The sequence below is a fragment of the Pseudoalteromonas sp. T1lg22 genome (assembly GCF_002964645.1).
GTDB lineage: Bacteria > Pseudomonadota > Gammaproteobacteria > Enterobacterales > Alteromonadaceae > Pseudoalteromonas.
The window spans coordinates 204,092-319,434 of the sequence record NZ_PQBY01000006.1; the positions used below are offsets into that span (position 1 = coordinate 204,092).

At 50.6% G+C, this 115,343-nt stretch carries 107 protein-coding genes and 3 pseudogenes (1 of these 110 cut by a window edge); 54 read left to right on the top strand and 56 right to left on the bottom strand.

What is annotated here, in order from left to right:
- Positions 1-119 precede the first annotated feature (119 nt).
- From C2M24_RS03150 to zntR, 3 genes are all read right to left on the bottom strand, one after another.
- A complete protein-coding gene (locus tag C2M24_RS03150) occupies positions 120-1,238 on the bottom strand; it encodes a 1-acyl-sn-glycerol-3-phosphate acyltransferase (protein ID WP_105199591.1) in 1,119 nt (372 codons plus the stop codon).
- A gap of 99 nt (positions 1,239-1,337) precedes the next feature.
- On the bottom strand, positions 1,338-2,513 hold the full coding sequence (locus tag C2M24_RS03155; protein WP_105213287.1) for an SO_0444 family Cu/Zn efflux transporter: 1,176 nt from the start codon (positions 2,511-2,513) through the stop codon (positions 1,338-1,340).
- Positions 2,497-2,910, bottom strand: coding sequence for a Zn(2+)-responsive transcriptional regulator (gene zntR / locus C2M24_RS03160; RefSeq protein ID WP_105213288.1), 414 nt, complete (start codon positions 2,908-2,910; stop codon positions 2,497-2,499). Before zntR ends, C2M24_RS03155 begins: the two co-directional genes overlap by 17 nt.
- 136 nt (positions 2,911-3,046) lie before the next feature.
- Between zntR and C2M24_RS03165 the strand changes: the two genes are divergently transcribed.
- The gene (locus C2M24_RS03165) at positions 3,047-3,991 is read left to right on the top strand and encodes a D-2-hydroxyacid dehydrogenase (RefSeq protein ID WP_105213289.1); all 945 of its coding nucleotides are present in this window, start codon (positions 3,047-3,049) and stop codon (positions 3,989-3,991) included.
- Between the two features lie 136 nt (positions 3,992-4,127).
- Entirely contained in the window at positions 4,128-4,505 is a 378-nt protein-coding gene (locus tag C2M24_RS03170; protein ID WP_105213290.1) for a DUF3192 domain-containing protein, read from the top strand.
- Between the two features lie 43 nt (positions 4,506-4,548).
- Here C2M24_RS03170 and C2M24_RS03175 read toward each other — a convergent pair whose 3' ends face one another.
- The 3 genes from C2M24_RS03175 to C2M24_RS15950 form a co-directional block, all read right to left on the bottom strand.
- A complete protein-coding gene (locus tag C2M24_RS03175; RefSeq protein ID WP_105199586.1) occupies positions 4,549-5,451 on the bottom strand; it encodes a diguanylate cyclase in 903 nt (300 codons plus the stop codon).
- A 289-nt stretch (positions 5,452-5,740) separates the two neighbouring features.
- Complete coding sequence (locus C2M24_RS03180; protein ID WP_105213291.1) at positions 5,741-7,141, bottom strand: PhoH family protein; 1,401 nt, start codon at positions 7,139-7,141, stop codon at positions 5,741-5,743.
- A gap of 113 nt (positions 7,142-7,254) precedes the next feature.
- A complete protein-coding gene (locus tag C2M24_RS15950; protein ID WP_158677920.1) occupies positions 7,255-7,422 on the bottom strand; it encodes a hypothetical protein in 168 nt (55 codons plus the stop codon).
- Positions 7,423-7,463: 41 nt separating this feature from the next.
- Here C2M24_RS15950 and rapA point away from each other — a divergent pair, with 41 nt between their 5' ends.
- Together rapA and rluA are read left to right on the top strand one after the other, a co-directional pair.
- Positions 7,464-10,355, top strand: a complete 2,892-nt coding sequence (gene rapA, locus C2M24_RS03185; RefSeq protein WP_105213292.1) for an RNA polymerase-associated protein RapA — start codon at positions 7,464-7,466, stop codon at positions 10,353-10,355.
- A gap of 42 nt (positions 10,356-10,397) precedes the next feature.
- The gene (gene rluA, locus C2M24_RS03190) at positions 10,398-11,051 is read left to right on the top strand and encodes a bifunctional tRNA pseudouridine(32) synthase/23S rRNA pseudouridine(746) synthase RluA (RefSeq protein WP_105199764.1); all 654 of its coding nucleotides are present in this window, start codon (positions 10,398-10,400) and stop codon (positions 11,049-11,051) included.
- Positions 11,052-11,114: 63 nt separating this feature from the next.
- Here the strand turns inward: rluA and djlA are convergent, their stop codons facing one another.
- Complete coding sequence (djlA, locus tag C2M24_RS03195; protein WP_105213293.1) at positions 11,115-11,951, bottom strand: co-chaperone DjlA; 837 nt, start codon at positions 11,949-11,951, stop codon at positions 11,115-11,117.
- Between the two features lie 207 nt (positions 11,952-12,158).
- On the opposite strand from djlA, the gene lptD reads away from it, so the two are divergent.
- From lptD to C2M24_RS03235, 8 genes are all read left to right on the top strand, one after another.
- Complete coding sequence (lptD, locus tag C2M24_RS03200; protein WP_233999489.1) at positions 12,159-14,477, top strand: LPS assembly protein LptD; 2,319 nt, start codon at positions 12,159-12,161, stop codon at positions 14,475-14,477.
- 13 nt (positions 14,478-14,490) lie between these two features.
- Complete coding sequence (surA, locus tag C2M24_RS03205) at positions 14,491-15,783, top strand: peptidylprolyl isomerase SurA (protein ID WP_105213294.1); 1,293 nt, start codon at positions 14,491-14,493, stop codon at positions 15,781-15,783.
- Between the two features lie 5 nt (positions 15,784-15,788).
- The gene (pdxA, locus tag C2M24_RS03210; RefSeq protein WP_105213295.1) at positions 15,789-16,781 is read left to right on the top strand and encodes a 4-hydroxythreonine-4-phosphate dehydrogenase PdxA; all 993 of its coding nucleotides are present in this window, start codon (positions 15,789-15,791) and stop codon (positions 16,779-16,781) included.
- A complete protein-coding gene (gene rsmA, locus C2M24_RS03215; RefSeq protein WP_105199580.1) occupies positions 16,778-17,584 on the top strand; it encodes a 16S rRNA (adenine(1518)-N(6)/adenine(1519)-N(6))-dimethyltransferase RsmA in 807 nt (268 codons plus the stop codon). Before pdxA ends, rsmA begins: the two co-directional genes overlap by 4 nt.
- Positions 17,568-17,957 carry a Co2+/Mg2+ efflux protein ApaG gene (apaG, locus tag C2M24_RS03220; RefSeq protein ID WP_105199579.1) on the top strand — a complete coding sequence of 130 codons (390 nt, stop codon included), beginning with the start codon at positions 17,568-17,570 and terminating at the stop codon, positions 17,955-17,957. Before rsmA ends, apaG begins: the two co-directional genes overlap by 17 nt.
- A 3-nt stretch (positions 17,958-17,960) precedes the next feature.
- On the top strand, positions 17,961-18,770 hold the full coding sequence (locus C2M24_RS03225; RefSeq protein ID WP_105213296.1) for a symmetrical bis(5'-nucleosyl)-tetraphosphatase: 810 nt from the start codon (positions 17,961-17,963) through the stop codon (positions 18,768-18,770).
- Positions 18,771-18,877: 107 nt separating this feature from the next.
- Positions 18,878-20,527, top strand: a complete 1,650-nt coding sequence (locus tag C2M24_RS03230; RefSeq protein WP_105213297.1) for an amidohydrolase — start codon at positions 18,878-18,880, stop codon at positions 20,525-20,527.
- Between the two features lie 337 nt (positions 20,528-20,864).
- Positions 20,865-21,515: a Crp/Fnr family transcriptional regulator gene (locus C2M24_RS03235; RefSeq protein WP_105213298.1), complete on the top strand. Its 651-nt coding sequence runs from the start codon at positions 20,865-20,867 to the stop codon at positions 21,513-21,515.
- Between the two features lie 118 nt (positions 21,516-21,633).
- Here the strand turns inward: C2M24_RS03235 and C2M24_RS03240 are convergent, their stop codons facing one another.
- The 8 genes and pseudogenes from C2M24_RS03240 to rplU all read right to left on the bottom strand — a co-directional run bounded on the left by C2M24_RS03240 (position 21,634) and on the right by rplU (position 27,269).
- Positions 21,634-22,194 (bottom strand): phosphoribosyltransferase, encoded by a 561-nt coding sequence (locus C2M24_RS03240; protein ID WP_105213299.1) that lies wholly within the window; start codon positions 22,192-22,194, stop codon positions 21,634-21,636.
- Positions 22,195-22,313: 119 nt separating this feature from the next.
- Positions 22,314-23,564 carry a uracil-xanthine permease family protein gene (locus C2M24_RS03245; protein ID WP_105213300.1) on the bottom strand — a complete coding sequence of 417 codons (1,251 nt, stop codon included), beginning with the start codon at positions 23,562-23,564 and terminating at the stop codon, positions 22,314-22,316.
- Positions 23,564-24,193, bottom strand: coding sequence for a uracil phosphoribosyltransferase (gene upp, locus C2M24_RS03250; RefSeq protein WP_105213301.1), 630 nt, complete (start codon positions 24,191-24,193; stop codon positions 23,564-23,566). Before upp ends, C2M24_RS03245 begins: the two co-directional genes overlap by 1 nt.
- A gap of 154 nt (positions 24,194-24,347) precedes the next feature.
- Positions 24,348-24,695: a DUF3718 domain-containing protein gene (locus C2M24_RS03255; RefSeq protein ID WP_105213503.1), complete on the bottom strand. Its 348-nt coding sequence runs from the start codon at positions 24,693-24,695 to the stop codon at positions 24,348-24,350.
- A gap of 103 nt (positions 24,696-24,798) precedes the next feature.
- Positions 24,799-25,289 (bottom strand): annotated as a pseudogene (folA, locus tag C2M24_RS03260) (type 3 dihydrofolate reductase).
- Positions 25,290-25,346: 57 nt separating this feature from the next.
- The gene (gene cgtA, locus C2M24_RS03265) at positions 25,347-26,519 is read right to left on the bottom strand and encodes an Obg family GTPase CgtA (protein ID WP_105199573.1); all 1,173 of its coding nucleotides are present in this window, start codon (positions 26,517-26,519) and stop codon (positions 25,347-25,349) included.
- Between the two features lie 163 nt (positions 26,520-26,682).
- On the bottom strand, positions 26,683-26,940 hold the full coding sequence (rpmA, locus tag C2M24_RS03270) for a 50S ribosomal protein L27 (RefSeq protein ID WP_105199572.1): 258 nt from the start codon (positions 26,938-26,940) through the stop codon (positions 26,683-26,685).
- A gap of 17 nt (positions 26,941-26,957) precedes the next feature.
- A complete protein-coding gene (rplU, locus tag C2M24_RS03275) occupies positions 26,958-27,269 on the bottom strand; it encodes a 50S ribosomal protein L21 (protein WP_105199571.1) in 312 nt (103 codons plus the stop codon).
- Between the two features lie 343 nt (positions 27,270-27,612).
- On the opposite strand from rplU, the gene ispB reads away from it, so the two are divergent.
- Positions 27,613-28,584 carry an octaprenyl diphosphate synthase gene (ispB, locus tag C2M24_RS03280; RefSeq protein ID WP_105199570.1) on the top strand — a complete coding sequence of 324 codons (972 nt, stop codon included), beginning with the start codon at positions 27,613-27,615 and terminating at the stop codon, positions 28,582-28,584.
- Positions 28,585-28,659: 75 nt separating this feature from the next.
- On the opposite strand, the gene rpoH is transcribed toward ispB, so the two are convergent.
- From rpoH to ftsY, 4 genes are all read right to left on the bottom strand, one after another.
- Positions 28,660-29,523: an RNA polymerase sigma factor RpoH gene (gene rpoH / locus C2M24_RS03285; protein WP_105199569.1), complete on the bottom strand. Its 864-nt coding sequence runs from the start codon at positions 29,521-29,523 to the stop codon at positions 28,660-28,662.
- Between the two features lie 294 nt (positions 29,524-29,817).
- Positions 29,818-30,804 (bottom strand): permease-like cell division protein FtsX, encoded by a 987-nt coding sequence (gene ftsX, locus C2M24_RS03290; protein ID WP_105199568.1) that lies wholly within the window; start codon positions 30,802-30,804, stop codon positions 29,818-29,820.
- Entirely contained in the window at positions 30,801-31,481 is a 681-nt protein-coding gene (ftsE, locus tag C2M24_RS03295; RefSeq protein ID WP_105199567.1) for a cell division ATP-binding protein FtsE, read from the bottom strand. The genes ftsX and ftsE overlap by 4 nt, the downstream gene beginning before the upstream one ends.
- A gap of 42 nt (positions 31,482-31,523) precedes the next feature.
- Positions 31,524-33,383: a signal recognition particle-docking protein FtsY gene (gene ftsY, locus C2M24_RS03300; RefSeq protein WP_105213302.1), complete on the bottom strand. Its 1,860-nt coding sequence runs from the start codon at positions 33,381-33,383 to the stop codon at positions 31,524-31,526.
- Positions 33,384-33,561: 178 nt separating this feature from the next.
- On the opposite strand from ftsY, the gene rsmD reads away from it, so the two are divergent.
- Positions 33,562-34,173: a 16S rRNA (guanine(966)-N(2))-methyltransferase RsmD gene (rsmD, locus tag C2M24_RS03305; RefSeq protein WP_105213303.1), complete on the top strand. Its 612-nt coding sequence runs from the start codon at positions 33,562-33,564 to the stop codon at positions 34,171-34,173.
- A 25-nt stretch (positions 34,174-34,198) separates the two neighbouring features.
- On the opposite strand, the gene C2M24_RS03310 is transcribed toward rsmD, so the two are convergent.
- The 3 genes from C2M24_RS03310 to C2M24_RS03320 are packed head-to-tail and all read right to left on the bottom strand — an operon-like array spanning position 34,199 to position 36,576.
- Complete coding sequence (locus C2M24_RS03310; protein ID WP_105199564.1) at positions 34,199-34,789, bottom strand: YjaG family protein; 591 nt, start codon at positions 34,787-34,789, stop codon at positions 34,199-34,201.
- The gene (locus C2M24_RS03315) at positions 34,776-35,102 is read right to left on the bottom strand and encodes a putative signal transducing protein (protein WP_105213304.1); all 327 of its coding nucleotides are present in this window, start codon (positions 35,100-35,102) and stop codon (positions 34,776-34,778) included. Before C2M24_RS03315 ends, C2M24_RS03310 begins: the two co-directional genes overlap by 14 nt.
- A gap of 28 nt (positions 35,103-35,130) precedes the next feature.
- On the bottom strand, positions 35,131-36,576 hold the full coding sequence (locus C2M24_RS03320) for a hypothetical protein (RefSeq protein ID WP_105213305.1): 1,446 nt from the start codon (positions 36,574-36,576) through the stop codon (positions 35,131-35,133).
- A gap of 202 nt (positions 36,577-36,778) precedes the next feature.
- Between C2M24_RS03320 and C2M24_RS03325 the strand changes: the two genes are divergently transcribed.
- The 3 genes from C2M24_RS03325 to C2M24_RS03335 all read left to right on the top strand — a co-directional run bounded on the left by C2M24_RS03325 (position 36,779) and on the right by C2M24_RS03335 (position 38,998).
- Positions 36,779-37,168, top strand: coding sequence for a DUF2721 domain-containing protein (locus C2M24_RS03325; RefSeq protein WP_105199561.1), 390 nt, complete (start codon positions 36,779-36,781; stop codon positions 37,166-37,168).
- 237 nt (positions 37,169-37,405) lie between these two features.
- A complete protein-coding gene (locus tag C2M24_RS03330) occupies positions 37,406-38,296 on the top strand; it encodes a LysR family transcriptional regulator (RefSeq protein ID WP_105213306.1) in 891 nt (296 codons plus the stop codon).
- Positions 38,297-38,377: 81 nt separating this feature from the next.
- Positions 38,378-38,998: a 2OG-Fe(II) oxygenase gene (locus C2M24_RS03335; RefSeq protein ID WP_105213307.1), complete on the top strand. Its 621-nt coding sequence runs from the start codon at positions 38,378-38,380 to the stop codon at positions 38,996-38,998.
- Between the two features lie 41 nt (positions 38,999-39,039).
- Here the strand turns inward: C2M24_RS03335 and ubiA are convergent, their stop codons facing one another.
- From ubiA to C2M24_RS03375, 8 genes are all read right to left on the bottom strand, one after another.
- Positions 39,040-39,915 carry a 4-hydroxybenzoate octaprenyltransferase gene (gene ubiA / locus C2M24_RS03340; protein ID WP_105199558.1) on the bottom strand — a complete coding sequence of 292 codons (876 nt, stop codon included), beginning with the start codon at positions 39,913-39,915 and terminating at the stop codon, positions 39,040-39,042.
- Positions 39,912-40,478 (bottom strand): chorismate--pyruvate lyase family protein, encoded by a 567-nt coding sequence (locus C2M24_RS03345; protein ID WP_105199557.1) that lies wholly within the window; start codon positions 40,476-40,478, stop codon positions 39,912-39,914. The genes ubiA and C2M24_RS03345 overlap by 4 nt, the downstream gene beginning before the upstream one ends.
- 263 nt (positions 40,479-40,741) lie before the next feature.
- The gene (glpG, locus tag C2M24_RS03350) at positions 40,742-41,566 is read right to left on the bottom strand and encodes a rhomboid family intramembrane serine protease GlpG (protein ID WP_105199556.1); all 825 of its coding nucleotides are present in this window, start codon (positions 41,564-41,566) and stop codon (positions 40,742-40,744) included.
- Positions 41,563-41,880: a thiosulfate sulfurtransferase GlpE gene (gene glpE / locus C2M24_RS03355; protein ID WP_105188307.1), complete on the bottom strand. Its 318-nt coding sequence runs from the start codon at positions 41,878-41,880 to the stop codon at positions 41,563-41,565. Before glpE ends, glpG begins: the two co-directional genes overlap by 4 nt.
- A gap of 58 nt (positions 41,881-41,938) precedes the next feature.
- Positions 41,939-42,964, bottom strand: a complete 1,026-nt coding sequence (gene tdh / locus C2M24_RS03360) for an L-threonine 3-dehydrogenase (RefSeq protein ID WP_105199555.1) — start codon at positions 42,962-42,964, stop codon at positions 41,939-41,941.
- Positions 42,965-42,975: 11 nt separating this feature from the next.
- Positions 42,976-44,172 (bottom strand): glycine C-acetyltransferase, encoded by a 1,197-nt coding sequence (locus tag C2M24_RS03365; RefSeq protein ID WP_105213308.1) that lies wholly within the window; start codon positions 44,170-44,172, stop codon positions 42,976-42,978.
- 340 nt (positions 44,173-44,512) lie between these two features.
- Positions 44,513-45,064 (bottom strand): D-glycero-beta-D-manno-heptose 1,7-bisphosphate 7-phosphatase, encoded by a 552-nt coding sequence (gmhB, locus tag C2M24_RS03370; RefSeq protein ID WP_105213309.1) that lies wholly within the window; start codon positions 45,062-45,064, stop codon positions 44,513-44,515.
- On the bottom strand, positions 45,061-46,161 hold the full coding sequence (locus tag C2M24_RS03375) for a glycosyltransferase family 9 protein (RefSeq protein ID WP_105213310.1): 1,101 nt from the start codon (positions 46,159-46,161) through the stop codon (positions 45,061-45,063). The genes gmhB and C2M24_RS03375 overlap by 4 nt, the downstream gene beginning before the upstream one ends.
- A 76-nt stretch (positions 46,162-46,237) precedes the next feature.
- Here C2M24_RS03375 and C2M24_RS03380 point away from each other — a divergent pair, with 76 nt between their 5' ends.
- A complete protein-coding gene (locus C2M24_RS03380) occupies positions 46,238-46,960 on the top strand; it encodes a 3-deoxy-D-manno-octulosonic acid kinase (RefSeq protein ID WP_105213504.1) in 723 nt (240 codons plus the stop codon).
- A gap of 28 nt (positions 46,961-46,988) precedes the next feature.
- Here the strand turns inward: C2M24_RS03380 and hldE are convergent, their stop codons facing one another.
- Complete coding sequence (hldE, locus tag C2M24_RS03385) at positions 46,989-48,428, bottom strand: bifunctional D-glycero-beta-D-manno-heptose-7-phosphate kinase/D-glycero-beta-D-manno-heptose 1-phosphate adenylyltransferase HldE (RefSeq protein ID WP_105199551.1); 1,440 nt, start codon at positions 48,426-48,428, stop codon at positions 46,989-46,991.
- 2 nt (positions 48,429-48,430) lie between these two features.
- Positions 48,431-49,015, bottom strand: coding sequence for a D-sedoheptulose-7-phosphate isomerase (locus C2M24_RS03390; protein WP_105199550.1), 585 nt, complete (start codon positions 49,013-49,015; stop codon positions 48,431-48,433).
- Between the two features lie 238 nt (positions 49,016-49,253).
- On the opposite strand from C2M24_RS03390, the gene C2M24_RS03395 reads away from it, so the two are divergent.
- The gene (locus C2M24_RS03395) at positions 49,254-50,339 is read left to right on the top strand and encodes a glycosyltransferase family 9 protein (protein ID WP_105199549.1); all 1,086 of its coding nucleotides are present in this window, start codon (positions 49,254-49,256) and stop codon (positions 50,337-50,339) included.
- A gap of 23 nt (positions 50,340-50,362) precedes the next feature.
- Here C2M24_RS03395 and C2M24_RS03400 read toward each other — a convergent pair whose 3' ends face one another.
- A complete protein-coding gene (locus C2M24_RS03400; RefSeq protein WP_105213311.1) occupies positions 50,363-51,790 on the bottom strand; it encodes a capsule assembly Wzi family protein in 1,428 nt (475 codons plus the stop codon).
- Positions 51,791-51,972: 182 nt separating this feature from the next.
- Here C2M24_RS03400 and C2M24_RS03405 point away from each other — a divergent pair, with 182 nt between their 5' ends.
- Positions 51,973-53,130 carry a 3-deoxy-D-manno-octulosonic acid transferase gene (locus C2M24_RS03405; RefSeq protein ID WP_325034806.1) on the top strand — a complete coding sequence of 386 codons (1,158 nt, stop codon included), beginning with the start codon at positions 51,973-51,975 and terminating at the stop codon, positions 53,128-53,130.
- Between the two features lie 62 nt (positions 53,131-53,192).
- The gene (locus C2M24_RS03410; RefSeq protein ID WP_105213312.1) at positions 53,193-53,741 is read left to right on the top strand and encodes a DUF1415 domain-containing protein; all 549 of its coding nucleotides are present in this window, start codon (positions 53,193-53,195) and stop codon (positions 53,739-53,741) included.
- A gap of 503 nt (positions 53,742-54,244) precedes the next feature.
- Here C2M24_RS03410 and C2M24_RS03415 read toward each other — a convergent pair.
- The 4 genes and pseudogenes from C2M24_RS03415 to proB form a co-directional block, all read right to left on the bottom strand.
- On the bottom strand, positions 54,245-54,946 hold the full coding sequence (locus tag C2M24_RS03415; RefSeq protein WP_105213313.1) for a DUF3581 family protein: 702 nt from the start codon (positions 54,944-54,946) through the stop codon (positions 54,245-54,247).
- Between the two features lie 144 nt (positions 54,947-55,090).
- Positions 55,091-56,581: a glutamate--tRNA ligase gene (gltX, locus tag C2M24_RS03420; protein WP_105199543.1), complete on the bottom strand. Its 1,491-nt coding sequence runs from the start codon at positions 56,579-56,581 to the stop codon at positions 55,091-55,093.
- A 139-nt stretch (positions 56,582-56,720) separates the two neighbouring features.
- Positions 56,721-57,080 (bottom strand): glutaredoxin family protein, encoded by a 360-nt coding sequence (locus C2M24_RS03425; protein WP_105199542.1) that lies wholly within the window; start codon positions 57,078-57,080, stop codon positions 56,721-56,723.
- A 146-nt stretch (positions 57,081-57,226) separates the two neighbouring features.
- A pseudogene (proB, locus tag C2M24_RS03430) lies at positions 57,227-58,326 on the bottom strand (glutamate 5-kinase).
- Between the two features lie 125 nt (positions 58,327-58,451).
- On the opposite strand from proB, the gene C2M24_RS03435 reads away from it, so the two are divergent.
- Complete coding sequence (locus C2M24_RS03435; protein ID WP_105213314.1) at positions 58,452-59,396, top strand: DMT family transporter; 945 nt, start codon at positions 58,452-58,454, stop codon at positions 59,394-59,396.
- Here the strand turns inward: C2M24_RS03435 and C2M24_RS03440 are convergent.
- The 4 genes from C2M24_RS03440 to murI form a co-directional block, all read right to left on the bottom strand.
- Positions 59,300-59,917: a class GN sortase gene (locus tag C2M24_RS03440; protein ID WP_105188324.1), complete on the bottom strand. Its 618-nt coding sequence runs from the start codon at positions 59,915-59,917 to the stop codon at positions 59,300-59,302. The genes C2M24_RS03435 and C2M24_RS03440 overlap by 97 nt on opposite strands.
- Complete coding sequence (locus C2M24_RS03445) at positions 59,910-61,907, bottom strand: marine proteobacterial sortase target protein (protein WP_325034807.1); 1,998 nt, start codon at positions 61,905-61,907, stop codon at positions 59,910-59,912. Before C2M24_RS03445 ends, C2M24_RS03440 begins: the two co-directional genes overlap by 8 nt.
- 64 nt (positions 61,908-61,971) lie before the next feature.
- Positions 61,972-62,688, bottom strand: a complete 717-nt coding sequence (pdsO, locus tag C2M24_RS03450; RefSeq protein WP_105213316.1) for a sortase-associated OmpA-like protein PdsO — start codon at positions 62,686-62,688, stop codon at positions 61,972-61,974.
- A gap of 198 nt (positions 62,689-62,886) precedes the next feature.
- Complete coding sequence (gene murI / locus C2M24_RS03455) at positions 62,887-63,711, bottom strand: glutamate racemase (RefSeq protein WP_105213317.1); 825 nt, start codon at positions 63,709-63,711, stop codon at positions 62,887-62,889.
- Between the two features lie 244 nt (positions 63,712-63,955).
- Here murI and C2M24_RS03460 point away from each other — a divergent pair, with 244 nt between their 5' ends.
- The 8 genes from C2M24_RS03460 (at position 63,956) to C2M24_RS03495 (ending at position 74,474) form a co-directional block, all read left to right on the top strand.
- On the top strand, positions 63,956-64,510 hold the full coding sequence (locus tag C2M24_RS03460; RefSeq protein ID WP_105188328.1) for a hypothetical protein: 555 nt from the start codon (positions 63,956-63,958) through the stop codon (positions 64,508-64,510).
- 195 nt (positions 64,511-64,705) lie between these two features.
- Positions 64,706-64,945 carry an HTH-like domain-containing protein gene (locus tag C2M24_RS03465; protein WP_008112417.1) on the top strand — a complete coding sequence of 80 codons (240 nt, stop codon included), beginning with the start codon at positions 64,706-64,708 and terminating at the stop codon, positions 64,943-64,945.
- A 32-nt stretch (positions 64,946-64,977) separates the two neighbouring features.
- Positions 64,978-67,446 (top strand): type I restriction-modification system subunit M, encoded by a 2,469-nt coding sequence (locus C2M24_RS03470; RefSeq protein WP_105213318.1) that lies wholly within the window; start codon positions 64,978-64,980, stop codon positions 67,444-67,446.
- A 75-nt stretch (positions 67,447-67,521) separates the two neighbouring features.
- The gene (locus C2M24_RS03475) at positions 67,522-68,793 is read left to right on the top strand and encodes a restriction endonuclease subunit S (protein ID WP_105213319.1); all 1,272 of its coding nucleotides are present in this window, start codon (positions 67,522-67,524) and stop codon (positions 68,791-68,793) included.
- A 20-nt stretch (positions 68,794-68,813) separates the two neighbouring features.
- Entirely contained in the window at positions 68,814-69,761 is a 948-nt protein-coding gene (locus C2M24_RS03480; RefSeq protein WP_105213320.1) for an endonuclease NucS domain-containing protein, read from the top strand.
- A gap of 12 nt (positions 69,762-69,773) precedes the next feature.
- On the top strand, positions 69,774-70,574 hold the full coding sequence (locus C2M24_RS03485; protein WP_105213321.1) for a DUF429 domain-containing protein: 801 nt from the start codon (positions 69,774-69,776) through the stop codon (positions 70,572-70,574).
- A 4-nt stretch (positions 70,575-70,578) separates the two neighbouring features.
- On the top strand, positions 70,579-73,728 hold the full coding sequence (locus C2M24_RS03490) for a type I restriction endonuclease subunit R (protein WP_105213322.1): 3,150 nt from the start codon (positions 70,579-70,581) through the stop codon (positions 73,726-73,728).
- Positions 73,728-74,474 (top strand): M48 family metallopeptidase, encoded by a 747-nt coding sequence (locus C2M24_RS03495; RefSeq protein ID WP_105213323.1) that lies wholly within the window; start codon positions 73,728-73,730, stop codon positions 74,472-74,474. The genes C2M24_RS03490 and C2M24_RS03495 overlap by 1 nt, the downstream gene beginning before the upstream one ends.
- A 99-nt stretch (positions 74,475-74,573) precedes the next feature.
- On the opposite strand, the gene C2M24_RS03500 is transcribed toward C2M24_RS03495, so the two are convergent.
- Positions 74,574-75,758 (bottom strand): NAD(P)/FAD-dependent oxidoreductase, encoded by a 1,185-nt coding sequence (locus tag C2M24_RS03500; RefSeq protein ID WP_105213324.1) that lies wholly within the window; start codon positions 75,756-75,758, stop codon positions 74,574-74,576.
- 353 nt (positions 75,759-76,111) lie between these two features.
- On the opposite strand from C2M24_RS03500, the pseudogene C2M24_RS03505 reads away from it, so the two are divergent.
- A pseudogene (locus tag C2M24_RS03505) lies at positions 76,112-78,230 on the top strand (S8 family peptidase).
- A 68-nt stretch (positions 78,231-78,298) separates the two neighbouring features.
- On the opposite strand, the gene C2M24_RS03510 reads toward C2M24_RS03505, so the two are convergent.
- The 3 genes from C2M24_RS03510 to prlC all read right to left on the bottom strand — a co-directional run bounded on the left by C2M24_RS03510 (position 78,299) and on the right by prlC (position 81,920).
- Entirely contained in the window at positions 78,299-78,772 is a 474-nt protein-coding gene (locus C2M24_RS03510; RefSeq protein ID WP_105188331.1) for a peroxiredoxin, read from the bottom strand.
- Positions 78,773-79,000: 228 nt separating this feature from the next.
- A complete protein-coding gene (locus tag C2M24_RS03515) occupies positions 79,001-79,762 on the bottom strand; it encodes a class I SAM-dependent methyltransferase (RefSeq protein WP_105213325.1) in 762 nt (253 codons plus the stop codon).
- Between the two features lie 118 nt (positions 79,763-79,880).
- The gene (gene prlC, locus C2M24_RS03520; protein ID WP_105213326.1) at positions 79,881-81,920 is read right to left on the bottom strand and encodes an oligopeptidase A; all 2,040 of its coding nucleotides are present in this window, start codon (positions 81,918-81,920) and stop codon (positions 79,881-79,883) included.
- A gap of 136 nt (positions 81,921-82,056) precedes the next feature.
- Here prlC and gorA point away from each other — a divergent pair, with 136 nt between their 5' ends.
- Positions 82,057-83,418 carry a glutathione-disulfide reductase gene (gene gorA / locus C2M24_RS03525; protein ID WP_105213327.1) on the top strand — a complete coding sequence of 454 codons (1,362 nt, stop codon included), beginning with the start codon at positions 82,057-82,059 and terminating at the stop codon, positions 83,416-83,418.
- Between the two features lie 103 nt (positions 83,419-83,521).
- Here the strand turns inward: gorA and C2M24_RS03530 are convergent, their stop codons facing one another.
- Positions 83,522-84,136, bottom strand: a complete 615-nt coding sequence (locus C2M24_RS03530; RefSeq protein WP_105213328.1) for a TetR/AcrR family transcriptional regulator — start codon at positions 84,134-84,136, stop codon at positions 83,522-83,524.
- A gap of 149 nt (positions 84,137-84,285) precedes the next feature.
- Between C2M24_RS03530 and C2M24_RS03535 the strand changes: the two genes are divergently transcribed.
- The 10 genes from C2M24_RS03535 (at position 84,286) to C2M24_RS03580 (ending at position 92,344) form a co-directional block, all read left to right on the top strand.
- The gene (locus C2M24_RS03535; RefSeq protein ID WP_105213329.1) at positions 84,286-85,572 is read left to right on the top strand and encodes a cation:proton antiporter; all 1,287 of its coding nucleotides are present in this window, start codon (positions 84,286-84,288) and stop codon (positions 85,570-85,572) included.
- A gap of 188 nt (positions 85,573-85,760) precedes the next feature.
- Positions 85,761-86,186 (top strand): DoxX family protein, encoded by a 426-nt coding sequence (locus C2M24_RS03540; protein ID WP_105213330.1) that lies wholly within the window; start codon positions 85,761-85,763, stop codon positions 86,184-86,186.
- A 122-nt stretch (positions 86,187-86,308) separates the two neighbouring features.
- On the top strand, positions 86,309-87,181 hold the full coding sequence (locus C2M24_RS03545; protein WP_105213331.1) for a LysR family transcriptional regulator: 873 nt from the start codon (positions 86,309-86,311) through the stop codon (positions 87,179-87,181).
- 117 nt (positions 87,182-87,298) lie between these two features.
- Complete coding sequence (locus C2M24_RS03550; RefSeq protein WP_105213332.1) at positions 87,299-87,982, top strand: pirin family protein; 684 nt, start codon at positions 87,299-87,301, stop codon at positions 87,980-87,982.
- On the top strand, positions 87,982-88,722 hold the full coding sequence (locus C2M24_RS03555) for a sulfite exporter TauE/SafE family protein (RefSeq protein WP_105213333.1): 741 nt from the start codon (positions 87,982-87,984) through the stop codon (positions 88,720-88,722). The genes C2M24_RS03550 and C2M24_RS03555 overlap by 1 nt, the downstream gene beginning before the upstream one ends.
- A 107-nt stretch (positions 88,723-88,829) precedes the next feature.
- Positions 88,830-89,393 carry an NADPH-dependent FMN reductase gene (locus C2M24_RS03560; protein ID WP_105213334.1) on the top strand — a complete coding sequence of 188 codons (564 nt, stop codon included), beginning with the start codon at positions 88,830-88,832 and terminating at the stop codon, positions 89,391-89,393.
- Positions 89,394-89,430: 37 nt separating this feature from the next.
- Positions 89,431-89,826 carry an OsmC family protein gene (locus C2M24_RS03565; RefSeq protein WP_105213335.1) on the top strand — a complete coding sequence of 132 codons (396 nt, stop codon included), beginning with the start codon at positions 89,431-89,433 and terminating at the stop codon, positions 89,824-89,826.
- A gap of 8 nt (positions 89,827-89,834) precedes the next feature.
- The gene (locus tag C2M24_RS03570; protein WP_105213336.1) at positions 89,835-90,812 is read left to right on the top strand and encodes a pirin family protein; all 978 of its coding nucleotides are present in this window, start codon (positions 89,835-89,837) and stop codon (positions 90,810-90,812) included.
- A 39-nt stretch (positions 90,813-90,851) separates the two neighbouring features.
- Positions 90,852-91,289, top strand: coding sequence for an acyl-CoA thioesterase (locus C2M24_RS03575; RefSeq protein WP_105199521.1), 438 nt, complete (start codon positions 90,852-90,854; stop codon positions 91,287-91,289).
- Positions 91,290-91,291: 2 nt separating this feature from the next.
- Positions 91,292-92,344, top strand: coding sequence for an aldo/keto reductase (locus C2M24_RS03580; RefSeq protein WP_105213337.1), 1,053 nt, complete (start codon positions 91,292-91,294; stop codon positions 92,342-92,344).
- Between the two features lie 61 nt (positions 92,345-92,405).
- On the opposite strand, the gene C2M24_RS03585 is transcribed toward C2M24_RS03580, so the two are convergent.
- The 3 genes from C2M24_RS03585 to C2M24_RS03595 form a co-directional block, all read right to left on the bottom strand.
- Positions 92,406-93,023, bottom strand: coding sequence for a LysE family translocator (locus C2M24_RS03585; protein ID WP_105213338.1), 618 nt, complete (start codon positions 93,021-93,023; stop codon positions 92,406-92,408).
- Positions 93,023-95,167 carry an exonuclease domain-containing protein gene (locus tag C2M24_RS03590; protein ID WP_105213339.1) on the bottom strand — a complete coding sequence of 715 codons (2,145 nt, stop codon included), beginning with the start codon at positions 95,165-95,167 and terminating at the stop codon, positions 93,023-93,025. Before C2M24_RS03590 ends, C2M24_RS03585 begins: the two co-directional genes overlap by 1 nt.
- A gap of 78 nt (positions 95,168-95,245) precedes the next feature.
- Entirely contained in the window at positions 95,246-95,839 is a 594-nt protein-coding gene (locus tag C2M24_RS03595) for a fumarylacetoacetate hydrolase family protein (RefSeq protein WP_105213340.1), read from the bottom strand.
- Positions 95,840-96,011: 172 nt separating this feature from the next.
- Between C2M24_RS03595 and C2M24_RS03600 the strand changes: the two genes are divergently transcribed.
- Positions 96,012-96,248 carry a hypothetical protein gene (locus C2M24_RS03600; protein ID WP_105213341.1) on the top strand — a complete coding sequence of 79 codons (237 nt, stop codon included), beginning with the start codon at positions 96,012-96,014 and terminating at the stop codon, positions 96,246-96,248.
- Between the two features lie 35 nt (positions 96,249-96,283).
- Here the strand turns inward: C2M24_RS03600 and pepB are convergent, their stop codons facing one another.
- Positions 96,284-97,579 (bottom strand): aminopeptidase PepB, encoded by a 1,296-nt coding sequence (gene pepB / locus C2M24_RS03605; protein WP_105213342.1) that lies wholly within the window; start codon positions 97,577-97,579, stop codon positions 96,284-96,286.
- 78 nt (positions 97,580-97,657) lie between these two features.
- Between pepB and sfsA the strand changes: the two genes are divergently transcribed.
- The 8 genes from sfsA (at position 97,658) to C2M24_RS03645 (ending at position 104,026) form a co-directional block, all read left to right on the top strand.
- Complete coding sequence (gene sfsA / locus C2M24_RS03610; RefSeq protein WP_105213343.1) at positions 97,658-98,374, top strand: DNA/RNA nuclease SfsA; 717 nt, start codon at positions 97,658-97,660, stop codon at positions 98,372-98,374.
- Between the two features lie 301 nt (positions 98,375-98,675).
- A complete protein-coding gene (gene dksA, locus C2M24_RS03615; protein ID WP_105199514.1) occupies positions 98,676-99,119 on the top strand; it encodes an RNA polymerase-binding protein DksA in 444 nt (147 codons plus the stop codon).
- Positions 99,120-99,125: 6 nt separating this feature from the next.
- Positions 99,126-100,061, top strand: coding sequence for a tRNA glutamyl-Q(34) synthetase GluQRS (gene gluQRS, locus C2M24_RS03620; protein ID WP_105213344.1), 936 nt, complete (start codon positions 99,126-99,128; stop codon positions 100,059-100,061).
- 216 nt (positions 100,062-100,277) lie between these two features.
- Complete coding sequence (gene pcnB / locus C2M24_RS03625; protein WP_105199758.1) at positions 100,278-101,603, top strand: polynucleotide adenylyltransferase PcnB; 1,326 nt, start codon at positions 100,278-100,280, stop codon at positions 101,601-101,603.
- A complete protein-coding gene (gene folK / locus C2M24_RS03630; protein WP_105199512.1) occupies positions 101,600-102,088 on the top strand; it encodes a 2-amino-4-hydroxy-6-hydroxymethyldihydropteridine diphosphokinase in 489 nt (162 codons plus the stop codon). Before pcnB ends, folK begins: the two co-directional genes overlap by 4 nt.
- A 9-nt stretch (positions 102,089-102,097) precedes the next feature.
- Entirely contained in the window at positions 102,098-102,892 is a 795-nt protein-coding gene (gene panB, locus C2M24_RS03635; protein WP_105213345.1) for a 3-methyl-2-oxobutanoate hydroxymethyltransferase, read from the top strand.
- Between the two features lie 13 nt (positions 102,893-102,905).
- Positions 102,906-103,757: a pantoate--beta-alanine ligase gene (gene panC / locus C2M24_RS03640; protein ID WP_105199510.1), complete on the top strand. Its 852-nt coding sequence runs from the start codon at positions 102,906-102,908 to the stop codon at positions 103,755-103,757.
- Between the two features lie 26 nt (positions 103,758-103,783).
- Entirely contained in the window at positions 103,784-104,026 is a 243-nt protein-coding gene (locus tag C2M24_RS03645) for a hypothetical protein (protein ID WP_105199509.1), read from the top strand.
- A gap of 43 nt (positions 104,027-104,069) precedes the next feature.
- Here the strand turns inward: C2M24_RS03645 and C2M24_RS03650 are convergent, their stop codons facing one another.
- The gene (locus tag C2M24_RS03650; RefSeq protein ID WP_105199508.1) at positions 104,070-104,465 is read right to left on the bottom strand and encodes an HIT domain-containing protein; all 396 of its coding nucleotides are present in this window, start codon (positions 104,463-104,465) and stop codon (positions 104,070-104,072) included.
- Between the two features lie 108 nt (positions 104,466-104,573).
- Between C2M24_RS03650 and C2M24_RS03655 the strand changes: the two genes are divergently transcribed.
- The gene (locus C2M24_RS03655; protein ID WP_105213346.1) at positions 104,574-106,805 is read left to right on the top strand and encodes a S9 family peptidase; all 2,232 of its coding nucleotides are present in this window, start codon (positions 104,574-104,576) and stop codon (positions 106,803-106,805) included.
- 120 nt (positions 106,806-106,925) lie between these two features.
- Here the strand turns inward: C2M24_RS03655 and C2M24_RS03660 are convergent, their stop codons facing one another.
- The 3 genes from C2M24_RS03660 to dinB all read right to left on the bottom strand — a co-directional run bounded on the left by C2M24_RS03660 (position 106,926) and on the right by dinB (position 111,428).
- A complete protein-coding gene (locus tag C2M24_RS03660) occupies positions 106,926-108,467 on the bottom strand; it encodes a M17 family metallopeptidase (protein ID WP_105213347.1) in 1,542 nt (513 codons plus the stop codon).
- A 114-nt stretch (positions 108,468-108,581) separates the two neighbouring features.
- Positions 108,582-110,267: a carbon starvation CstA family protein gene (locus C2M24_RS03665; protein ID WP_105199505.1), complete on the bottom strand. Its 1,686-nt coding sequence runs from the start codon at positions 110,265-110,267 to the stop codon at positions 108,582-108,584.
- Positions 110,268-110,375: 108 nt separating this feature from the next.
- Positions 110,376-111,428 (bottom strand): DNA polymerase IV, encoded by a 1,053-nt coding sequence (dinB, locus tag C2M24_RS03670; RefSeq protein ID WP_105213348.1) that lies wholly within the window; start codon positions 111,426-111,428, stop codon positions 110,376-110,378.
- A gap of 263 nt (positions 111,429-111,691) precedes the next feature.
- On the opposite strand from dinB, the gene C2M24_RS03675 reads away from it, so the two are divergent.
- A complete protein-coding gene (locus C2M24_RS03675; protein ID WP_105213349.1) occupies positions 111,692-113,014 on the top strand; it encodes a hypothetical protein in 1,323 nt (440 codons plus the stop codon).
- Here the strand turns inward: C2M24_RS03675 and C2M24_RS16070 are convergent.
- Both C2M24_RS16070 and C2M24_RS03680 read right to left on the bottom strand, forming a co-directional pair.
- Positions 113,011-113,181, bottom strand: coding sequence for a hypothetical protein (locus tag C2M24_RS16070; RefSeq protein ID WP_199775685.1), 171 nt, complete (start codon positions 113,179-113,181; stop codon positions 113,011-113,013). The two genes, C2M24_RS03675 and C2M24_RS16070, sit on opposite strands and share 4 nt — an antisense overlap.
- A gap of 158 nt (positions 113,182-113,339) precedes the next feature.
- Positions 113,340-114,116, bottom strand: coding sequence for a DUF2982 domain-containing protein (locus C2M24_RS03680; RefSeq protein WP_105213350.1), 777 nt, complete (start codon positions 114,114-114,116; stop codon positions 113,340-113,342).
- Positions 114,117-114,498: 382 nt separating this feature from the next.
- On the opposite strand from C2M24_RS03680, the gene C2M24_RS03685 reads away from it, so the two are divergent.
- A protein-coding gene (locus tag C2M24_RS03685) for an efflux RND transporter periplasmic adaptor subunit (protein ID WP_105199500.1) crosses the window boundary here: on the top strand, positions 114,499-115,343 show its 5' portion. It continues 220 nt past the right edge of the window; the window shows 845 of its 1,065 coding nt (coding positions 1-845); its start codon is at positions 114,499-114,501; its stop codon lies off the right edge, out of view.

Consider the following 115,343-nt stretch of genomic DNA (forward strand, 5'->3'; position numbering starts at 1 on the left):
CCAGAATGCGTTTAGATTGAACATAAAGTAAACCGCAAAGATAAACAGACCCTAGGCACTTCAAAGCATAAACCCTATTTCTAACGTTAATGCCTGAGGCGCCTAATTACCAGTGAAAGTTAGCCAAGGTTATCCATTTCTTCTTTGCGTAAAACCGGCTTGGCGTAAATGGCGGTAACCAGGTCGCGCAAATGCTCAGGGATGGCTTCCATACGCTGGGCAAAGGCCTTCACATCTTCGGATTCTGAGTCAACCACGGCATTGGCATGCTTGGCGGCAATGTAGTTGCCCGGATGCAAATAGAAAGACTCGACAATCTGCTTATCTATGGTTTTCGCCAAATCTTCCGGAGTGCTGCAGTCGTTGCTAATGGGCTGACCAAAGGCCAGATGTACATGACCCTTATCGCTGGTAAAGCCCTCGACTATGCTTTCGATGTCTTCACCTGCCGACTTTACATACTCACCATGGTGCTTTTTATGATACAGCTCCTTGGCCTTCGACAGGGCGCAGGGTTCGTACTGATACGAGATAGAAACCGGCACGATTTTTAGCTCGCGCACATATTCGGCAAAATCTTTCTTTTGCTTGCGGCCATTAAGCTGCAGCATTTTCAACAGTGCCGGATCGGTTTGGTCGAAACCGTCTTTGGTGCGCCCTTCACGCTGGGCAATCCAAATGCTGTGCCCCTCGGTCAAGGAGTCGTAAATATAGGCCGACAGCTGGGTCAACGCCTTAAGCATTTCTTTCGGTGCCTTGGCCGAACGCTTAACGATAAAGCTCTTGTTCAAGCGCATTAGCTCAGTGATATAAGGAATTTGCAGCAGGTTATCGCCAATGGCGATACGCACCGTATTCATATCGTGCTGGTGCAAGCCAAAGTTCACCAAGGCTGGATCAAGAACAATATCGCGGTGGTTGGAGATAAACAAATAGGCCTGATTTTTATCCAACTTATCAAGGCCGGAGAAGGTCACCTTGGACGTGGTGTTATTTACAATCTGCTCAAGATAGTGCACCACTTCAAGCTGCACTTGCTGCACCGAGTTAACCTGTCCCCATTTACGCTGTAGCTGCTGGCGCACCAGAGGCCGCGAAATAAGACGTATTGATGCCAACCAAGCAGGCAAATTATGCTTAGCAATAAGGTCGACAAAGGCATTATCGGCCACCAGCCGAGCCACGGATGCCGCCACTTCATCATCGTTGTAAGGTCTTATATCTGCATACTTATCCACGGTGCTCACCTTTTAACTGCAGGCAAAAAAACGGCGCTCATTGTATCGCGCCCTTTATTTATTCGCTAAGTTTATCAACTCTTACCAGTGAGAGATAGCCTACCTACGGCTGAATTTTAGCCACAGCAAGCGTATTAGCAACAGCGCCAGAATAACCGCAGAGCCTTGCTCCAACCAAGGCGGTAACACCTCTTGATGCTGGCCACCGAGCGGCGTGACATTAAATCCGAATTCACCAACCAGGTAATCGGTGAGCACGCCAAACAGCAAGGCCACACCTATTACCCCGGTTAGATAGGCAGCAACCGCGCGGCGCCCCAGCTCCTTGCCCACTACACCTAGGGTAGCAATATTGGTCGCTGGTCCCGCCAGCATAAAGACCAGTACAGCCCCGGGTGACACTCCGGCCAACAACAAGCCGGCGGCAATGGGGGTAGAGGCCGTGGCACAGATATACATGGGGATGCTGACCAGCACCATCACAGTCATGGCCAAAATACCACTGCCCCATTGGCTTAAATAGGAGGTAGGTACATAGGTTTGCACCACAGCCGCAAAAAACAGACCTATCATCAACCATAAGGCGGTATCGCTTAAAAGCTTGGTGGCACTAAAGTGCAGCGCTTGCTGTAACTTGCTAAGAGCGGATGACTGAGCTTGCGGTGTTGACTGCGACGCCTTTTTATCGGTACTACAGCAACTGGATGTTGCCTGTGTGACCTGAGTTTGAGGGGCGCAACAACCGCCGCTTTGCTCATTGAGCTGAACCTCGAAGGCACAACAACTCGATGGGCCCTCAACTGCAGGCACCTTATCATTAGAGCCGCAGCACGCACCTTGCTTGGGTGTAGAGCTTGCAGTGACGCTTGGCTCCAAACTGCCCTCGCGCCCCACCAGCAAACCGGCAGTAATGGCGCTGCAAACGGCGGCTATGGGTCTTATCACCGCCATAAAGGGACCCAATAAGGCATAAGAAACGGAGACGGAATCAATCCCGGTTTCCGGCGTCGACACTAAAAATGACGTTGTCGCACTTTTTGACGCGCCCGCTCGTCTTAAGCCGACCGCCGCCGGGATCACGCCGCAGGAGCACAAAGGCATGGGCGCACCGATAAGCGCCGCCTTCACCGTGGTCCAGAGGCCTTCTTTACCCAGGTGACGATTGAGAAAGTGCGTCGGCAAATACACATTGATGATTCCGGCAATCAACAAACCCAGCATCAGCCAAGGTGCCGACAACACAAACAACTGCCAAAAATTACTGATTAAGTCCATCTATGTCCTCCAGTGCGGTCAGAATCGAACAATGTTGCGCCGGGGCGCTACTGCCGCAGCATTGCTCGGCCAGTTGCGACAGCGAAGCATGAAAGCGCTGTAACTCGGCGAGCCGCTGTGCCACCAAATCACGCTTTTTCAGGGTCAGATCTTTCACTTCCTGACAGCTGTGCTCGGCCTTTTCAAAGTTTATCTTTAACAGCTCGGCAATTTCTTCCAGGCTAAAGCCGACATCCTTGGCACGACGAATAAAACGCAATTGTGCCATGTGCTTACCCCCATATTGACGATAGCCACTGGCGCTGCGCTGAGGCGCGCTCAATAGTCCTTGCTGCTCGTAATAACGCAGTGCATCCGTACTCATGTCCACCTGTTTGGCCAATTCACCTATACGCATCTGCACTCCTCCCCCTCAAACTCTTTGCTTAGCAGGCATTATAAACCTTAGAGTCAACACTAAGGTCAAGGATTAATTTTGCGCTAAACGTCGGTCCATGAAAGACTAGCGCCAATAGCCTATTTGGAGAGCACAAATGAACATCGTCATGTTAGACGCCGACACCTTAGGAGCAAACTCACTGGCACCAATTGCCGCCTTAGGAGAATTTCATCGCCACCCCCTGACATCAGCAGAAGATGTAGTGACGCGCTGCGCCGACGCCGAGGTAGTGATCACCAACAAGGTGCAACTTGGCGCCGAGCAGCTTAAGGCCTTGCCTAAGCTGAAACTTATCTGTGTTGCCGCCACCGGCACCAATAACATAGATATCGCTGCCGCTAAGGAGCATGGCATTGATGTGTGTAATGTTGCCGGCTATTCCACCGCCAGCGTAGTGCAGCATACCTTTACCCTGATCTCCTTACTGCTTAATAACCTGCATAGGTATATAGATGACTGTCGCCAAGGCGCCTGGCAACAAAGCGAGATGTTTTGCCGCCTTGATTATGAGATCGCCGAGCTGGCGGGTAAAAAACTTGCCATTATCGGCCATGGTGAGCTCGGCCAGGCCTTGGCCAAGGTAGCCCATGCCTTTGATATGCAGGTGCTTATTGCCGAGCGTCGCGGCCAAGCTCCGCGCCCCGGGCGCATCGCTTTTGAACAAGCGCTGGCGCAGGCGGATATCGTCAGCATTCACTGCCCACTTAACGCCGAAACAGAGCAGTTAATAAATCGCGATACCCTGGCCTTAATGCAACCGACAGCCGTCTTAGTCAACACCGCCCGCGGCCCCATTATCAACGAAGCAGATCTGGCCACAGCCCTGGCCGATGGTACCCTAGGCGGCGCAGCCTTAGATGTGCTCAGTGAAGAGCCGGCCAACCCTGAAAATCCTTTGGTTCGCTATCAGGGTGACAACCTACTGCTCACACCGCATATAGCCTGGGCATCAAAACAGGCCAGAGACAGGCTGATCCACCAGCTGGCCTTAAATATTCGCGCCTATGCCAATGGTGAAGTTCGCAATCGGGTTGGCTAAATTCGCCAACTCTTTTGAAATAACACCAACCCGCTTAAAAGAATAACGTGTAACCAATTGAAAAATATAAAGTAAAATTTTTGGCATTGAACTTGATTATTCAATGCCAACTAGATAACAAAAATTGGATAAAACAATGACAAAAGCACTTCTTTGCGCCCTTGTCGCCCTGCCTCTACTTGGTGGTTGTATCGTTTCGGTGAATGACGGTGAAGCTGACGCCCATTGCTCATCAAGCGACTGGCAAAAACAACAGCGCCAAAATCGCGACTATATTGCCCACCTTGAGCTAGGGAACAGCGCTGCTGTGATCAAAGAAACCCTGGGCACACCGGATTTCAGTGAGTCCTTTGCTCATCAGGGTGAAGAGTATCAGGTACTGTTTTATGCCACGCAAAGCGTTAAGTCCGATGGCAAAATCAGCAAAAATGAATGTACACCCTTGGTATTTAAGGCTGGTCGTTTGGTGAGTATTGGTGATAGCGCCTATCAGGCACTGGTCGGTAAACTATAAAGATAAAAAAAGCCGCGTGGATTAAAGCCCACGCGGCTTTTTTTTAGCCATAGAAAGCAGCGCTATTACGCCCGTCTTGCTTGGCCTGATACATGCCCCTGTCGGCATTTTCAATCAAGGCCATTTCACAGTTGTCGTCGTTGTCGCCATTAAAGGTGGTGGCGCCAATGCTGATGGTGATGTGCTCAGCAATGGGTGAGTCTATATGGGGAATATTAAGCTCGCGGATCACCCTGCATAGCTTATTGGCCAAAGCCATGGCTGTGTCTTCTTCACTGCCGGGCAAAACCGCAACAAACTCTTCACCACCATAACGGGCGATAAAATCGCTGCCGCGTTGACAATTATTGACCAGGGCCGAAGCCACTTTTTTCAAACATTCATCACCCTGTTGATGACCGTAGCAGTCGTTGTAACGCTTAAAGTAATCGATATCTATCAATAGCACAGACAAAGGCAATCCGGCGCGCACACTGCGGCGCCATTCACGAGCAAAATGTTCGTCGAAATAACGACGATTGGGAATTTCCGTTAAGCCATCTATGCTCGCCAGCATTTCCAACAGATCATTTTTTTGTTTAATGGTCAGCTGATTCTTCACTCGGGCACGAACAATGGCGCTGCCAAAAGGCTTGCTAATATAGTCCATGGCGCCAAGCTCAAGGCCCTTGGCTTCATCGCCACTGGAGTCACTGGCGGAGATAATAATGACGGGAATGGGCTGAGTTTTATCATCATGTTTGAGCTGTTTTAGCGCCTCGTAACCATCCATGCCCGGGAGCATGATATCAAGTAAGATCAAATCGGCACTGTTGTCCTCAAGCCAAGCAAACATGGCCTCGGCATCATTGACACAATGCACCTGGTATTGAGGGGTGAGGGTTTTGGTTAAAATCGCTTGGTTTAATTCATCACCGTCGACAATGAGAATTTTTGCTGACTTCATGAGCCTTCCTGTTTGCTTCACCTTGCCCAGCAATCCGTCCCTTACAGGCCTGTCGCTGAGCTATATTTGTTATTTATTTAGCGCACCTTTGTTACCAGTTTAGACCCGGTTAGCGAGCTTTACTTGGTATTTTTACGGTAGTTTTTGTTACCAAGGTGGTTTTCTTTTACCTAATCTAGCATGCCACAAGGTCATCAGGCATGGCTCTGCTCTGGAGCTAACCATACCTGATCAGCGGGCAAAAGCAATGCGTACAGCGCCTATAATAAACGCTGTACTGCATTGTTCGCTATAGATTTTCTTCCGCAAAGGAAGCTAAGCGACTACGCACCACGCCATTAAGGTTGATAGTAGCGCTGCCCTCAAAGTGCTTAAAGCGCTCTACTATATAGGTTAAGCCCGAGGTCAGCGGTGTTAAATAGCTGCTGTCGATTTGCGCCAGGTTACCAGAGCAAATCAGCTTAGTACCCGCACCACAGCGGGTGATAATGGTTTTGAGCTGAGAAGCCGTTAAGTTCTGACTTTCATCCAAGAGCACCACGGCATTTTGAATACTGCGTCCGCGCATAAAGTTGACCGACTTGAACTGGATATTGGCCTTTTCCATAATATAGTTACGGCTGGAAATAGGGTTTTCATCGCTCTTATGTAACACCTCCAAAGAATCTGTGATCGCCGCCAACCAAGGCGCCATCTTTTCTTCTTCGGTACCCGGTAGGAAACCGATAGACTCGGCAATTTCCGGAGTGTTTCGGGTGACAATCAGCTTATCGTACACACCTTTTTCGATGATCATTTCCAGTGCGCAGGCCAAGGCTAGAATGGTTTTACCGCAACCCGCCGGGCCGGTCAGCAGCACTAACTCAACGTCCGGGTCGAGCAAAGCATCCATGGCCATGCCCTGATAGATATTTTTCGGCTTTACGCCCCAGGCATTGCGCGACATCAGGCGCTCCACGCCGAGATCCTTTAAGGTGATATGGGTATCGTTGTATTCCACCACCCGGGCGGCAAAGTGACCGGTTTCATCAAGCAGATATTCATTGGCAAAGACATCTGGCACCAACTCACGAGACACATGATGCAAGGCATCGCGCCCTTGCTGCTCGGTTTCACACTCGCCAACCTGCTGCCAAAAGTCTCCTTGCACTTTTTTATAACCCGAGGTTAAAAGTGCCACGTCATCAATCAGCTGGTCGGTGCGATAGTCCTCAACATAATGCAGCCCAGCGCCCTTAGCCTTTAAGCGCATATTGATGTCCTTGGTGACCAGCACCACCTTGGCATCGCTGTATTGTTTTTGCAGATACACGGCACAGTTGATAATGCGATGGTCGTTTTCATTGCCCGGCAAGCCGGAAATACTGTCAGCAAACAGGTGATCATTGACTATGATCAGCTTCCCGCGCGGCAGCTCCGACGAACGTTTATCTTCCGGCAATAACACCCCTTTAAGCATTTGCTCCGGAGTGGCATCACGTAACACTTCATCGAGGGCTCGAATGGCAACGCGGGCATCGCGACTGACATCCCGTTTACGGTCCTTTATATGGTCTAGCTCTTCGAGTACCGTCATCGGAATGACGACGTCGTGTTCTTGGAAACAGAGGAATGCAAGGGGGTCGTGAAGTAATACGTTGGTGTCGAGCACATACATTTTACTGCTTTTTACGAGGCGGTCTTTGTCCATAGCGCGTTCCTAATTTGTCTTTATTATATCTGCACCTTTACAGCTACACTAACAAGGTGGTTATGCCTTAAGGGCATACTTCAAGTTTAGTCTATGGTTATAAAAAGACGCTTTTATGACGGCAAAAAAGTACAGAAAAAGTGGTGTTTTACATTTGCAAAAAGCGCCTTCTTTTGCTGCTGTACATATTCTAAACAAGCACCAAAATATTTATCAGTTTTCAGGTGATAATCACCAAGTTGCGCGCTAATATAGCCGCCTTTTTTTGCTTGGGCCGCCATGGCCCCAGCCTAGATAACCCAAAGTCGAGATTGAGCACGTAATGAATTTTTCCTTAGGTCAACGTTGGATCAGTGATACCGAGTCGGATTTAGGATTAGGTACCGTAGTTGCATTGGAAGGACGCCAAGTTAACATCTTATTCCCCGCCAGCGGCGAAAGCCGAGTATATGCCCAGGCCGAAGCGCCGGTGACCCGAGTGCTATTTAATCCCGGCGATGTGATCCGCAGTGCCGATGAGTGGGAGCTCACGGTCAGCGAAGTGATAGAGCAAGATGGCCTGTATACCTATAAGGGCACGCGCCTTGATAATGAAGAGCCGACCGAGCTCAAGGAAACCTTTCTCGACCATTTTATTAAGTTCAATAAGCCGCAGGACCGCCTTTTTGCCGGCCAAATCGACCGTTTCGACCGCTATACCCTGCGTTACAACACCTGGCAGCACAGGTTTCACCGCGACCAATCGCCGCTGAAGGGCCTTATCGGCCAACGCGCCAGTCTGATTGAACACCAGTTGCACATTGCCCGCGAAGTCGGCCAGCGTTTCGCCCCGCGTGTTTTACTGAGCGATGAGGTGGGTCTGGGCAAAACCATAGAAGCGGGGATGATCTTACATCAGCAATTGCTAACCGGTCGTGCCGCCCGCGTGCTTATCGTGGTACCAGAAAACCTACAACACCAGTGGTTAGTGGAAATGCTGCGCCGCTTTAATCTGAAATTTGCCATTTTCGACGAAGAGCGCTGTGCCGAGGCCTTTGCCGACAGCGCCAATGTGTTTGAAACCGAGCAACTGGTACTGACCAGCCTGGAGTTTCTAACCAAGAAAAAACGCTGGTTCGAACAAGCCACCCTGGCCGACTGGGATCTGCTGGTGGTTGACGAAGCACACCACCTCAGCTGGTCGGTGGACAAGCCAAGTACAGAGTACCTGCGCATTGAAGAGCTTAGCCAGGACATCGCCGGTCTTATCTTGCTAACCGCGACCCCGGATCAACTTGGCCACCAAAGCCACTTTGCCCGTTTGAAATTACTCGACCCGGATCGTTTCTATGACTATGACGCCTTTGTTGAGCAGGAGCGCCATTATCAGGAGATAGCCGATGCCGCCAACAGCATTTTGCAGGAGCAGGCACTAAGTGCCGAGCAACAACAAGTACTTGTTAACCTGCTTGGCAGCCAAGGGGAAGCCCTGCTGGCACAATTTAGTGCCGGTGACACCCAGGCCAAGGAACATATACTAGAGCAGCTGCTGGACAGACACGGTACCGGACGCATCTTGTTCCGCAACAGCCGCAGTGGCATCAGTGGTTACCCGCAGCGCCTTCTGCACAGCTATCCCATGGCCATGCCGAGCCAATATAAAACGGCCATGAATGTAATGGGCAGCCTTGGCAATGGTGGCCCCATCGAGCTTAGCGCCATTCGCGCTCTGTTCCCGGAAAAAATCTTCCAGGAATTCGAAGGCGAAAATGCCAGCTGGACTCAGTTTGACCCGCGCGTGCAATGGCTCATAGACACCCTCAACAGCAACAAGCCTCAAAAGATGCTGGTGATCTGTGCCAAGGCCGAAACCGCACTCAGCCTGGAGCAGGCTTTGCGCGAGCGCGAAGGCATTAAAGCGGCGGTGTTCCATGAAGGCATGAGCATTATCGAGCGCGACCGCGCGGCGGCCTTCTTCGCCGATATCGAAGACAGTGCTCAGGTGTTGATCTGCTCTGAGATCGGCTCAGAGGGACGTAACTTCCAGTTTGCCCATCATTTGGCACTGTTCGACCTGCCGCTAAACCCGGACTTGCTGGAGCAGCGTATCGGTCGTCTGGATCGTATCGGCCAAACCCAGGACATTAAAATTCATGTGCCCTACTTTGAAAACAGCGCCCAGCACACCCTGCTGCGCTGGTATCACGAAGGCTTAAACGCCTTTGAGCACACCTCCACCACAGGCCATATGCTTAACCAGGAATTTGGTGATGAGTTACTTCAATTGCTTGCTCATAACAGCTATCAGGACGAGGTTCTGGGCGAGCTGGTTGGACGCGTCAGTTCGCGCTACGGTGAGTTAAAGACACAAATGGAGTCCGGTCGCGATCGCCTGTTGGAGCTGCATTCCAGCGGCCAGGGTAAGTCCGAGCACCTGGTAGAAGATATCAAGGTGGTTGATGACAGTTTTGAACTACCGACCTATATGATCAACCTGTTCGATACCTGGGGCGTGAACCAGGAAGACAGGGGCGAAAACAGCATAGTGCTGAAACCCTCGGAGCATATGCTGGGCGCCAACTTCCCAAGTCTCAGGGATGAAGGCATGAGCATCACCTTTGACCGGGATACCGCTTTGGCGCAGGAAGATCTGCACTTTATCAGCTGGGATCACCCCATGGTCGAAGGCGCCATGGAAATGATCTGTGACGATGATTTCGGTACCGCGTCCGTGGCCCTGTTGAAAAACAAGAAACTGCCGGCGGGCACCTATTTTGTCGAGCTGATTTATATTGCCGAAGCCATGGCTCCGAAATCACTGCAATTGGGGCGCTACCTGCCACCGACTCCGGTGCGTGTACTGCTTGATAAAGGCGGTAATAACCTGGCGGAAAATGTCGCCTTTGATGCCTTTAACCAACAGCTTAATGCCGTTGGCCGCCAAACCGCCTCTAAACTGGTGAATGCCCTGCAAAGCGCCATTCATCCGCTTATTGAGCAAGGCAATACCTTGGCGCAAACGCAAATGGAGCAATTGCGTGAGACGGCGAAAACCGCCATGCATCAGGCCGTTGATAGCGAACTGGAGCGCCTAACCAGCCTCAAGGAGATCAACCCCAATATCCGTGATGAAGAGCTGAAACATTTTCAGCGCAGCCGCGCCGAAATGGACGGCTACATAGATAAAGCCAAGGTGAAACTCGACGCCATTCGCTTAATCGTTGTCAGCCACTAGGCATTTCATTAAAATGACCGGCCTTACGCTATGAGGCCGGTCATGCTTTTAAACTACAATCCCCCACGTTTTCCCTATCTGCAGATCATCTATCAAGATGACGACCTGCTGATCCTTGATAAGCCCAGCGGCCTGCTGACGGTGCCGGGAAAAGACCCAAAACATGCCGATAGCCTAATTCGTCGCGCCAATATCGTATTTCCAACCGCTAAAATCGTACATAGATTGGATATGGCCACTTCGGGCGTGATCTGTCTGGCACTGAACAAAGAAGCGCACCGCAATCTCAGCATGCAGTTTCAGGACAGACAAACCGCTAAGGAATATATCGCCATAGTCGATGGCCATCTTAAGGATGCTACGGGCTCAGTGGACCTGCCGCTGATCTGCGATTGGCCGAATCGTCCCAAGCAAATGGTAGATATGGAAAAGGGCAAGCCGTCGCTGACCCATTATGAGGTGCTTGAACATGGCGATAACAATACCCGAGTGCGCCTGACCCCGATCACAGGTCGCAGCCACCAGCTGAGGGTACATATGCTGTCCCTGGGTCATGTGATCTTGGGCGACCGTCTCTATGCCTACCCTGAAGCCAAAGACCGTGCACCGCGTTTGCAATTACATGCCCACTGGCTGACCCTAAATCATCCCAGCAGCGGCGAAAGCATGACCTTTACCGCGCCCTGCCCGTTTTAACGAGCCACCAATATAATTTAACCCTTACTACCTGAGTGCTGAAGATCGGGGATAGGCGGTTTATTAAGCCGCCTTTTTTAGGTATTCGTAGGCCGCCTGAATATCCTGACTCTTCTTTTGTGCCAAGCGCATCATATGCTCAGGGAGACCTTGAGAGACCAGCTTATCCGGATGGTGCTGTGCCATCAGCTTGCGATAGGCCTTTTTGACCGTGGAGGGATCGGCGCCTTCTTCCAAGCCCAAGATATGCAGCGCCTGAGCGCGGCTCATGCCACTACTGGCGCCGCCGGAAGCGCGCTGCTGCTGATGTTGCTGATGAAATTTTTGCTGTTGCTGGCGAAACGCAAATTCGGCCTGATAGCGTTTAAGGATAAAACTAAAATGGGTTTTGCTAACGCCAAGCCCCTTGGCGACCTGCTCGAGTAAGGTTTTTTCCTGTGCCGCCAGGTGGCCATCGCTAAAGGCCATTTGAATCTGAATCTCTAAAAACAATTGGATGAGATCGAAACGCCCGGCAAAGTGCTCACGAAACTCACGCAAGGTAGCGTTCATGGCAAAACCATCCGCTTTACCAGTGTTAAAGGCCAATTGGGCTTCGCGTTTGTCCTCACCGGTCAGGCCCATTTCTTCCATAAAAGCGGTGGCGGCACGAATATGCAGTTCATTTACTCGACCATTGGATTTGGCGATATGCCCCATTACCGCAAAGCAACTGGAGAAAAACAACGCCTGGCGCTCAGACACTTCGTCGTTATTAAAGAAACCACCAACGCCGCCGGCATTATCGAAATTCTGTTTCAGGCTTTTGTCGAACAGGTGGCCAATAAACAGACCCAAAAATAAGCCAAAAAACCGGCCAAACATAAAGCCAAAAAAGGCACCGAGCACCTTACCCCACATTAGCGCTAACCCTTGTTATTTGAAAATGCCCCCACATAGTGACGAAAAATCATCGAACTAACAAGCACAAGGGCGTATCTATTAAGCTGAATATAAGCCAGAAAAATGACGTATTTGTGGGTACTTGGCAGATGTAATTAGCCAAAAATTGCTTTATTATGTCATGCTTATTTCTAGTACTTTTGGCAACTAAGCTAAGGTGAGTCAATGAATAAATTATGGGGCATGATAGCAATAGCCCTATATGGAACCCAAGCCAGCGTCGCACTAGCAGCTGTGGAACAGGCGACGGATGCCAAGGTACCCGCTCCCGAAGGTGAAGCCTTTATCGCGCCAGCACCAGAGCCTGGGGAAATACCCCATTGTTTTGCTGCGGTTCGTCCAGCACCCTGGCAGGCGCCCGATTTACCCTTTGGGGTAATTGAAATCGTTGCCGATGATGTCGAATTAATAGGCCAGGCCAGCGCCCAGTTTGATGGCGACGTAGATATCAGCAGTAGCACCATGACCCTTAACGCCCGCTCGGCGTTAATTGATAAGCAGCAGGGTCTGCTCAATGCGCAAGGGCCACTCACCTATCGCGATGGTGTCGCCATAATTACCAGCCGTGGCTTAAATGCCAGCCTGGATGACTCTAATATCAAGTTGTTGGCAGCCGACTACCAGTTGACCGAACAACAAGGCCGTGGTGGCGCCGAACAATTAGAGGTTTCGCAAGAAGCGCTGACCCTAAGCAATGCCAGCTTCACCACCTGCCCGGTGGATGATGAAACCTGGTCAATCAATGCCGATAAAATTATTTTGTCGCAGCAAAAGGGCTGGGGTGAAACCCATGGGGCGACGCTAAAAATCTACAATACCCCGGTCTTGTATTTACCCTATTTCACCTTCCCTATTAATGATCAGCGCAAAACCGGCTTTCTAGCGCCGCGATTATCGAGCTCGAATCGTTATGGTGTGGAAACCATTACCCCTTATTACATTAACCTGGCGCCGAATTACGACCTGACTTTGACGCCCCGTTATATGTCGAAAAAGGGTTTGCAGCTGCAATCGGAATTTCGTTATCTCACCGAGACCAGCCAGGGCATGCTTGGTCTGGAATATCTGGACTCGGATAAAACCGAGCGCGAGCTGGGTAATCGCTATATCTATCATTGGCAGCAGCAAAGCTACTTCAACGACCAGTGGCGTGCCGGAGTTGATATCACTAACGTCAGTGACGATAACTATCTCACAGACTTAGGCTCCAACTACGCCAGCAAAACAGATACTCACCTGGCGCGTTCCGGTATTCTGACTCATTTGGGAGAGCGCTGGCGCACCGATATCCAGATTCAGGATTATGAAGTACTGGGCGATCACTTAGAGTCTTATACCGCCCTGCCGCGCATTGGCTTTAGCCAGACTCAGGCCTATCAATTGGGTTGGTTTGACGCCAGCATCAATGGCGAGATCAGCCATTTCCGCAACAGCACCCGAATAATAGACGAGGCAACACGTCTGCATATAGAGCCCAAACTGAGCTTTAGCGAAGACCGTTATGCCTGGTCCTTCTTGTCTGAATTCAGCCTCTTGCATACCTATTATGATCAGCAAGGGGACTTGGCCGACACCGACTTTGAGGAAACCGTGCATCGCACCTTGCCCAAGGTGCGCCTGTATAGCCAGCTGAATTTTGAACGCGACACCAGCTTGTTCGTTGATAACGGCATTCAGACATTAGAGCCGCAAATTCAGTATCTTTATACTCCGAACAAGGATCAGAACAATATCGGCCTGTTCGACACCACCAAGCTGCAGGATGACTTTTTCGGCCTGTTCCGCGACCGTCGCTTTTCCGGCGTTGACCGCATTGCGGCTGCGAACCAGATCACCTTAGGTGCCACTACCCGAGTGTTCGATGGTAAAAATGAAGAGGTGTTTAACTTAAGCGCCGGTCAAATCTTCTATTTGTCGGACTCCGCCAAACCCACGGCTCAGGATTTTGCCGATGACACCAGCTACGACTCCCTGTTTGCCAGTGAAGCCATGTGGCACTGGCATCGCCGTTGGTATCTATCCGGTGGCATCCAATACGACATTGATGGCAGTCAAATGATTCAATCGCATCTGACCTTAGACTATAAGGGTGACGACAATGAACTGATGCAATTGAACCATCGCTATGCAAACGATGTCTCAGGGAATACAATTGAGCAAGTTGGCATGTTTACCAGTGTGCCCATCGACGATAATTGGCAATTCGTTGCCAGCTACCACCGCGATCTCGACGCCGGACGTAGCATCGAGGTATACACTGGAGTACAGTACGAGTCCTGTTGTTGGGCGGTGCAGGTTACCGGACACAGACAAATCGAAACAGACTTGAATCAAAGTATTAACCAAGAGCAAGCGGTCTTCGACTCGGGGATCGGCATCAAATTTGTCCTTAAGGGACTCGGAGGCAAAAGCAGTTATGATGCGCAAGAAATACTTAAAGAAGGCATTTTTGGCTACCGTCGCCCCTACTTCCTTACTAAATAAAGCAATAACAACTATGAATTTTAGAAGTTTTTTAGCAACCAGTATTCTCGCCCTCGGCCTCAGCCAAGGTGCTATTGCCAAACCACAGCTGATCGATCAGGTGGTCGGCACAGTCAATGAAGGGGTCATTTTACAAAGTGAAGTTGACGCCATTATCAACCGTGTTAAAAGCCAGGCTAAAACCAGTGGCCAGGAGCTGCCAAGCGACGACGCGCTGCGCGTACAAGCCATTGAACGTTTGATTGACCAAGCTCTGCTGCTGCAACTTGGCGAACGCATGGGTATGGAAATTTCCGACGGTCAGCTTGATCAAACCCTAGCCAATATGGCTCGCGAGCAAGGCGGCACCATAGCCGATATGCGCGCTTCTATCGAAGCCTCAGGAGAGAGCTTCCAACAGTTCCGTGAAGATATGCGTAAAGAAATCACCACGCAACAGGTGATGCGTGCCAATGTTGACCGCCGTATTTATATCAGCCTGCAAGAAATTGACAACTTGTTGAAAATCATGGATCAACAAGGTGGTAATGCGGAAGAGTATGACATCGGCCATATCCTGATCGACATTCCCAGCGGCGCCACCGCCGAAGACATTGCCAGCGCCCAGGAGCGTGCTACCAAGGTTATCGATATGCTTAACGATGGCCAGGAATTCAAGCGCATCGCCATCGCCTCATCAAGCGGCTCAAAAGCCCTTGAAGGTGGTCAGTTGGGTTGGATGGGCACCAACGAAATGCCATCACTGTTTGCAGAAGCGGTGAAGGGCAAGAAGAAAGACGATATCATAGGTCCACTGCGCAGTGGCGCCGGTTTCCACATCATCAAGGTACAAGACGTACGCGGCCGCCAGGTTGTGGAAACCGTTGAGGTTCGCTCGCGTCACATCCTGTTAAAGCCATCTATCATCCTGAGCGAAGAAAAAGCCCGCTCTATGCTGGCCGGTTTTGTTGAAGACCTGCGCGCCGGTGAGGCTGACTTTGCTGCACTAGCCAAAGAATACTCGGAAGATCCAGGCTCAGCACTTAAAGGCGGTGAGTACGACTGGACCGATCCAACCACCTATGTTCCGGCTTTCCGCGACACCCTGATGGCATTGGATAAGAACGAGATCAGTGAACCATTCCGCTCTACTTTCGGCTGGCATATAGTGCAACTGCTAGATAAGCGCGTTGCCGATAAAACCGACCTGGCCAAGAAAAACCGCGCCCAACAATTGCTGTACAACCGCAAATTCAAAGAAGAAAGCTTTGCTTTCCAACAGGAAATTCGCGAACAAGCACATATTGATATTTTCGTAGAGGAATAAGGGCCATGACGTTGCGTATCGCTATCACCCCAGGTGAACCGGCCGGCGTGGGTCCTGACTTACTGATTGCCTTAGTGCAACAGGAGTGGGACGCGCAATTGGTTGCCATTGCCGATGCGCAATTGCTACAACAGCGGGCCGCTACCCTGGGCCTGCCGCTGACCCTGTTCCCCTTTGACGAACAGGCACAGGCGCAGCCAACCGCCGCCGGCACTCTGTTTTATCATCAGGTGGACTTACCGGTGGAAGCCATCCCTGGTCAGTTGGATGAGCAAAATGGCGAGTATGTGCTCGACACCCTGCGCATTGCCTGTGAAAAAAATATGGATGGCACCTTCGACGCCGTGGTCACAGGCCCGGTGCATAAGGGCATTATCAATAAGGCAGGCATTTCCTTTAGCGGTCATACCGAATACTTCGCCCAGCAATCAAACACCCCGGATGTGGTGATGATGCTGGCCACCGAAGGACTGCGCGTGGCCTTAGTGACCACACATATTCCCCTGGCCTATGTGTCCAAAGCCATTACCCCCGAGCGTCTGGCCAAGGTCATTGGCATTTTAGATCACGATTTGCGCACCAAGTTCGCCATCGAACAGCCGCGTATTTTAGTTTGTGGTTTAAACCCGCACGCCGGTGAAGGCGGACATTTGGGGCGCGAAGAAATCGAGGTCATGACCCCTACCCTTGAAGCCCTTAATAACCAAGGCATGCACCTGATTGGCCCACTGCCCGCAGATACCCTGTTTCAGGATAAATATCTCAATGAAGCGGATGCAGTACTGGCTATGTATCACGATCAGGGGCTACCTGTGTTAAAATATAAGGGTTTTGGAAATTCAGTAAATATCACCCTTGGCCTTCCCTTTATTCGGACCTCCGTCGATCATGGTACAGCCCTTGATCTGGCGGCCAGCGGCCAAGCAGATGCCGGCAGTTTCCGCGTCGCCTTGAGCGAAGCAATAAAACTGGCGAGCAAAAAAGCGCAGAGACAATGACAGATAAAGTACACTTAGGGCACCGAGCGAGAAAACGCTTCGGGCAAAACTTCCTCAATGATGACACCATTATTGATAAAATCGTAACCGCTATCGACCCTCGTGTGGGCGATAATCTGGTGGAGATAGGCCCTGGTCTGGGCGCGATCACCGAGCCGGTCACCGAGCTGACCGACCACCTTACGGTAGTTGAACTTGATAAAGACCTGGCCGAGCGCCTTATTCATCACCCCTTTATGGCACCGAAATTGACAGTGCATCAGGGTGATGCAATGAAGTTCGATTTTTCGAGCTTGCTTAAAGGTGACAAGAAGCTCAAGATTTTCGGCAACCTGCCATACAATGTATCTACCCCTTTGTTATTCCACTTATTTGAATACGTGGATGACGTTGAACACATGCACTTTATGCTGCAAAAAGAAGTAGTTAACCGCATGGTTGCATCACCGGGCAGCAAAGCATTTGGTCGCTTAAGTGTGATGACTCAATACTACTGCCATGCGATTCCAGTGATTGAGGTGCCACCAACCTGCTTCAAGCCAGCTCCTAAAGTTGACTCTGCGGTAGTAAGACTGGTGCCAAAAAATCCAGAACAACGCACTGCAAAAAGCACTAAGTTGCTTAATACCGTGTGTTTGGAAGCCTTTAATCAGCGTCGTAAAACCTTACGCAACAGCCTGGCTAACCTGCTTGATGCCGAGCAGCTAGAAGCCTTGGGCGTAGACCCGACTGTGCGCGCGGAAAGTTTAACGCTACAGCAGTTTATCGATATCGCGAATTGGCTATATGACAACCAGCAGTAACTCAGAGTCGGCCATTAAAGTCATGGTGGAGACCTTCTATGTCGAGGGTCAATCCGAGCCTGAGCATGACAAATATGTGTTTGCCTACAATATCACCATCAAAAACCACAGCCTGAGCAGCGCCCAGCTGCTTAGTCGCTACTGGCTGATCACCGATGCCAATGGCAAGGAAGTTGAGGTCGAAGGCGATGGCGTAGTCGGCGAGCAACCGACCATAGGTCCGGGCGAAAGCTATAGCTACACCAGCGGCGCCGTATTAGACACGCCGGTAGGCACCATGCAGGGCTATTATGTGATGCGCAGTGAGTTCGGCAACGAATTCCAGGCGCCTATCGATGTGTTCCGTCTTAGTTGCCCGAATATTCTGCACTAAGCCATGGCTCAGTATGCAGTTGGCGACATCCAGGGTTGCTATCAGGAATTAGATGCGCTGCTTAAGCGCATCGACTTCAACCCCAGTAAAGATCACCTCTATTGCGTTGGCGATATAGTCGCTCGAGGCCCGGACTCCCTCGCCTGTCTGCGACGCCTGCACACTATGGAGCATGCCGTTAGCATTACCTTGGGTAATCACGACCTGCACCTGCTTGCCACCCTAGCCTTGGGAAACGAAGCCAACCCAAAGGATAAGCTTACAGCCCTGTTAACGGCACCGGATTGTCCTCAGCTGCTTGCCTTCTTACAGCGCCAACCTTTGGCCATCTGGCTGGAAAAGCGCCGTATGCTGATAAGCCATGCTGGCCTGTCGCCGCAGTGGTCGCTGGGCCAAGCGTTGCAACAAGCCCGTGTTGCCGAGCAATGCTACCAAGGTGAAGACGCCGCCTACTATTTTGCGCGCATGTATCAAAATGCACCAAGCCAATGGCATGAGGCACAAAGCAAGGTGGAGAAGTTTATCTACACCATCAATGCCTTTACCCGCATGCGTTTCGTTGACAAGCAAGGCGCGCTGAATCTCAGCGACAAGGGTGCACCGAATCAAAATGGCTCGCTTATTCCTTGGTTTAACCACCCTAATCGCGGCCAGGAGGACTTTGATATTGTCTTTGGTCACTGGGCGGCGCTCGAAGGCCATACCGGTATAGACCATATTCACGCCTTGGACACTGGCTGTGTCTGGGGTGGCAGCATGACGGCTATGAATCTGAAAACTAAAAACAAAGTATCTATCCCCGCCCACCTTTGAAACACAGCCTGTCAGGCTCTGTGCTACTTTTTTCCACACATCGCCTTTGTTGTCGCATTGGATATTTATTTGCTACAGTCATTTCTCTGCCAAGGAGGAAAATATCCATGAAAAACAAGCTTATTGCGTTAATGATGACGCTGGCGCCCCTAAGTACTCTGGCCAGCACTACAGTGCTGTACAACGCCAAGGGTTATACCCCAACTCAGGATGGTGAGCTCACCCGTTTTAGTACCCTGGTAATTAAAGATGGTCGTGTACTTAATCGCGGCGATCAGCAGCTCGCCAAAAGCTATCCCGATGCCAAGCGCATAGACGCCCAAGGCAAGGTGCTGCTGCCTGGGTTAATCGATGCCCATGGCCATGTTATTGGCCTAGGCCAAAACCTGATGCGCTTGGATTTACGCGATACCCAGTCGGTGGAACACATTGGTGAGAAGCTAAAAGCCTTTGCGGCGCAATCAAAGCAAGAATGGATTATCGGCCGTGGCTGGAACCAGGAGAACTGGCCAACAAAACGCTTTGCCACGGCGGCAGACTTGGATAAATATGTCAGCGACCGCCCTGTGGTACTGACGCGCATCGACGGTCATGCCATCTGGGTTAATACCAAGGCCATGGAGCTTGCGGGCTTTAAGGGCTCGGAGCAAAATCCGGAAGGCGGCGAAATCATACGTAACAGCCAGGGACAAGCAACCGGGGTGTTTATTGATAAGGCGGAAAACCTGATCAATGCCCATATTCCCAAGGCCGATTTCCAGGCTCTCTCCACCGCCCTGGATAAGGCTGGTGCTCATTTACTCAGCCTGGGTATTACCAGCACCCATGACGCCGGCATAAGCAAAGACACCTGGCAGCTTTATCACCAGCGCGCCGAACAAAAGAACCTGCCGCTGCGCATCTATGCCATGCTCAGTGCCGCCGACCCTCAGCTGTTAAGCATGCTTAAGGCTGGTAAAATCGACGATGCCAACGACATGCTCTCCATTCGCAGTGTTAAGGTCTACGCCGATGGCGCTTTAGGCTCCCGCGGTGCTGCCCTGCTTGATGAATATGCGGATCGCAAGGGGCATCACGGCCTGATGCTGGAAAGCCAGGCGCAGTTAGAAGAAATCTTTAAAACCTGTTTTACCCATGGTTTTGCGGCGCACACCCATGCCATAGGCGATCGCGCCAACCGCGAGGTGCTCAATGCCTATGAAAACGTGTTTAAAAGCACTGGCGGCAAATTACTACGCAATCGCATCGAGCATGCGCAAATCGTTGCGCCAAGCGACATCCCTCGCTTTAAGGACCTGGCAATCATTCCCTCCATGCAGCCAGTACATGCCACCTCGGATATGCATATGGCCGAATTGCGCCTAAACGAGCAGCAACTAAGTGGCGCCTATGCCTGGCAAACGTTTTTAGCCCAGGGCTCTAAGGTCGCCGCTGGTTCGGATTTCCCGGTGGAGCTGGCAAACCCCTTCCATGGTCTGTACAGCGCTATTACCCGCCAGGATCATAACGGCCAACCGCAAGAAGGCTGGCGCCCACAGGAACTATTAACCCGAGAGCAGGCACTGCGCGCTTTTACCTTGGATGCAGCCTATAGTGCCCAACAGGAATTTAAACTGGGTAGTTTAGAAAAAGGTAAATGGGCCGACTTTATACTGATCGACACAGATATTATGACCGCCCCGGTGCAGGACATTTGGCAGACTCAGGTATTAGAAACCTGGCTTGGCGGTGAACAGCGATACAGCCGACAAGATTAAAGCAACAGTGCTTTAAACATCGCTGATAGTGGAAGAAGTGACAACTAGCCTAGAGGCAAATTAGCCTAAATATTCTCACGCCATTTGTCCTCTTCTTCGCTTTACGTTAGCATTAGAAATCGCTGTGAGAGCAAGGATTCGCATGCACCACAGGGCGATTACAGAGGATAAAAAGGTCAATTTGCACACGGGTAATAAACCGACAGTTAACACGGGAACCGTTATGCTAAGGAACAACCCGATTTAAATGTGCAAATTGACATAAAAGTAGCTAGACCTTAATGCTAGCGTCATACGGTTGTAACAAAAAGGACAATTGTCCCAGCAGGCTTTAAGAATGTTTCAGTATCATTTTTCGACGGATCTCGTTGAGCAACTTCTAAATTATGCCGGTACTTATTACCAGCAGGAGAAAAAAGAAGTCTTACTGCATCAGGACCAACCGCTACAAAAGCTAGTCTTGGTGCGCAGTGGTACTGTGTCTTTTAGTTATGATGTGGGCAATGGCCACCGCTTGTTGCTTGGCCAGCTTGATTGTAACAACACCTTGATCGGCGAAATCGAAGCCTTGAATAACCAGCCCTGCATTTATACCGTTACCTGCTTTAGCGATGTCAGTTACAACCTGATTGAACTAAAGCACTGGCGCCAGGTGCTTTTGGCCAACCCGCAACTCAGCCTCTATACGGCGCAAACCATTGCCGCCAAATTTCAGGAAAACCAAAAGGTTAACCTGGATAAGCTGTTGCTGCCCCTAAGTTATAATATCGCCAAGGATTGCCTGATGCGGGCTCAGAATACCAATCCCACCCTGCTGCGTGCCTACCCGACGGTGAGCGCCGAGGCGGAGCGTTTCGCCACCACAGAGCGTGCCTATCGCCGGGTGGTAACCGAGCTGGTCGATAAGGGCCTGATAGTACGTTCAAAGGAAGGCTTACAGGCCATCGATATTCCGGCTCTCTCGGCCTTTGTCGATAGCTTTATCTAATACCAATTCACTTAAATAGCTAATCATTCTAGCGGGCTAAATATCATGCTCACATACTTAACAGAATTGGTATAAGCATAAAAAAAGCAGCCTAGGCTGCTTTTTATTTCACTGTCTATTACACAAACAGGTCTTTAATGTTGGCAAGGTCTGATTTACCTTCTTGCAACTCTTCTGGCGTCAATCCCGACAACTCGTGCGGGAACACCAACCACTCGTCCGAGTCATGGATGTAATAATCCGGCTTCATCGGCACCTTGGTATTCTTCGGCTTGTAATATGGACAAGCAACGCGAATATCTTGAGGCAGGTTTAAACGCATGAGTTCAGCCAGCTTTTCTTTTAGCGCATAGATGCTGCGGCCCGAGTCGAATACATCATCTACGATCAACAAGGAGTTATCGGCATTGGCATTTTCGATAATGTAATGCAAACCGTGTACCTTGATCTCTTTCGACTGCTTGCCGATACCATAGTATGACGAAGTACGTACTGAGATATGATCTGTGTCTATGCCCTTGTAGTCATAGTACTCTTGCACGGCGATACCTATAGGTGCGCCGCCACGCCAAATACCAATGATGAAATCGGGTCGAAAGCCATCTTCATAGACTTGTGCTGCAACGCGGAACGAATCTTCCAGCAACTGTTGCGCGGTAATATAACGCTTATCTGACATAGGAGTGCCCCTAATAATTAAATGGCGATAGTGCCAGCATATTGCACTCTGCCGCCATGATCTTGAAAGACTAAAGGCGGCAGATTCTAACGTATTTATGGAACAAATGCTCTAGGGGATTACCCTTGGCCTTCATTTTGTTCCGTATCTGGCTGATGCTCGGGTAACAACAGATTAAGCACTATGCCAAAGATGGCACAGAGGCTTACCCCTTGCAGGGCAAATTCGTTGCCGCCGATCTGCATGCCGCCGATACCAAACACCAAGATCAAGGCGATGATCACCAGGTTGCGCGGTGCGCTCACATCCAAATCCGCCTTCATCAGGGTTTTTAAACCTACCACGGCAATGGAGCCGAACAGCAAGATCATAATGCCGCCCATTACGGGCACGGGAATGGTCTGTAAACCGGCGCCCATCTTGCCGATAAAAGCCAATACCACGGCGATTATGGCGGTCCAGGTCATCACCCTTGGATTAAAGTTTTTCGTCAGCATCACAGCACCTGTCACTTCCGAATAAGTGGTATTCGGTGGTCCACCAACACTGGCTGCCAAGGTGGTGGCTACGCCATCACCCATTAAGGTGCGATGTAAACCAGGCTTTTTCAAAAAGTCCTTACCGGTGACATTGCTGATCGCCATCATGTCCCCAATATGCTCAATGGCCGGCGCCACGGCGACCGGGATCATAAAAGCAATAGCCTGCCACTTGAATTCCGGTGCACTAAACGCAGGTGCTGCAAGCCAGCTGGCTTGTTGTACCGCGCTAAAGTCGACCACGCCAAATGCCAGGGCACACAGATACCCGGTCAAAACCCCAGCCAAAATAGGCACCAAACGCCAAATACCACCGCCGAATACGGAAACGACCAAGGTAGCAACGAGCGCCGACATGGAGATCCACACCGCATCATGGTAGGCAACCAGCTGTGCCGTGCCATCGCCGCTTTTACCCATGGCCATATTTACCGCCACCGGCGCCAAGGCCAGACCTATCACCATGATCACAGGGCCCACCACCACAGGCGGCAACACCTTATGCAGCATATCCGTGCCTTTTAAGCGCACCATCAAGGCCAACAGCATATAAGCGCCACCGGCGGCCATCAGCGCGCCCATGGTAGCCGCACTGCCATAGAGCTGATTACAGGCAATAATAGGAGCGATAAAAGCAAAGGATGAAGCCAGGAACACAGGCACCTGGCCACGGGTGATCCATTGAAATGCCAAGGTGCCAAGGCCAGCGGTAAAGAGCGCAACATTGGCATCCAGCCCTGTTAACAAGGGCACTAAAACCAGGGCTCCAAAGGCGACAAACAGCATTTGCGCGCCGGTGAGTATAGTTTTAGGAGATAGAAATGCACTCATTAAACGGTACCGAAGATCTTATCGCCGGCATCGCCCAATCCTGGCACTATGTATCCTTTTTCATTTAGGTGGCTATCCAGTGACGCGGTGTAAATATCCACATCTGGATGCGCTGCCAAGGTTTTGTCTATGCCTTCCGGCGCGGCCACCAATACGATCACCTTGATCTGGGTACAACCTGCTTTTTTTAGCATATCCAGGGTCGCTATCATAGAACCACCGGTGGCCAGCATAGGATCGATAACCAGGCTTAAACGCTCATCAATATTACCTACCAGCTTTTCAAAGTAAGGAACTGGCTCCAGCGTTTCTTCGTTACGCTCAAGGCCAACAACGCTGACCTTGGCGCCCGGGATCAAGTGCATAACACCGTCAAGCATCCCTAGGCCGGCACGTAAAATTGGCACTACGGTAATCTTCTTCCCTTTAATACTTTTTACGGTTAGCTCATTTCCCTGCCAACCTGTGATTGTGGTATCCGCCAGCTCAAGTGCTTTCGTTGCTTCATAGGTAAGTAGCGTACCTACTTCCGAAGCCAGCTCGCGAAAGCTCTTGGTGCTGATGCCTTGCTGACGCATTAAACCAAGTTTGTGTTGTACTAAAGGGTGATCAATTACGTGAATTGCCATAGAAAGACCTAGTTGGAAAAATTTGCGCTATTTTAACCAGTATAGGGCCTGAACTGAATTAGATTTAAAATCAAAAACAAAAAAACCACGATAATAATCGTGGTTTTTGAGCTTTTTAGCGATTTTTACATCACTAACACGAAGGCAATGGGTGTTATAGACCTGCGTGTTCTTTTAGCACGGCGATAAGTGGCGAGTCACCATAGCCATTGCTTGTTGCCCAGTTAAGATCGGCACCATCTTCAAGTACGCTTTTAGGCAAGCTCTTGATAATGTATTCACCCGTATCTACTGCCTGACTGGCCACCGCATGACGCACCAGGTTATTGCCGCCACATTGCACGCGTTCACTGATATCGCGCAGCTTAACACGCGCACTGAGCAAGGTTTTACGCAGGCGATGTTTATCATTGGCGGCTATGTATTCACAGATGCTCACGGCGAGACTATCGTTGGCACTAACGGGCGCACTATAGAATAACGGAGTGGCCAATATAACCATTGCGATAGCCCCAGATAAAAGTTTAATTTGCTGCATTATTAACACTTTTCTATCACAAATAAGACAAATAGTTTACCAATCGAGACCTGTTTTAGCAAACGGCTCACTCTGCTTTACGCAGTGTGACAAACTCGTAATCGTGTGGATTCGCCTCATCCTTACCATGTTGCTCGCGGGCGATACAGCGCCAAGGGCCCACAGCTTCATAGTCCGGAAAGCAGGTGTCGCCGGCCACATCCAAATCAATAAAGGTTAAATACAGGGTATGGCACAGTGGTAAACATTGGCTGTAGATATTACCGCCGCCGATAATCATCACCTCTTCAACCCCTTCTACCAGGCTTAGCGCCTGTTCAACCGAAGTTGCCGTTTCGGCGCCGGCAAATTGATAGTCGCCATTGCGGCTGATCACTATATTTCGGCGTCCGGGCAGGGCTCGACCGATGGACTCCAGGGTTTTGCGGCCCATAATCACGGGTTTGCCTAGAGTCACTTGTTTAAAATGCTTTAAATCGGCGGGTAAATGCAGGGCATGTCATTGTCTTTGCCTATCACCCTATTATGGGCCATCGCCGCTATCATGGAGATTTTCACTGCTGATTCCTTTACTTCACTCATAAAAAAGGGCGCAAGCGCCCTTTAGGTAATCAATTAACGTTCGTAGATAACTTCGACATCATAGTCGTCGTCATCCCAATCGTCCCAATCATCATCGTCATTGTCGTTCACTTTATTTTTGGTTGCATGACGGTGATAAGTGTCCCACTTAAACTCGACTTCTTCTGTCTCTTGTTGCTGCTGCTCGAACTTATCTTTCGGCATAGACTCAAGCAACTGCATGATATCCTGACACAGCTCCTGCGTATTCAGTTTACTCGCGGCACTGATTTTATAGATATCCTGCTCAACACCCATCTCTTCGGCGATACGGGCGCAAGTTTCTTCAACTTCATCTTCCGGTAGCAGATCGATCTTATTGAAAACCAACCAACGTGGTTTATCGGCCAGTTTAGGGCTGTACTGATGCAGTTCATTAATAATGGCAAAGGCATTATCAACCGGATCAGAACCATCGATCGGCAGCACGTCGATAACATGTAACAACACACGACAACGCTCTAGGTGCTTTAAGAAGCGAATACCCAAGCCGGCACCATCGGATGCGCCTTCGATAAGACCCGGGATATCGGCAATTACAAATGATTGACCCGAAGCCGGACGCACCACACCCAGGTTTGGCACCAAGGTGGTAAACGGATAATCGGCAACCTTAGGTTTAGCCGCCGATACGCTGCGAATAAAGGTCGACTTACCGGCATTGGGTAGGCCTAACAAGCCCACATCGGCAAGCAGCATAAGCTCCAGCTTAAGGTTACGCACCTCTCCCGGTGTGCCTAAGGTCTTCTGACGAGGCGCACGGTTGGTACTGGACTTAAAGCGGGTATTACCTAAGCCGTGGAAACCGCCCTTAGCAACGATCAACTTCTGCCCATGCTTGGTTAGATCGCCCAGGGATTCTTCGGTATCAACGTCGGTTACTCGGGTACCAACTGGCACCTTTAAGATAAGATCTGTGCCCTTCTTACCGGTACAGTTACGGCTTTGGCCATTGGTACCGCGTTCGGCGCGATGGAAGCGCTCGAATTGGTAGTCGATCAGGGTATTGAGGTTCTCATCGGCCTCAAGGTAGACACTGCCGCCGTCACCGCCATCGCCGCCATCCGGGCCGCCATCGGGTACGTATTTTTCGCGGCGAAAGGAGACTACGCCACTGCCGCCGTCGCCAGCTTCTGCGCGGATTTCGACTTCATCAACAAATTTCATGATTTTTCACTTAGCGGATCTGCGATTGAATGTTTCTATTATATCAATTGCTTTTGATTAATGCTCATTAACAATAGGCTTAGATAAGAGAACCTGGCCTTATTTGCAATTGAAAACAAAAAACCCCGCAAGAGCGGGGTTTTTCAGTAAGTCTGTAAGCTGATTATTCAGCTACGATGCTCACGTATTTACGGCCTAGTGGACCTTTTTGTTCAAACTGAACTTTACCATTTGCAGTTGCAAATAGAGTGTGGTCTTTACCCATGCCTACGTTTGAACCAGCGTGGAACTTAGTACCACGTTGACGAACAATGATGTTACCCGCTAGTACAGATTCACCACCGAAACGCTTAACACCTAGGCGTTTGCTTTCTGAATCACGACCGTTACGAGTACTACCAGCTGCCTTCTTATGTGCCATCTTTCTGTACCTCTAAATTAAGCGCTAATGCCAGTGATTTTAACTTCAGTGAACCACTGACGGTGGCCCATCTGCTTACGAGAATGCTTACGACGTCTAAATTTAACAATCTTCACTTTCTCGCCACGACCGTGAGAAACAACCTCAGCTGTAACTTTACCACCGTTTACGAACGGGGTACCGATCTCGATTTTCTCACCATTAGCAACTAAAAGTACTGTGTCAAATTCAACTGCTGCACCAGTTTCAACGTCTAGCTTCTCTAGACGAATCGTTTGACCTTCAGTCACACGGTGCTGTTTACCACCACTTTGGAAAACCGCGTACATAATTAACTCCGTCTGTGCGCCCTCAAATCGACGCAACTAAATATTCTTCAATAGGGCGCGAAGTCTACGCTAAAACACCCTTCTTGACAAGCGTCTTTTTCAATAAATTATTTGAAAAAATGGCGCCGATGAGGACATGAAAAAAATTTTCCCTATTCTATCTTTTTTTACTCGCTTGCCAAGCGTATTAGGCAATTTTTAAGCAATTAATTTGCCTTTATTGATTTTTTTGCTACTGGGCCAAGAAAAACTTCCCTTTATGGGGAAAGTGTCGAGCTGAAGCTAAAATTAATGTACAATTCTCGGCGCATTTCCCCGGACAAACGATGTGGCACGGAGTTAAATGGATATAAAGGCTATCCAGACGCTTATCGCTGACGATATGAACAGCGTCAACCAGTTAATATATGCGCAGATGCAATCAGATGTTGCTCTGGTCAATCAACTTGGCCTCTATATAGTCAACAGCGGTGGCAAGCGAGTCAGACCTATGCTGGCTTTGTTGGCGGCACGCGCACTGGGCTATCAGGGTGATAAACACATCACCTTAGCAACCATAGTGGAGTTTATTCACACCGCAACCCTATTGCATGACGACGTGGTCGACGAATCGGCGCTACGCCGCGGCGAACCGACGGCCAATGCCGAGTTTGGCAATGCCGCCAGCGTCTTAGTGGGCGACTTTATCTACACCCGCTCATTCCAGTTGATGGTTGGCCTAGGTCAAATGCGGATCATGGATATCCTCGCCGATGCCACCAATGTCATCGCCGAAGGGGAAGTACTGCAGTTGATGAACTGCAACGATCCGGATACCACAGAAAAGAGCTATATGCAGGTGATCTACTCAAAAACAGCCAAGCTGTTCGAGGCTGCGACTCAGTTAGCCGCGGTGATCACAGAGCAAGACTCTCAGGTTGAAGAAGCCATGCGCCTGTATGGTATGCACCTGGGCACGGCTTTCCAATTAGTAGACGATGTGCTGGATTACAGCGCCGATGCCGAAACTCTAGGTAAAAACATAGGTGACGACCTTGCCGAAGGTAAGCCGACACTCCCGCTTATCTATGCCATGTCCAAAGCCGAGCCAGCTCAGGTTGAGCAAATTCGTACCGCCATAGAGCAAGGCAACGGTCTGGAGTACCTTGACGACATTCTTGCCACCCTGGCACAAACTCAGGCCCTGGAATTCACCATGGAGCGCGCCCAGCAAGAAGCGGATAAGGCCATTGCCGCACTCGAATTTTTACCCGCCAGCGCCTTTAAAGACGCCCTGGTGGCACTCGCTAATATCGCGGTTAAACGGGATCACTAAATATAAATAGCGGTGAACAGAACGCACAAAAAAGGCCAGCATTTGCTGGCCTTTTCCGTTACTGTGTTGAGCACATTATGCCATGGCATTTTGTAGCTTCTTCATCGCGCTTTTCTCAAGCTGACGAACACGCTCTGCAGAAACCTGATACTTTTCAGCCAGCTCTTGCAAAGTCGCCTTTTCATCCGCTAACCAACGCGACGACACTATATCTTGTGAACGCTCATCCAGAGTTTTCAACGCCGAGAAGAGTCGTGTATGTGACTGCTCTTGCCACTGCTCCTGCTCCACCGACTCGGCTAAATCTGAGCTGTTGTCGGTCAGGTACTGAACCGGCGAGTAGGTTTGGCCAACGCTGTTATCGTCTTCATCGTTGGTCAAGTCAAAGCCCATATCCTGGCCGCTCATACGCGACTCCATCTCACGGACTTCTTTTTCACTCACGCCCAGCTCATTAGCCACAGTGGTCACTTCTTCTTGGTTGAACCAACCAAGACGTTTTTTATTCTTACGCAGGTTAAAGAACAATTTGCGCTGTGCTTTAGTGGTAGCCACCTTAACGATACGCCAGTTCTTTAATACATATTCGTGAATTTCGGCCTTAATCCAATGCACAGCAAATGATACCAAGCGTACGCCAACCGTTGGGTCGAAGCGTTTTACCGCCTTCATCAGACCAATATTGCCTTCTTGAATCAGATCCGCCTGCGGCAAACCGTAGCCACTGTAACTTTTAGCAATATGAGCCACAAAACGCAGATGCGACATGATCAACTGCTTAGCAGCACTTAGGTCACCCTCATCCTGAAGCCTGGTTGCCAAACGGCGTTCTTCCTCGGCCTCGAGCATGGGAATGGTGCTAACAGCCTGCAAATATCCTTCGATGCTCGCGCTTTGTTGGCTTACCGGTAATGCAAGTGCATTTAAATTTGTGCTCATTATTCACCTCGGATGATAAATCTTCATCTAAATTTAGCACTCTTTTAGCGAGAGTGCTAAAGCATTGTAACCTTTGACTGCGCGCTTATCAAGAAGTTCTCAAAGATCATAAATCACAAGATAACACATTGTTTTTATTGATAAAAACCGATAATTTAGCGACTTTGAAATATGACAATTTGATAACAGCTTAAGTTCTAACGAGAAAAATCTAGCGTGCTGGCAGTGAACATTGAGTGAACTTTAGCAGTCGTTAGCCGGCTTAACAACCATGGCTAACGACTACAGGAGTGATTAAACCTTATCCGGTTCGATTTCTTTAATATAGCGGCGTACCGACAGGTAAGAGCCGCTAAAGCCAAGGACCACGGCCAGGCCAATAAGGGTAATAAACTCATCGGCGCTGAGTCCTTGCAATATAAAGCTGGATTGATAGATGCCGGTCACCTGCGCCACCGCCGACTCCAACCACCACATCATTAACAGGTTACATATCAGCGCCACAAAACCACCTATGACCCCATACCAGATACCGGTCCATAAAAAGGGTGCCTGGATAAAGCCATTCGTTGCACCGACCAGCTTCATTACCTGAATTTCGCTGCGTTTATCCATAATAGACAGGCGAATGGTGTTGCCTATGATCAAGATCACCGAGGTCAGCAATAACATGGCTATGGTGATCACGCTTTCCTTGAGCAGATTTAAAATGGAATTGAGTCTTTCCAACCACTCTATGTCCAGCTTACCAAAGTCGACCTCGCGCTCCTGTTGCAACTTATTTAGCAGAGCTTTTGCCGCCTGCGGCTGGCGATGTCGTTCTGTGGGGGTAACCAGAACCACATCGGGAAGCGGATTGGCATCGAGATAATCCAGGGCATTGGCAAAACCCGATACCTGTTTAAACTCATCCAGAGCCTGGGTCTTGCTGATATAGCGTACTTCTTCCACTTCACTGAATAACGCCAGGCGCTTTACCAGGGTTTGCACCTGTTGCGCCGACATATCCTGCTTCACAAACAAGGATATTTCCGCGGCATTCTCAAAGCCACTGCTAACTTTTTGCACATTTTTTACCACCAGGTATAAGGTGGAGGGCAAGGTCAGACTTAGACCCAGCACCAAGATGGTCATCATGGATGCCGCCGGTGTCCGCCACATTTCACCCAGGCTCTGTACGCCTTGGCGAATAGTATTAAAGAGGCCAAAATACCAACGGGTAAAAAAGGAATGGCCCTTGCGCTGATACTCGGTTTTGCGACCTTTAAACAATAAACTCATAATGCCGCCTCCGGCGCTAAGGGATCGTTCAGCAGGCGACCGTTTTTCAGCGTGAGGCTGCGGTACTTCATGCGCGCGATAAGACCGAGATCATGGGTGGCTATCAGCACCGAGGTGCCATGCTTATTAAAGTCTTCAAAGAGTTTAAGGATTTCCATGGAGAGTTCCGGATCCAGGTTACCGGTCGGCTCATCGGCCAGCAAGATGGGCGGTGAATTCACTATTGCACGGGCAATACCCACTCGCTGCTGCTCACCACCTGATAAGGTCAGAGGGTTACAACGGGCCTTATCCCCTAACCCTACTTTTTCCAGTGCCGCCGACACCCGCTTTTCAATTTGTTTGCGATGCGCACCTTCAATCACCAATGGCAAGGCAACGTTATCAAACACTGAATATCTGTCTAATAAACGGTGATTCTGGAAAATAATGCCGATATCCCGGCGCACATAAGGGACTTGGCTTTGCTTAATGGCACCAAGATCAACGCCGTTAATGGCCACGCTGCCCACTGAGGGGCGCTCCATCAGGCTGATCAGCTTTAACAAGGTGCTTTTGCCGGCACCACTGTGACCGGTTAAAAAGGCAAGCTCTCCTTTCTTTATATGAAAGCTCACCTTCTCAAGGGCTAAGTGGCCGCCGGGATAGGTTTTACTCACATCTTGGAATTTTATCATTATTATTATGTCCCAATTTGTACTAGCAGCGATCGCTAGCTGTTATTGCTCACCGCTAAAGAGTGCCTCAATAAAGTCATTGCTGTTAAAGGTACGAAGGTCGTCAATGCCCTCGCCCACACCTATATAACGAATCGGTGTTTTAAACTGATCGGCAATGGCGAAGATCACCCCACCCTTGGCGGTGCCGTCAAGCTTGGTCAGCGTAATACCGGTTAGGCCCACCGCCTGGTCAAATAGCTTCACCTGACTGATAGCATTTTGGCCCGTACCCGCATCTATGGTCAACATCACTTCATGAGGTGCATCGGCATCGATTTTCTTCATTACACGAGCAATTTTTTCCAGCTCTTGCATCAGGTTGTCTTTATTCTGCAAGCGTCCGGCGGTATCGGCAATTAGCACATCAATATTACGTGCCTTAGCAGCCTGGAAGGCATCGAAGACCACAGAGGCACTGTCGGCTCCCGTGTGCTGGGCAATCACTGGAATTTCATTGCGCTCACCCCACACCTGCAACTGCTCAACGGCGGCGGCACGGAAGGTATCACCGGCGGCCAGCATCACGGATTTACCCTGCTGCTGATACTGTTTTGCCAGTTTGCCTATGGTGGTGGTTTTACCCACGCCATTGACACCCACCATAAGGATCACAAAGGGGCCGTCTTTCTTATCTAGATCTAGAGGTTGTTCGGCGCTGGCCAGCATATCGGCCATTTCCTGCTTCAATAATTCATACAGGGCGTCACCGTCTTTAAGCTGTTTACGGTCAGCGGCATCGGTCAGGTTATCAATCAGTTTAACCGTGGTATCCACACCCACATCCGCAGTAAGCAGCTGGGTTTCCAGCTCTTCAAACAGCTCGTCATCGATTTTTTTACCGGCGAATAAGGAGGCAAAGCCAGAGCCGATATTCGACTTGGTTTTTAATAGGCCTTTTTTCAGACGAGAGAAAAAGCCCGTCTTTTTCGGCTCTTCAGCCTCTTGCTCTGCGACTTCTTTTTCCGCTTGCTCTTTGGCAAGGCGTTCTTGTTCTTCTTGCTCTTTAGCTAGTTGGGCTTCCTCTGCTAAGCGGACTTCCTCTTCACGCTCTTGGGCTAAACGAGCCTCTTCTGCTAATCGTTCCTGCTCTGCTTGCTCTTGAGCCGCTTGCTCGGCAGCCAAACGCTCTTGCTCTTGAGCCGCCTGTTCGGCAGCCAGACGCTCCTGCTCTGCTTGCTCTTGAGCCGCTTGCTCGGCAGCCAAACGCTCCTGTTCTGCTTGCTCTTGAGCCGCCTGTTCGGCAGCCAGACGTTCTTGCTCTGCTTTTTCTTGAGCCGCTTGCTCGGCAGCCAGACGTTCTTGCTCTGCTTTTTCTTGAGCCGCTTGCTCGGCAGCTAGACGTACCTGCTCTGCTTGCTCGCGGGCCGCTTGCTCTGCAGCCAGACGTTCCTGCTCTGCTTTCTCTTGAGCCGCTTGTTCGGCAGCCAGACGCTCTTGCTCTGCTTGCTCGCGGGCCGCTTGCTCAGCAGCCAGGCGTTCCTGCTCTGCTTGCTCGCGGGCAGCTTGTTCGGCAGCCAGACGCTCTTGCTCTGCTTTTTCTTGAGCCGCCTGTTCGGCAGCCAGGCGTTCCTGCTCTGCTTGCTCGCGGGCAGCTTGTTCGGCAGCTAGACGCTCTTGCTCTGCTTTTTCTTGAGCAGCCTGTTCGGCAGCTAGACGCTCTTGCTCCGCTTGCTCAGCAGCCAGACGTTCCTGCTCGGCTAGCTGCTCGGCTAGCTGCTCGGCCTTTTCACGGGCTTCCTCGGCAAGCTTTTCGGCTTGCTCTTCGGCTAGACGCTGTTGCTCTAGCTCTTGTTCCTGTTGTTCTTGCTTATCTTTTTTGCCTAAACCGAACCAAGACAGAAACTTACTTTTTTTAGCCATAATCTGAAACCGTACACTCAATATTAAGGTGGGCCATGGGTCTGAAAACGCAGGTATTCTCCCGCCGATATCGACCGCCCAAACTCGGGCCGCTGTTGCTAGCGACAAATATTATTTATAATTGCGCGTTATATTATCATTTTCCCAGCATATGGAAAAAGCATAAGTGAGTAAAAGCATGATCGGCCGACGAAAAACGGTAAAAAACAGCCCTAAAAACCACTCTGGTGCCGGACAAATCCGCATTATTGGTGGTCAGCATAGAGGGCGAAAGCTACCGGTTCATGACGTTCTCGGCTTAAGACCAACAACGGATCGCCTCAAAGAAACCATTTTTAACTGGTTAATGATGGATGTACGTGATGCTAGTGTATTGGACTGCTTTGCCGGGGCCGGAAGCCTGAGCTTTGAAGCCCTGTCACGCTTTGCCAGCGATGCGACCTTGCTTGAACTCGACGCCAAAGCGGCAAAACAACTGGAAGAAAATGCGCAACTGCTGAAACTAACCAATACCGAGATAATACGCGGCGATGCCATGGCATTTTTACAGTGCCCAGCCAGCCGCCAGTTCGATCTTGTATTTGTCGACCCGCCCTTTCACTGCAATCTAAGCACCCCATGTTGCGCCGCCCTGGAACAACAAAATTGGCTAAGCGATCAGGCACTTATTTATGTCGAAGTGGAAAGTGATAATCAGGACTTTTGCGCTCCTGCCAACTGGCAGTTGCTAAAGGAAAAGCAGGCCGGACAGGTTTGGTGCCGACTGTATCAAAGAGTAAAGCAGGCCTAGCAAGGGCCAAGCCTGCAAAATAGTGTTATATCTCTACGCCAATATTGGTCTGGCCATCGGCAACGGCCAATTGGCGCAGCGCCTTGGCGCTGTCTTTATCGAGTCGCACCATGGCGGCAACAAAGTCGATTAACTCGCCTAGCACCTCGATTTCATATTCCATCAACGGATGCTGATTCACATCCTGCGCACTGTAAGGCTGCTCATCGAGTTCAAATTGATATTCGATAAGGCGGGCAACGGTTCCCTGCGCTATCTTACACACGCTCACATACTCGTGCTCGTCCTTACTTTGCAAGCCCTGCAACAAGGTCAGCAAGGCGGTAGCGGCATCTATGGCCGGGTATACGCCAAACACATCGAAATCATTTACCTCGGGCACATTTGGCTCTACCTTTTCAATCAGTTTTTCTATGCTGATCTTACTCTTAGGCAGCAGGATCTTTTCCCAGCATAAGGCCAGAGCATTGCGCAATACCTCGGGCTCACCAAACTCAAGGGCCTCACTAAAGAGCGTATAATTTGGCAACATGCGTTCTAACAAGGCCGCCGCTAGGGCCGCCTTTTGCACCGTATTCAACTCACGAATACGCTGAAAGTTATTAGGCTTCTTCATTTTTATCTTTCATACAGGACCAGCACAAATCGAAACTAGCGGGATTCCACTGCCGACAGAACTGGCACTGCCATTTCGCTGCTGATGTTTTTGATTGGCGGTATTCTAGCAAGATTTCTTGAGCTGCGGGCAGTTTTATATCGTATACCCAGACACTGACCGTGGTTTCGGTGAAGGGGATTTCACCTAGCGCCCCTTGCAGGGCCTCACCCTTGAGCTGACATTGGATGCCGGCATGCTCAAGCATGCCTTTAACTATGTTGGCCTCGACGCTGTGCTCAGCGTCAAAGGCCTTCACCCATTTAAAGCTCATTTAGCGTGAACCAGTGAGCGTAAGTCACTTAGGCGTCGCTTTGCAGTTGCTTCTGGGCGTAGTCAAACTTAAGTTTATATTCCATCATTTTTTCTTGCGCCTGCTCAAGCTCGTCTTTTAGCTCAAGATGCTCAGAGCGCAAGCTGTCGAACGCCTGACGCGCTTGCTTCGAGTCATTGTCGATACGTGAACGCAGGCTTTCATTGCGCTGTTGCTCATCGCGATGGCGCGAGCCCAGGTTTTCTACCTGAATTTTTAGCTGCTCAATTTCCTGGTTTTCCTGAGCACTGCGATCTTGCATCTGTTCGAGCTCAGCACTAATGGCGTTTCTCTCTTCATCAAGTGCCTGATTTTGCTCTTCAAGCTCGGCTAAGCGCTGCTGCAGTTCGGCATGCTGTTGCTGCCACTGCTCTTGCTCCTGTTTCAGTAAGCTGTGCTGTTGCTTAGCTTGCTCTTTGAGCGCTTGCTCATGTAGCTGCTCTTGCTCTTGCAGTTGCTGCTGTAAATCTTCGATGGCGGCTAGCTGCTCACTAAGGCTGGCAATTTCTTGCTGTGCTTGCTCATATTGCTGCTCAGATTCTTGCTGCTGCGCTTGGAACTCGGCCAGCTGCTGAGTCAGCTGCTCATTAGCCGCTCTTTGCTCAGCCAATTGCTCCTGTTCGGCATTAAGCTCATTGCGTAGCTCTTCGCCCAGGTTCTTTAAGCGCTGCACCATCACCTGCTGGTTTTCACCTTCTTCGGTTGATTCATTCAACTGCTCCGATAAATCCGAAAGCTGTTGGTTTTGACGGCTAACCAGTTGTTCGTAATGAGCAAGCTGTTCTGAAATGGCTTCGTTTTCTTTTTGCAATTCAATAAGCTGCTGTGCCGCTTCCTCACTGCCCTGTTGTTGCTCGGCCATTTCCTTGAGCTTTTCTTGCCAAGCGATATTGCTTTGGCGCTGGCTTTCTAACGCTTGTTTTAATGTTTGATTATCTTTTTCAAAAGCTGCTTTTTGCTCTCTTAAGGTGGCTACCGCGTTAAGTAACTCTTCACGCTCACCTTGAGAATTATAGTTATCGCTTTCGAGCTCGGTTAATTTATGCTTAAGCGCCGCCAGCTCATGTTGTTTTTGTTTTAGCTGCACATGCTCATCGGCATACTGAGCGTTTTCTTGTTGCGCTTCTAGTAATTGACGATTCTGCGTTGCATAACGCTCTTTTAAAGCAGCAAGCTCACCGCGTGCTTCTTCGAGTTGTTCGGCATCACCGGCATCGGTGTTATTACCCAGTTGCGCGGCAACCAAAGCTATACTCAGCTGTTGACTTAGTTGTGCGGCGAATTGGTGCAGTGGTTGATTGTCTGATGAGTCAGCCAGGGCGTTATTTAATTGCTCCGGCTCAACGTTAAATAAATCTGCACAGCGCAGTGTGAACTCCTGTGCCAATTTATCTGGCGCCTCTTTTTGTTGAGGCTTACCATTGTTGATAGCCATGTTTCCCCCTTAACTAGATGCAGGTATTGTTTTTATCACTTAAACCGAACATCTATTCGCATATATATGCTTGATTAAACTTGTCTAATGCCTTAGTTTCTAAGACCGACAGCAAAATTGTTAATATTAAGCCTGTTATTTGTAAAAAAGTCTAGCCTATAGTTAACATTCCACTATTATAAACTCCAATAATGGAAAAAAGATGACATTAACCACGCCAGCACTACTTTTTCCTGCTATTTCCCTACTACTTTTAGCTTACACAAACCGCTTTTTAGTGCTGGCTCAATTGATCCGTGAACTTAATGCTCGTGAGGGTGAAAACATCCGCCCTTTTGTGGTTCAGCAAATCGATAATTTAAAGAAGCGAATTCGCCTTATCCGTACCATGCAGGTGTGGGGTGTTGTTTCTTTTTTATTATGTACTTTGGCAATGTTTGCGCTATTTGTACAGGTTAATTTGGTCGGCACTATTTTATTTGGTATCAGTTTAGTAGCCTTGATGATTTCCCTGCTAACTTCCTTGTATGAAATACATATTTCCTGTGATGCCATTGCCATTGAGCTCGAATCTATAGGACAAAAAAAATAATCCTTTATCATTAAAACCAGTCATTACTTTAGCCAGCAGAAAAGGCGTACAACATCAGGTAAATATAGGCCAAAACAGAGTATAAAATTATATTTTTAGGAGCGCTTATTCAGGTTTCTAATACAAGCGAAAAAACGACTTTTTAGCGGCCCCCCTATTTATTTGGGGTACAATGTACTAATATTGGATTCGGCTACAAAGCAAAGACCTAATATACTTACTTTAAGGGATTTAAAAGTGAGATTTGAACAATTAAAGCAGTTTTTAGCACTCGGCTCGTTACGCCATTTTCGTCAGGCCGCAGAACAAACCAACATCAGTACTTCAGCATTAACCCGCAGTATTCAAACACTCGAACAAGAAGTGGGCCATCAACTGGTTAAACGTTCTACCCGTTCGGTAATATTGACCGAGCAAGGGGAAGTGTTCCTGCATTTTTGCAGACGCACTTTGGACGAATACAGTCAAGTAATTCAACGCTTAGATCATAGCCAGGGCAAACGCGATAACCTCTTAGTGGTAGGTTACACCAACTCCGCCAGCACCATAGTGCCCGTTTCCTGCGGTCAATTTATGGCCAGGCATCCAGAGATCAAAATTGAGATGCAGCTGCAAGAAAGCGATGCGCTTTACTCCATGCTCAAGCGCGGCGAAATAGATATTTATGTCAGCGAAGAAGATCAAGACAACAACACCATAGATCTCCACCTGCCCGATCAACTGCTGCTCTTTGCCCGTCAGGATCACCCTCTGGCCAACCAGGAATGTATTACTCTGGACGACCTGGCTCCCTATCCATTGTTCGGTTGTTTTTCACAGAGCCTGCATGTGCAAAGCATGATAGCCGAAGCGGCACAGCTGCTGAACAAGGGCGATGATATTCGTCTTGGTAGCCTGAGCGAAATCATTAGCTGCGTAAACAACAACCGCAACATAGCTATTGCCGCCATTGAGCATGCAAAGACCCTAAGCGCTCACCCAGAACTGATACAACTTCGCTCCAACAGCAACTCCACTGCGGCTCGCTTTGTGGTCAAAACCCAGCAGGCATCGCAGCCCCATAGCCATCTTGATGAGCTGCTGACAGTCATTACACAAACGGCCAATGCGCTGGGGTTAGAAGCTTAAAAGTAATACCGTTGATAAAGTTCTCACTGCTTTTCTTTTTCAGCGGTATACTTAGCCACCATTAATTACCCTGTCCCACATGTGAATACAGAATTGTTGTTTGAACGTGTCCTTGATGATGTCCATCAGCAAGGCTACGCCATTATTGAGCAAGCCCTGTGCCCAGATCTCACCGCACAACTTTACGCAACCGCACAAGCCCAGCTGTCAGCATTTTCTCCAGCCGCTATAGGCCGCCAGGACGAGCAGCAACTAAATTCTGAGGTGAGAAAGGACAAGACCTTGTGGTTTAGCGGCAGCTGCGCTGCAGAACGCGATTATTTGGCTGTCATGGAGGCGTTGCGTTTAACCGTAAACAGGCACTTCTATTTAGGTTTATTCGACTATGAATGTCACTTTGCCTATTACCAAGCTGGGGATTTCTATAAAAAACACTATGATGCTTTTAAGGGACGTTCAAACCGGGTGTTAACTACGGTTTTCTATCTGAATACCCCAGCTCAGGGCGGCGAGCTGGTGATTTATAAACCCCGCTCCAAGGAAATAGCGGAGCGAGTGGCTCCTAAAGCCGGCACCTTGGTAGTATTTGAAAGCGAACGCTTTATGCATGAGGTTTTGCCAGCGCAACAACCACGCTTTTCCATCGCTGGCTGGTTTAGGAAAAATAACTCCATTGCCGGGGTGATCGACCCGCCGCGCTAAGCAACAAATAGCACGAGATGCGCCCATCATAGGGCGCATGGCTAGTACAAACTCGCCACCAGGCCGATAAAGATGGCCATGCCCACATAATGATTATTTAAAAACGCTGCAAAGCAGGCATCGCGGTCACGTTGGCGACTTAAATACAGCTGACGCATTAACAGTAACGCCGCAACCAAAAGCCCAAGCCAATAAGGCCAAGTCAACTCGGCCGAGCTACCTATATACACAAGTATGGCCATAAACAGGGTATTAAGAAGCGCCACCATGGCTAAATCAAAGCGGCCAAAAAGAACCGCCGTGGACTTAATGCCAATTTTTACATCATCGTCCCTATCCACCATGGCGTACAGGGTATCGTAGGCAACTGTCCATACTAGATTGGCAATAAACAACAGCCAGGCCTGCATAGGCACGGTTTCCATCGTTGCCATATAGGCCATAGGAATCGCCCAGCTAAAGGCCGCGCCCAACACCACCTGAGGCAAATGGGTATAGCGCTTCATAAAGGGATAGCAGGCTGCCAGAGCCAAGGCTGCAAAAGACAGGACTAGGGTCTGCCAATTGAGCAATAAAACCAAGACAAAAGCCAGCAGGATAAGCAAGACGAATAAACTTAGCGCCTCACCAGCACTGACCTTGCCTGCGGCCAGTGGTCGAGCCTGCGTACGTGCTACGGCGCCGTCTACCTTGCGATCGGCAAAGTCATTGATCACACAGCCGGCGCTGCGCATCACAAACACTCCGGCGGAAAAAATCACTATCAGCTCAATGGCCGGCCAGGTCGCATCACCGGCTGCCAACCACAAAGCCCAGAGCGTTGGCCATAGCAACAACAAGGTGCCTATGGGTTTGTCGGTGCGCATAAGCTGCTTATAGTAAGGCCAGTGCGCCCACTGCAATGCTGCTAACTTCATAGGTAGGCATAAGCTCCAGGTAAAAATACCTCACACACCATAATCTGCTGCCCGGTTAGGTTAAAGCGGCTGCGACGCCCCCATAACGGCTGGTTTGGCAAATTAAAGGATTGGGTCAGCGCCAGAAGATCGGCATTAGCGCTAAAGTCAGCGACCTGTAATTGTTGACGGGACAATTGAGGGTCCTGAAAAATCACCTCACCCAAGGGCGTAGCGCCCAGATGAGTCAGATCCACACCCTGCTCTGCGTGCTCATAGCAGGGGATCCAGCTTTGGGCATACACCATAGGGCGATTATCACAAAACAAGATAACTTCACGCACACGCACCTGCTGGGTATCGCAGGTAAATATATCGCCTTGGTAAGCAGCAGCATCCACAAGACGCTCGCTCAGCACCTCAACGGCAAACTGCTCGGAAAATGATTTCAGCCGCCGGGTAAGTGAATTTGGCTCAACCAACCAGTCAAGCAATTGCGCCGATAAGGAGACGCGCTCAACATCTTGCCATTGCGCCTGCAGCGAAAGGGGATAAGTAGGCAAAGGACCACTCGAATAAATCAAAAAAACACCGCAGGATCATACCACCGCTGAGGCAAGGGCTAAAGAGATGTGTTTGCCTCTGTGCTGTTACATTTTGCTTGTCCGCAAAACTACGAGCACCTAAGGTAGCGCTAGAGGAGTTAATTATAGCGAGCGCGCCTTATGCATTTTACAATTAACAAGGTGTTTTAGCAGGATTAATTATTCACATTGGCGGGTACTAAGAGAGCCTAAAAAATGCTTAGAGTGCGTTAAGGTTCTGCTCCAACAAGTAAAAAAGCGACCTAGGTCGCTTTTTTACTATTACCACTGAATGCCATAAACACAGCTATCAGCATGCCGCTAAGCAGGCCTCCCAAGTGCGCCCAATTGGCCATGGGCATAAAGAAGGTATCGGTAAAACCAAAGGCCAGCCACAGCAATAAAAAGCCTATCATACCCTTGGTCATCATCGGCTTGGTCTTCGCCAACAAGGGGTAAATCCAGCAAAAGCCGACCTGGGCATACACCACACCGGAGAGGCCGCCAAAATTAGGCCCCACCATTAAATACTGCGCCCAGCTGCTCACCAAGGAGCCAAGAATAAACACACTTACCAGCGTCAGTTTTGAGGTTTGTCGCTCAATAGCGGGCCCCAAAGTCAGCCACCATAACACATTGAAAATAATGTGAAGCGCGGAAAAGTGGACGATAGAGGGCGTCAACCAGGACAAGGGCTGCACCGGGTTAAACTGCAGCAGCGGGAAAATCTCGGTAAACTGACCCAACAAAAATAAGGCATAGATGAGTATGCTAAGAATACTCACGCCTTTAACCAGCAGGCTTAACTGGTTAAAACGCTGTAGCAGGTTCAGCTTAGTGCCGCCATAAACCAGGCCCGAGTCGGTACGGCCACTTTGCCAGGCCGCATCCGCATAACGGGGATGCTCTGGCTGTGCCTGAAATTCTTGCCATAACGGCTGAACCTGATGGAAATGCTCTGGGGCAACGCCAATGATCACATGGCCCTGCTCGCCTTGTCGTAGTGCACCCACAAAGCCCTTAGTGCCGATATAATCGACAAAGCCTTGTGCCGCGCGCACATTATTGGTGCTGCCTAGTTCAATCATTTTTCAACCAGTTCCGGGAATTGAGTAGCCCAGGCCGAGAAACCGCCGTCCATAGTGTATACATCATCAAAGCCCTGCTCGGCCAGATAACCAGCCGCACCTTGTGAGCTAATACCGTGATAGCAAACAACAATAATGGGCTGGTCATACTCTTTGTGGAGCATAAACTCCCCAATATTACTATTGCTTAGGTGTTCGGCCTTAGGAATATGTCCGGCCGCGAACGAGTTAGGATCGCGAATATCCGCAATCACCACATTTTCATCATTTAACAGGGCTTGGGTCTGCGCCACTGAAATATGTTTATACGCCATAGTGCTATAAATACTCTTCTAAAACAAAAGGCGGCCTAAGCCGCCTTATTTCTGTGCATTATGCCCAGTCTAGGATGACTTTACCAGACTGGCCGCCAAGCATGGTATCAAAGCCTTCCTGGAAGTCATCGATACTAAACTCATGGGTGATAATGGGTGAGATATCCAGACCCGATTGGATCAGGCTGGCCATCTTGTACCAGGTTTCGAACATTTCTCGACCGTAAATACCCTTGATGATCAAGCCCTTGAAAATAACCTGGTTCCAATCAACGGCCATATCCGAAGGTGGAATACCCAGCATGGCAATTTTACCGCCATGGTTCATGTTATTAAGCATGGAGTTGAATGCCACAGGCACACCCGACATTTCCAGGCCCACGTCGAAGCCTTCGGTCATGCCCAGCTCTTTCATCACGTCTTCAAGCTTTTCCTGGCTTACGTTAACTGTGCGGGTAGCACCCATTTTTTTAGCCAGATCAAGACGATATTCATTGATATCGGTAATAACTACATTGCGGGCACCCACGTGCTTAGCAACCGCAGCGGCCATAATACCGATAGGGCCAGCACCTGTGATCAGCACGTCTTCACCAACCAGGTCGAATGACAGCGCCGTGTGCACCGCATTACCGAACGGGTCGAAGATAGACGCCAGCTCATCTGAGATATTGTCTGGAATTTTAAACGCATTGAATGCAGGAATAACCAGATATTCAGCGAAGCTGCCTTCACGGTTTACGCCCACACCTATAGTGTTGCGGCACAGGTGTACACGACCGGCGCGACAGTTACGGCAGTGGCCACAGGTAATATGGCCTTCACCAGATACACGGTCGCCAATATTGAAACCGCGTACTTCCTGGCCCATGTCCACTACTTCGCCCACATATTCATGGCCCACAACCATGGGAACAGGAATGGTATTTTGCGCCCACTCATCCCAGTTGTAGATATGAACATCGGTACCACAGATGGCGGTTTTACGAATTTTGATCAGTAGATCATTATGACCTACTTCCGGCTTAGGAGCATCCGTCATCCAGATGCCTTTTTCTGCCTTAAGTTTTGATAATGCTTTCATCAACGCGCTCCTTAAATAACGCCCAACTCTTTACCGATACGGGTAAAGGCCGCAATCGCTTTGTCCAGCTGCTCTTTGGTGTGAGCAGCGGAGATTTGCGTACGAATACGCGCCTGACCTTTAGGTACCACAGGGAAAGAGAAGCCAGTGACATAAATGCCTTCGGCCAATAGTTTATCCGCCATGGCGCCGGCTAGCTTGGCATCGCCCAGCATCACAGGAATAATGGCGTGGTCTTTACCGGCACAGGTAAAGCCGGCGGCTTCCATTTGCTCACGGAAGTAAGCGGCGTTTGACCACAAGGTATCGCGCAGCTCTTTGCCGTCGGCCAGCATGTCTAATACCTTGATTGACGCGGTCACAATTGACGGAGCCAAAGAGTTTGAGAACAAGTATGGACGCGAACGCTGACGCAACCACTCAACAATTTCTTTCTTACCCGAAGTATAGCCGCCCGAAGCGCCGCCCAGGGCCTTACCCAGGGTACCCGTGATAATATCAACACGGTCCATTACGCCACAGTATTCCGGCGTACCACGGCCATTTTCACCCACAAAACCAACGGCGTGTGAGTCATCCACCATCACCAGGGCATCGTATTTGTCGGCCAGGTCACAAACGGCTTTAAGATTACAGATCACGCCGTCCATTGAGAACACGCCATCGGTGGCGATCAGCTTGGTTTTGGCACCCGCTTCGTCGGCAGCGATCAATTGTTGCTCGAGATCCGCCATATCGTTATTGGCATAACGGAAACGCTTGGCTTTACACAGACGCACACCGTCGATGATAGAAGCGTGGTTTAATGAATCCGAGATAATAGCGTCGTCGGCACCAAGAATGGTTTCGAATAGGCCGGCATTGGCGTCAAAACACGAAGAGTACAAAATCGTGTCTTCGGTTTGTAAAAACTCGCTGATTTTCGCTTCAAGAGTTTTATGAATGTCCTGCGTACCACAGATAAAGCGCACAGAAGCCACACCAAAGCCGTGATCGCTTAAACCTTGCTGCGCAGCCTTAATTAGTTCTGGGTGGTTAGCTAAACCCAAGTAGTTGTTGGCACAGAAGTTAATAACCTTGTCGCCACTGGCTACTTGAATTTCGGCTTGCTGTTGTGAGGTGATAATACGCTCACTTTTGTACAGACCATCGGCTTTCACTTGCTCAATTTGTGCTTGCAGCTGGCTATAAAACGCAGAAGCTCTCATAAATTTCTCCAATACTTGAACCGACTCCCTTGGCTAGGTCGGTTCAGCGGTTAATAAATATTTGCGGGTATTGTAAAAGGTTCGCGGCACAATTGCATCGTTTGTCGTTCATCGAATGCAGATAAAGATGCACCCCGTGAGCATAGGCGAGCAAGACCGAAGCAATGCTTCGCAGCTTAGCAAGGTGAGCGCATGGATGCGCGATGTAACCAAGCTTCATGGATGAATTTAACCACATAACTCAGTAATGATATTCATCAGAATGCTTTTAGATTGAACATAAACTAAACCGCAAAGATAAACAGACCCTAGCTACACTTGCATCTTTTTTAGCTTGCGCTTAAGCCTTCACCAGGGCAGGTACTTCGGCAAGGGAATCACAGACCAGGTCGGCATCAGCCAACGCCTGATCGGCAAAATCCTGACCGCTGCGCACCAGTATCTTAGTGCCTATGCCGCAGCTTTTGGCCGCCAGCATATCACCATGTTTATCACCAACCATGATGCATTGGCTTGGGTCTAAATCAAACGCTTCTATGCCCTGTTGCAACATGCCGGGCTCGGGTTTACGACAGTCGCAGTCAACGCCATACTCACCCTGACCTTTAGTGGGGTGATGGGGGCAATAATAAATGGCATCCAGCTGTACGCCGTGCGCGGCGAATTGCGCCGTCATCCACTCGCTTAGCTCGGCAAATTGTGCCTCGCTGTAATAACCCCGACCAATGCCCGACTGATTGGTGACCACGATTAAACGATAGCCCATATTCTGAAATGCGAGACAGGCGCCAAACACGCCATCGATAAATTCAAAGTCTTCGGCCTTATGGACATAGGCATGATCGACATTGATCACCCCATCCCTATCTAAAAATACCGCTTTATTACTCATAGTCGGTGCTCTCGTACTAACTTATCGAACATGGCAATCACATCATCCACGGCAATGCGGTCCATCAGCTCACCCTTGGCGCGTACGCCCCAGGGCAGCTCACTGGCCGGCTTACCGTATTGCTCTTGCACCGCCTGGTTGTACACCTCAACCACATAATCCTGATACAAATAGGGTCCGGTGCGTTTGGGGTTGGAATGGGCATACAGACCTATCACCGGCGTGCCCTGAGTCACGGCCATATGTGCCGGGCCGGTATCCGGCGCCAACACCAGGGTCGCCAAACCCAACACACAGGTTAATTCTTTTAGGCTGGTTTTACCCACCAGGTTGAGCACCGGCTGCTGACAATGGGCAATGATCTGCTCGGCAAGCTGCTGCTCCATGGCCGTGGGCCCGCCGCTAATGGCGACACGGAATCCCTGTGCCATAGCATGCTCGGCCACCGCGGCATAACGCTCCGGCAACCAGTTGCGCTCGGCCTTACTCGCTGCTGGGCTTATCACCAGCAGGGGTTCACCATCGTCGCCCACCAGCTTCATGGCGTTTTGCTTGTCGGTGTCGCTGAGCGGCATTTGCCAATGAGGGGTAAAGTCGGTGACGCCCAGTTGCTCGGCAAACTGCATAAAGCCTTCTAATACATGGGGCTGCTCTTTGGCGGCAATACGACGGTTGATAAACCAGCTATGCAATTCTTTTGAGCGCGCCTTATCGAAGCCGATTTTGACCTTGGCGCGAATACAGCGGCTCGCCAATCCGGCGCGAAAGGCCACCTGCATATTTAGCAACACATCGAATTCTCGCCCGTTAAGCTGCTCCCGCAGGGTTTTAAAGGCTTGGCGCCCCTGTTTTTTATCGAACACCACAAATTCAACGCCGGGCAACCCATCGAGCAACATAGCCTCGACCTTACCTATCACCCAGGTGATTTTGGCTTCGGGATGCACCCGTTGAATGGCTTGTACGGCGGCCACCGCGTGACAAACATCACCGATGGCAGATAAACGAAGAATACAGATAGATTGCACGGAATTGAGTTGCAAAACGAGCGTCCTAAAGCAAAAGTCTGAGCAAATGTTAAAGCAACGCCAGCGCATTGCAAGTTCAATAGTGAGTTTATCGTTGCGGCAAAAAAAGCTACACTGGCAAGCACCTGCAGCCAATGTGTTTATTATGCAACTGACTCCCCTAGCCCCGAACAAAACCCTGTTTACCGCAAATGCCAATGTTGGCGAGATCACCGAACTATGGTTTTCTCCTGAACACTGGTTGGCCGAGGATAAGGTGTACGCACAAAAAACCGGACGTGCCACCGCCTACTTTTTTGCCGAGGGCGATTTACGCGCCGTGCTCCGCCATTATTGGCGCGGTGGTCTGATAGGCAAGGTTTTGCAGGATCAGTACCTCTATACCGGCATAAAGAACACCCGGGTGTACCGCGAATTTGACCTGATGTGCGACCTGTATCAGCAGGGCCTGCCCGTGGTTGAGCCCATTGCCGCCCTGGTTAAGCGCTCCGGTCTGATTTACCGCGGCGACATCATTACCCGCGCCTTAGAAGGGGCACAAAGTCTGTGTGAGCGCCTGCAGGCCGGCTCCTTAAACGAGCACACCTTAGAGCGCACAGGCCAAACCTTGGCTCGCTTCCATAACGCCGGGGTCTATCACGCCGATTTGAATATCAATAATATTCTCTTTGATGGCGAAGATAATGTGTATGTCATTGATTTTGATAGGGGGGAGGTACGCCAGCCAGATGAACCATGGCAGCAGCAGAATATGGCCAGATTAGCGCGCAGTTTTGCCAAGGAAGCCGGTCGACAAAGCACCTTTCACTGGCAGGAAAAAGACTGGCTGTGTTTAATGGCTGCCTATCAGCAAGCACTTACCTACTGATAGGGCCTGCTGATAGGATAAACACGAATTAAGTGCGGATTTTGCTGATCACGTTGGACGTTGAGCAGCCGTTTAGAAACTCCAGCACCTCAACCTGACCGCCGTGACGCAGTACATGCTCGGCACCGGCGATCTCTTCCACCTTGTAATCCCCGCCTTTAACGAGAATATCCGGGCTCACCTGCTCAATCAGTTTGGCCGGGGTATCATTTTCTTCCACTTTTCCGAAGGGGATCACCCAGTCCACCGAGGCTAACGCACTCAGCACCATGGCACGCTCTTCAAGCGGATTGATAGGACGCTCCGGGCCCTTTAAGCGGGCAATGGAATCATCGGTATTTAACCCGACTACCAAGCGGTCGCCCATGGCCTTGGCCTGGGCCAGATAACGCACATGGCCAGCATGAAGAATATCGAAACAACCGTTAGTGAAAACGATTTTCTCACCATTTTGCTTGGCAAATTCAATATGCTGCAACACGGACTCAAAGGGCGCCTGATAATGCTCGCCGTTTTCGCGCAGGTATTGTCCCAGCTTACGGCTGAGCTCTTCCGGCGAAACGGTAGCGGCACCGAGTTTGCTTACCGCAATACCGGCGGCAATATTAGCCAGCTCCACCGCATCCGCTGGGGCCATGCCGGCACCTAGCATCACGGTCAGGGTAGCGATCACAGTATCACCGGCACCGGTAACATCACTGACCTCACGCACCTGGGCGGCAAAGTCGTGCTTTTCGGTGGCGCTGATCAGCGACATGCCCTGCTCGGAGCGGGTCAACAACATGGCACCTATGCCGGCCTCGCGAATAAGTGCACGGGCACTGGCGGTCAATGCCTGCTCATCGCTGCTGTCACCGCCGGCTAGCCTAAATTCATTGAGGTTCGGAGTGATATAATCGGCACCACGATACAGGCTTAGCTGTGGCGATTTAGGGTCAACCAACACGGTTTTGCCGGCATCCTTAGCAACGCGGATCATGGCCTCAATCAGGGTCAGTGAACCCTTGTTGTAGTCGGAGAAAAGTACAAAGTCGTAGTCGTCCACTACGCGCTCAAGACGCTGTAGCAACAATTGTGAATGTTCTTTATTGAATTGCTCTTCCTGATCCAGACGCACCACCTGCTGATGACGGCTGATCACCCGCATTTTCGCTATGGTCGGCAGCTCCACTACCTGCACCAACTGCGAGTCGATATGTTCCTGAGCCAAAATGCGCTGCAGGGTTTGTCCGCTTTCGTCATCACCGATCAGACCCAGTAAGGCCACCTGGCCATCAAGCCGGGCAATGTTTTTGGCGACGTTGGCTGCACCACCGGCCTTGTCTTCAAGGCGGTTTATCTTAACAACAGGTACCGGCGCCTCAGGTGAGATGCGTCCGGAGTCACCGTGCCAGTAGCGGTCAAGCATGACATCGCCAACCACCAACACCTTGGCTTTATTTAGATTTTTAAGTAATCCCAGATCCATGCTTACTCCGCTACCAGCAAATCAAGCGCTTCACACAGCCAGTGGCCGATAAACATATGCGCCTCTTGAATGCGGGCGGTTTCATCGTTGGCTATGATGATGGGCAGCTTGGCGATGTTTTTTACCTCACCACCGTCACGACCGGTTAAAGCCACGGTATAAGCACCGATTTCATTGGCGGCTTTGAGTGCCAGATTGATATTGGCACTGGTGCCCGAAGTCGTCAGGCCGATCACCAGGTCTTCCGGCTTACACAGAGCCTGCACCTGACGTTCAAAAACGGTATCGAAATGATAGTCGTTAGAGTGAGCGGTGAGGATCGAGGTATCCGTGGTCAGGGCTATCGACGCCAAGGGGCCGCGCTCTTTTTTATAGCGCACCACAAATTCAGCGGCCAGATGCTGGGCATCGGCGGCGCTGCCACCATTACCAAACCAAACCACCTTACCACCGGCTTGCAATGCCTGATGACAGGCTGCCAGTAATTCGGTTGCTTGCTGTTGATAGGTATCCATAACATCAAAAAGTGCGCGATGGCGGGCAAGGCTATCCAGGTAGGTAGCCGCTAGGGTGTCGGTATTGACCATTTTCGATCCTCATTCATGAGTTTTAACGGCATTATTCCAAAGAGTATTTAGAATTGCACGTTTTTGTCTGAGATTGGCGGCTGCAGCCTGTAATAGACAAGCATACTCGGCAGAGCCTACACGCGGAATTTAGTTAATAAAGCTTAACTGTTAACTTAAATGCCACAATTGGGCACTGCCATTGCCACCTAGGCTTTGTTATTATTAGCCGGCATTAAACTAAATCAGGCAATATTAGGTGACTAAGCACGGAAGTAATCCCTTAATCGGCGCAACCCAATTAAAAAATGCCAAGCGCATACTCTATATGAGCCATTTGGCACTGGGTGATTACGTCTATCAAGGGGTGTTTTTACAACAGCTGGCCGCCACCTATCCGCATTTAGAAATTGATATTTGGTTTGATGACTGCCGCGAGCAACAAAAAAGCTGGCATGGCGGGCGCAATCAAATTCTTGGCCAATGGTTAGAGAGCGAGTCCCATATCGGCCATATCTACCCCAATCCAGACTCAGAGCAGCAGCGTCAACAGCAAATACAAGATGCACAGCAGCGCAATTATGATCTGGTGTTTTTTATTGCCACCACACGCAGCGAACGTTTCTGCCATTATGCCCGCCTGATTGCCGGTGACCGCTGTGCCGTTGGCGCCTACGCCCTGAGCGCCCTGCAACGCTGGCAACACAAAGAGACCATTGCTGCTCTCGATGCCGGTATCAAGGTCAGAAAAAGCACCCGTTTCGATCATATTAGCGATTTTTACCGCCATCACTTTCACGCCCTAGTTGCCATGGACGCCCCAAACCAGGCATTTCAACACCTGCAGGTGCCCAAGCCTTATCTGGATGCGTTGCAACAAAGCGATGAGCTAAATAATTTCGTGTTTATCAATCATCTGTCGACCACTGAAAAGCGCGATTGGCAATTGGCCCAAGTGTTTGAATGCATAACCAACTTGCACCAAAAACAGCCGACATTGCGCTTTGTGATAAACGCCCCCAATGAGCAATTGGCGCAGTTGCAGCAAGAAGTGCAAGACAACGAGCAACTTAAAGGCATCGACATCAGTACCTTTAGCGCTAAACAGCATTTTTATGAATTGCCGGCGATGATCAGCCGCGCTCGTCTGGTGATCAGTGTGGAAACGGCGATCATGCACCTGGCCGCCAGCTTAAACGTGCCGGCGCTGGCGTTGATCCGTGCCAAAGCACACCAATGGCGCCCCTTAGGGCCGGGAGAAATTTTGGTGGGCGGTAAGCGCGTCGACAGCATCAGCGCGCAAACCGTAACCGATAAGGCCCTGGCGCTACTCGCCAAGGCCTAAGGTCTGCTTATCTGTACTGTTTTTTACCAGTACAGGGAGACAGAGGCGTGACCGTAGCTCTCGTCAAACACGTCGTTGCCATAGGTCACCTGAGTTTCCACTCGATACCCATCAATCATGCTGCTATTGAGTAACTGCAGCTCCTGAGCACCGCTGTACTGGGCAGAATCATTATCCTGCAGGGTCAGCTTAAGCTGCCACAAAGAGTCCATATCCTGCTGATAATCCAGCACCAGGGCATGCACTTCGGCAGGAACACCATCACCAAAGATACGTCTGTCGCCGGCATAATGACCGAACACGAAGCCATCGTTGGTGTTACCAAACTTATACAAGCCATTGGTATACCAAGATGTTTTCCACTTGTTGTATTCGTAACGCAGGGCCACATCCGAGGTTAACTGAGGCAGGTAGGCACCAAAGGAGGTGACCTGATTGCCCAGGCTAAAGTTACTGCCGCCTTGCGTGTCTTCACCGCCGTACTCAAAATAGATTTCCGTGGGCATGCCCCAATCGAAATAGAAGGTCGAGGTTACCGAGGCCAATTGGTCGCCCAGCTCAGTTTCTCTTTCTTCTTCGCTGTAGCTGTTATCGCTGCCGGCGGGGTCGAAGAAGGCATCAAGCACATCGCCAAAGTCCACCTCACGAGGGCCACCACCGAATTGCATAATACGGTTAAAACCCAGTTTCCAACCGCTTAGCGGCTCAAGACTGATGTGGGTACCGGCAACACGCGGTTTACCATCGTGCCACTCGCCCTGATAGCGGATACCCTCTTTAACCTCTTCCAGCTCAGTGTAAAAGAGCTCAAAATCAAAATTCCACCAGTTATGTGCCGGCGCTACCATGCCCAAGGAAATCGAAGGCGAGGCCTTGGCATTGGTCGAGATCATCTGGGCACTGGTTTTAAATGGTGAGAACCAATGCTCCTTGTAACCAATATTAAGCTGCAGATCTTCACCGGCAATAGCCACAAAGGTGTTATAAGGCACCAGGTCGCCGGCTTCGGCGCGGAACTCTAGGCCCACTTGCATCAACATCAAGTCGTTCGGGCGCCAAATGCCCTCGAACATCACCTGGCCCCACTCGTCCGTGGTTAAACCCCTTTGATTGGCCAAAGGCGTGGTCTGGTCGTGCTCGTAACGCAAGGTCACACCGGCACGGGTGATATTGTCTTCGCCGCGATAACGGATAAGCTTGGCATTGATGGAACTAAATAGAGCCGGGTTTTGCTCTTTTAGCTGGGCTAAGGCCTTATCTATATCGCTAAAGCGATACGGCTTACTCATGGGCGTGCCTGTGGTTTGCACAAACATGCGATCCAATTGCTGCTCTAAATTTACGTCGTAGCCGATTGGCAAATATGCCGTAGGTTTGGCCGCGGCCGCACCACTGAATGCCAATAGCAAAGCTGCAGCAGCCACAGAGGTGGCGAACTTATGTCCTTTCATGCGATTTCCTAGCGCCTTAAAATAATGGCGAAAATACTATCAAATTCATGGCCATTACTCAGCTGTTAAATTGTAAAGTTTTGGCACTGGGGAGAACTCGGGTTACACTAAGGCTTTGCAATTTCAGGCCAGTTATTCTTTTGTTTGCGCGCTTTTTATATTCCCTTATCCTGCTAATTCTTATGCCCTTGGCCTGCTTTTATCTGTATGTATTACGCGGGCGTAAAAACCCGGGCTACAGGCAAGACTTTAGCGAACGCTTTGGCTTTACCAAGGCCAGCGGCGACATCATCTTGCATTGCGCCTCGGTGGGCGAAGTACTGGCCACATTACCATTAATCAAGGCGTTGCTCGCCGACAAACATCAATACCGCTTGGTGCTGACCACCAACACCCCCACCGGACGCGAGCAAATAAACCAGTTACTGGCCAAGGACATTGCCGCCGCTCGGGTGCAGGTCTGTTACCTGCCCTTTGATTTACCCCTGTCTCAGCGCCGCTTTATTCGCCGCTCCGGGGCGCGCCTGCTGGCAGTGATTGAAACCGAGCTGTGGCCAAATATGTTGCATCAGGCAAAACGAAACGGACTCAACACCCTGATTATCAACGCCCGACTCTCGGCCAAATCGGCCAAGGGCTATGCCCGGGTTGCCCCGCTCACGCGCAGTATTTTGAGCGATATAGACAGGCTTGCCTGCCACCATCAGGCCGATGGCGAACGCTTTATCAACCTAGGTTTGGATAAAGATAAGCTTGAGACTACCGGTTCAATCAAGTTCGATATCGGCGTCAGCGAACAACAAGCAGAGCAGGCCAAGCAACTTAAGGCCAGCTTGGGACAAGCGCCAATCTGGATAGCGGGCTCTACGCACCCGGGCGAGCCGGAGTTGTTACTTTTTGCCCATGAGCAAGTGAGAAAAAGTTACCCCGATGCCTTACTGATTATCGCCCCGCGTCATCCGGAGCAATTCGACAAGGTCGCCGAGCAACTCAGTGCTCAAGGCATAAGCTTTTCCCGTCGCAGTCAGGATGAACATCAAGGTGAGGCCGTACTGCTGGCCGACACCCTAGGTGAGCTCGGCATGCTCTACGGCGCCGCCGATGTCGCCTTTATTGGCGGCAGCCTGATTGAGCGCGGTGGCCATAATCCGCTCGAGGCCTGTGCCCACGGCATACCTGTGCTTAGCGGCCAACATACCTTTAACTTTGACCATGTGTATCCGGCCTTGATAGAGCAAGGCGGCGCCCTCTGGGTTGATGAGCACAACCTGGTCGAGACCCTAAACAGCCTGTTTAGCGAGCCGCAAAAACGTGCCGACATTGGGTGCCTGTGGCCTTAAAGTGGTACAGCAAAATCAGGGCGCTATTAATAAAACCCTGGCGCTAATCGAGGAGCAAATTAATGCATAAATGTGAAGCGGCCATGCGCCAATGGGTGAGCTCGGTCATAGTCAAATACAACTTCTGCCCCTTTGCCCGCCAGGAAGTGGAAAACAACGCCATTCGCTATTATCTAAGCGAGGCCACAGAGCTCGAAGAGGCGGTGCTCGACACCTTAGAACAATGCCGAGAGCTGGATAATCACCCGGAAATTGAAACCACCTTGGTATGCTTTACCCAGGGCTTTAGCGACTTCGACCAGTTCTTAGATTTGATCGATTTAGCCAATGCGCTGTTAGTCGCCCAGGGCTTTGAAGGCACCTATCAACTCGCCCACTTTCACCCCGAGTATGTGTTCGCCGATGCCGATGAGGACGACGCCGCCAATTACACCAACCGCGCCCCCGCTCCCTGCTTGCATATTATCCGCGAAGAAAGCATGGAACAGGCCCTGGCCAACTATGACGAACCAGAGAGCATCCCCGAGCACAATATGCGTTTGGCGCGCCGCAAAGGCGCGGACTTTTGGCAAGCACTACTTGAGAAGTGCATGCACAAATCTGTGCGGTAAGATTTTGTAGGTCGGTGCTTCGCGCCGACACCTGTTTTCAAATTTAGATCTTGTCGCGATGCCGAGCTAGATTTATCAGTACAGGGATGTGCTGTTAAATCGCCTCAATGACTAAACGGAGCGTTTAACAAAACGCTGAGTTCGTAAGCACTAGCGAATCACGGGCGCCTTGGGGTTCCAAGGGGCGGTTGGCGCAAACCGCCCTTTGGTTGCCGTCGTCAACGCGACAAGATCTTAATTTGAAGGACGTAGTGGAGAAACGACAAGCAATTCATCCCTGAAGCAGCATTATTGCCCTTTGTCGGCGCAAAGCACCGACCTACAAAAAAGCGCGTGTTGGCGCCCCAAAAAACAAAAAAGGCCGATGAATAAACATCAGCCCTTTAACAACGCATTAGTCGGCGTTCCGACAAGATATATCAGCCCACAACAAGGTTGTCAGGTTGAAACCTGACCCACAGGTTCGGGACAAAAAAGCGCCTCAGTCGGCGCCCCGACCCGAATTACGCTGGTTTCAGCGCTGCCTTCTTCTCGTTATATCCACGGATCAACTCATCCACGGTATCCTGACAGTATTCGCGAATACCCGAGACCAGCATGTGCTTCTCACCACGGCCAATTACTTCGCCATTTTCAATCAGGTCAAAGCGCAAGATGATCTTGCCGCGCTTGCCTTCATAGCTGAACTCGTGCTCTCCTTCGCGCAGCTCGGGAGCGTGAGCATCAAGGGTGTCCATATGAATGCTCATGGACTCATAGATGATCATCGGGCGCGCCGGGTTAATCATTACTCCTTGCTTACCCATCAGCGGGATCACCACGTGTGGGAAGGCCTTACCCGAGAATTCCACATAGTTCTTGATCAGCGCGTTGGTCAGGGTCTTACAGGCACTGTTAGCGCCTTCACGAGCCACGCTCAAATAGCATTTGTCACCGTCTTTAATATCGAACTGGGCGCTGCCCTCTGGCATGCCCAGTTTAACGCCTTCGTCCACCATGTTGGCAAAGGTAAAGCGCATTTGCTCATTAATTCCGTACTTATCAAGCACCACTGAAAACAGCAGATCCCCTGGCACACAGAATTTTTTCGCTTCAACATCGTGAAGTGGATTGAAATCATCGGCCACGGCTTTGGCAAAACGACTGCCCTGTTCACGGGTAATACACACGTGGGTGCCAAAATCTTGATAATACTGCTCTAACATAGCTGCTCTACTTGAGTACAAAAAAACTGCGGCAGTGTAACAAAATTTACGCACTGAGAGGTCGTATCTGTTGCTTTTTCCTTTAAAAAGGCACAAAAAAGGCCGCTTTGCGGAGCAAGGCAGCCTTTTTTATTAGTTTTCGGCTTAGTTAAAGTCGCGGTAGGCTTTTTCCAGCGCTTTCGCCTGCTTTTTCGACACACCAAGGTGCTCTAACGCCAAACGCAGGCGAGCACGGGACATATCCGAGCCCAGGATCTCCATAGCATCTAGCACCGAAGTTGACGACTTCTTGCCGGTAATTGCCACGAAAATAGGCTCTAGGAAGTCTTTAATCTTCAGCTCGTGGAAGGTAGCAACCTTTTTAGCAATAGCGAAGATTTCTGGTTTTTCCCAATGGCGCAGCGTTTCCAACTCCCAGATAAAGAATTGCAATGCCTGACGCACCACACCTTCCTCTACCTTGCCGTCGGTTAACAGCGCCGGATCATAGTGCGGCATACCAGCAACAAAGTGTCCAGCCAGGTCAACCAGATCAGAAAGCGTATCGATACGGGCTTTCGCTTCAGGCAAAATGCGGCGCAGCATGTCGCCATTGTATTTCCAATCAACGAAGCGCTGAATTAATTGCTCGTCGCTGAAGTCTTCACGCAACCAGGTGCCGTTCAGCCATTTCAGCTTCTCGATATCGAATACCGGGCCGCCCAGAGAAACGCGTTTCATATCGAAGTGCTCGATCATCTCAGCTAGGGTGAACTTTTCACGCTCGTCCGGCATCGACCAGCCCATACGGCCCAGGTAGTTAAGCACCGCTTCCGGCAAGAAGCCCATTTCTTTGTAGTAGTTGATAGAGGTCGGGTTCTTACGCTTGGACAGCTTAGACTTATCCGGGTTACGCAACAGCGGCAGGTGACCCAGTACCGGCGCTTGCCAGCCAAAGTCTTCGTATAGCTTAAGCAGTTTTGGCGCCGAGTTGATCCACTCTTCACCACGGAAGATGTGGCTGATCTGCATATGGTGGTCGTCCACCACATTGGCCAGGAAGTAAGTCGGGAAACCGTCTTGCTTCAACAGCACCTGCATATCAACGTTTTCCCATGGGATCTCAATCTCACCGCGCAGGTAGTCGTCAAATTTAAAGCTGCCTTCGGCAGGGATCTTCATACGGATAACGTAGGGTTTGCCCGCTTCTAGGTTGGCCTTCACTTCGTCGTCGCTTAGCAACAAGCCACGGCCATCGTATTTAGGACGCAGGCCCTCGGCCATTTGCTGCTCACGCATTTCGTCCAGCTCTTCGGCGGTGGCGAAACAGTAAAACGCCTTGCCGTCTTCAACCAGCTGGTGCGCGTATTTTTTATATAAATCAGAGCGCTCAGACTGACGATAGGGGCCGAACTCGCCGCCTACATCCGGACCATGATCCCACTGCAAACCAAGCCACTGCAGGCTGTCCATAATGGCTTGTTCCGACTCCGGTGTACTGCGCACCTGATCCGTATCTTCGATACGTAAAACAAACTCACCGCCTTGCTGCTTGGCAAAACAATAGTTAAATAGGGCGATATAGGCAGTGCCTAGGTGCGGATCACCGGTCGGTGACGGGGCAACACGGGTACGAACAGTCGTGCTCTGGGTCATGCTAGCGTCTCTTTCAATTAGCAACTAAAAATTTGCTGCAAATGCTAGCACAATGGCGGGTAATTTCGTAGAGGAAAACGCCCCCCTTTGGACACCTGGGTGCGAGAAATTTCAGCACCCAGGGTAGAAAATCTTAAGGTTAGGCGGCGATCTTATCCAGATAGGCGACGATATCCGAAGATTCGTACATCCACTGCACCTGACCGTCTTCTTCAATGCGCAAACAAGGTACTTTCACCTTGCCGCCCTGCTCCGCCAGCTCCTGACGGTAGGCGTTGTCGCCTTTGGCATCGCGGGTTTCAATGTTCAGGCCGTTGCGCTTAATAGAACGGCGCACCTTTACGCAAAACGGGCAGGCGTGGAATTGATACAGTGCCATGTTGGCGGTCTGCGTATCCAGTTGCTGCTGCGCTTGCGGGTCGCGCTTTTTGCTGCGCGGGGTAAAGACAAAATTAAAGAATAAAATAATGCGGCCTAACAACCAGCGAATGACTTTCATATCAACTCTCATCACGACAAAATCAAAGGCGCGAGTGTATCACGCGGTTAAAATTGCGCCAAGGGAAGTGCACACCCCTGGCTCCTGTCGAAAGTTATTACCGAAAACGGCTGCTGTAAGCTGTCGCTAAGAGCAGCCGCTAAGAGCTAATCCCGAAAGCTGACAAAGTCATCGCGATGGATCAGCATGGCGCCATTGTCATAGCCCAACACCTGCGCCTTAGACTGCTCCGGGTTCGCCAGCAGCTGCTGCAACTCCTCACTGTGATAACGGGCCACGCCCTTACCCACACTGCAACCCTGACTGTCGAATACCTGCACCAGATCGCCGCGGCTAAACTCGCCGGCAAAGCGGGCAATACCAACGATCAGCAAGCTGGCACCTTGCTGCCTGAGCGCCTTTGCCGCGCCATCATCCACATAAATGGCTGCCTTGCTGATGGGGCCAGCCAACAGCCAACGTTTGCGGGTGTCTTTGGGTGCCGTCAGGCTGACAAAGCGGGTGCCCAGCTGCTGAGTTAAACAGTTGCTGATCACGTCCTCGCCATGACCGGCACTGATGATCACATCGACCCCGGCATGGCGGGCAATGCTCGCCGCTTCAATCTTGGTGGCCATGCCGCCGGTGCCCACCGCCGTACCACTGCCACCGGCCAAAGCCTTAATGGAGTCATCGATATGACGAATTTCCGGGATCAACTCGGCATCCGGGTTGGTGCGTGGATCGGCGCTAAAAAGCCCGGGCTGATCGGTGAGCAGCAAGAGTTTATCCGCATCCGCCAGCACCGCCACGCGGGCCGAAAGATTGTCGTTATCGCCCACCTTGATCTGCGCCGTCGCCACCGCATCGTTTTCATTGATAATGGGCACCGCCCCTTCTTTAAGCAGTGCCATCAGGGTATGCGGGCATTGAGATAGCGCTCGCGATCATCGAGATCGGCACGGGTTAACAGCAACTGACCCACCGGCACATTATAAAGAGCAAACAGGGTTTGCCAGGTGTGAACCAGCTGGCTTTGGCCTATGGCCGCCAGCATCTGCTTTTGTGCCAATGTTTCATTACCGGCGCTGCGCCCCAGTAATTCACGCCCTGCGGCCACGGCGCCGCTGGATACCAGCACGATACGGTTGCCGGCCTTTTGCAGCTGCACGCATTGGCGCACTAACTCCACCATATGCGCCCTGTCCAGTCCCTGGCCGTTATTGGTAAGCACACTGGTGCCTAATTTGATCACTATGGTTTGCACCGCGTTTAGCCCTGTTGATAGTTAAAAGAAGTTCATTTTTACCCCAAGCTTGGGCGATTAAACAAGTTAAATTAATTCAACTATGCTAGCATCGCCGCACATTTTCACCACACTAGTTATCTCTTATGCCAGCGAGCCTTTGCCTGATCATTGCCACCTTTTTATGGGGAAGCTCTTTTATCTCTTTAAAGTATGCGGTGGGAGTCTATGACCCGACTGTGGTGATTTTTTTGCGCATGCTCACCACCCTGGCGGTGTGTCTGTGTTTATGGCGTTTTGTAAAACGCTTTGAATACCAAAGTGGCGACTGGAAATACCTGCTGGGCATGAGTCTGGCCGAGCCCTGTTTATACTTTTTATTCGAAGGCCACGCCATGGAATACACCTCGGCGTCTCAGGCTGGGGTGATCGTTTCCTGTTTACCGCTGATCGTCGCATTCTTGGCCTTTTTTATGCTCAAAGAGCACATTAGCCGCGCCATTATCGTCGGCTTTACCCTGTGTATCGGCGGCAGTGTGCTGCTGACCCTGGTCTCACCAAGCTCGGAGCAAGCGCCCAACCCCTTACTAGGCAACACCTTGGAATTCCTGGCCATGATCTGCGCCGCCTTTTACACCGTGAGCGTAAAACGCCTGTGCAGCCGCTATGCACCGCTTACGCTTATTGCCTTGCAGGGTCTGGCCGGCTCGATTTTCTTTGCGCCCTTTTTACTCTTTGTGGAAATGCCGCAGCAACACGACCCGGTGGCCTTTGCCCATATTCTTTACCTGGGCACCTTTGTTACCCTGGGCGGCTACGGCATGTATAACTATGCCATCAGCAAGGTATCCGTGCTGACCGCGGCGGCCTACTCAAACCTTATCCCCATCTTCACCCTGCTGCTGTCGGCCATAGTGCTGAGCGAGATCCTGACCCTGTGGCAATGGCTCAGCATAGCCGTGGTTTTTGTCGGGGTGATGATAAGCCAGCGCCATCAGGCATTGGTGGTCGACCTCGACGAAGAGGATATCAGCGAGGCCGACACCAGCAAACGCAACTCGGTCCCGGCTACCGGCGAGTTAAAGGGATAACAGGTCACCAGATGCAGGCCGCTGGCTGCGGCGGCCTGAGTATCGCTTTGATGCACCACCTGTTTGCTGTCGATGCGATAACTCAGGGTGCGACCATCGCGCAGCGTCAGGCTTAATTCATCGCCCACCTGCACATGGCGTAAAAACGCGAAGTGAGTGTCGTTATGGGCGGCAATCACACTGGCGCCCTCACCTCCAAGCGGCCCAAAGGCCTCATCATGAGTTGGTGCAAACGCGAGATTACGGCCGCTGCTGCCGGCCAGCACAAAACGCTGTAGCGCCAAGTGGGGCACGCTCAATTTGGCCACCACATGGGTGTCGGCATAATACCAGGGCGGAATATTGGCTCCGGGCGCTGCCAGGCTTTGCTGCCAGGCCCGCTCAATCAACCATTGCGCCAACCAGGCCTTGCTCTGCATATAGGCGCCCTGAGCAAAAAAGCTTGCCCCCAACGCAAACAGGGCAATGGCGCCGTAGCGCCAATAACTTGCCCGGGCCGCTACTCGCTTTCCCTTAGCCATGAGCCTGTCTCCGCTCTCGTCTCAACCAAGCGGCCGTGCTTAACATCAAGAGTGCGCCCAATAATAAGTGCCACAGGGATTGCCCGTCGGTTTGCGCAAAGCGTTGCACCCGCTGGCCGCTGGCGACGTTATTGGCCACCTGCTCCTTATGCTGTGCCACGGTCGATGTGGCCACCTCTTCAACGGCAATAAAGGCGGTAAAGGGACTTAGCAACTGATGTTTCAGGGCTAAATCCAGCACCTGCGGACGCACCGCTTCGGCCGGGTTATAAAGCAAGAGCGAGGCAATTTGCTGACGCGCCCACAAGCGGGCAATGGCTTCGCTGTGCGGATAGGTTTGACCGGTCTCGTGCATGGGCATGGTTAAGCGCAACGGTCCATGCTGGGTGTTGGCGTCGATATACATATCCTGTTGCTGCGGTGCCAGTTTGATCGCCACCATCAGCGGCTCACCAAAGTAGAGATCCGGTAGCGGCTGCGGCCAATAGGACAATTCCTTGGCGCGCGCCGCACTTAGACTTACATCGCGCAGCGCCGGGTTTTGCAGGCGCTCAAACAGGCTCTGCATCTGGGTTTTTACCTCGCTGCCATCGCTGATAAAGGTATAGCTGCCGCGGCCAACATGGGCGGCACGACGCATAAAGTAGCCATTGGGGGCACTGCCTATGCCCACGGTAAACAGCCGGTTATCGCCAAGTTGCCCCTGCACCAAATCAAACAGGGCTTGCTCGTTGCCGACGCTGCCGTCGGTTAAAAACACCACCTGACGCACATAGCTTGGATGCGTTTTGCCATCGAGGGCCAAGTCCAGTGCCTGCGCCATTTCCGTACCGCCATCGGCCTGTAATTGATAGACAAAGCGCTCGGCATCGGCGCGGTTAAAGGCATTGGCCGCCACCGCCTGAGGGCGAAATAAGCGCGCACTGCTGTCGAAGTCGATAATGTTAAAACTGTCGTTTTCATCCAGGTTATCAAGGGCATAGAAAAGAGCCTGCTTGGCCGCATCCATGGAGCTGCCGTGCATGGAGCCGGAGCTGTCAATCACAAAGATAAGCTCACGGGCCAGGCGCTGCTGGGCGCTAAACTGGTCGCTTGGCGGCAACAGCATCAGCAGTCCATAGTCGCCGCTTTGCGCCGTTTGTCGAAAGAAGGCCGCCTGCGCCTGCTGACTCGGCAAAACCTTGGCACGCAGCACAAAATCGCGATTCATGGCATCGTCACGTAATTGCACCCGGTAACGGCCAAAGTCCGGATTACTCACCTGAGCCTGGTAGTGAGGCGTGCGGATCTGCTCCAGCTGCAAACCAAAATCTATTTCTATATCCAGCTGCAACAAAGGCTCGCGCGAGCCGTCGATAAAGTCCTGCTGCTGCGCCAGTTGCTCAACAAATTTAGGCGCCAGCCAGCCCTGCGCGCCATTATTGGTGGCGTTTGCAGTGGCTCGTAATTCTTCCAGGGCATAACTACGAGGATGATAGCGCGGTGTAAAGGTCATCGGCAGGCGCACGCTAAGCTCGGCATCGCGAAAGCGGATCATTTCCTGATAACTCAGGGTGATTTCCACCCGCTCTCCGGGGCCAAGATTGGCAACCCGCGAGGAAAACATATTGGCGCGCTGCTGCTTTACCAAGGCCGCCCGTTTACCGGCATGCTGGGCGGCGCGATATTGACGCTCGGCCTGCTGCTTCTCGGCAATTTTACCCACTATGGTGCGCTCGCCGACCTTCATGGTCATGGCATGCACCGCGCTTTCGCTTGGCAGTGGAAACAGGTACTGGGCGTTGACCGCAAAGGGGTGGCGGTTTACAAACACCTGGGTCACCTGCACCTGGTTGATCAACCCGGTGATCTGCATGGACGCTCGGGTACTCAAAAGGACGCCGGGCGCCACATTCGCACCCTGAACATCGCTAAATTGCAGTTGTGCCTGGCCATCGGAGAAGGCACTGGCATTGGCGGGGGTAAAGAAAATTAGGGATAAAAGGCTCACAGCGAGGGCTGTGAGCACTTTGTTAGGACAACTCAACATAATTTGGTCCTCGGGTTGCGGTGGCTTAGTTTTTCGCCATGCGGTTTTGCTGCGCACCGCGAGCCGTCAAGGTTACGCGACGATCAAAGAAGTTCGTTTCATATTCGTTACCATTGGCGACAATTTTCTGCTCACCTCGCCCTTCGGCGAACAGCTGGGTGGCGGCCACGCCTTGCTTTACCAGGTACTGCTGCACCGCATCAGCACGGCGCTGAGACAGGTCTAGATTCGCTTGCTCATCCCCTTGCACATCGGCATAGCCATTGAGGTTAAGGTTTAAGTCCGGCTTGCGCTTAAGGATCTGCGCCAGGTGATCCAGCTGCTCGGCAAAGTGGGGTTCGATTTGCGCCGAGCCGGAACGAAACTGCACCGTCATGGCCAGGAGGTTGTCGATACGGGCTTGCTCTAAACGATTTTGCTCATCTTCCAGGGCGTTGATTTGCGCAGTCAGCGCGCGGTTTTGCTCCAGGGTACTGTGCAACTGTTGCTCCGTGTCCTGGTATTGGCTCAGCTTCACTTGCTGTGACTTGATGGTGCTGTGCGCCGCTTCCTTTTCGCCGATAATGCCGCCGATAAAGGCTCCGGCAAAGGCACCGATAGGGCCGCCAACAATGGCCCCTACCGTAGCACCGGCGCCCAGACCCCAGGCGGTCTCGGTGGCCAGCTCTTTTTGCTCTTTTGCCATCGCTGGCGCCGCTACCAAAGTTGATACTAATGCAGTTACTAAAATGTGTTTTTTCATCGTCGTCATCCTTCAATTCTTAATGGGTTGGGGCAAGAACAGAAGTGGTTGCTTCCTCGCCTTGCTTGGTAGTTATTAAAACAAGGCACAGTGGCAACAAAGGGGCGCAAAAATGGAAAAACAGAGGGCAATTATGGCAACAAAGTGGCAAGCCTGAGCGCCAACTTAACAGGCTTTAAAACAAGGAGTTAAAGAGGGCTAACCGAGCTCAGCGCAGGATAAGTGCAAGGGGGTAATTACAGGGTTTTCGACACTCGGCCACAGCACCTGTAACTGGGCGCTAAAGCGCTGACTGTCACCACTGGTGAGCAAACGTACTCGACCCGGCGTTGCGCTGGGCTGCGTTCCTAACTGAGAGCTTGGCGTTAAACGGCGCTGCAATTGCAAGGCCACCGCCTGCTCGGTGGTGATAAGGCTAACGCCCGAGGGCAGAATGCGTCTTAGCAAGGGGGCAATAAAAGCGTAATGGGTGCAGCCCAAGACCAGCACATCCACCCCCTGGCTCAGTAGAGGCTCACAATAACGGCGCAATAGTGCCTCCGTGTGTTCACCGTCAAGATGCAAGGCTTCTATGGTCGCCGCCAATTCGGGGCAAGGTTGAAAAACAATGCGCCCCAGGTCTTCGGCCTGTTGCCGGCACAGGCGCTGAAAGCTCTGCGACGCTATGGTGCTGGGGGTGGCCAGCACGCCAATAACGCCACTTTTGCTTTGCTGCAACGCGGGTTTCACGCCGGGTTCGACGCCAACTATAGGTAAGGAGTAATGCGCCCGCAGTGAGCCAATGGCCGCCATGGTTGCGGTATTACAGGCCACCACCACCGCCTTGGCGCCCTGGGTCGCCATATAATCGACTATGGCATGGCAGCGCTGGCGTATTTCGTCCTGCGTTTTACTGCCATAGGGCATAAAGCCGGAGTCGGCGATATAAAGCAGGTCTTCGCTCGGCAGCAATTGATGCACCGCCTGGGCCACGGCAAGGCCGCCGACGCCGGAGTCAAAAATACCTATCGCTTGCTTATTCATGGACGAGTTACGCATTATCTGGAGGGTAAACCTTTGGATGGCAAATTTTAGGGCCTTTGACGGTTAAAGCCAAGTCCAATCACGGCATCGCCCTCTTTCCTCTCGCACGCCTTCGGCAGAACCTTCGGTATAACCTTGCCTAAATGCCAATAGCTGCTAAAAATTAATGCTTACTGCGCGTAAATTCAAAGAGTAATGCGCATTCTATTTTCATAATCAAACACCGCATCAGGGAGAGTCCCCAATGAGTAAGGATGTATATATCACGGTTCGTATTAATGATAAGTGTCAGCCCATAGACCGCGGCGACACCTATGAAGACCCATTGGATGAGGTATTGCAGCGACTGCAATTAGGGGAAGTCACGGGTGCCGGCACCCAGCTAAATGCAGAAAACCAAATCGAGTATTGTGAGCTTGACGTCTTGGTCAGCGGCGATATCGACCAGGCCAAGCGCGCCATTATCGACACCCTGGAGGGGATCGGTTTGCCCAAGGGCTCTAAGCTGTTTATTGACCGCGACGAATTTGCCATCGGCAATCATGAGGTGCTGGCCCTGCATTTCGATAACCTCACCCTGCCCGAGACCATTTACGAGCAACACGATATCAACGATGTGCTCGCCGAGGTTGAAACCCTGCTGGCTCACAGCGGCAAACGCAATTGCCACAGCAGCACCCATCACGAAACCATCGTCTACTATGGCGGCCCCTGCTTTACCACCATGGAGCAGCGCATCCTCGACTATGTGCGCCAACATCCGCTGTGCCAAAACGGCAGGATCACCCAGGCGGCTTAAGTTACTAGGATTGAATTAAAAAGGGTGACGCTTAGGTCACCCTTTTTGCTGAGCAAATATTATCCCTACAACAAACTAATTTCACTTAGAAATATTCTAGACTCCTGCACAAAAATAAACTTTACAAGATTCATCTTGCTAATTTATCTAATTTATATAAATTAGATAAATTCTTATAAAAAGAAGAGCCGCCTTATGAACGAGCAAGCAATCTTCGACCATATCAAACAAGCATTAGATGATGCGCCACGCAATCAGTACACCACTGAGTTGCATCTGCAAATGATCAAATACGCAGATAGCTTAAAAAGCATGACTGCCAAAGAATTTTGCGAAGGGGTTGGCCTAAAACCCAGCTTTGGTACTGAATTTTCTAAAATGCGTAATCTCACTCACCGTTTAAAAGCCGCAGGCTTAAACACCGACTTGCTCTAACCGCTCAGGCACAAGGATTTAAAGGAACACACATGGCAATTAAAAAGACAGAACTTTATTCATCATTATGGGCAAGCTGTGACGAACTGCGTGGCGGTATGGATGCCAGCCAGTATAAAGACTACGTGCTAACCATGCTCTTCATGAAGTACGTTAGCGATAAATACAAAGGCGACCCATACGGCATGATTGTCGTGCCAGAAGGTGCAAGCTATGACGACATGATAGCCGCCAAAAACGACAAGGAAATTGGCGATAAAATCAATAAAATCATCGCAGCCCTTGCCGAAGAAAACGACCTAAAAGGCATAATAGACGTTGCCGACTTCAACGATGAAGACAAGCTCGGTAAAGGCAAAGAAATGGTAGACCGCCTAACTAAACTAGTCGGTATTTTCCAAGGATTAGACTTATCATCAAACCGTGCTGGCGGAGATGACTTATTAGGTGACGCTTACGAATATTTAATGCGTCATTTTGCTACAGAATCAGGTAAATCCAAAGGCCAATTCTACACGCCATCTGAAGTGTCGCAAATTCTGGCGAAAGTGGTGGGCATTAAAGAAGACACACCTCAAGATGCCACTGCCTACGACCCTACTTGCGGCTCAGGTTCATTGTTATTAAAAGCCAGCGATCAAGCGATGCGTGGTTTAACCCTGTACGGACAAGAGATGGATAACGCCACAAGCGCACTTGCCCGTATGAACATGATCTTACATAACAACACCACAGCTAAGATCTGGAAAGGTAATACACTTTCTGACCCACAATGGAAAGACGCCCCTAACCAATTAAAAACATTTGATTTTGCGGTTGCCAACCCGCCATTTTCAAATAAAAACTGGACCAGTGGCTTAACCCCAGAAAACGATTTATATAACCGTTTTACTTGGGGCATTCCGCCAGAGAAAAACGGTGACTACACCTTCTTGCTGCACATTATTAAAAGCCTAAAAAGCACAGGTAAAGGCGCGGTGATCTTACCGCATGGTGTATTGTTCCGTGGTAATGCTGAAGCTACTATTCGTGAAAACCTTATCAAACAAGGTTACATCAAAGGCATTATTGGTTTACCTGCCAACTTGTTTTACGGCACTGGTATTCCTGCCTGTATTATCGTGATTGATAAAGAGCACGCGCAAAAAGCGGTTACTAGCTTTAACGAAGGTGATGCAGAGTTACCCACCGTATCAGGTCGCCCAATCTTTATGATTGATGCCAGTAAAGGATTCATCAAAGATGGCAACAAAAACCGATTGCGCAGCCAAGACATTCATAAAATTGTTGATGTGTTTAACAAAGGCTTAGAGCTTGAGCGTTACAGCCGCTTAGTGGAAATTGATGAAATTGCCGCTAACGACTACAACCTTAATATCCCACGTTATATCGACTCGTCTGAGCCAGAAGACTTACACGATTTAAGCGCTCACCTGCAAGGCGGTATTCCAAACCGTGATATTGATGCCCTTGAGCATTACTGGCAGGTGTTCCCTAGCATTCGTGCAACATTATTTAAACCTGAGCGTGAAGGCTATAGCCACGCACTGGTTGAAGCTAGCCAAGTTAAAAGCACCATTTTGGCTCATCAAGAATTTAAAGACTTTGCTACTCGTAGCCTATTACCCTTTAAACAGTGGATACCAGAAGCGAAATTAAGAGAGATTAAAGTAGGCGATAACCCGAAAAACTTTATCTTTAACATTTCAGAGAATTTGTTAAATAGCTATGCCAATAGCGACTTACTAAGCAAATACGATATTTACCAAATCCTTATGGATTACTGGGGTGACACCCTGCAAGACGATGTCTATGTATTGGTACAGGACGATTGGCAAGCGGGTAATACCCTTCATGAGTTAGTTGCTGCCAAGGGCGAAAAGCTCAAAGAAACACCTGATTTAGTCATTAACAAGAAAAAGTACAAAGCCGAGATTATTCCACCTAGCTTAATCGTTGCCCGTTACTTTGCTGACGAACAAGCTCAGGTTGATGCCCTGCAAGCCAAACAAGACGAAGCGACTCAAGCACTTGAAAGCTATCTTGAAGAACATGGTGGTGAAGATGGCTTATTAATTGAAGCCATCAACGATAAAGACAAAATCACCAAAGCCAGCGTTGCTGCCAGAACTAAGCTAGCAACCAATGCTGATGAAATTAAAGCGCTGAAACAAGCCACTAAACTGTTTAATGCTGAAGCGGCTGCAAAAAAAGCGGTTAAAGAAGCCCAAGAGGCGTTGGATTTAAACGTATTCAACCAATATCCAAAACTAACCATAGAAGAAATCAAAGCTCTGATTGTCGATGACAAATGGCTAGCCACATTACAAGCCAATATCGTTGCCGAAATTGAGCGCGTAACCCAACAAATGGCAAACCGTGTTAAGCAACTGGAAGAGCGTTATAGCACACCATTACCAACCCTCTCTAAATCGGTTGATGACCTTAGCGATAAAGTTGCAGGCCATTTAGAAGCAATGGGTTTGGAGTGGTCACTATGAGCGCATTAGAGCAAGTGATTCCAGAAGGATATAAACAGACTGAGGTTGGAGTTATTCCTGCGGAATGGGGAGTTAATGATTTTAGCTACATTATGCCGAAGCCCTATAACCTATGGGATTGTTCAATGTGGTCCTCATATCACCGACGGTGTTCCGTACATTAGAGTGTCGGATATGAGTACTCGAAGTTTAGATGTAACTTCGATGCTAAGAACTAGTAAAGAAATTGCCGCAGGTTTCAAGCGCTCAAAGGTTGATGAGGGCGATATAGTATATGCATTGCGAGGTAAAATAGGTGAAGTCAGAATCGTTGATGAGACTGTTGCTGGAGCTAATTTAACTCAAGGAACAGCACGTATAGCTCCTAAACCACAACACTCAGGTAAATATATCTTTTGGGCATTACAGAGTGAGAAGTCTAAAGAGCAAGCAGATGGTGAGTCTAAAGGTAGTACATTTAAAGAGATTACCTTAGGCAATCTTCAAAAGATACTCATAGCACTACCTAGTTCATCGCCAGAACAAACTGCCATTGCCAATGCCTTATCCGATGTAGATGCGCTATTAACGGAGTTGGAAAAGCTGATCGCGAAAAAACAAGCGATTAAAACCGCCACCATGCAGCAACTGCTGACAGGCAAAACCCGTTTACCGCAATTCGCCACTTACACCGAAGGCGAAAAACAGGGCCAACCCAAAGACACAAAACCCAGCGAACTAGGCGAAATTCCTGAGGAATGGGATGTACTATTAATGGATGAAGTTACAGATTCACTGTCTAGTGGAGCTACGCCATTTAGAGGTAACCCAAGTTTCTTTAAGGGTAATAATAGATGGATAACAAGTGGCGAACTTAAATATGGAGTTATCAATGACACCATTGAAAAAATTAGCGATGAGGCCATCAAAAAAGCTAATTTAAAAGTGCATCCATCAGGAACTTTTCTAATGGCAATTACAGGGTTAGAAGCCGCAGGTACGAGAGGATCATGCGGTATTGTAGGAACGCCAGCTACAACTAATCAATCTTGTATGGCTATTTACCCAAATAAAAAGCTTAAAAGTAATTACTTGTTTCATTGGTACGTATATAACGGTGAAGAGTTAGCTTTGAAGTATTGCCAAGGCACAAAGCAACTTAGCTATACGGCAGGATTACTTAAAACGATACCAGTTTTAGTACCTCGCGATACAAGCGAACAAACCGCAATCGCGACCATCCTCTCGGATATGGATAACGAAATCCAAACCCTTGAACAGCGCTTGGCGAAAACCCGCCAAATCAAACAAGGCATGATGCAAGAGCTACTCACAGGCCGCACTCGTTTGCCGTTTGATAAAGATTAAAAAAGAAAAGGAATTCAACTATGACACCAACAAGAAGTTACTACCGCATTATGGCAGGCCAAGCCTGTAAATACGCGCAACAGTGTTTTGAGCAAGGCTTTATCGGTGGCGACTGGGGCATCGAGGGGGATTTAACTAATGACTTAGGCGATAACTGGCGCGACTTTAATCGCCAGTATATCCCTGTATTTTTAGAGGCCAACCTTGATAAAACCAAAATAGGCGCAGGCTTAGCGTGCGGAATGTTGCATACCATTTGTAAGGGTATGGCTAAGGGCGATATGGTGTTCTGCCCTAACGGTAACGGGATCTATTATGTTGGCGAAGTCATTTCTGAATACTACTATGCTGCGGGTGAGGTATTACCCCATAGACGAAAAGTAAAGTGGCTAGAACAAGGTATTAGCCGTGAAGAAATGTCGCAGCCATTAAAGAACTCTGCGGGTTCTGTCGGCACGGTGAGCAACATTACTAAATATGCTGAAGAGCTTGAAGCGCTCTTAGATGGTAAAAAACCACCTGCATTAACTCACAGTGACGAGTCTGTTGAAGACCCAAGTGTATTTGCGTTGGAGAAGCATCTAGAAGATTTCTTAGTCGCCAATTGGCAATACACAGAGTTAGGTCAGGACTATGATATTTACACTGAAGACGGTGAACTTGTAGGCCAACAATACCCATCTGACACTGGCCCTATTGATATATTAGCAATCAGTAAAGACAAACAAACCTTGCTGGTTGTTGAGTTAAAGCGAGGCAGAGCAAGTGATAACGTTGTTGGTCAAATTCAGCGTTATATGGGCTATGTAAAGCATGAACTGTGTGAAGAAGGGCAAAAAGTTAAGGGTATTATTATCGCCCTTGAAGATGACTTGAAATTACGCAGAGCCTTAAGTGTAACAGATAACATTGAGTTTTATCGCTATCAGGTCAGCTTCAAATTGCTCAATTCATCAAGTGAGTTTTAGGACGTCACATTTATGGCAGAGCACTATTATTTAGGTTGGGATGTCGGTGGCTGGAATTGCTCTAGAAACCGTAATAGCCGCGATGCTTTAGTGATCCTCAACAGTAAAAATCAAATTGTTGGCACGCCTTGGCGTGGAAACTTATCGCCAACCATTAATTCAGCAAACAGCCAAGTTGACTTTATTACTTCACTATTTTCGCTCTGCCAAACTGAATACAAAGGTGGTCACATTACCTTGGCAATAGACACGCCCCTCGGATTTAGTGAGCACTTTTATGATTTATTGACTGGGAAATTTGTAGATTGTGATACCGCTAACGCGCTAAACCCTTATCTATTTAGGTATACAGAGCGCTTTTTAGCTGAGTGGGGCTACACGCCTCTCTCCCCTATTAAAGATATGATTGGCAGTCAGGCGACCAAAGGTATGCACACCTTGGCTAAATTTGTACCTGACATACAACGAGCAGGTGTGTGGCAAAGTGACAACATCACCGCAATTGAAGCTTATCCATCTCCTTGCGCTCATTCTGCCATTATTGATAAATTGCAAAAAAGTGCTGGGCTTGATTGGTGTATCAATGATATTGGTGAAGAACAGTTAGCCGATCACCGCTTACCAACACAAGATCATGTTGATGCATTTACCTGTGCATTAGTTGCCAAATTATTTGTTGAGCAGCCTGAAATACTGAAATTCCCTAATGAGCTGCCACCACTTCGAGAGGGATGGATTTTCCTACCCACAGATTGCTTTAACGAAAAGAGCAGAAAAGACCACTTTTTAATTAGTGAAGAATTACAAGGATGAAGCCATGAGTAATGTTGGTCAATTAGAACGTAAAACCCAAAACCGCGTGGTTAAGTTTTTTAAAGAACAACTTGATTACGATTACCTTGGTAATTGGGAATACCGTGAAGGTAACAGCAATATTGAAAAAGACTTGCTGACAAAATGGCTTAAAGGTCGTGGTATTTCTGATGCACTGATTACCCGCACATTACGCCAACTCGATACTGCCGCAGCCCTTGGCGAAGGTAAAAAGCTATTTGATGCAAACAAAGATGTTTATCGCCTTCTCCGCTATGGCGTAAAAGAAAAAGAAGGTGCAGGTGAACTAAACCAAACAGTTTGGCTAATTGACTGGAAAAACCCAGAAGCTAACGACTTTGCCATTGCTGAAGAAGTCACTGTAAAAGGTGAATTGAAAAAGCGCCCTGATATCGTGATTTATGTGAATGGCATCGCGCTTGGTGTAATTGAATTAAAACGCTCTTCAGTCTCAGTCAGTGAAGGTATTCGCCAAAATCTAGACAATCAAAAGAAAGCGTTTATTCGTAACTTCTTTACCACTATGCAGCTAGTAATGGCAGGTAATGACACCCAAGGAGTCCGCTACGGCACCATAGAAACATCTGAAAAATACTACCTCGAATGGAAAGAATGCGCTGGTAAAGAAAACCCCAACCCACTACCAGCAGGTGATATAAAAACAGATAACTTGCTTGATACTCATATCGCACAATTATGTGATAAAAGGCGTTTTCTGCAACTCATTCATGACTTTATCGTATTCGATGCTGGCATTAAGAAAACATGCCGACACAACCAATACTTCGGCATCCAAGCGGCACAGAAACACGTTAAAACGCACGAGGATGGCATTATTTGGCACACGCAAGGTTCTGGTAAAAGCTTAACGATGGTTTGGCTTGCCAAATGGATACGTGAGAATGTAAAGGATTCGCGGGTGCTTATTGTTACTGACCGAACCGAATTAGACGAACAAATAGAAAAAGTATTCTCTGGTGTTGATGAAGAGATCTATCGCACTAAAAGCGGACGGGACTTGGTTGCCACGCTTAATCAACCCAATCCTTGGTTATTCTGTTCACTCGTGCATAAGTTTGGTCGAAATGGCGAAGCAATCTCTGACGAAGACGATGATGAAGCAACAAAAGACTACCTTGAAGCATTGACCAAAAACCTACCAAGTGACTTTGCCGCAAAAGGCAACTTGTTTGTGTTTGTCGATGAGTGTCATCGAACTCAATCGGGCAAGTTACACGAGGCGATGAAAGCTATTTTACCTGAAGCCATGTTTATCGGTTTTACGGGTACGCCACTGATGAAAAAGGACAAGAAGAAGTCCTTAGAAGTCTTTGGTCCATATATTCACACCTACAAATTTGACGAAGCGGTAAGTGATGGTGTGGTGCTAGATCTTCGTTATGAAGCAAGAGATATTGATCAACACTTAACTTCTGAGAAAAAAGTAGACCAGTGGTTTGAAGCTAAAACCAAAGGCTTATCTAACCTAGCCAAAATGCAGCTCAAACAAAAATGGGGCACGATGCAAAAAGTACTCTCCAGCAAATCTCGCTTAGAGCAAATTGTTAGCGACATTTTAATGGATATGGAAATCAAACCTGCACTGATGTCTGGTAGAGGCAACGCCATGCTTGTGTGTGCTAGCGTCCATCAAGCCTGTGTGGTTTATGATTTGTTTAGCAAGACCGACCTTGCAGGAAAGTGTGCAGTAGTAACCAGTTATCAGCCAGTTGCAGGCGCTATAAAAGGCGAAGAATCTGGTGAGGGTTTAACTGAAAAGCTGTTTAAGTATGATACCTATCGGAAGATGTTAGCTGAGTACTTCGAGCAAAGCGAAGAAGAAGCAGCCAAGCGTGTTGAAGAGTTCGAAAAAGCCGTTAAGAAACGTTTTATTGAAGAACCGGGTCAAATGCGCCTGCTGATAGTTGTAGATAAGCTGCTCACTGGCTTTGATGCCCCTTCTGCTACATACCTCTATATCGACAAGAAGATGGCTGATCACAATCTATTCCAAGCTATTTGCCGTGTAAACCGATTAGATGGTGAAGATAAAGACTACGGTTACATCATCGACTATAAAGACTTGTTCCGTTCATTGGATAAAGCCATTAAAGATTACACAGCCGAAGCATTTGATGGTTACGATGCTGACGATGTTAAAGGGCTATTAAAAGATCGCTTACAAGAGTCTCGTGCAGATTTAGATAATGCACTGGAGGCAGTACGAGCGTTATGTGAGCCAGTGAAAGCACCTAGAGATACTAAAGATTTTATTCATTATTTTTGTGGTGAATCTGGTGTTGAACCAAAGGATGAAAATGAGCGCACTGAAAAAGAAGCTCTGCGTTTAACTCTTTATCAATCAGTCGCTAAGCTGATTCGTGCTTACACTAACCTTGCAAATGAAATGGAGCAAGCTGGATATACCTCTGAAGAAGCGGAAAATATTAAGAAAGAAGTCGCGTACTTTGAGAAAGTGCGAGATGAGGTAAAGCTTTCCAGTGGCGATCTACTCGAAATGAAACGTTTTGAGCCTGCGATGCGTCATCTATTGGATATGTATATTCGAGCCGATGACAGTGAGTTATTGATGGATTTTGAAGAGTTGGGCTTGATTGATCTAGTTGTAAACAACAAGGGCAAAGGCTTAGAAGATTTACCTGAAGGCTTGCGTGATAACGAAGACGCAATGGCAGAAGCCATTGAGAATAATGTAAGAAAAACCATCGTTGATGAAAATCCAGTAAACCCTAAATACTTTGACAGCATGGCTACTTTGCTCGATGAAATTATTAAGCAGAGAAGAGAACAGGCTATTAGCTATCAAGAGTATCTAGAACAAATTAGAGCACTGGCAAAGAAAGTGGTAAATCCAACAGAAAACTCTACTCAAAACTACCCTGCGTCTGTTGATACACCAGCCAAACAAGCAATTTACGACAACTTCGGTAATGATGAAGTACTTACAACTAAAATTGATACCGCTGTTCGCTACACCAAAAAAGCTGATTGGCTTGGTGATCGGTTTAAAGAGCGTGAGATAGCCAACGCGGTGCGAGAAGAAGCGGCAGGTTATGACATCAATATTGTTGATGTAATGGAGCTAATTAAAGCTCAGAAGGAATACCATTAGTGCGCCATACCAAAAACAATGCTCAAAGTATTGAAGTAGTTCGTATTGGCGATATTGATGTAGAACTAAATCGCAGAGCCATTAAAAACATTCACCTAAGCGTCCTACCGCCAAACGGCAAAGTACGCTTGTCTATCCCCAACGATACAAGTGAACAAAAGGTAAGGTTGGCAATCGTTAACAAACTTGCGTGGATTAAGAAACAGCAAGCTGACTTTGCAGGCCAAGAACGCCAATCAATTCGTGAAATGGTTAATGGAGAGTGCCACTATTTATGGGGTAAAAAATACCGCTTAAAGCTTGTTGAAGCGCAAGGGAAATATGCGGTTACTGCAAAAGGTAACGGTAATTTAGTGTTAGCAGTTGCAGAAAATACGTCAACCGACAATAAACTCAAACTGCTTAACCGTTTCTATCGAGATGAAATGCAGCGCTCACTTGAGAAATTATTACCTCAATGGGAAAACAAGCTAGGTGTAAACGCTGGTTCTATCAACATCAAAAAGATGAAAACCAAATGGGGAAGCTGCAATATCCAAGCTAAGCGTATATGGCTTAACCTTGAACTTGCAAAGAAGCCACCAGAATGTATGGAGTTCATACTTGCCCACGAGTTAGTTCATTTACTAGAGCGTCACCATAATGAGAGATTCCGCTCTCTCATGGACAAACATATGCCCAACTGGCGTGAACGCAGAGACTTACTTAATAGCTTGCCTTTGGCTTATGAGGATTGGAGTTATTAATAAGATCAAAAATGAGACAAACTAATCAACAATCTCATTTTTTATAAAATTGTCTCTTTTACTATTAGTAATGTCTCATTTTTTAATAGCAGAATACACCTAACAATACTGCCCGCAGGCGAAGCCGCAGCTCCAGGCATATTGGAAGTTGTAGCCGCCGAGCCAGCCGGTGACGTCGGTGACTTCACCGATAAAGTACAAGCCAGGGGCTTTTTTCGCTTCAAAGGTTTTTGAGCTGAGCTCATCCGTATCCACGCCGCCTAATGTCACCTCTGCGGTGCGATAGCCTTCGGTGCCATTGGGTTTGATTTGCCAGTTGTGCAAGTAGTCATGCAGCGCGGCGATTTGGCCGTGCGTGAGCTGATTGATATTGGCATCTGGGATGGCTTTGGTGTCGTGCAGCATTTCCACAAAACGTTTCGGTAAAATAGTCGCCAAGGCATTTTTCAATGACTTTTGTGCGCTTTGCTGGCGTTGTTGTTCTAACCATTCGGTGATGTTTAGGGTTGGAAGTAAGTTAATACTCACTGCCTGCCCTGCGCGCCAAAATGAGCTAATCTGCAAAATGGCAGGACCCGATAAGCCGCGGTGAGTAAAGAGAATATTCTCACGGAATTGAGTGCCGCACTCGCTTGTCACCAGGCAATCGACGCTGATCCCCGATAGGCCATCAAAACGGTCTTTATCATGCTGGTGCAGGGTAAATGGCACCAAGGCAGCCATGGTAGGCAACACCTTTAAGCCGAACTGCTCGGCAATTTTATAACCGATTGGCGTGGCGCCCAGTTTTGGCATGGTAAGGCCACCGGATGCCACCACCAGGGATTCACATTCATAGGTGTGCGTGCCCGTTGTGACTATGTAGCCTTGCTCGGTTTTTTCAACACTGATGACTTCGCTGCGCAACTGCACACTCACGCCCGCCCACTCACATTCGGTCATAAGAATATCGACGATGTCTTGGGCGCTGTTATCACAGAACAATTGGCCGAGGGTTTTGTGGTGGTATTGCAGACCGTGACGGTCGACCAGGTCGATAAAGTCGCGCTGAGTGTAGCGACTCAAGCAAGATTTTACGAAGTGTGGATTCGTACAGAGGTAATTTTCGGGGCTGGCATTTTCGTTGGTAAAGTTACAACGACCACCGCCGCTGATCAGTATCTTACGGCCGGGCTTTTTGCCCATATCGACCACCACTACATCGCGGCCACGGTAACCCGCTTGCGCTGCACACATTAAACCCGCAGCACCGGCACCAATAATCACCACATCTTTTTTAATCACAGCATCACCCCTAGAAAAACCGCCGCTATTCTACCAAGCCAGGGCCGACAAAGATATTTGCTAATTAAAGACTAGCCTGGCTGCGCGATAAAAAAAACGCCTAAATGCCTCGGTCTAAATTGCAGCCAAGGCAACAATAGAGCAAGAATCAACCAGCAAAAAACAATACAAAAGAACCAACAAAATCAAAAATAAAGATACTAACAGATTAATTTTAAACGTATATACGGCCAGATATAACAACCAGTACCCCTTTTATATCCAAAAGTTATTGCAATAATATTAACAAATAATTTACCATCCTCTGCGAAGTGTACTATTTGGGTACAAACTAAAAATAAATGGGGACTCTTATGACAACTAGAAAAACACTCCTCGCGCTAGCAATCCCGATGGCTCTTAGCTCATCGGCCCTCTACGCGAATGACATTCAAGAAGTGACGGCGCCGCAACAGGCGACACTGGCACAAACTCAGGCCAAACTAAAAGGCCAATCGCCATTAACCACGCGCTTTATCATCAAGTACAAAGACAACGCCGAGCTAGGCACCAGTGCTGCGACCATGCCGGGCAATGGCAAGGCCCGTGCGAAGAAGTTTGTTGATGGCTTTAAAACCAATCGTGGCCAGGCTCGCGCTCAATACGTGCGAGAAATGGCCTTGCAAAATCACCACGTGATCCGTGCTGATAAAAAACTATCGGCGAAAGAAGCACAGCAGTTCATGCAAGACATGGTTGCCAGCGGCGAAGTGGAATACATCGAAATCGACCAGATGTTAAAGCCGTTCGCCACACCGAACGACCCACGCTACGGCGATCAGTGGCACTACTATGAAGCGGCCGCAGGCATTAACGCACCAGCGGCATGGGACTTTGCAACCGGTGCCGGTGTAAACCGTGGCCGTGCTTGATACGGGTTACCGCCCACACGCCGACTTAAACGCCAATATCCTCCCTGGTTATGACATGATCTCTGACACCTTCGTTGCCAACGATGGCGGCGGTCGTGATAGCGACGCCCAGGATCCGGGTGATGCGGTAACTGCGAACGAATGTGGCTACAGCCATAATGCCAGCAGCTCTAGCTGGCACGGCACTCACGTAGCGGGTACGGTTGCGGCCGTTGCCAACAACGGCGAAGGGGTAACCGGTGTTGCCTATGACGCCAAAGTTGTGCCGGTTCGTGTACTGGGTAAATGTGGTGGTTTAACATCAGACATCGCCGATGCCATCGTATGGGCCTCAGGTGGTTCGGTATCGGGCGTACCAGCCAACGCTAATCCAGCGGATGTGATCAACATGAGTCTAGGTGGCAGCGGTTCATGTAGCTCAACTACGCAAAATGCCATCAACCAGGCACGTGCCAACGGCACTGCGATTGTTATCGCTGCCGGTAACGACAACGACAACTCGGCAAACTACAACCCGGGTAACTGTAGCGGCGTAATCAACGTGGCTTCGGTTGGCCGTAACGGTGGTCGTGCCTACTACTCAAACTATGGTTCAAACATCGACGTGGCGGCTCCGGGTGGCGCACAAAGCTTCGCTAACGACCCTGAAGGTATCTTGTCTACCCATAACTCGGGCTCAACCTCACCTTCAAGCGACAGCTACCACTACTCACAAGGTACCTCTATGGCGGCACCACACGTTGCGGGTGTGGCTGCGCTTATCAAGCAAGCTAAACCCACGGCGACACCGGATGAAATCGAAAGCATCCTGAAGTCGACCACCAAGGGCTTTAGCGCAACCTGTACCAGCTGTGGTACCGGTATCGTTGATGCGGCGGCTGCGGTTGCTCAGGCAAGCGGCGGTACAACGCCACCACCAAGCGGCGGCAATGAGCTGACTCCGGGCACGGCAGAAACTGGTTTAAGCGGCGCAGCAGGCTCTGAAACAACCTACACCATGACGGTACCTTCGGGCGCCACTAACGTGACCTTCACCACCAGCGGTGGCAGCGGCGACCTGGACATGTATGTTAAGGCGGGCAGCGCGCCAACCACATCAAGCTATGATTGCCGACCGTACCAAAACGGTAACAACGAAACCTGTAGCATCGACAACCCAACGGCGGGCACTTACTACGTGATGCTGCGCGGTTACAGCGCCTACAGCAATGCATCGCTATTGGGTGAGCTAACCACCTCAGGTGGTGGCACGGGCACAGGTGGTGGCGGTACCGTTTCCGATATTTCAGCATCGGCGGGTCAGTGGAAACACTACACATTGGAAGTGCCTGCGGGCATGAGCACCTTGGATGTAAACATCTCAGGTGGTACAGGTGATGCCGACCTATTTGTTCGCTTTGGCGCACAGCCTACGGCCAGCAGCTATGACTGTCGTCCTTATAAAGGCGGCAACAACGAAAGCTGTAGCTTTAGCAACCCACAAGCGGGTACCTGGCATATTAGCCTTAATGCTTACCAGACCTTCTCTGGTGTGACATTAAACGCGCAATATAACCCTTAGGATATTCTCCTACCCAGCAAAAAGGCCGCTTGATGCGGCCTTTTTTATGCGTGCAAAACTAGCCCTAATTACAGGTTCGCCAGTACATGCTCGGCTTTAGATACTTCAAACTGCTTGTCTTCTTCCACAAACAGCTGGGTAACCACGCCATTGTCTACCACCATGGCATAGCGTGTTGAACGCACGCCACCGAAGTCACCCGTGTCTTTATCCAGCCCCAGGGCCTTGGTAAAGCTGGCATCGCCATCGGCCAGCATGCGAATACGATCGGCATTCTGGCTCTCGCCCCAGGCCTTCATAACAAAGGCATCGTTCACCGACACACACATGACTTCATCAACGCCTTTTGCAGTAAACTCTTCGCGCAGAACAACAAAGCCTGGCAAATGCGCCGCCGAGCAGGTCGGTGTAAAGGCACCGGGTACGGCAAACAGCACCACTTTTTTATTGGCGAACAACTCGTCGGTAGTGAAATGGTTCAGCCCCTGCTCGCCTAGTTGTGTCAGGCTTGCGGCTGGAATTTTTTGACCTTGGGCAATCATAATGACTTCCTTTTTGGTTATAGAATCAGGGTATATCTTGGGCCATTCTTACGCTTTTAAACCCAGACTAAGACGAATTTGCTGCAAGCTTTACCGGGTGGCTGTTGCGTAAACATAGAGACGCGTCTGCTTATCTCTTAGATCAATATTAATGCACGCGGAATATTAAGTCTTTATGGCAAGAGAATGAAAAAACAAAACCCGGATATTCCCGGGTCTGTGAAGCCGTTATTTCATGGCCGCATTCACGTACACATCGAAACGGTTTTTCTTGGTCTTGATCTGGGTGCTGGGGGTGCGTTCGTTTAAAAACGGCGCATAATCCGGGCGTTTAACCACCACCCTTTTGCTCGCCAGGTGCAGCGCTGGCGTCAGCAGATCATCGGCATCACCGTCATCCCCCACCAGGGATTGGAATACCCGCATTTCCTTTTTGACCAGAGCGGATTTTTCCCGGTGTGGGAACATGGGATCGAGGTACACCACATCAACTTCCCCCTCGGAAAGGGGTTGCTTCTCTAACAGCACATGGCTGCTGCCATGATGCAGATGCATACGCTCCTTCATCCAGGGGCCGATTTCCGCATCCAGGTAGGCGCGTTCCAAGCCATCATACAGCAGGGCCGCGACCACGGGGTGGCGTTCAAACAAGGTGACCTTGCAGCCGAGCGAAGCCAGTACAAAAGCATCGCGGCCAAGTCCGGCGGTGGCGTCGAGCACATGAGGCGTGGCGCCCTTATTCAGGCCGACGGCCTTGGCAATGGCCTGGCCTTTGCCGCCACCAAACTTACGACGGTGGGCCGCGGCGCCTTCAACAAAGTCGACACGAATGGGCGTGAGCTTAGGCTCGTCACGCTTGCATAAGGCCAATCCCAACTCATCGTATTGCAGGTAAAATTGCTCATCGAGTGGACATTCATCCAACTTAAAGCGCGGGCTTAGGGTATCGCAATAGGCTTGCGCGGCATCGATACGGCAATAGATGTGCACGACTTTCTCCGTGGAAGTGGCTGTTGAGGGAGTATGATATCAGGATTTTCAGCCGCACCGATCACTTAAATACAGTGAAAAGTGCGGCTAAATAGTTGACTAGGCCATTGTTGATGCTTTAAGCGGCAATGCCACTGTGACGCAGCAGGGCATCCACGCTTGGTGCACGGCCACGGAAACGCTCAAACAACACCGCCGGCTCTTCCGAGCCACCCTGCTCAAGGATATGGGTTAAGAAAGCACGGCCGGTGTCGGCGTTAAAGATACCCTCTTCCTCAAATTTAGAGAAGGCATCGGCCGAGAGTACTTCCGCCCATTTGTAAGAGTAGTAACCGGCACTGTAGCCACCGGCAAAAATGTGGCTAAAGCTATGCTGGAAACGATTAAAGCTTGGCCCCTTTATCACCGACACCTGCTCACGCACGCGATCGAGAATGGCCTGAATTTCGCTGCCCTTGCTCGGGTCGTAGTCCGCATGAATATGAAAATCAAACAAGGAGAACTCAAGCTGGCGCACCATCTGCATCGCCGACTGGTAGTTCTTCGCCGCCAATAGCTTATCCAACAACTCCTTCGGCAAAGGCTCATGAGTTTCATAATGACCCGAGATAAAGGCCAGCGCCTCCTGCTCGTAACACCAGTTTTCTAAAAACTGACTTGGCAGCTCCACCGCATCCCAGGCGACACCGTTAATGCCGGCAACGGCGGCGGCATCTACCTGAGTCAGCATATGGTGCAGACCATGGCCAAACTCATGGAACAGAGTGACCACTTCGTCATGGGTAAACAGCGCCGGCTTATCGCCCACCGGACGGTTAAAGTTACACACCAAGTAGGCCACCGGAGTTTGCAATTGTCCGCCTAAACGCACCTTGCGGCCCATGCAGTCGCCCATCCAGGCGCCGCCGCGTTTGTGCTCGCGGGCATAGAGGTCGAGGTAGAAACGGCCACGCAGGGTATCACTGCTGTCGTAAATCTCGAAAAAGCGTACGTCTTTATGGTAGGTATCAAATTCTTTTTGCTCTTCAACACGAATGGCAAACAGCTTTTCAACGGTTTTAAACAAGCCGCTCAGAACCCTGTCTTCAGGGAAGTACGGACGCAGTTGCTCGTCGCTGATGGCATATTTTTCCTGCTTTAGCTTCTCGCTGTAATAGGCATAATCCCAGGCTTCCAGCGCCGTTACACCGTGCGTTTGCTCGGCATAGGTGCGCAGCTCCTGTAAGTCTTGTTGCGCCTGCGGCTTAGACTTGGCGGCCAGGTCATTGAGGAAGCCAAATACCTGCTCCGTTGAGTCGGCCATCTTGGTTGCCAGTGACTTTTGGGCATAGTTCTCAAAGCCTAACAACTGCGCCAGTTCATGACGTAGTTTCAGCTCTTCGTCCATAATGGCGCTGTTGTCATATTCGCCGGCGTTAGGGCCCTGATCCGAGGCGCGGGTAACAAAGGCGGTGTAGGCTTCTTCACGTAGTTCGCGGTTATCCGCATGGGTCATGATCGGCAGGTACGAGGGGATATCCAGGGTAAACAACCAGCCTTCTAATTCTTTGCTTTGGGCGGTATGAGCCGCCAGGTCTTTTGCCGACTCGGGCAAACCGGCCAGCTCACTTTCATCGGTGATATGCTTTTGCCAGGCCAAGGTGGCATCCATTACATTGTTGCCGAACTTGGCGCTGAGCTCACTCAGGCGACTGACGATTTCGCCATAGCGCTTTTTATCTTCGTCATTCAGAGCTATGCCCGATAATTTGAAGTCGCGCAGGGCGTTATCTATGACCTTCTTTTGCGCCTTGCTTAGGCGAGTGTATTCATCGCTGTTGGCCAGTGCCGTATAGGCATCGAACAGGCCCTGATGCTGACCCACAAAGGTGTTGTATTCGCTCAACAGCGGCAATACCGCGTCGTACGCTTCACGCAGCTCAGGGGTGTTTACCACCGAGTGCATATGGGAGACGGGTGAAAATAAGCGGCCCAGTTTGTCATCGGCCTCTTCCAGAGGCATCACCAGACCTTGCCAGGTAAAATCCTGCGCTTCAAGAACCTGGGCTATGGTGTCTTTACATTCTTTGATGCCATGCTCGACGGCTGGTTGCACATGCTCGGGCTTAATTGTTGAAAACGGTGGTAAGCCTTCGAGGGCAATCAAGGGGTTGGTCATAACTGAGTCTCATAATACGATTAATACCTACATTCTTGGGGCAATACGGCAAAATACAAGTGCAGATCAGCGCCTTCATTTCTGCTATGGTATGGCAAACCAAATATGACAGTAAAAGTTCATAGGAATAAACAACATGTCTCAACACTTTGATTATATTTGCATCGGTGGCGGCAGTGGCGGTATCGCCTCGGCTAACCGTGCCGCCATGCGCGGTGCTAAGGTGGCCCTGATTGAAGCCACTCACCTGGGCGGCACCTGCGTAAACGTGGGCTGCGTACCGAAAAAAGTAATGTGGCACGGCGCCCAAATTGCCGAAGCCATTAAACTCTACGCACCGGATTATGGCTTTGATGTTGAGCTAAAAGACTTTAACTGGCAAAAACTGGTAGAAAGCCGCGAGGCCTATATCAGCCGCATCCACCAGGGCTATAACAAATACCTGGCCAGCAATGGCGTTACCGTGATCAATGGCTTTGCCAAGTTTGTCGATAACAAAACCGTAGAAGTGAACGGCGAGCACTACAGCGCCGACCATATTCTTGTGGCCGTGGGTGGTCGCCCGACCATTCCTAATATTCCCGGCGCCGAGTATGGCATCGACTCTAACGGCTTCTTTGAATTAAACGAGCAGCCAAAACGCGTTGCGGTTGTTGGCGCCGGCTATATCGCCGTAGAAATTGCCGGTGTATTAAATAGCCTGGGCACAGAGACTCACCTCTTTGTTCGTCGCCATGCGCCGCTGCGCACCTTTGATGGCATGCTGGTTGACACCCTGGTCGAGGTAATGAAAAAAGAAGGCCCGACCCTGCACACCGAGTGCTCGCCGAAAGAGGTGGTTAAAGAAGCGGATGGCAGCCTGACCCTGCACTTCGAAAATGGCCACAGCCAGAATGTCGACCAGGTGATCTGGGCCATTGGCCGCACGCCAACCACGGATGCCATTAATATTGCCGCGGCGGGTGTGGAAGTGACCGAGTCTGGTTATGTGAAAGTCGATGAATACCAAAACACCACGGCCGAAGGCGTGTATGCAGTGGGCGATATTATCGAAGGCGGCATCGAGCTGACGCCGGTGGCGGTTAAGGCCGGCCGTATTCTTTCCGAGCGCCTGTTTAATGCCGAACTGCCGAATGATATGAAGATGGACTATAACCTGGTTCCTACCGTGGTCTTTAGCCACCCGCCCATCGGCACCATAGGTCTTAGCGAAGAGCAGGCCATTGCCGAGCATGGCGAAGAAAATATCAAGGTGTATACCTCAAACTTTGCCGCCATGTATACGGCGGTCACTCAACACCGTCAGCCGTGTGCCATGAAGCTGGTGTGCCTGGGCAAGGAAGAGAAGATCATCGGCCTGCACGGCATCGGCTTTGCCGTGGACGAGATGATCCAGGGCTTTGCCGTGGCGATGAAGATGGGCGCAACCAAGGCCGACTTTGATGCGGTAGTGGCGATACACCCAACAGGTTCGGAAGAGTTTGTGACTATGAGATAGAAAAGCTTGGGCTAAAGTAACGAAGCAATTCATCTAAAAAAAGAGGGCCACTAGGCCCTTTTTTTATCTTAAGGAATCTTTCCTGCCCCAGCCACCATTCCCCTTAACCTCGTTCCTTTTCCGCCAGATAACTCCCCAGCACTAAACGCAGTTCATTCACCGTTGCCTCGACGCTGCTTGGCTCGAGCAAAAATGCTTGCTGCATGGTACCGGCGGTAATGTTCTGGACCATAATCGCCAAAAATTGGCTGTCTTGTGGCGATAAATCCGGGTTACGCAAGGCCACTATCTTGGTCATAAAGAGGATAAATTCGGAGTTTTTATGAGGCTGACGAACCTCTTGCACAACCGGTAAATAGTCGCCGTGCTGCCACACATAATTGGCAAAGGGCAGCAACAACTTATCAACCAGCTCATAGGGAGACAGGGTTAACCACAGCTGATCATCCACCTCTTCCAGGGTACGCACAATATCGCCGATGGACTCTTCGTGTCGCTCGAACAAGGCCTTGAGTACCGCATCCCGGTCGGAGAAGAAATGATAAAGGGAGCCGATAGAGGTGTGTGCCATTTTCGCCAGGTTTTGCATGGTCAAGTTTGCCAATCCATCCGCTTCAATTATTTTGGCGGCGGCATCTAGTAACATTTGCACACGGCGAAATCCCCTTTCCTGCTGGGGCGTGCGTGGGGCTGTGCTTTTAGCATTCGAATTTGTCATAGACTCTTTTACTGACTTAGGTCCTGCTGGACATCAAAAACATTTGAGCACACCCAGGCGATGAAAAACAAGAAAATTAGATGACACCCTCTAGTTTTAAAACTAGAATACCCCCTCTATTTTATTACTCTAGTTGCGAGCAATGCGTTATGAGTATCTGGTACCTACTTTGCCTGCTGTCGACCCTGGCAGTATTAATCGCCTTCAGTAACCAGTTTCTGGTGAAAACTCAGCCCACCATTGCCATCACGGCCGGGTCCTTGTTGATGTCGATGCTACTTATTCTTGCCGGTAAGGTCTTTGGTACCGACGCCACACAGGAACTCTTTAACTTGGTTGCCGAAATAGATTTTAAGCAATTTCTACTGGATGGCGTCCTAGGGGTGTTACTCTTTGCCGGAGCGCTGGAAATTGACCTTAGGGTGATGAAAAAGCAACGCAAGGAAATAGCCGTCCTGGTGCTGTTTTCAACCCTGGTCTCTACCTTTATCGTGGCTTATCTCAGCTATCAGTTACTGGGCTTTATGGGTTGGCCCGTGCCCTTTATCTACTGCTTGCTTTTTGGGGCGCTGATCAGCCCTACCGACCCCATCGCCGTGCTGGCCATCATCAAGCAGATGAAGGCGCCGGAAAATATTTCCATTCAGGTAGAGGGCGAGTCGCTGTTTAATGACGGTGTCGGCCTGGTGCTGTTTACCACCATTTTAGCCGTGGCCTTGTCGGGCACCGCGCCGACCGCAGCCGGGGTCGCCCACCTGTTTTTGGTCGACGCTATTGGCGGCATCGCCTTTGGCCTGGTGCTCGCCTTCGTCTCCCATGTACTGATCATAAAAAGTCGTGAAGCCAATATTCGCCTGCTGCTCACCATCTGTATTCCCACCGCCGGCTTTGCCACCGCGAATCTGCTCGGAATATCCGGGGCCTTGGCCATGGTGGTCAGCGGTATCTTTATTGGTAATGTAACCCGAGGAAAAGCGGCGACCATGTCGCGCTACACCAGCGTTCGCAACGTTCGTAACTTCTGGCATGCCATCGAAGGCGCCTTAAATGCGCTCTTATTCCTCTTGATTGGCCTGCTGTTAGTCACTCTGCCCTTTACCTGGGAAGAAATAAGCATTGGCTTACTCATGATACCCATTGTCCTGCTGGCGCGTTTTATCAGTGTATCGCTGCCCTACCTCGCTTTTCGCCGTTTCCGCCAGTACGACGTCAACGCGGTGCGCATTCTCACCTGGGGTGGTTTGCGAGGCGGACTTGCGCTGGCGATGGCGGCCTCCATTCCCGCGGGGCAGGCCGTGGTTAATGGCACGGATATTAAAACCCTGTTGGTGACCTTAACCTACGTGGTGGTGATCTTCTCCATTATTGTTCAGGCGTCCACCATTCGCCCCCTGATCGAGGGCAGTATCCGCGCCTCGGCAAACAAGGATTCCTGAACCCAGGCACAGGTTCAGGGCTAATCTAGGCTCACCCAGATTAGCCCTGCTCCTTCTTCGGCAAACGCCGCCCCAGCAACCATTCGTTTTTTTAGAATGGTAAGCGCTGATTTTACTAATTTTCGTTCTTATAAATTGAGTCTATTATTTCCTTATCGCAACACAGAGACCTAATTAAGGAAACGAAGATGAACTTACACACACTTATTAACAGCAACGAGACTCTCACCAACATCAGTGCCCTACTCGCGCGCTTTGGTTTAACCGCACTCTTTGTGCTTACCGGCTTAAGTAAAATCGAATTCTACGATGCCACGGCCCAGTACATGGCCTCGGTTGGTGTCCCCGGTATGTTACTGCCGCTGGTTATTTTATTGGAGGTCGTTGGCGGCATCATGATTATTGCCGGCCTGCTGACTAGATTAACGGCCTTGGCCTTTGCACTCTTTAGTGTGGTGAGCGCCCTACTGTTCCACTTTCAGCTTGACGACCAAACGCAGTTTTTAATGTTCTATAAGAACATCGCCATTGCCGGTGGCTTCCTTGCCCTGGCGGCCTCGGGAGCGGGCAAATTCAGCCTAGATGCGCTGCTAAGTCGCCGTCAGGCCAAATAACCGCAAATGAATCAACGGCCCGCACCCTGCGGGCCTTTTTGCCGCTTATCAGCCGGGTAATACCTTTCTTTTTACCCAGCGCATGTTAGGGTTAGGCTATGATTAATCGTCCTTTTTAGCTCATGCTCAGGATCACCTTAGAACAGTGGCGGATGTTTCGCGCCGTCGTCGAATCTGGCGGCTTTAATCAGGCCGCACAGAGCGTACACAAAAGCCAGTCGAGCGTTCACAGTGCGGTCGCAAAAATTGAGGCCGCCTTCGGCGTTAAGCTCTTTCATATCGAGGGGCGGCGCACCGTACTGACCGACGCTGGAAAAATGCTGCTCAGACGCGCTGAATACCTGTTGGAAGAAGCGGCCAAGGTCGAAGCCATAGGCCACACCTTGGGCGACGGCATTGAGTCGCGTCTGCGCATCGCCGTCGACCAAACCCTGCCACAGCATCTTCTCTATGCCGTGCTCGAAGCCACCAGCAGCCAGTATCCGTTATTACGCATTGAGTTGTTTGAGTCCATTTTGACCGGCGCTTTGGAGTTAGTGCAAAACGATCAGGTAGAACTGGCGGTCTCCCCCTACTCTGGCGATGGCTTTAGCGAACAGCTTTGCAGTATCGACTTTATCGCCGTGGCACACCCGCAGCATGCACTGCATCATCTGGGCCGAGCGCTGACCCGTGAAGATTTAAAAGCCCACCGCCAAATAGTTGTCCGCGACTCAGCCCTTCAGGGGAAACAAGATGCCGGCTGGCTGGGTGCCGATCAGCGTTGGACGGTTAGCCAGATCAACACCTCCATCGACATGATAGGCAATGGCCTGGGCTTTGCGTGGTTACCCAAGCATGCCATTACCCCTGCCCTTGCCGATGGCACCTTAAAACCCCTGCCGTTAAGTAGCGGCGCACAGCGCACCCATCCACTGTATCTCTTGTTTAAAGACGGCGATAACCTGGGGCCGGCGGCACGGACCTTTATTGGCGAGTTACGCAGCCGGGTATAAATCGCAGTCCCAACAAGCGTTCGCTTAAAACGAACGATATGTGCTTTTTATACTCATTTTAATCTCTTTAGCGGGATATTAGACTGGCTTCAACACCTCAAGTTTGGAGCACATCTTATGAAATATTTTCGCAAAGCCACTGAACGCGGAACGGTTGATCTCGGTTGGCTAAAAAGCCAACATAGCTTTTCATTTGGCCATTATTACGACCCCGCCCATATGGGCATCTCGGCGCTCAGGGTGATTAACGAAGACAGGGTTCAGCCAGGGCAAGGCTTCGACACCCATGGCCATCGCGATATGGAAATTATCTCCTATGTGATCAGTGGAGCCTTGAAGCATAAGGACAGCCAGGGCAATGAATTTATTGTTCCTGCTGGAGAAGTGCAGCGTATGAGTGCCGGCAGCGGTATTATGCACAGTGAATATAACGCCTCGGACAGCGAGCCGGTGCACTTTTTACAAATTTGGATTCAGCCAAAATTCCGCGGCATTACGCCCAGTTACGAGCAGATGCAAATTCATCAGCGCGGTGAACTGACGCCCCTGGTGACGCCGACCGGGGAGCCGGGTACTTTGAGCATTAACCAGGATGCACGCATCTCGCGGCTGCAGCTAAAACCGGGAGCGCAATACAAGTTGACTAGCGCCGGTACGGGTTATCTGCACCTGGTAAGCGGCCACGCCCACAGCCAGGAACAGGTTTTAGAAGCCGGCGATGCCTTTGCAACGGATAAGGATGACACAGTGACTATTTATGCCGATTCGGCCCTTGAAGCACTTTGGTTTGAGTTACCCTGATGACGCTCACCACGCTCCTCGTTATCGCCGCAGTGGTGATGCTCACCGGCATTTCCAAATCGGGATTTGCCGGTGCCCTGGGTGTGTTTGCCGTCCCCCTGCTACTGCTGGTGATGCCCGCCCTTGATGCCATTGCCTTGATGTTGCCGATTCTCATCATTGCCGATGTCTTTAGCTTAAAAAGCTATTGGCGCCAATGGCAAAACGAGCTGATCCGCCTGCTGTTGCCCGGCGTTGTTGTCGGGGTATTGATAGCGCAGTGGCTGATTCAAATTATTCCCGCCACCTGGCTCAGTGCCGCCATCGCTACCCTGAGCCTGTTGTTTGCACTGCGCAGCTTGTTTTTTGCCAAGGTTCGTTATGGCTTTTTGGCAAGCGACTGGGGCGGGCGCGTTATGGCAACCTTATCCGGACTGGCCAGCACCTTGGTCCATGCCGGCGGACCGCCGTTGATCATTTACTTCACCGCCAAGGCTCTGGCCCCGCGCCAGTATGTGGCCACCGCGGCGGCGCTATTTGCACTGATGAATGGCGTTAAACTCGCGGCCTTTAGTGCCCAGGGACTGCTCACCCTGGACCTGCTGTTCACCGCCTTAGCCTTTGTGCCATTAGCCCTGCTAGGCAATTGGTTGGGAGTGAAAATTCAGCAAAAGTTCAATCCCCAGCATTTTTTACGGGTGATGAACTGGCTCTTGCTGCTGTTGGCCTTGGTCCTCTATGCCAAGCTGATATTTAGCTAGGAACGCTAAGACTTTCCCCCGTCAGCGGCTCGGCGCGCCAAACTTTTTCCTCATTCTTGTGTGCATCCACCATACTGATAGTTTGTAACCTTCACAGGAGCAAAGCCATGGCCCTGAATCTTCACGTCATTATTTGCAGCGTCCGACCCGGCAGAGTCGGCCCATCCGTCGCCAACTGGTTTTACGAGTTTGCCAAGGAGCAAGGCGGCTTTGATGTTTCCCTGGTGGATATTGCCGCCTTTAACCTGCCCATGTACGACGAACCCAAGCATCCGCGCCTGCAGGAATACCAGCATGAACATACCAAGGCCTGGTCGCGCAGTGTGGCCCGGGCCGATGCCTATGTGTTCGTTCTGCCCGAATACAACTTTTGCCCGCCCTCGTCCTTCACCAACGCTCTGGATTATGTTTATAACGAATGGAATTACAAACCCTGTGGCTTCGTCAGTTATGGCGGCGTCTCCGGTGGCCTGCGTTCAACCCAGGTAGCCAAACAGTTAGTGACCACCTTAAAGATGATGCCCATGATGGAAAGCGTGATGGTGCAAATGCCCTGGAACCTGCTCGATGAGAATAAACACTTTGTTGCCAATGAACACCACACTGCCTCCGCTAAATCCCTGTTAGAAGAGCTGGAAAAATGGGCCAAAGCGCTAAAAACCATGCGCTGATACTCAGCCTTGCGCCTCAGTAAAAAGGAGCCAAACCATGAGCATCAAACTCACTAAAACGGCCGATGGCCAATATCGCCAGCAAGTACAAATCGGCCCACATCGGCTCTTTGCCGATGCCCGTATCGATCCCCAGAGCGACAGCGCACCGGATCCCCATGATATTTACGACTCGGCCCTGGCGGCATGTAAGGCCATTACCCTGCTTATGTATGCCCAAAGAGCGGGGATCCCATTAACGGATGTGGCCGTGGACATCACCCGGGATGCCAGTGAGGAGCGCCAGGGACGCTACCAGTTGCACCTAGACCTTATGCTGGGCGGCGAGCTTGATGCGGCGCAGCGGGAGAAGCTGGCGCAAATAGCCGATAAATGCCCAATCCATAAACTTATGACCCAGGTAGAAACCATCATCACCACGGACTGTAAATAGGAACCCATATGAGCAATCTAACCAATGACACCCGCAATGACTGTGAGCTAATGGACGCCTGCGGCGCGGTGAAAATGGTGTTAAAGCCCAAGGACACAGATCTGGGCGGTTTTTCCGTGCGCCGTTTGTTACCAACGGCGCAATTGAAAATGATAGGCCCGTGGATCTTTTTCGATCATATGGGCCCGGCCAGCTTTGCCCCTGGCCCAGGCATCAATGTTCGCCCCCATCCCCATATCGGCATTGCCACCGTCACTTATTTGTTTGCAGGTGAGATCCTTCATCGCGATTCTTTGGCCAGTGTGCAGCCCATTAAGCCGGGGGATATCAACCTGATGGTCAGCGGCAGCGGCATAGTCCACTCCGAGCGCGAGCGCCCCGAGGCAACCGCTCACGCACGCAACCTTAACGGCCTGCAACTCTGGCTTGCCCTGCCTAAGGAGCAAGAAGAAATGGATCCCGCCTTCTATCACTACCCGGCCAGCAGCGTGCCCCTGGTCAATATTGATGGCGTCCCCGTGCGAGTCATGATGGGCAGCGCCTATGGCGTCGAGTCGCCAGTGCACACCTTTTCCAATACCCTGTATTTGGAAGCCGTGCTTAAACCCGGCGAGTCATTAACCCTGCCACCATGCGCGGAGCTCGGCCTGTATGTAGTGCGCGGTCATTTAAAAGCGAAAGACACCAACATCCCCGAGCACTGCATGGCGGTGTTTTCCGATACCCATGACATAAGCGCTGGCGTTACTGTCACCGCCAGCGAAGACTCGCGCATCGCCCTTATCGGCGGCGAGCCGCTGGGCAAACGTTTTATCGAATGGAATTTTGTTTCCAGTCGCAAGGAGCGCATTGAGCAGGCCAAGGACGACTGGCAAAACGGGCGCTTTGCCAAGGTTCCCGGCGATGAGCAGGAGTTATTCCGCTGCCCTAACGAGCATGTGATGTTGCCACTTATCGCCATCCCCTTTCTTTTTTTACCGGCTTGACGCATGCTAGGCCGAGTAAAAACTCTAAGGAGCCGAGAGATGTCCAATCAAGATGCATTTTTAGAACGTTTTCCCAAGGCCTGCGAAATCAAGGTGGCCTGGGGTGATATGGATGCGCTGCAGCATGTCAATAACACCCTCTACTTCAAATACTTTGAAATTGCCCGTATCGATTTTTTAAATCAGGCCGGCATACTTGAACACCTTGCCGCTGAGCAGGTCGGCCCTGTACTGGCCGACAATTACGCCAAATATAAGCGCCCAGTGACCTTTCCCGACACCCTGCTGATCGGCGTCAGTATCAGTGACATAGGCAACAGCAGCTTTACCACCCACTACAGCGTGTTTTCCAGTGCGCAGCAATGCGTAGTGACTGAAGGTCAGGCAAAGTTGGTGATGTTTGACTTCAAAACAATGCAAAAAGCGCCATTGAATGATAGCTTGTTATCATTCCTGCACTTAAACCTAAAGGGCTAATCATGGACTATGCAAAGCTCGGCCGCAGCGGCTTAAAGGTATCACGCATCTGTCTTGGTACCATGACCTGGGGCAAACAAAACACCCAAAGCGATGCCGATGAGCAACTCAATTATGCGCTTGCTCAAGGCGTTAATTTTATCGATACCGCCGAAATGTACGCCGTGCCACCGAGTCCCGATACCTATGGTAAGACCGAAACCATTATCGGCGACTGGCTCTCTCGTCATCAAGAAAAACGTAAGGAGCTGGTGCTTGCGACCAAGATAGCCGGCAACGGCTTAAGCTGGGTCCGCGGTGGCGGCGACATCAACAAAGAAGCGGTGATAACAGCCGTCGACCAATCCCTTAAGCGTTTGCAGACTGACTATATCGATCTCTTCCAGTTGCACTGGCCTAATCGCACCTCACCGCATTTCGCCAAGCAATGGCCGGGCATGGTGGATATCAAGAGCGTGGATAAAAGCACCGAACGCGCGCAAATGCATGCAATTTTAGAGGGGTTAGATACTTGTGTTCGCGCCGGTAAAATCCGCCATTGCGGACTTTCCAATGAAACTCCTTGGGGGCTTAGCCAATATCTGGATCTCGCCAAGCAGTATTCGCTGCCGGCCATGGTGTCGATGCAAAACGAGTTTAGCCTGGTGCATGGCAAGGATTGGCCTTATTTAATCGAGCAATGCCATCATGAAGACGTAGCCTACCTGCCCTGGTCACCACTGGCCGGCGGTATGCTTAGCGGCAAGTATCTAGGTGGTGCGCGCCCGGCGGGCTCGCGCTGGACTATAGCCCAGCGCAATGGTTTGTTCCGCGATACCGAGCAAGGCCAACAAGCGGTGGCTCGCTATCAGGAAATTGCCAAGCAGCAAGGGATCACTGCGGCGCAGCTGGCACTGGCCTGGTGTAACCAGGTGCAGGGCGTCACTTCGACCATTATCGGCGCCACCAGCATGGCCCAACTGCAGGAAAATATTGACGCCTTTGCGCTTACCCTCAGCGAGGAAACCTTGGCGCAAATCGATGCGGTATTTAGGGAGTACCCGGCGCCCTACTAGTGCTGAAAGAGCACCCTGACGACATAAAAAAGGCTTGCAACACGCAAGCCTTTTTTAACTCTTAGAGCCATTGACGCAGCAACACGGTGAGCGCCAGGAAGGTAAAGGCCACGGCCAGTAATTTATTAATAATTAACTGGTTGCGCTCCAGCCAGGGATAGAAACGCGGATGACTGCAAAGCATGGCCACCACACAGTACCAGAGCGCATCGATAACGGTCGGCGTTGCCACCATCACCGCCTGCTGTTGCCATTGCATCGGCTCGGCGGGAATAAAGGGCGAAAACAGGGCGACAAAGAAAATCGCCAACTTGGGGTTTAAAAAGGCAATGGCAAAGCCGTCTTGAATGGCACCGCGACGCTTGCTGCCCGCAGCTTCTATCTTAAGTTTGGTAGCCCCACTGCGCCAGCTGTTAAAGGCCAGATACAACAAATACAGGGCGCCGGCATAGATCAGGATCTGATACAACAAGGGCACCTGTTGCTGCAAGGTTCCCAGACCTAAAATGGCTAGCAGCGCATACACACCCACACCGAAACCGTGACTTAGGGCGCAGGCAATACCGCCGGAGCGACCACTTTGCAGGCAGTGTTTTAAAACCACGGCCAGACTAGGACCCGGAGACATGGCCCCCATTAAACAAATGCCCACCAAGGCCAGCCAATTTGTTAACTCCATTATTTTTGCCTTTGTTCTTGTATTAATTCAAATAATTGTACCGTGGCCAGGGTGTCATTGATAGCGCGGTGATGCCCTTGTAAATCAATCCCCAACTCCTTGCACAGCTTACCCAGGGAATAAGAGGCATATCCCGGCAGGTGCTTGCGTGCCAAACGCACGGTGCACAGCTTAGGTAGGATCAGGTTTTTGTCGGTACGGGCAAACTCGGCGCGTAAAAAGCCATAGTCAAAATTGACATTATGGGCGACAAAAATGGCCCCTTGTAAAAACTGCCACAGCGACGGCGCAATCTGCGCAAAGGTCGGGGCATCGGCCACCATGGCATTGTCTATGCCGGTCAGCTCGGTAATGTAGCGCGGAATATGTCGCTCGGGGTTGATCAGTGAATGCCAGCGCGCAACCTCCTTGCCATTCACCAACTTGACCGCGGCAACTTCGGTCACCCTGTGGCTATTCTTTTGCCCACCTGTGGTTTCAATATCCACCACCACATAGGGCTGCTCCGGGTTGACCTGCCAGATTACGCTTTGCACTTGTACCTCGAACCCGGCTCGCTGCAACTGACGTATGGCGAGCAGCTGATTGCGGCGCAGGCTATCGCCCGGTGCCTTTATCTCTTCAAAGCGCAGCTTGCCTTGCGCTATCACCATCAGATCCGGGTAGCCGTCTTTGGCATTGATGAAGTCCTTGGCCATCACGGTTAATTGCGCATAAATGGCCGACAGCGAGGCATGTTCAATCAGAAGCAACAAGGGATCAAGCAGGTTTTCATGCCAGCGAATAAAGGCATTAGGCTGCTGATAATGCCGGGTAGCATTGGCGGTAATATGATGCACCAGCTTGGACTTGGTATCACAGTGTGCAAACAGCGCCGCGATATTGTCCCGGTACATGTGATAGAAACGCCCGTCGCGCAAGCTGCTTGGAAATACATCAAACTCGGTGCACACGCCGCCCTGGGCGCTGGTAAAGAGCTCATCCCAAAAACACAGGGCAAAGAGATGAAGCCACAATTGGTTCTCGCAATGCAGCGCCTCGCTACCCTGTTGCCGATATAAATCTATGACACCCTGCTCTACGTGGTGAGAATAGGCCTCGTCTATGGCCAAAGGCTCGCCATGGCGCAATAAATCGGTCAAGGTGCTGGTGCGCTTGCCCTGAAATTTAAGGGCATAAAAGTCCTGGGCAAAAAACAACACCTGCTCGCAGCTGGGATCCTCGATTAAGGCCAACAACCGAGCCTCGACCCAATCTTTGTCACCGCGCTTATAGCGCTGGCGCACCACCAGCTCCACCGCCTGAGGATGTTCGCTCTCGGCCAGCAAATCCAAGGCTAATTGCTCATCACACCCCCCCAGGGTCAACAGCTTCTTACCCAGCACATACAAGGACTCATGGCGATAACGCGTCGCCAGCGCTCCCTGTGCCAGCGGCGCCTGGGTTAAGCCAGACGCCAAAACCAGCAACTGGGGTTCTTCCTCCAGGGCTTTCGCCTGAGCGCGCACCTCACCGTAAAAAAACGCACTTTTAGCCTCATCGAGCTGGTTAAAGCGAGCCCCAATCTCCCCCTTGTTGGTGCGGCGAATACCCAGATCGCGCAATGAAAACTGCGTCATCGAGCTATTGATACGACCAAAGAAAACAAACAAGAGGTAGTGCAGCACCGAATTATAACTGTGCACTAAATAGCTTAAAAAAAGCTGGCTGTGACGCACATGACCAAAGCACAGGGTTTGCTGGCAATACGCCAGCCACATCGGCTTTTTCGCGGAGAGGGCAATGCCGGGCAGCTCAAGCTCCTTGCACAGGTTGATCAGCTCCAGCTTAGTAAGAGATTCAAGCCAGGCGGCAAATTCATGCTCCTGCACATGGCGCACCCATTGCCGACGCTTAAGCAGCGCCAACGCCAGCGGCACATGGTCGATTTCCTCGTAATGTAGGCTGCTTTGCTCAACGAAGTCGGACTTGCGATTGTACATGCGCACCAGCACACACTGAGCATGCTCGGGCAGGCTCAGAAATTCATTGATATAGCCGCGCTCGGCATCCGCGCACAGATGCCAGGCATGTTGCTGATGATAATTGAGAAACTCTTTAAAATGCGCCAGGTAATAGCGTGGCGGTAGGACTTTCTTTTCCATGCAAGCACACAGTTAGGTAAAACTAACCGTGAGATTAACACTGTTTATTTATACAGTAAACTTTTGAATTCTAAGACCCTAAAGCGCTTGCCATTGTTTTGTAACCAGGACCTGCTCGTCGAGTAACACCTGTCCCTCGAATACCTGCCCCGTGCGCACCTGCCCCACTCCTTTAGGTGTCCCCGTTAACAACCAATCACCATCTTGCAAACGCTGCCAGCTGGCCAGCTCATCAATGGCCGTTTGCACCGGATACAACATCTGCCTGGTCTGGCCCTGCTGCACAAGTTCGCCGTCGATATACAAACGCAACGACAGCCTGGCGATGTCCGCCTCATCGATGGCAGCAAAGTCACTTGCCAGCACGGCACCATCGAAACTTTTTGCTCGCTCCCAGGGCAACCCCTTGGCTTTTAATTCACCTTGCAGCGCCCGCTTGGTGAGATCCAAAGCAAAGGCCACGGCAACCGGACGATTGTTTTTGATGACAAAACACAGCTCCCCTTCATAATGCAGAGCCTCATTTTGATGCTGCGACAGCAACACATCGGCAAGCACCGAGGGCGGCTTGTTGAAGATCACCATGGCATCGGGCATGGCATTATCCAGCTCCTTGATATGCTCGACATAGTTACGGCCTATACAGGTGATTTTTTCGGGTTTTGTTGCCATATTTTTATCTCGTTTTGGATTTTTCCTCAGTGTATGGCGCTGCTTGCACCATCGCAAGCACCTGAGCTCGGCCGCACACATTTTTGCAATCGACGCGACTACTGCGCTGGATCAAACCCATAAAGTCGGTTTTTTGGTTAACTAACTGTAGGAGCTGACTCGGGAGAAACTCATGCCCAGGCTTTCCACCTTAACCCTACTCAAGGTCATTATTGTTTTTGGTGTACTGCTGATCATCGGCGGTCATACCTTGCTGGTGACGGACTCGTTTCGTGATTATTTTGGCATTTACAGCTTTATGATTGGCGCTGTCTGTATTGCGGTGGGCTTGATCATGTCTTTGCCGACTAAGATCTATCTGACCATCTTGTTGATGCGCAACGAGGGCAAGGAGAGTAAATTTAAGTGAGGTAACGACTCACTGAGCCGCTACCTCTGGGTCGATTACGACTTTTCTTGTAGTGTGCGAGCTACGGTACGCATACCCAAGGTGGTTGCACCGGCAGACCATAGGCTGGTTGGGCTGTTTTGGAAGGCCGCTGCCAGATCCATATGCACCCATCCCTTACCTTCGTCACGAATAAAGCGTGATAAGAAACCAGCCGCGTTAGAGGCGCCACCAAAGCCACCGCCTTTTTGCGGACGACTGTTTGCTGTGTCGGCATAAGGTGACGGACAGTTGTTCTGGTGGAATTTCTCCAACGGCAGTGGCCACGCGCCTTCAAATTCTTCGCTGGCAAAGCCTTCAACGTCACGCACCATGTCTTTATCCAGACCGAATAACGCATTGTATTCCTGACCTACCGCAACCAAGGCTGCACCGGTTAGGGTTGCCGCGTTGATAATAGTAGCGGCGCCCGTTTCGCTAGCAGCCATCAGGCCGTCGGCCAGTACTAAACGACCTTCGGCATCGGTATTAACGATTTCAACCGTGGTGCCATTTTTGTAGGTAAGAATGTCGCCCAGCTTGTAGGCATGGCCCGAGATCAGGTTCTCGGCACAGCATAGGAACAGCTTTACACGCTTGTCCAGACCGCGATTAATCGCCAGTGCCAGACCCGCTGTCACAGTAGCTGCACCGCCCATGTCGCACTTCATGGTCAGCATGCCTTCACTTGGCTTGATTGAATAGCCGCCGGAATCGAAGGTGATACCCTTACCCACAAGCGCCGAGGCCACAGGGGCGTTATCATCGCCAGTTGGGTTAAAGTCGAGCTCAAGCAAAACAGGTGGGCGCTCACTGCCACGACCTACCTCGTAGATACCAATCCACTGTTGCTCTTTTAACGCTTCGCCCTTGATGATCTGGTAGCTTACGTGCTCAGGAGCCAAAGACTGGATAAACTCACCGGCTTTCTCGGCCAGGCTTTCCGGGTAGATATCTTCGGCGGTGCCGTTGATCATCTGACGCATCCAAATAGCCGACTGCTTAAGCGCCGCCAGCTCTTTTAAATCACTTTGCTCATTATCAACGAATTCAACGCCATCTAGTACTTTAGGGCTCACAAAACCTTGATAGAAAGCCCACTGGCTCTCTGTGCACCAGGCATCACCGGTTAAGGTGACCGCTTTTACGCCTTGGTTGGCAATGGCGCGACCGGCCTTTTGCACATTCACCAGGGTATCGGTTTCGCTTAGGTGCACGATTGCACCTTGCTCATTGAAAGACAGGTTTGCCGCCTCACCCCAATGACCTGGGGCAGCCTGCTCGCTTAGTTGTACTAAAAATTGTTGACTCATAGGGGTCCTCTTGGACTGGGATTACAATTACCAGCAGTTTACACTAGGGCCATGCAGTTCTAAAGCGAAGTACGATTAATGTTATTTCAACCGCCTCTTCAAACCGCCACCCTGTTAAAACGCTACAAGCGTTTTTTAGTGGATTTACATCATCCCAACGGCCATGAATTTACCGTGCACTGCGCCAATACCGGCAAGATGACCGGCTGCGCCGAACTCGGTGTAACCGCCTACTACTCCACCAGCGATAACGCCAAACGCAAATATGCGCATTCCTTGGAGCTCTCCAGCAATCAAGCCGGCGACTTGATCTGCGTAAACACCGCCGTGGCCAACAAGGTGGCCATCGAAGCCATTGAACAAGGCGTGATTACAGAGCTGCAAGGATACGATGAGCTGCTGAGCGAAGTGAAATACGGCGATGAAAACAGCCGTATCGATATTTTACTGCGCGATGCCAACAAAGCCGATTGCTATATCGAAGTGAAGTCGGTGACCTTACTGGAAGAAAACGGCCAGGGTTACTTCCCCGATGCGCAAACCCTGCGTGGGCAAAAACACCTACGCGAGCTGATGGCAATGAAGGCGCAAGGACATAGAGCGGTACTCTTGTTTGCGGTATTGCATACAGGTATTGAAGGCGTGAGCGCAGCGGCACATATAGATCCCACCTATGCAGAGCTATTACACCAGGCGGTTGAAGCCGGCGTCGAGGTTCTCGCCTATAAGGCAAATATCAGTGCCGAAGAGGTCGTCTTAAACCTGTCTGTGCCCTATGCTTTATATAAGCCATAAAATAAATTGGATAAGGCACTCTAACACTTGTAGCTGCTGCGGGGGCCCTTAAGCGCTGCTTTCACAACGACCTTAAGCGGTATTTTTACATTAACAAGCTCTTGAAATAAACTCAGATGGCCCAATATCAAGGCGAATTAAAAAATCAGCACCCGGCTGAAGGCTCGCCTGAAGGCAAGAGCCGCAGCCAAGCCAAGGCAAGGTACTAAAATAAAAAGTGTTTGCTAAGGGGGTGGTATTTTGCTATTTATAGCCGCCGGTATTTACCGGGGACTTGGTATTAAGGATTTAGGAGATAGTTATGCCAGAGCAGCGTAAATTAGGTTTGATCGCTCAGGCGGGTTTAGAGCCGTATCAGGAACAGCCAGGCGAAGAGTACATGAATGAAAAGCAACGTGCTCACTTTCGCAAAATTCTGGAAACGTGGCGTAACGATCTAAGAAATGAAGTTGATCGCACTAAAACGCACATGCAAGATGAAGCTGCGAACTTCCCTGATCCGGTCGACCGTGCAGCCCAAGAAGAAGAGTTCTCATTAGAGCTGCGTACTCGTGACCGCGAGCGTAAACTGATTAAGAAAATCGAAAAAACCCTAAACCTGATCGACGAAGACGATTTTGGTTATTGTGAATCGTGCGGTATCGAAATCGGTATCCGCCGTCTTGAAGCACGCCCTACGGCCGACCTGTGTGTTGACTGTAAAGCATTGGCGGAAATCAAAGAGAAACAATCGGGTCGCGGTTAATACACCATGACCCATTTGGATGGGGATCAGGGCGCCACAGCCTATGTCGGCCGCTTTGCCCCTTCCCCTTCAGGCCCACTGCATTTTGGTTCATTGGTTGCCGCCCTCGGCAGCTACCTTGACGCACACGCGCATCAAGGACAGTGGCTGGTTCGTATTGAAGATATAGACACCCCCCGTGTGCGCCCCGGCGCCGACAGCGATATTCTCCACACCTTAGAAGCCTATGGCCTGCACTGGTATGGCGAAGTGATCTGGCAAAGCCAACGATTAGAACGTTATGCCGAGGTAAGCGAGCAGCTGACACAACAAGGCCTGGTCTATGCGTGCCAATGCACTCGCAAAGAAATTAAAGCCTTGGGTGGCATCTATAACGGCCATTGCCGCAACTTAGCATTAAGTGGTGAGCACCTGGCGCTGCGCCTCAAGCAAGAGCAGCCCATTTATCATTATCTGGATGCACTGCAAGGTTGGGTTGATATTGCCGCCGCTGAGGCCGAAGAAGACTACATAATTAAACGCCGCGATGGCTTGTTCGCCTATCAACTCGTGGTGGTCATCGATGATATCGACCAGGGCATAACCCATGTGGTGCGCGGCGCCGACCTGCTTATTCCCACGGCCCGACAAATCGGTTTGTTTCAGCAGTTAGGGCACAAAGCGCCAGAGTATCTGCATCTGCCACTGGCGGTGGCCAGCCCGGGCTTTAAACTGTCAAAACAAAACTACGCCCCGGCCATAGACAAGCAGAACCCGCAACCCGCCTTGGTAGATGCGCTGCACTTTCTTGGCTTTGCGCCGCCACCGGAATTGCTCAGCTACCCGGTTGCCGATATTCTTGATTGGGCGCATCAAGCATATCAACGCCAGGCCTTGCGCCGCGCTCTGGAAGTCCAAGTCAGCGAAGATGCCAACGGCAAGACCCTAATTCAGCAGCTATAACCAGTGCCATGGGCTTGGCGCTGCGATTTTTATCCGCGCTCGCTTAATTTTTCTGCCGTGCTGGTATATTATAAGCCACTTTCACAATCGCCATAACTGTAGCCTAGGAGAGCGATTATCATTTCTAAACTGTTTCAGCTATGCCGGCAGGTGTTGTCAGCTAAAGACGCAAGTGATGCCGAGCATGGGCAAATCACTACCTTAAACGAGCCGGTGATCATTCCTCGAAGTGAGCACGGAATTTCCCGTAGCCAGTTTAGCCCCAACGCCCTGAAGGTGTTGTACCGCCTAAAAGACGGCGGTTATGAGGCGTATCTGGTTGGTGGCTGTGTGCGCGATCTCCTGTTAGGCCTACAACCGAAAGACTTCGACGTGGTCACTAATGCCACTCCGGAGCAGGTCAAAAAACTGTTCCGCAACTGTCGCTTAATCGGCCGTCGTTTTCGTCTGGCTCATATCGTTTTTGGTCGCGAAGTTATCGAAGTAGCCACCATGCGTGGCCACCACGGTGGTGACGGCGGCGGTAAAAACAATATCAGCCACGCCTCGGAACACGGTCAGTTATTGCGCGACAATGTTTATGGCACCATAGATGAAGACGCAGAACGCCGCGACTTCACCATTAATGCGCTCTATTACTCGATTAAAGATTTTTGCATTTACGATTATGCCAATGGCGTTAAAGCCATTAAAAATCGTCGCATTGAGCTAATTGGTGATCCGGAAACCCGCTACCGCGAAGACCCAGTGCGTATGCTGCGCGCCATCCGCTTTGCCACCAAGCTGGATATGTCTATTTCCCCAGCCACGGCCAAGCCAATCAAGGAACTGGCGGACTTGCTTTCCAATATTCCGCCGGCACGTTTGTTCGAAGAATGCTTAAAGCTGTTTTTGAGCGGCAAGGCCGAGGCCAATTTTAAGGCCCTGCGTGAATTTGGTTTGTTTAAACATCTGTTCCCGGCTTTGGATAAGATCCTTGATGCCAATCCGGACTCGATGCAAGAACGCTTTATTACCCAGATGTTTATCAATACCGATGCGCGCATCAACAATGATAAGAAGGTCACCCCGGCATTTATCTTTGCCGCCCTGTTATGGTTCCCGCTGCTGCAACGTTGTCAGGAACTGATGCAGCGTGAACAACTGCCTCATTTCGATGCCTTGGCGGCGGCCATGAATCAGGTATTAAGCGAAAGCGCCCAACAGGTTGCGGTGCCAAAACGCTTTACCCTGGGTGCCCGCGATATCTGGCATATTCAACATCGCTTTGATAAGCGTGGCGGCCAACGTGCCTATCGTTTAAGCCAGCAGCCGCGCTTTAAGGCCGCCTATGACTTTATGCTTTTGTTGGTCGACAGCGGTCAGGACGACTTAAAAGAACTCTGTGACTGGTGGACCGCCTACCTGAACGCCGACGTGAACGGCCAGAAGATGATGGTCAAGTCACTCGGTGGCACCACCCGAGGCAGCGGTCGCCCCCGTCGACGTCGCAGTGGCGGCTCAAAACGCAAAGGCGATAAGGCCGCAGGCGAGTCATCATGAGTTATCACACCGTGTACCTGGGGCTGGGAGCCAATCTCAACGATCCCATCGCGCAGTTGCAACAGGCGGTCAATGCCTTAACGCAGCTGCCCGGCACCCGGGCGCACCGCTGCTCGGCATTTTATGCCAGCAAGCCCATGGGCCCGCAAGACCAGCCCGATTATGTGAATGCGGTGATGGAGCTGCAATGTGAGCTCGCCCCGCATGAACTGCTCGACGCCACTCAGGCCATTGAATTAAACCTCGGCCGCGTTCGTAAGGCCGAGCGCTGGGGGCCACGCACCCTGGACATAGATATACTGCTGTTCGGCGACCAAAGCATAGACGATGAACGTTTAACCGTGCCCCATTACGGCATGAAGGTGCGTGAATTTGTACTCTACCCCCTGTGTGAACTGGCGCCGGAACTCGAGTTGCCCGATGGCAGCTCGGTACGCAGCCTGACAACACAAGTGCCTCGCAATGGCCTAGAACAACTCCAATAAGGAAAGCTAATGGCGAAGATCTCTGTATCCACCTTGCTCAAAAAGAAGCAAGCCGGTGAAAAAATCACTTCTTTAACCGCCTATGACGCCAGTTTTGCCAAGCTGTTTGCCGACAATGGCGTTGATGCCGTGCTGGTAGGCGACTCTCTGGGCATGGTACTGCAAGGCGGCGACGACACTCTGGCGGTCAGCATTGATGATATTGCCTATCACACCAAGTGCGTGCGCGCCGGCAGCCGAGAGCTTTTCGTTATTGCCGACATGCCCTTTATGACCTATAACAATGTCGAGCAGAGCTGTGCCAACGCTGCCACGCTAATGCGTGCCGGTGCCAACATGGTAAAACTCGAAGGCGGTCAGTGGCTGCACGACAGCATTCGCGCCCTGACTCAACAAGGTGTGCCGGTCTGTGGTCACCTCGGCTTAACGCCGCAGTCGGTGCATGTTTTTGGCGGCTTTAAAATTCAGGGGCGCGATAAAGAGCAGGCCGATAAAATGATTGCCGACGCCCAGGCTCTCGAAGCCGCAGGCGCTCAGCTGCTGGTACTTGAGTGTATTCCCAGCGTACTTGCCAAAGCCATTACCGAAGCGGTCAGCATTCCGACTATCGGCATAGGTGCAGGTAAAGACACGGATGGTCAGATTTTAGTAATGCATGATCTTGTGGGTATTTCTGCCGGTTATATCCCCAAGTTCTCAAAAAACTTCCTGGCGGAAACCGGCAATATGCCGGCGGCGGTGAAGAAGTATTGTGACGATGTAAAAAGTGGCGCCTTCCCAGGGCCTGACCACGAGTTCAATTAAGCGAAATTAGTGCATGCAAACAACCAGCGAAATCCGTTCTCTTCGTAGTCAGGTAAAGGCCTGGCGCCAGGCGGGGCTAAGCGTCGCCTTTGTACCTACCATGGGCAACCTTCATGAAGGCCATTTTTCCTTGGTCGATAAAGCCAAGACCCTGGCCGACAAGGTGGTGGTCAGCATCTTTGTTAACCCCATGCAATTTGGTGCCAATGAAGACCTGGATGCCTATCCGCGTACCCTACAGCAAGACCAACAGGGCCTTAGCGAGCGCGGTGCCGACTATCTGTTTACGCCCACGGTAGAGACCATCTACCCCAATGGCCTGGGCAGCCAAAGCTATGTCGATGTCCCCGAAGTATCCATGGGTTACTGTGGCGGTTCGCGCCCAGGCCACTTCCGCGGTGTAGCCACAGTGGTGACCAAGTTGTTTAACCTGGTACAACCGGATTTTGCCTGTTTTGGTGAGAAAGACTTTCAACAGTTGCAAGTGATCAAAACCATGGTGCGCGACCTTTCCATGCCAGTGGAAGTGGTGGGTGTACCAACCAAGCGTGACGTCAGCGGCCTAGCCCTAAGCTCGCGTAATGGTTATCTGAGCGACGAGCAAAAGCAGCAGGCTACAGTACTGTTTTCAACCCTGAACTGGGTCAAGGAGCAGATCGAGGACGGCATTAAAGACTTTGCCGATCTGGAGCAGCGCGCCAAGGAGCGTATCGCTGGCACAGGCCTGGTTGTTGATTACTTCAATATTGCCGAGCGCAATACCTTGCGTCGCGCCGAGCAGCAGGACGGTGAGCTGGTTATTTTAGCCGCCGCTTTTGTTGGTAAAGTAAGACTTATCGACAATTTGCCGCTAGACTGCAAGTAGAATAGAAGAATAAACAAGGTGATAGGATGAACAAAGCGATAACTTCTGCGGCTTTTGCGGGCGCACTAATGCTGGTACTGGGTGGCTGTCAAAACGGCGTTAACAACCCTGAGCTCAATCAATGTGCGCAACAAAACTTCCAATGTGAGAACAGCTGTAATAACAGCAGCATAGATGAAAGCATGACCAATCAGGTTTGTGTGGCACAGTGCCAGGAAATGTATAACCGCTGTAAGGAGCAGGCCGAGAAGCTCGGCGACGTGAAGTAACTCTATCCCTTGATACGGCATCCATTGGATGCCGTTTTTCGTTTTAAGGCAGTTGCAAGGCCTGCTTTAGCTCGGCAATTTGCTGTTCGCTGTATGGCTGACTCGGATGCAGTCCCCACACCGGCTTAGGCCAGGCGATATCACCGCGATAACGGGCAATATGATGAATATGCAACTGTGGCACCATGTTGCCCAGCGCCGCTATATTGAGTTTGTCCGGGTTAAACACCGACTTTAGCAACTGACTCAACCGCGCCGACTCCTGCATCAGCATAAGCTGCTCCTGCTCCGTTAGGTCGATGATCTCCGTCACCCCTTCTTTGCGCGGCACCAAGATAAACCAGGGATACTGACTGTCATTCATCAGCAACAGCTTACACAAAGGCCAGTCGGCCAGTTCAATACAGTCTTTTTGTAATTCGGGCGCCAAAGAAAACATATCTACTCCTCTTGATATAGCCATCGGCTGCGTTTGGTGGCAATAAGTTGCGCTGCCCAGGGTGCATGAGTACCATCGGGCATAGGATTACAACAATAAGGTTTACCCGTGTCTAAAACAACCAAATACTTATCTCTGGCGCTAGCCAGTGGCTTGGCGTGCAGTGCCGCCAGCGCCAAAGAGCTTAGCCTAGAGCGTATCTTCGACGACCCTAACCTTGCCGGCACGGCGCCAGTGCAATTAAAGTTTTCTCCCGATGGCAGCCGCGTGACCTATTTGCAGGGCAAAAAAGACGACTACAACCGCTACGATTTATGGGAATACAACCTCAAAGACAACAGCAATCGCCTGTTAGTTGATTCCCAGGCGCTGTTCTCCGGCCCGGAAACCCTGTCCGATGAAGAAAAGGCGCGCCGTGAGCGCCAGCGTATTTTTGGCCGCGGTATTTTAGAATACACCTGGTCGAAAGATGGCCAGGCGCTGTTATTCCCGCTCAATGGCGATCTTTACTACTACCAGTTGGCCACAGGCAAAAGCCGTAAGCTGACCGATACCGATGCCTTTGAAACCGATGCCCGCTTCTCACCCAAGGGCAATTATGTGTCCTTTATTCGTGAGCAAAACCTGTATGCTCTGGCACTGGACAGTGGCAAAGAAGTCCAGCTAACCAAGGACGGCGGCGGCGTAATCAAAAACGGCATGGCCGAGTTTGTGGCGCAGGAAGAAATGAGCCGCATGACAGGCTACTGGTGGGCCGGTGATGAAAGCAAGATTGCCTTTACCCGCATCGATGAAACGCCGGTTGCCGAGGCGATCCGCAACGAAATCTATGCCGAAGAAGTAAAGCTATTCAATCAGCGCTACCCCTTTACCGGCACCGACAATGTTGAAATTGAACTGGGTGTTGTCAGCCTTAACGACCAGCAAATCGACTGGGTTGACCTGGGTGAAGAAAAAGACATTTATATTGCCCGTGCCGATTGGTTAAAAGACAGCAAGACCCTGGCCTATCAGTGGCAAGACCGTGCTCAGCACAATCTGGAACTGCGTTTTTATAACAGCGAAACGAAAACACAAAAAGTAGCGCTTACAGAAACCAGCGAGACCTGGATCAACCTGCACTTCGACCTTAAGTTCTTAAAAGACAAGCAACACTTTGTCTGGGCCTCGGAGCGCGATGGCTTCAAGCACCTGTATCTGTACAAAAACGATGGCACCTTGGTACGCCAGATCACCTCGGGTGAGTGGATTGTTGAAGCCATTAAAGGCATTGATGAGAAAAAGGGCCTGATTTACTTTGCCGGTCGCAAAGACACCCCACTTGAAAGCCACCTCTACAGCACGCCGCTGTTTGAGCAAGGCGAGATCAGCCGTATCACCAACAACGGTGAATACCACAATGTGGTGATGGCCGACGATCAGCAAACCTTTATCGACAGTGCCTCTGCGGTTAATCGCCCTCCTTATGTGGCGCTGCGCAAAGCCAATGGCGACTTTATTACCTGGCTGGAGCAAAACGAGCTAAACAAGACGCACCCGCTTACGCCTTATCTGAGCGACCTGGTGGAGCCGGAGTACGGCACTATTGAGGCGGAAGATGGGCAAATTATGCACTATCGTCTGTTCAAGCCACGCAAGTTGAACAAAAAGCAAAAGCACCCTGTGATGGTGAATGTTTACGGCGGCCCACATGCCCAGCGCGTGACCAACAGCTGGCGCAGCAAGAACCTGTATTTCCAATACATGGTGCAACAGGGTTATGTGGTCTTCCAGCTTGATAACCGTGGCTCGTATAACCGCGGCAAACGCTTTGAAGATGTGATCTACAAGCACCTGGGTGAGGCCGAAGTGCGTGACCAGATCAAGGGCGTCGAATTCTTACGTACCCTAGATTACGTCGACCCGGAACGTATCGGTATTTATGGCCATAGCTACGGCGGCTATATGGCGCTGATGACCATGTTTAAAGCCGGTGACTACTTCAAGGCCGGTGTTTCCGGTGCCCCTGTGACCGACTGGGCCCTGTACGACACTCACTACACGGAGCGCTACCTGAGCCACCCGAAAACCAATGCCAAGGGTTATGAGCAAAGCGCGGTGTTCCCCTATGTGGATGGTCTCAAAGGCCCACTGATGATTTATCACGGTATGGCCGATGACAACGTGTTGTTCACTCATGCCACCAAGCTGTTTAAACAGTTGCAGGATAAGGCCCTGCCGTTTGAAATGATGACCTACCCGGGCTCAAAACACAGCTTGCGCGGTAAAAAGGTGCAAACCCACCTGCATCAAACCATTACCGACTTCTTCAACCGTCACTTCGACATGGAAGAAAAATAAGTCGTGCTAAAAATAAAAAAGGCTGGGAATTCCCAGCCTTTTTTATGTCTTTGATTGTAAGTTGGCTTTGTCGGCGCAGAGCACCGACCTACAAGTGAGCCAAGTCGTTTTTAACCGCTATTAACGGCAGTACTTGGCGAACAGGGCTGCCACGGTCGGTGCCGTCGGCTTACCATGCTGCCAATCGCCGCCTTCAACGCCGCTGCCAGCAATATCCATATGCACATAAGGCAATGGCTGGTCGCTATCCAGGCCGTGCTTATCCAAGCCCGACACTATGGCGAGGAAAGCCATAGGGAACTGGTGACCACGAGCGGTAACCGCCGACGGTGCATTGTTGCTGGAAAGCAGATCGTCGGCCTGAGTGCGCGGCTGCACAAAGTCATAGTCTTCACGACGCGAACGAGACACCTCGGCACAATCGGCCCACAGGTCGCCATGCTCAACCAGCTGCTGCGATACCTTGGCGGCGCGTGCCGGACCATTTTCAACATAAGCGCTGTAAGGACCTACCGCACGGGCGGCATGACCGGTTAGCGTAGCCACGGTGAAAATCTCCGGATTCACTTCGTTTTTCGCCAGGTCTTTGGCTTCGCTTAACAGATCACCCATGGCCAGACGCCCTTCGGCATCCGTGTTACCTATGCGTACACGTACGCCTTCACGGCCGGTGATGATCTCATCGGGAACGAAACAATCAGAGCCGATGGAGTTACGCACCACGGCTAGGTAAGCTATAACCTTAACGCCTTTAGGCTGCGCTTCGGCCACCGCCTTCATAAAACCGGCTACCGATGCGGCACCGCCCTTATCACGGCTCATACCGGCCATAAAACCGCCCACCTTCAGATCGGCACCACCTGTGTCATACACCAGGCCTTTACCCACGAAGATAAGGGTACGTTCAACGTCGCCCTCTGGCACATAGGCCAGTTTCACCACGCGCGGATGATGGCGCTCGACCGCGTAAGAGGCGCGGGCTACCGTGCTCAGCAGCGGGTAATCCTTGTCGATAGTGGCGATATCGCTGATCACCTCGGTGGTTACCTTAGTATTTTTAAATAGCTCCACACAGTAATCGGCAAAACGCGGTGGCGCCATGCGCTCTGGCTCGGTACCGCACAGGTCACGGGCGGCAGACTGACCGGCGGCAACGGCATTCATCTGCTTCAGCTGCTCGTCATCGGCGCCAACAACGCCTATGGCTTGAATTGGAGAGATGGCTTCGCCGTGATACTCACGCGCTTCAAGAGGCTGCCATAGCGCCTGATTAGCACCCAAAAAGGCCACTTCGCTGGCAAACTCATACCCGGCTAGCTCGCTGATACCAGACACATACAAGGCAGGCTTTACGGCACCGGCCTGCTTCGCCAGCTCAATACCGGCCTTAGCGGCGGCAAATACGCGGCGAACATCATCATAGTCACGAGTCAAAGGCCCGGTCGGAGCAATAATAAGACGCTGGCCCGGTGCCGCTTCAGATACCAAAAGCGTACATTGCTTACCAATGCGGCTGTCTACGGCACTACTTTGACGCACTTGGTCAAGGTAAGGCTGAGGTACTGAGTCCAGATTGGCACTGATAATGATAAGCGCATCGAACTGGCCTTGGGCGTTTGCGGCATCAAGACCGGCGCAGGCGATAGCGTGGGCATAAGACATAAAAAAGGTCCTAAATTTAAACAAAGGACCTTTATTATCGGTGATTTAGCGCCCCTTTACTACCGAGTGCAAGGCTTAGCAGCTCGGCCTGTAAAGGAGCTTGGCAAGCTTAGCTTACGACGAGGCTTTATTTGCCCGTTCATCGCGCCTGTGGGTGACTATGACCGACCAGGCTTCAAGCATAACCAGCACACTGACCACCAGCACTATGGCATCCAGGCTGACCAGCAGCCAGTTGCCCTGCTCATAGTATTCGACCAGTTTAATCAAGCCGGCAAAGAAGGCCATGGTGAGTACGAAGACCATGGGGATCAGGGTATAAATGGCTGGGCGTCCCGCCTTGATCAGCATCACAGAAATCACCAACAGAGTAAGGCTGGCAAGGATCTGGTTGGTTGAACCAAACAAGGGCCAGATGATCATGCCACCGCTGCCCGATGAACCACCGGCGCCAAAGGCCAGCAGCAAACAGCAAGCCACGGCGACCAAGGTGGCAATAATGCCGTTTTTCAGCAGACCAAGGTTATAAATTTCGCCCCACTCCTGAATAATGTAGCGTTGCAGACGCACCCCAGAGTCCATGGTGGTACCGGCAAAGAGCACCACCATCACAGCCAACAGGGTCGAGGCCACCTCGGTGGAGATACCCCAGCCGCTTTCGATTAGATTGGCACCGCCGGTAATAAAGGCGTTCACGCTGCCAGCCCCGAGGTGACTGTAGATCTCATGCCATTCCTCGGGCGACACCGCCAAGGCTACGCCACTGACCGCAACTAAGGTGATCAGCGCCAAACAGCCCTCGCCCACGGCGCCGAGATAACCAACAAAGCGACCATCGGTTTCCTTATCCAGTTGTTTAGAGCTGGTTCCCGAGGAGACGATGCCGTGGAAGCCAGACACGGCACCACAGGCTATGGTTACAAATAACAACGGAATAATACTCGGGGTATCGACCGCGGTTTGGGTGTTAAAGGCCGGCGCCGTGATATCCGGCATGGAAACAAACACCGCACCGTAAAGCAGCACCAGACCTACCAGCAATTGCATGCCGTTGATAAAGTCGCGCGGTTGCAGCAACACCCACACCGGCAGCAAAGAAGCGATGGCGGCATAGATAAAGAGAATGATGATCCAGTTGGCCTTATCGGCCAGACCAAACATTTCCGTAGGCAGCGCCAGTGGCATAGAGCTGCCCATATAGATGGTGGCATAAAGCACCCCCACACCTATGGCGCACAGGGGAATAAGCGGCACCTTACGGTGCAGCAGCTGACCTATGATCAGCGCCACAACTATGGCCGACCAGGCCGGGAACACAGCGTTAGGTTGTGCCACAAAAGAGTTGGCGATCACCACTCCAAATACCGCATTCACCATCAGCAGCACCAGGAACACCACTATCATAAATAATGAGCGGGTACGCTTACCGATCACCGACTCCGACAACGCGCCCATGGACTTACCCTTATGGCGGGCACTGGCCCACAGGGCGCCCATATCATGTACCCCGGCGAAGAAGATGGTACCAAAGACCACCCAGAGCACCGCTGGCACCCAACCCCAGTACACGGCGATGGCCGGACCCACTATGGGCGCCGCCCCGGCTACCGAGGTAAAATGGTGCCCCCAAAGAACCACCTTGTTGGTGGGCACATAATCTACACCGTCCTCTAGCTCGTGAGCTGGCGTTACAAACCTGTCATCCATGCGAAATATTTTTTCAGCGATAAACTTGGAATACACCAGCCAGCCAAATAACATGCCGACGATGCCAAGCAAGACAATAACAACCGATTGCATAGTCTTCTCTCTTTGTTTTTGTAGTCATTAAGTATTGCAACGCACGAGCGCGTTTACGCAAAAGCCCAGATTCACCTTATCAGCATAGTGTAAAAATTCACTGGTGCTTTAGTCTAAGATGCTCAGTTGCTGCACATCGGCTTGCTCGCTGTCTATGCCCACGCCTAATCCCAGCAGCCTCACCTCTGGGGTTACGCCCCGTTCATAGGCCTTGGCCAGCAAGGCATTGAATACCTCGAGACTCAGGCTGCGACCGCTCTGATCCGCCGTGGTGACATGAAAGTCGGCGAACTTCACCTTAACCGAAAGTTTATTGATGCGCTGGTGTAGCTGCTGCCTGTCCAATCGCATGATGAGTTCTTCGAGCAAGGCAGGCAGCGCTTGCTGGCACTGGGCCAAGGTTGTTTTGTTGTATTCGTAAGTGTGTTCCACGCTGAGGGATTTGCGCACCCGCTCGGTGCTCACTGCGCCAATAACCTGGCCGGCACATTTTTGATATAAGGAAGCACCGAAATTCCCTAGGTGTTGCTGCATCCAGGTCATGCCCTTATCCAGCACATCCTGACCTTTAAACAACCCCTGGGCGTGCAGTTTTTCTATGGTGACCTTGCCCACTCCGGGGATTTTTTTAAGGTCCAGTGCCGCTAAAAACGCCGGCACCTGATCCGGGGTGATCACGCACTGGCCATTGGGTTTGTTTTCGTCGCTGGCAATTTTGGCAATAAACTTGATGGGTGCTATGCCCGCAGATGCAGTCAGCCCGGTTTCGGCCTGAATTTCCCGCCTGATGCGTTCGGCAATCAAGGTGGCACTGCCCTGGCAAGCCTGAGCGTCGGTGACATCGAGATAAGCCTCGTCCAGCGACAAGGGCTCAATCAGCTCGGTATAACGGCGAAAAATCGTGCGAATCTGCTGCGACACCTCTTTGTACACCTGCATGCGCCCGGGCACGATAACCAGCTCAGGGCAAAGCTGTTTGGCATGATAGTTGGACATGGCCGAACGCACCCCGTATTGGCGGGCGATATAATTGGCGGTGGACAGCACCCCACGACGACTCTTGCCACCAATAGCCAAAGGCACTGTGGCAAGCTTAGGGTTATCGCGCATTTCCACTGCAGCATAAAAGCAATCCATATCGATATGGATAAATTTCTTCATGACCATAAGAGAAGAAGATTGTTTTGCCTATCTTCGCAGATATGAAATTATAAGGCCACAAAATACTGTATAAAATACTGTATATTGATTTAAACAAGGTTGCTCAGGGAAACTCACTAACCTGGATAGAAAAACGGTGACTCCCGGCACAACTGTTATACTTAATGCAATAGATAATAAGGGTGTGGACACGCCCCTTACACTGGGTATTGTCAGCACCGCCATGGCCAATCATCTTCACGCTTTTGGAAGGAGTGGCAGCTATGTTAAAACGTGTCTTACACTGGGCTTGGGTCGCACTTCTTGTCGCCCTGCCTCTAACTGGATTTACCGCCACATCAACCTGGAAGATTGCCTCGCTGGAATGGCCTCCCTATGCCAGCGAGCATATGGACAATGGCGGCGATGCCATTGCCTCACTGCGCGACCTGCTGGCGCCTCATGATATTGCCATCGAAGTTGATTATCTGCCCTGGGAGCAGGCCCAGCTAAGGGCGGCTGCAGGCGAATACGTCGGCTATTTCCCGGCCTGGCCCTCTGAGGTACGCAGCGGTTTTATCGCTTCTGCACCGCTTGGTTTTTCTCACCTTGGCATACTCGGTAAAAGCGACAACGACCTGGATTATCGCAACCTTATCCACCTGTTTGAGCAATATAAGGTGGGGGTAGTTGCCAGCTATGTGTATCCCACCAACATACAAAATGTACTCGACGCCTACGGAGAAACCCTGCACTACGCCAGCTCGGAGCGGGAATTGGTGAATATGCTCAACAGGGGCAGCGTCGATTTAATCCTGGCAAGCCCGGAAGTTGTAGGTCACTTCTCGCCAAGCAAACGGGCAAAAAAACTCAAAATGGTCACCCAGTTTGCCGATATCCCCCTGGTGTTGGCACTTAAACAAAACGACACCAATCGCGCTCGCAAGGACTTCTTGGATGACCTGCTCCAGCGTCACCTGCATAGCAATACCGCCTTTACCCGGCCAACGCATCTGGTTGGCACCTATATCAATACCCCAGGCGTTGAGCCCTTTATCCATTTTATTGAACAGATCTACGCCGAGCTTGGCATCAGTTTAAAACTGGAGGCGGTTCCGGCTCGCCGTGGTTTGGTACTGCTCAATGCCGGACTAAGTGATCTTGATGTAGTGCGAGTAGCGGCCAACATGGCCAGGTTTAAGAATGTGCGTGTGGTTGAGCCCACGCTGGCACTTGGAGAGCACATTTTGTTGTGTGACAAGGCGGTCCCTTGTAATTTGGCGGCCTTAAGTAAGCCGAGCAACAAAATACTGGTGACTCGGGGAGCCTTAGAGTCCCTGACCAACTTTGATATCAAGGCCAAGCTGATGTTTAACGAAAAGCTCAGGCGTACGCCCGAATTGTTAAAACGCTATGAATTTGAATATGCGATATTTTCTACTGTGTTTGGTGATGGCCAGCAATACGCGAATGACTTTAATATCTTGCCGTTGCGGCGGTTTCGCCTTAATCATGTGGATAATCGCCGGCTCGACCCCTTGGTCCCCGAGCTACAAAGAACGATTCAGGCCAAGTTAGACGACTTTACCCCAAACAGTGTGCGTTAAGACTTGTTTTGCTTTTTCTTAGTGCGTTTAAACAGGCCTAACCAAAATGCGCCTTCTAAAAATGCGCCGGCGATCAATAAGGCCAACACTCCTTTTTCGGCGCCTATGGCATAACAAATCAGTGCCAACGGCAAGGCCCATAGCCAAAGGTATTTACGTACACTCATCGCCCAATCCCTATCTAGTTGATGGCCTTAGGCTATCTAACTTAGCGATATTGAACAAGAATTGTGCAACATAAAAGTGTAAGCATGTATTACCAGGAGAGGTTGCTGAGGTACCCTGATGTTGGCATGGGCCTCACCGTTAACAACCAGCTCCCCTTCTAGTCACTACCACTGGCGGCAGACAGCTCCCGCCGCAACCGGGACACGGTAAGCTCCGGGTCTTGTTGCCAACGGTGTAACATATAACTGAAGGTCCAGATATCCCGGTCTAATGCCGCCGCTGGCAGCAGGAGATGGTATCCGGTCAATAGCTTTAGGTTGTTCATCCTATTCGCAAACATGGCCAATAACCCAGTATATTTGCAACCGGCCTCGCTCACATAATCGGTGTCTTCCACCAGCCAGTGCGGTGGGCATTCCTTGCCATCCTGGCAATAAGCCTTGATCGCCTGCATCAAAAAGTGGCGCTGCTCTACCAGCAAACGCCCGGCCAGGCGCGGCGACAGTCGCTGTAAGAATTTGTCTTCATCACGCAGGCAAATGCCTATCACATTGAGATCTAACACCTCGCCCTGGCGGTGCACCTGCACCACCCCGACCCGGGCCAGATTACTCACAGCTAACTGCCAGCAACCGTATTTATGGTTATAACTGAGCTTATCCTTATCGAGATAAATGCTGTAAAAGGGCTCGCGTAATTTCAAAAAGCCCACCAGCACGCCGACTAAGGAGGCGCTGAGAATAAAGATCTCCGCCAGCAAGACCTCTCCGGGGCGAAACTTGATCACCGCCACCAGCACAAGTAATACACCAGCGCTGATCAGCAAGGTTTGCGCACCATAACGTGCCCCCTGGGCTCTTATCTTGGCGCCCTGATAGCCATTATTTTCCTCCCTGCGCTCACCTTGATGTTGTGGCGAAGAATTGTGCGTCATAACTCGCCCCTACTTCTATACTCTACCTTGAGTGTAGATAATACCAATTCACTTAAATAGCTAATCATTCTAGCGGGCTAAATATCGTGCTAACCGCGTTGGAATTTTTCTTTGTAGCATAACTACATAAGAAAAACTCCGCCTTGTTATCACATCATTTATCCAACGCTATATATGATCACATACTTAACAGAATTGGTATAAAGATGCGCGGCAATGGCTAGTTGCCTTTGTTGTTCTTGTTTTGTGAACAAAAACTGTAATTTTTCATCACAAAATCGTTATTTTCGGTTAACACACAAAAATACAGGATTGGCGGTCTATGTGTATGCCGACAAATTCGTAAACTATCTTCGGGCTAAAACAACAAAAGGCATCATCAATGAACCACAGTAAACACTCGGGCAAGGCACTGTTTCCCGTTTTTATTATTATCTTTTTAGGGCTGTGCGTTTATTTGTACCTACCTAATGGCCAATCGCAACAAAATACCATGCAAATGCAAGCAACCAAGGTGCAGGTGCATACCGTCGAGCAACAACAGCGCGCCGTTAGCGTTGATGGCATAGGCAGCAGCCGTGCCAACCAGGCTATTTTTATTAAAAGCGCCCAGAGCGACTATGTGGATGATATCTACTTTGACGATGGCGATCTGGTTAAGGCAGAGCAACTGCTGGTGCAATTACGCGACACCGAAGAAAAGCTCAGAGTTAAAGAATTAGAAGCTAATCTCTCCGAGGTAGAACGCCAATTAAACCGCCTCACCGAGCTGGCCCGCTCGCAAGCGGCCGCCAAGTCTTTACTGGAAGAGCAAAGAGCCAAATTTGAAGCCACTCAGGCGCAACTTGAAGCCGCAAAAACCAAGCTGGCAGAAATGCAGGTTCGCGCTCCTTTTGCCGGCACCCTGGGCAAACGCATGATTTCTAAAGGCGCCTTTGTCTCCAATAGCACGGAAATTACCACCTTGGATGACCTTAGCGTAATCAAGGTCGACTTTAATGTGCCGGAAAAATACCTAGCGCAACTGCGTGTCGGCATGTCGGTGAGCGCCCGCAGCGACGCCTACCCGGCGCGCACCTTTAACGGCAAGGTCACCCATGTGAGCTCGCGTGTCGATATGAACACCCGCAGCGTGCCCATTAGTGCCAGTTTTACCAATAACGAAGCCCTGCTACGTCCGGGCATGTTACTCAACACGACCCTGGAGCTTAAAACCTACGAGGCCCT

Excerpts from the sequence above, each read along its gene's own strand:
- C2M24_RS03155 (WP_105213287.1), bottom strand. The coding sequence starts at position 2,513 with ATGGACTTAATCAGTAATTTTTGGCAGTTGTTTGTGTTGTCGGCACCT.
- zntR (WP_105213288.1), bottom strand. The coding sequence starts at position 2,910 with ATGCGTATAGGTGAATTGGCCAAACAGGTGGACATGAGTACGGATGCA.
- C2M24_RS03165 (WP_105213289.1), top strand. The coding sequence starts at position 3,047 with ATGAACATCGTCATGTTAGACGCCGACACCTTAGGAGCAAACTCACTG.
- C2M24_RS03170 (WP_105213290.1), top strand. The coding sequence starts at position 4,128 with ATGACAAAAGCACTTCTTTGCGCCCTTGTCGCCCTGCCTCTACTTGGT.
- C2M24_RS03175 (WP_105199586.1), bottom strand. The coding sequence starts at position 5,451 with ATGAAGTCAGCAAAAATTCTCATTGTCGACGGTGATGAATTAAACCAA.
- C2M24_RS03180 (WP_105213291.1), bottom strand. The coding sequence starts at position 7,141 with ATGGACAAAGACCGCCTCGTAAAAAGCAGTAAAATGTATGTGCTCGAC.
- C2M24_RS15950 (WP_158677920.1), bottom strand. The coding sequence starts at position 7,422 with ATGGCGGCCCAAGCAAAAAAAGGCGGCTATATTAGCGCGCAACTTGGT.
- rapA (WP_105213292.1), top strand. The coding sequence starts at position 7,464 with ATGAATTTTTCCTTAGGTCAACGTTGGATCAGTGATACCGAGTCGGAT.
- rluA (WP_105199764.1), top strand. The coding sequence starts at position 10,398 with ATGCTTTTAAACTACAATCCCCCACGTTTTCCCTATCTGCAGATCATC.
- djlA (WP_105213293.1), bottom strand. The coding sequence starts at position 11,951 with ATGTGGGGTAAGGTGCTCGGTGCCTTTTTTGGCTTTATGTTTGGCCGG.
- lptD (WP_233999489.1), top strand. The coding sequence starts at position 12,159 with ATGAATAAATTATGGGGCATGATAGCAATAGCCCTATATGGAACCCAA.
- surA (WP_105213294.1), top strand. The coding sequence starts at position 14,491 with ATGAATTTTAGAAGTTTTTTAGCAACCAGTATTCTCGCCCTCGGCCTC.
- pdxA (WP_105213295.1), top strand. The coding sequence starts at position 15,789 with ATGACGTTGCGTATCGCTATCACCCCAGGTGAACCGGCCGGCGTGGGT.
- rsmA (WP_105199580.1), top strand. The coding sequence starts at position 16,778 with ATGACAGATAAAGTACACTTAGGGCACCGAGCGAGAAAACGCTTCGGG.
- apaG (WP_105199579.1), top strand. The coding sequence starts at position 17,568 with ATGACAACCAGCAGTAACTCAGAGTCGGCCATTAAAGTCATGGTGGAG.
- C2M24_RS03225 (WP_105213296.1), top strand. The coding sequence starts at position 17,961 with ATGGCTCAGTATGCAGTTGGCGACATCCAGGGTTGCTATCAGGAATTA.
- C2M24_RS03230 (WP_105213297.1), top strand. The coding sequence starts at position 18,878 with ATGAAAAACAAGCTTATTGCGTTAATGATGACGCTGGCGCCCCTAAGT.
- C2M24_RS03235 (WP_105213298.1), top strand. The coding sequence starts at position 20,865 with ATGTTTCAGTATCATTTTTCGACGGATCTCGTTGAGCAACTTCTAAAT.
- C2M24_RS03240 (WP_105213299.1), bottom strand. The coding sequence starts at position 22,194 with ATGTCAGATAAGCGTTATATTACCGCGCAACAGTTGCTGGAAGATTCG.
- C2M24_RS03245 (WP_105213300.1), bottom strand. The coding sequence starts at position 23,564 with ATGAGTGCATTTCTATCTCCTAAAACTATACTCACCGGCGCGCAAATG.
- upp (WP_105213301.1), bottom strand. The coding sequence starts at position 24,193 with ATGGCAATTCACGTAATTGATCACCCTTTAGTACAACACAAACTTGGT.
- C2M24_RS03255 (WP_105213503.1), bottom strand. The coding sequence starts at position 24,695 with ATGGTTATATTGGCCACTCCGTTATTCTATAGTGCGCCCGTTAGTGCC.
- cgtA (WP_105199573.1), bottom strand. The coding sequence starts at position 26,519 with ATGAAATTTGTTGATGAAGTCGAAATCCGCGCAGAAGCTGGCGACGGC.
- rpmA (WP_105199572.1), bottom strand. The coding sequence starts at position 26,940 with ATGGCACATAAGAAGGCAGCTGGTAGTACTCGTAACGGTCGTGATTCA.
- rplU (WP_105199571.1), bottom strand. The coding sequence starts at position 27,269 with ATGTACGCGGTTTTCCAAAGTGGTGGTAAACAGCACCGTGTGACTGAA.
- ispB (WP_105199570.1), top strand. The coding sequence starts at position 27,613 with ATGGATATAAAGGCTATCCAGACGCTTATCGCTGACGATATGAACAGC.
- rpoH (WP_105199569.1), bottom strand. The coding sequence starts at position 29,523 with ATGAGCACAAATTTAAATGCACTTGCATTACCGGTAAGCCAACAAAGC.
- ftsX (WP_105199568.1), bottom strand. The coding sequence starts at position 30,804 with ATGAGTTTATTGTTTAAAGGTCGCAAAACCGAGTATCAGCGCAAGGGC.
- ftsE (WP_105199567.1), bottom strand. The coding sequence starts at position 31,481 with ATGATAAAATTCCAAGATGTGAGTAAAACCTATCCCGGCGGCCACTTA.
- ftsY (WP_105213302.1), bottom strand. The coding sequence starts at position 33,383 with ATGGCTAAAAAAAGTAAGTTTCTGTCTTGGTTCGGTTTAGGCAAAAAA.
- rsmD (WP_105213303.1), top strand. The coding sequence starts at position 33,562 with ATGATCGGCCGACGAAAAACGGTAAAAAACAGCCCTAAAAACCACTCT.
- C2M24_RS03310 (WP_105199564.1), bottom strand. The coding sequence starts at position 34,789 with ATGAAGAAGCCTAATAACTTTCAGCGTATTCGTGAGTTGAATACGGTG.
- C2M24_RS03315 (WP_105213304.1), bottom strand. The coding sequence starts at position 35,102 with ATGAGCTTTAAATGGGTGAAGGCCTTTGACGCTGAGCACAGCGTCGAG.
- C2M24_RS03320 (WP_105213305.1), bottom strand. The coding sequence starts at position 36,576 with ATGGCTATCAACAATGGTAAGCCTCAACAAAAAGAGGCGCCAGATAAA.
- C2M24_RS03325 (WP_105199561.1), top strand. The coding sequence starts at position 36,779 with ATGACATTAACCACGCCAGCACTACTTTTTCCTGCTATTTCCCTACTA.
- ubiA (WP_105199558.1), bottom strand. The coding sequence starts at position 39,915 with ATGAAGTTAGCAGCATTGCAGTGGGCGCACTGGCCTTACTATAAGCAG.
- glpG (WP_105199556.1), bottom strand. The coding sequence starts at position 41,566 with ATGATTGAACTAGGCAGCACCAATAATGTGCGCGCGGCACAAGGCTTT.
- glpE (WP_105188307.1), bottom strand. The coding sequence starts at position 41,880 with ATGGCGTATAAACATATTTCAGTGGCGCAGACCCAAGCCCTGTTAAAT.
- tdh (WP_105199555.1), bottom strand. The coding sequence starts at position 42,964 with ATGAAAGCATTATCAAAACTTAAGGCAGAAAAAGGCATCTGGATGACG.
- C2M24_RS03365 (WP_105213308.1), bottom strand. The coding sequence starts at position 44,172 with ATGAGAGCTTCTGCGTTTTATAGCCAGCTGCAAGCACAAATTGAGCAA.
- gmhB (WP_105213309.1), bottom strand. The coding sequence starts at position 45,064 with ATGAGTAATAAAGCGGTATTTTTAGATAGGGATGGGGTGATCAATGTC.
- C2M24_RS03375 (WP_105213310.1), bottom strand. The coding sequence starts at position 46,161 with ATGCGCTGGCGTTGCTTTAACATTTGCTCAGACTTTTGCTTTAGGACG.
- C2M24_RS03380 (WP_105213504.1), top strand. The coding sequence starts at position 46,238 with ATGCAACTGACTCCCCTAGCCCCGAACAAAACCCTGTTTACCGCAAAT.
- hldE (WP_105199551.1), bottom strand. The coding sequence starts at position 48,428 with ATGGATCTGGGATTACTTAAAAATCTAAATAAAGCCAAGGTGTTGGTG.
- C2M24_RS03390 (WP_105199550.1), bottom strand. The coding sequence starts at position 49,015 with ATGGTCAATACCGACACCCTAGCGGCTACCTACCTGGATAGCCTTGCC.
- C2M24_RS03400 (WP_105213311.1), bottom strand. The coding sequence starts at position 51,790 with ATGAAAGGACATAAGTTCGCCACCTCTGTGGCTGCTGCAGCTTTGCTA.
- C2M24_RS03405 (WP_325034806.1), top strand. The coding sequence starts at position 51,973 with ATGCCCTTGGCCTGCTTTTATCTGTATGTATTACGCGGGCGTAAAAAC.
- C2M24_RS03410 (WP_105213312.1), top strand. The coding sequence starts at position 53,193 with ATGCATAAATGTGAAGCGGCCATGCGCCAATGGGTGAGCTCGGTCATA.
- C2M24_RS03415 (WP_105213313.1), bottom strand. The coding sequence starts at position 54,946 with ATGTTAGAGCAGTATTATCAAGATTTTGGCACCCACGTGTGTATTACC.
- gltX (WP_105199543.1), bottom strand. The coding sequence starts at position 56,581 with ATGACCCAGAGCACGACTGTTCGTACCCGTGTTGCCCCGTCACCGACC.
- C2M24_RS03425 (WP_105199542.1), bottom strand. The coding sequence starts at position 57,080 with ATGAAAGTCATTCGCTGGTTGTTAGGCCGCATTATTTTATTCTTTAAT.
- C2M24_RS03435 (WP_105213314.1), top strand. The coding sequence starts at position 58,452 with ATGCCAGCGAGCCTTTGCCTGATCATTGCCACCTTTTTATGGGGAAGC.
- C2M24_RS03440 (WP_105188324.1), bottom strand. The coding sequence starts at position 59,917 with ATGGCTAAGGGAAAGCGAGTAGCGGCCCGGGCAAGTTATTGGCGCTAC.
- pdsO (WP_105213316.1), bottom strand. The coding sequence starts at position 62,688 with ATGAAAAAACACATTTTAGTAACTGCATTAGTATCAACTTTGGTAGCG.
- murI (WP_105213317.1), bottom strand. The coding sequence starts at position 63,711 with ATGAATAAGCAAGCGATAGGTATTTTTGACTCCGGCGTCGGCGGCCTT.
- C2M24_RS03460 (WP_105188328.1), top strand. The coding sequence starts at position 63,956 with ATGAGTAAGGATGTATATATCACGGTTCGTATTAATGATAAGTGTCAG.
- C2M24_RS03465 (WP_008112417.1), top strand. The coding sequence starts at position 64,706 with ATGAACGAGCAAGCAATCTTCGACCATATCAAACAAGCATTAGATGAT.
- C2M24_RS03470 (WP_105213318.1), top strand. The coding sequence starts at position 64,978 with ATGGCAATTAAAAAGACAGAACTTTATTCATCATTATGGGCAAGCTGT.
- C2M24_RS03475 (WP_105213319.1), top strand. The coding sequence starts at position 67,522 with ATGATTTTAGCTACATTATGCCGAAGCCCTATAACCTATGGGATTGTT.
- C2M24_RS03480 (WP_105213320.1), top strand. The coding sequence starts at position 68,814 with ATGACACCAACAAGAAGTTACTACCGCATTATGGCAGGCCAAGCCTGT.
- C2M24_RS03485 (WP_105213321.1), top strand. The coding sequence starts at position 69,774 with ATGGCAGAGCACTATTATTTAGGTTGGGATGTCGGTGGCTGGAATTGC.
- C2M24_RS03490 (WP_105213322.1), top strand. The coding sequence starts at position 70,579 with ATGAGTAATGTTGGTCAATTAGAACGTAAAACCCAAAACCGCGTGGTT.
- C2M24_RS03510 (WP_105188331.1), bottom strand. The coding sequence starts at position 78,772 with ATGATTGCCCAAGGTCAAAAAATTCCAGCCGCAAGCCTGACACAACTA.
- prlC (WP_105213326.1), bottom strand. The coding sequence starts at position 81,920 with ATGACCAACCCCTTGATTGCCCTCGAAGGCTTACCACCGTTTTCAACA.
- gorA (WP_105213327.1), top strand. The coding sequence starts at position 82,057 with ATGTCTCAACACTTTGATTATATTTGCATCGGTGGCGGCAGTGGCGGT.
- C2M24_RS03530 (WP_105213328.1), bottom strand. The coding sequence starts at position 84,136 with ATGACAAATTCGAATGCTAAAAGCACAGCCCCACGCACGCCCCAGCAG.
- C2M24_RS03535 (WP_105213329.1), top strand. The coding sequence starts at position 84,286 with ATGAGTATCTGGTACCTACTTTGCCTGCTGTCGACCCTGGCAGTATTA.
- C2M24_RS03540 (WP_105213330.1), top strand. The coding sequence starts at position 85,761 with ATGAACTTACACACACTTATTAACAGCAACGAGACTCTCACCAACATC.
- C2M24_RS03545 (WP_105213331.1), top strand. The coding sequence starts at position 86,309 with ATGCTCAGGATCACCTTAGAACAGTGGCGGATGTTTCGCGCCGTCGTC.
- C2M24_RS03550 (WP_105213332.1), top strand. The coding sequence starts at position 87,299 with ATGAAATATTTTCGCAAAGCCACTGAACGCGGAACGGTTGATCTCGGT.
- C2M24_RS03555 (WP_105213333.1), top strand. The coding sequence starts at position 87,982 with ATGACGCTCACCACGCTCCTCGTTATCGCCGCAGTGGTGATGCTCACC.
- C2M24_RS03560 (WP_105213334.1), top strand. The coding sequence starts at position 88,830 with ATGGCCCTGAATCTTCACGTCATTATTTGCAGCGTCCGACCCGGCAGA.
- C2M24_RS03565 (WP_105213335.1), top strand. The coding sequence starts at position 89,431 with ATGAGCATCAAACTCACTAAAACGGCCGATGGCCAATATCGCCAGCAA.
- C2M24_RS03570 (WP_105213336.1), top strand. The coding sequence starts at position 89,835 with ATGAGCAATCTAACCAATGACACCCGCAATGACTGTGAGCTAATGGAC.
- C2M24_RS03575 (WP_105199521.1), top strand. The coding sequence starts at position 90,852 with ATGTCCAATCAAGATGCATTTTTAGAACGTTTTCCCAAGGCCTGCGAA.
- C2M24_RS03580 (WP_105213337.1), top strand. The coding sequence starts at position 91,292 with ATGGACTATGCAAAGCTCGGCCGCAGCGGCTTAAAGGTATCACGCATC.
- C2M24_RS03585 (WP_105213338.1), bottom strand. The coding sequence starts at position 93,023 with ATGGAGTTAACAAATTGGCTGGCCTTGGTGGGCATTTGTTTAATGGGG.
- C2M24_RS03590 (WP_105213339.1), bottom strand. The coding sequence starts at position 95,167 with ATGGAAAAGAAAGTCCTACCGCCACGCTATTACCTGGCGCATTTTAAA.
- C2M24_RS03595 (WP_105213340.1), bottom strand. The coding sequence starts at position 95,839 with ATGGCAACAAAACCCGAAAAAATCACCTGTATAGGCCGTAACTATGTC.
- C2M24_RS03600 (WP_105213341.1), top strand. The coding sequence starts at position 96,012 with ATGCCCAGGCTTTCCACCTTAACCCTACTCAAGGTCATTATTGTTTTT.
- pepB (WP_105213342.1), bottom strand. The coding sequence starts at position 97,579 with ATGAGTCAACAATTTTTAGTACAACTAAGCGAGCAGGCTGCCCCAGGT.
- sfsA (WP_105213343.1), top strand. The coding sequence starts at position 97,658 with ATGTTATTTCAACCGCCTCTTCAAACCGCCACCCTGTTAAAACGCTAC.
- dksA (WP_105199514.1), top strand. The coding sequence starts at position 98,676 with ATGCCAGAGCAGCGTAAATTAGGTTTGATCGCTCAGGCGGGTTTAGAG.
- gluQRS (WP_105213344.1), top strand. The coding sequence starts at position 99,126 with ATGACCCATTTGGATGGGGATCAGGGCGCCACAGCCTATGTCGGCCGC.
- folK (WP_105199512.1), top strand. The coding sequence starts at position 101,600 with ATGAGTTATCACACCGTGTACCTGGGGCTGGGAGCCAATCTCAACGAT.
- panB (WP_105213345.1), top strand. The coding sequence starts at position 102,098 with ATGGCGAAGATCTCTGTATCCACCTTGCTCAAAAAGAAGCAAGCCGGT.
- panC (WP_105199510.1), top strand. The coding sequence starts at position 102,906 with ATGCAAACAACCAGCGAAATCCGTTCTCTTCGTAGTCAGGTAAAGGCC.
- C2M24_RS03645 (WP_105199509.1), top strand. The coding sequence starts at position 103,784 with ATGAACAAAGCGATAACTTCTGCGGCTTTTGCGGGCGCACTAATGCTG.
- C2M24_RS03650 (WP_105199508.1), bottom strand. The coding sequence starts at position 104,465 with ATGTTTTCTTTGGCGCCCGAATTACAAAAAGACTGTATTGAACTGGCC.
- C2M24_RS03660 (WP_105213347.1), bottom strand. The coding sequence starts at position 108,467 with ATGTCTTATGCCCACGCTATCGCCTGCGCCGGTCTTGATGCCGCAAAC.
- C2M24_RS03665 (WP_105199505.1), bottom strand. The coding sequence starts at position 110,267 with ATGCAATCGGTTGTTATTGTCTTGCTTGGCATCGTCGGCATGTTATTT.
- dinB (WP_105213348.1), bottom strand. The coding sequence starts at position 111,428 with ATGAAGAAATTTATCCATATCGATATGGATTGCTTTTATGCTGCAGTG.
- C2M24_RS03675 (WP_105213349.1), top strand. The coding sequence starts at position 111,692 with ATGTTAAAACGTGTCTTACACTGGGCTTGGGTCGCACTTCTTGTCGCC.
- C2M24_RS16070 (WP_199775685.1), bottom strand. The coding sequence starts at position 113,181 with ATGAGTGTACGTAAATACCTTTGGCTATGGGCCTTGCCGTTGGCACTG.
- C2M24_RS03680 (WP_105213350.1), bottom strand. The coding sequence starts at position 114,116 with ATGACGCACAATTCTTCGCCACAACATCAAGGTGAGCGCAGGGAGGAA.